The 115,343-nt window shown below is 68.0% G+C and carries 96 protein-coding genes and 4 pseudogenes (2 of these 100 only partly in view); 50 read left to right on the plus strand and 50 right to left on the minus strand.

Annotated elements, in window-relative coordinates; translation table 11 throughout:
* A protein-coding gene (locus tag KF745_09340; GenBank protein MBX3358622.1) for a hypothetical protein crosses the window boundary here: on the minus strand, window positions 1–201 show its 5' portion. The gene continues 273 nt to the left of window position 1, outside the view; only the first 201 of its 474 coding nucleotides appear in the window; its start codon is at window positions 199–201; its stop codon lies off the left edge, out of view.
* 13 nt (window positions 202–214) lie between these two features.
* Entirely contained in the window at window positions 215–715 is a 501-nt protein-coding gene (locus tag KF745_09345; GenBank protein MBX3358623.1) for a hypothetical protein, read from the minus strand.
* A gap of 62 nt (window positions 716–777) precedes the next feature.
* On the opposite strand from KF745_09345, the gene KF745_09350 reads away from it, so the two are divergent.
* Window positions 778–1,116 (plus strand): helix-turn-helix domain-containing protein, encoded by a 339-nt coding sequence (locus KF745_09350; protein MBX3358624.1) that lies wholly within the window; start codon window positions 778–780, stop codon window positions 1,114–1,116.
* A 29-nt stretch (window positions 1,117–1,145) separates the two neighbouring features.
* Here the strand turns inward: KF745_09350 and KF745_09355 are convergent, their stop codons facing one another.
* Complete coding sequence (locus KF745_09355) at window positions 1,146–1,487, minus strand: DUF721 domain-containing protein (protein ID MBX3358625.1); 342 nt, start codon at window positions 1,485–1,487, stop codon at window positions 1,146–1,148.
* An 83-nt stretch (window positions 1,488–1,570) separates the two neighbouring features.
* Between KF745_09355 and KF745_09360 the strand changes: the two genes are divergently transcribed.
* Window positions 1,571–2,665, plus strand: a complete 1,095-nt coding sequence (locus tag KF745_09360) for an ABC transporter ATP-binding protein (protein ID MBX3358626.1) — start codon at window positions 1,571–1,573, stop codon at window positions 2,663–2,665.
* Window positions 2,666–2,674: 9 nt separating this feature from the next.
* Here KF745_09360 and KF745_09365 read toward each other — a convergent pair whose 3' ends face one another.
* Window positions 2,675–3,511, minus strand: coding sequence for a HAMP domain-containing histidine kinase (locus tag KF745_09365; GenBank protein ID MBX3358627.1), 837 nt, complete (start codon window positions 3,509–3,511; stop codon window positions 2,675–2,677).
* A 54-nt stretch (window positions 3,512–3,565) separates the two neighbouring features.
* Window positions 3,566–4,042 carry an NUDIX domain-containing protein gene (locus KF745_09370; GenBank protein MBX3358628.1) on the minus strand — a complete coding sequence of 159 codons (477 nt, stop codon included), beginning with the start codon at window positions 4,040–4,042 and terminating at the stop codon, window positions 3,566–3,568.
* 271 nt (window positions 4,043–4,313) lie between these two features.
* Here KF745_09370 and KF745_09375 point away from each other — a divergent pair, with 271 nt between their 5' ends.
* Window positions 4,314–5,105, plus strand: coding sequence for a ParB/RepB/Spo0J family partition protein (locus KF745_09375; GenBank protein ID MBX3358629.1), 792 nt, complete (start codon window positions 4,314–4,316; stop codon window positions 5,103–5,105).
* 241 nt (window positions 5,106–5,346) lie between these two features.
* Window positions 5,347–5,754 (plus strand): hypothetical protein, encoded by a 408-nt coding sequence (locus KF745_09380; GenBank protein ID MBX3358630.1) that lies wholly within the window; start codon window positions 5,347–5,349, stop codon window positions 5,752–5,754.
* A gap of 86 nt (window positions 5,755–5,840) precedes the next feature.
* On the opposite strand, the gene KF745_09385 is transcribed toward KF745_09380, so the two are convergent.
* Window positions 5,841–6,137 (minus strand): hypothetical protein, encoded by a 297-nt coding sequence (locus tag KF745_09385; protein ID MBX3358631.1) that lies wholly within the window; start codon window positions 6,135–6,137, stop codon window positions 5,841–5,843.
* A gap of 207 nt (window positions 6,138–6,344) precedes the next feature.
* Here KF745_09385 and KF745_09390 point away from each other — a divergent pair, with 207 nt between their 5' ends.
* From KF745_09390 to KF745_09435, 10 genes and pseudogenes are all read left to right on the plus strand, one after another.
* Entirely contained in the window at window positions 6,345–6,536 is a 192-nt protein-coding gene (locus tag KF745_09390; protein ID MBX3358632.1) for a YjfB family protein, read from the plus strand.
* Window positions 6,537–6,563: 27 nt separating this feature from the next.
* A complete protein-coding gene (locus KF745_09395) occupies window positions 6,564–7,556 on the plus strand; it encodes a hypothetical protein (protein MBX3358633.1) in 993 nt (330 codons plus the stop codon).
* Between the two features lie 131 nt (window positions 7,557–7,687).
* Window positions 7,688–7,882: pseudogene (locus KF745_09400) on the plus strand (hypothetical protein).
* Between the two features lie 60 nt (window positions 7,883–7,942).
* Window positions 7,943–8,032, plus strand: a pseudogene (locus KF745_09405) (hypothetical protein).
* 237 nt (window positions 8,033–8,269) lie between these two features.
* Window positions 8,270–8,908 (plus strand): annotated as a pseudogene (locus KF745_09410) (AAA family ATPase).
* A pseudogene (locus KF745_09415) lies at window positions 8,906–9,904 on the plus strand (AAA family ATPase). The pseudogenes KF745_09410 and KF745_09415 overlap by 3 nt, the downstream one beginning before the upstream one ends.
* Window positions 9,905–10,027: 123 nt before the next feature.
* The gene (locus KF745_09420) at window positions 10,028–10,441 is read left to right on the plus strand and encodes a hypothetical protein (GenBank protein MBX3358634.1); all 414 of its coding nucleotides are present in this window, start codon (window positions 10,028–10,030) and stop codon (window positions 10,439–10,441) included.
* 114 nt (window positions 10,442–10,555) lie between these two features.
* A complete protein-coding gene (locus KF745_09425) occupies window positions 10,556–12,481 on the plus strand; it encodes a hypothetical protein (protein MBX3358635.1) in 1,926 nt (641 codons plus the stop codon).
* Window positions 12,482–12,545: 64 nt separating this feature from the next.
* Complete coding sequence (locus KF745_09430; GenBank protein MBX3358636.1) at window positions 12,546–13,619, plus strand: endonuclease/exonuclease/phosphatase family protein; 1,074 nt, start codon at window positions 12,546–12,548, stop codon at window positions 13,617–13,619.
* A 50-nt stretch (window positions 13,620–13,669) separates the two neighbouring features.
* On the plus strand, window positions 13,670–14,656 hold the full coding sequence (locus KF745_09435; protein ID MBX3358637.1) for an aminotransferase class IV: 987 nt from the start codon (window positions 13,670–13,672) through the stop codon (window positions 14,654–14,656).
* 13 nt (window positions 14,657–14,669) lie between these two features.
* On the opposite strand, the gene KF745_09440 is transcribed toward KF745_09435, so the two are convergent.
* The 3 genes from KF745_09440 to KF745_09450 form a co-directional block, all read right to left on the minus strand.
* Window positions 14,670–15,083, minus strand: a complete 414-nt coding sequence (locus KF745_09440; protein MBX3358638.1) for a hypothetical protein — start codon at window positions 15,081–15,083, stop codon at window positions 14,670–14,672.
* Between the two features lie 67 nt (window positions 15,084–15,150).
* Window positions 15,151–15,858, minus strand: coding sequence for a hypothetical protein (locus KF745_09445; protein ID MBX3358639.1), 708 nt, complete (start codon window positions 15,856–15,858; stop codon window positions 15,151–15,153).
* Window positions 15,859–16,120: 262 nt separating this feature from the next.
* On the minus strand, window positions 16,121–16,417 hold the full coding sequence (locus KF745_09450) for a hypothetical protein (protein MBX3358640.1): 297 nt from the start codon (window positions 16,415–16,417) through the stop codon (window positions 16,121–16,123).
* Between the two features lie 143 nt (window positions 16,418–16,560).
* On the opposite strand from KF745_09450, the gene dnaE reads away from it, so the two are divergent.
* Window positions 16,561–20,565 (plus strand): DNA polymerase III subunit alpha, encoded by a 4,005-nt coding sequence (gene dnaE, locus KF745_09455; protein ID MBX3358641.1) that lies wholly within the window; start codon window positions 16,561–16,563, stop codon window positions 20,563–20,565.
* A 37-nt stretch (window positions 20,566–20,602) separates the two neighbouring features.
* On the opposite strand, the gene KF745_09460 is transcribed toward dnaE, so the two are convergent.
* Window positions 20,603–21,106, minus strand: a complete 504-nt coding sequence (locus KF745_09460) for a hypothetical protein (protein ID MBX3358642.1) — start codon at window positions 21,104–21,106, stop codon at window positions 20,603–20,605.
* Window positions 21,096–21,833 (minus strand): UbiX family flavin prenyltransferase, encoded by a 738-nt coding sequence (locus KF745_09465; GenBank protein ID MBX3358643.1) that lies wholly within the window; start codon window positions 21,831–21,833, stop codon window positions 21,096–21,098. The genes KF745_09460 and KF745_09465 overlap by 11 nt, the downstream gene beginning before the upstream one ends.
* Before the next feature lie 134 nt (window positions 21,834–21,967).
* Here KF745_09465 and KF745_09470 point away from each other — a divergent pair, with 134 nt between their 5' ends.
* The 7 genes from KF745_09470 to KF745_09500 all read left to right on the plus strand — a co-directional run bounded on the left by KF745_09470 (window position 21,968) and on the right by KF745_09500 (window position 28,053).
* Window positions 21,968–22,726 (plus strand): hypothetical protein, encoded by a 759-nt coding sequence (locus KF745_09470; GenBank protein ID MBX3358644.1) that lies wholly within the window; start codon window positions 21,968–21,970, stop codon window positions 22,724–22,726.
* Between the two features lie 8 nt (window positions 22,727–22,734).
* On the plus strand, window positions 22,735–23,256 hold the full coding sequence (locus tag KF745_09475) for a hypothetical protein (protein ID MBX3358645.1): 522 nt from the start codon (window positions 22,735–22,737) through the stop codon (window positions 23,254–23,256).
* 21 nt (window positions 23,257–23,277) lie between these two features.
* Window positions 23,278–24,321, plus strand: a complete 1,044-nt coding sequence (locus tag KF745_09480) for an aspartate carbamoyltransferase catalytic subunit (GenBank protein ID MBX3358646.1) — start codon at window positions 23,278–23,280, stop codon at window positions 24,319–24,321.
* A 73-nt stretch (window positions 24,322–24,394) separates the two neighbouring features.
* A complete protein-coding gene (gene gmk / locus KF745_09485; protein MBX3358647.1) occupies window positions 24,395–25,036 on the plus strand; it encodes a guanylate kinase in 642 nt (213 codons plus the stop codon).
* 20 nt (window positions 25,037–25,056) lie between these two features.
* Window positions 25,057–26,550: an Asp-tRNA(Asn)/Glu-tRNA(Gln) amidotransferase subunit GatA gene (gene gatA, locus KF745_09490; protein MBX3358648.1), complete on the plus strand. Its 1,494-nt coding sequence runs from the start codon at window positions 25,057–25,059 to the stop codon at window positions 26,548–26,550.
* 25 nt (window positions 26,551–26,575) lie between these two features.
* A complete protein-coding gene (locus tag KF745_09495) occupies window positions 26,576–27,466 on the plus strand; it encodes a hypothetical protein (protein ID MBX3358649.1) in 891 nt (296 codons plus the stop codon).
* Between the two features lie 86 nt (window positions 27,467–27,552).
* Entirely contained in the window at window positions 27,553–28,053 is a 501-nt protein-coding gene (locus KF745_09500) for a nuclear transport factor 2 family protein (protein ID MBX3358650.1), read from the plus strand.
* 124 nt (window positions 28,054–28,177) lie between these two features.
* Here KF745_09500 and KF745_09505 read toward each other — a convergent pair whose 3' ends face one another.
* Complete coding sequence (locus KF745_09505; GenBank protein MBX3358651.1) at window positions 28,178–29,005, minus strand: hypothetical protein; 828 nt, start codon at window positions 29,003–29,005, stop codon at window positions 28,178–28,180.
* Between the two features lie 56 nt (window positions 29,006–29,061).
* Here KF745_09505 and gatC point away from each other — a divergent pair, with 56 nt between their 5' ends.
* A complete protein-coding gene (gene gatC, locus KF745_09510) occupies window positions 29,062–29,400 on the plus strand; it encodes an Asp-tRNA(Asn)/Glu-tRNA(Gln) amidotransferase subunit GatC (protein ID MBX3358652.1) in 339 nt (112 codons plus the stop codon).
* A 119-nt stretch (window positions 29,401–29,519) separates the two neighbouring features.
* Window positions 29,520–31,325 (plus strand): hypothetical protein, encoded by a 1,806-nt coding sequence (locus tag KF745_09515; protein MBX3358653.1) that lies wholly within the window; start codon window positions 29,520–29,522, stop codon window positions 31,323–31,325.
* Between the two features lie 96 nt (window positions 31,326–31,421).
* Here KF745_09515 and KF745_09520 read toward each other — a convergent pair whose 3' ends face one another.
* Window positions 31,422–32,120, minus strand: a complete 699-nt coding sequence (locus tag KF745_09520) for a hypothetical protein (protein MBX3358654.1) — start codon at window positions 32,118–32,120, stop codon at window positions 31,422–31,424.
* Between the two features lie 26 nt (window positions 32,121–32,146).
* Window positions 32,147–32,947 (minus strand): TVP38/TMEM64 family protein, encoded by an 801-nt coding sequence (locus tag KF745_09525; protein MBX3358655.1) that lies wholly within the window; start codon window positions 32,945–32,947, stop codon window positions 32,147–32,149.
* Between the two features lie 185 nt (window positions 32,948–33,132).
* Here KF745_09525 and KF745_09530 point away from each other — a divergent pair, with 185 nt between their 5' ends.
* On the plus strand, window positions 33,133–34,134 hold the full coding sequence (locus tag KF745_09530; protein MBX3358656.1) for an MBL fold metallo-hydrolase: 1,002 nt from the start codon (window positions 33,133–33,135) through the stop codon (window positions 34,132–34,134).
* A 92-nt stretch (window positions 34,135–34,226) separates the two neighbouring features.
* Window positions 34,227–35,717 (plus strand): chromosomal replication initiator protein DnaA, encoded by a 1,491-nt coding sequence (gene dnaA / locus KF745_09535; GenBank protein MBX3358657.1) that lies wholly within the window; start codon window positions 34,227–34,229, stop codon window positions 35,715–35,717.
* Between the two features lie 413 nt (window positions 35,718–36,130).
* Here dnaA and mutM read toward each other — a convergent pair whose 3' ends face one another.
* Genes mutM through KF745_09550 form a run of 3 tightly spaced genes read right to left on the minus strand, consistent with a single transcriptional unit; the run spans window position 36,131 to window position 38,640 of the window.
* Window positions 36,131–37,021, minus strand: coding sequence for a bifunctional DNA-formamidopyrimidine glycosylase/DNA-(apurinic or apyrimidinic site) lyase (gene mutM / locus KF745_09540; GenBank protein MBX3358658.1), 891 nt, complete (start codon window positions 37,019–37,021; stop codon window positions 36,131–36,133).
* A 42-nt stretch (window positions 37,022–37,063) separates the two neighbouring features.
* Window positions 37,064–37,582 (minus strand): nucleoside deaminase, encoded by a 519-nt coding sequence (locus tag KF745_09545; GenBank protein ID MBX3358659.1) that lies wholly within the window; start codon window positions 37,580–37,582, stop codon window positions 37,064–37,066.
* Window positions 37,579–38,640, minus strand: coding sequence for a preprotein translocase subunit TatC (locus KF745_09550; protein MBX3358660.1), 1,062 nt, complete (start codon window positions 38,638–38,640; stop codon window positions 37,579–37,581). Before KF745_09550 ends, KF745_09545 begins: the two co-directional genes overlap by 4 nt.
* A gap of 207 nt (window positions 38,641–38,847) precedes the next feature.
* On the opposite strand from KF745_09550, the gene KF745_09555 reads away from it, so the two are divergent.
* The 7 genes from KF745_09555 (at window position 38,848) to lysS (ending at window position 47,146) form a co-directional block, all read left to right on the plus strand.
* Complete coding sequence (locus tag KF745_09555; GenBank protein ID MBX3358661.1) at window positions 38,848–39,480, plus strand: sigma-70 family RNA polymerase sigma factor; 633 nt, start codon at window positions 38,848–38,850, stop codon at window positions 39,478–39,480.
* 4 nt (window positions 39,481–39,484) lie between these two features.
* Window positions 39,485–40,213: a hypothetical protein gene (locus KF745_09560; GenBank protein MBX3358662.1), complete on the plus strand. Its 729-nt coding sequence runs from the start codon at window positions 39,485–39,487 to the stop codon at window positions 40,211–40,213.
* A gap of 109 nt (window positions 40,214–40,322) precedes the next feature.
* A complete protein-coding gene (locus tag KF745_09565; GenBank protein ID MBX3358663.1) occupies window positions 40,323–41,495 on the plus strand; it encodes a PDZ domain-containing protein in 1,173 nt (390 codons plus the stop codon).
* 173 nt (window positions 41,496–41,668) lie between these two features.
* Window positions 41,669–42,781, plus strand: coding sequence for a MoxR family ATPase (locus KF745_09570; GenBank protein ID MBX3358664.1), 1,113 nt, complete (start codon window positions 41,669–41,671; stop codon window positions 42,779–42,781).
* Between the two features lie 95 nt (window positions 42,782–42,876).
* Complete coding sequence (locus KF745_09575) at window positions 42,877–44,985, plus strand: cation-translocating P-type ATPase (GenBank protein ID MBX3358665.1); 2,109 nt, start codon at window positions 42,877–42,879, stop codon at window positions 44,983–44,985.
* A gap of 40 nt (window positions 44,986–45,025) precedes the next feature.
* Window positions 45,026–45,490: an Rrf2 family transcriptional regulator gene (locus KF745_09580; protein MBX3358666.1), complete on the plus strand. Its 465-nt coding sequence runs from the start codon at window positions 45,026–45,028 to the stop codon at window positions 45,488–45,490.
* A gap of 30 nt (window positions 45,491–45,520) precedes the next feature.
* Window positions 45,521–47,146 (plus strand): lysine--tRNA ligase, encoded by a 1,626-nt coding sequence (gene lysS / locus KF745_09585; protein MBX3358667.1) that lies wholly within the window; start codon window positions 45,521–45,523, stop codon window positions 47,144–47,146.
* 16 nt (window positions 47,147–47,162) lie between these two features.
* Here lysS and KF745_09590 read toward each other — a convergent pair whose 3' ends face one another.
* Window positions 47,163–48,071: a hypothetical protein gene (locus KF745_09590; GenBank protein ID MBX3358668.1), complete on the minus strand. Its 909-nt coding sequence runs from the start codon at window positions 48,069–48,071 to the stop codon at window positions 47,163–47,165.
* Window positions 48,072–48,664: 593 nt separating this feature from the next.
* Window positions 48,665–49,591 carry a hypothetical protein gene (locus KF745_09595; GenBank protein ID MBX3358669.1) on the minus strand — a complete coding sequence of 309 codons (927 nt, stop codon included), beginning with the start codon at window positions 49,589–49,591 and terminating at the stop codon, window positions 48,665–48,667.
* Window positions 49,592–49,852: 261 nt separating this feature from the next.
* Between KF745_09595 and pyrE the strand changes: the two genes are divergently transcribed.
* Window positions 49,853–50,398 (plus strand): orotate phosphoribosyltransferase, encoded by a 546-nt coding sequence (pyrE, locus tag KF745_09600; GenBank protein MBX3358670.1) that lies wholly within the window; start codon window positions 49,853–49,855, stop codon window positions 50,396–50,398.
* Window positions 50,399–50,401: 3 nt separating this feature from the next.
* Here the strand turns inward: pyrE and KF745_09605 are convergent, their stop codons facing one another.
* The 5 genes from KF745_09605 to KF745_09625 all read right to left on the minus strand — a co-directional run bounded on the left by KF745_09605 (window position 50,402) and on the right by KF745_09625 (window position 58,142).
* The gene (locus KF745_09605) at window positions 50,402–51,208 is read right to left on the minus strand and encodes a hypothetical protein (protein MBX3358671.1); all 807 of its coding nucleotides are present in this window, start codon (window positions 51,206–51,208) and stop codon (window positions 50,402–50,404) included.
* Window positions 51,209–51,236: 28 nt separating this feature from the next.
* Window positions 51,237–51,611 (minus strand): hypothetical protein, encoded by a 375-nt coding sequence (locus KF745_09610; GenBank protein ID MBX3358672.1) that lies wholly within the window; start codon window positions 51,609–51,611, stop codon window positions 51,237–51,239.
* A gap of 80 nt (window positions 51,612–51,691) precedes the next feature.
* On the minus strand, window positions 51,692–54,262 hold the full coding sequence (locus KF745_09615) for a hypothetical protein (GenBank protein ID MBX3358673.1): 2,571 nt from the start codon (window positions 54,260–54,262) through the stop codon (window positions 51,692–51,694).
* A 63-nt stretch (window positions 54,263–54,325) separates the two neighbouring features.
* Window positions 54,326–56,965 carry a hypothetical protein gene (locus KF745_09620; protein ID MBX3358674.1) on the minus strand — a complete coding sequence of 880 codons (2,640 nt, stop codon included), beginning with the start codon at window positions 56,963–56,965 and terminating at the stop codon, window positions 54,326–54,328.
* Between the two features lie 268 nt (window positions 56,966–57,233).
* On the minus strand, window positions 57,234–58,142 hold the full coding sequence (locus KF745_09625; protein MBX3358675.1) for an SPOR domain-containing protein: 909 nt from the start codon (window positions 58,140–58,142) through the stop codon (window positions 57,234–57,236).
* A gap of 360 nt (window positions 58,143–58,502) precedes the next feature.
* Here KF745_09625 and KF745_09630 point away from each other — a divergent pair, with 360 nt between their 5' ends.
* Window positions 58,503–58,802 (plus strand): flagellar biosynthesis anti-sigma factor FlgM, encoded by a 300-nt coding sequence (locus KF745_09630; GenBank protein MBX3358676.1) that lies wholly within the window; start codon window positions 58,503–58,505, stop codon window positions 58,800–58,802.
* Between the two features lie 39 nt (window positions 58,803–58,841).
* On the opposite strand, the gene KF745_09635 is transcribed toward KF745_09630, so the two are convergent.
* Together KF745_09635 and KF745_09640 are read right to left on the minus strand one after the other, a co-directional pair.
* Window positions 58,842–59,945 (minus strand): M28 family peptidase, encoded by a 1,104-nt coding sequence (locus KF745_09635; GenBank protein ID MBX3358677.1) that lies wholly within the window; start codon window positions 59,943–59,945, stop codon window positions 58,842–58,844.
* Window positions 59,946–59,989: 44 nt separating this feature from the next.
* Window positions 59,990–60,928, minus strand: coding sequence for a hypothetical protein (locus KF745_09640; GenBank protein ID MBX3358678.1), 939 nt, complete (start codon window positions 60,926–60,928; stop codon window positions 59,990–59,992).
* 189 nt (window positions 60,929–61,117) lie between these two features.
* Between KF745_09640 and KF745_09645 the strand changes: the two genes are divergently transcribed.
* Entirely contained in the window at window positions 61,118–61,798 is a 681-nt protein-coding gene (locus KF745_09645) for a hypothetical protein (GenBank protein ID MBX3358679.1), read from the plus strand.
* 152 nt (window positions 61,799–61,950) lie between these two features.
* Here the strand turns inward: KF745_09645 and KF745_09650 are convergent, their stop codons facing one another.
* The 4 genes from KF745_09650 to bamA form a co-directional block, all read right to left on the minus strand.
* Window positions 61,951–62,385, minus strand: a complete 435-nt coding sequence (locus tag KF745_09650) for a nuclear transport factor 2 family protein (GenBank protein ID MBX3358680.1) — start codon at window positions 62,383–62,385, stop codon at window positions 61,951–61,953.
* A 143-nt stretch (window positions 62,386–62,528) separates the two neighbouring features.
* The gene (gene lpxD / locus KF745_09655; GenBank protein ID MBX3358681.1) at window positions 62,529–63,593 is read right to left on the minus strand and encodes a UDP-3-O-(3-hydroxymyristoyl)glucosamine N-acyltransferase; all 1,065 of its coding nucleotides are present in this window, start codon (window positions 63,591–63,593) and stop codon (window positions 62,529–62,531) included.
* A gap of 25 nt (window positions 63,594–63,618) precedes the next feature.
* A complete protein-coding gene (locus KF745_09660; GenBank protein MBX3358682.1) occupies window positions 63,619–64,260 on the minus strand; it encodes an OmpH family outer membrane protein in 642 nt (213 codons plus the stop codon).
* An 80-nt stretch (window positions 64,261–64,340) separates the two neighbouring features.
* On the minus strand, window positions 64,341–66,857 hold the full coding sequence (gene bamA / locus KF745_09665) for an outer membrane protein assembly factor BamA (GenBank protein ID MBX3358683.1): 2,517 nt from the start codon (window positions 66,855–66,857) through the stop codon (window positions 64,341–64,343).
* A gap of 262 nt (window positions 66,858–67,119) precedes the next feature.
* Between bamA and KF745_09670 the strand changes: the two genes are divergently transcribed.
* Window positions 67,120–67,500 (plus strand): hypothetical protein, encoded by a 381-nt coding sequence (locus KF745_09670; GenBank protein MBX3358684.1) that lies wholly within the window; start codon window positions 67,120–67,122, stop codon window positions 67,498–67,500.
* Window positions 67,501–67,509: 9 nt separating this feature from the next.
* Here the strand turns inward: KF745_09670 and dnaN are convergent, their stop codons facing one another.
* On the minus strand, window positions 67,510–68,724 hold the full coding sequence (gene dnaN, locus KF745_09675) for a DNA polymerase III subunit beta (GenBank protein ID MBX3358685.1): 1,215 nt from the start codon (window positions 68,722–68,724) through the stop codon (window positions 67,510–67,512).
* A gap of 261 nt (window positions 68,725–68,985) precedes the next feature.
* Between dnaN and KF745_09680 the strand changes: the two genes are divergently transcribed.
* The 3 genes from KF745_09680 (at window position 68,986) to KF745_09690 (ending at window position 73,475) form a co-directional block, all read left to right on the plus strand.
* Window positions 68,986–70,950 carry a transketolase gene (locus tag KF745_09680; GenBank protein ID MBX3358686.1) on the plus strand — a complete coding sequence of 655 codons (1,965 nt, stop codon included), beginning with the start codon at window positions 68,986–68,988 and terminating at the stop codon, window positions 70,948–70,950.
* Window positions 70,951–71,121: 171 nt separating this feature from the next.
* A complete protein-coding gene (locus KF745_09685; GenBank protein ID MBX3358687.1) occupies window positions 71,122–71,847 on the plus strand; it encodes a glycosyltransferase family 2 protein in 726 nt (241 codons plus the stop codon).
* 14 nt (window positions 71,848–71,861) lie between these two features.
* Window positions 71,862–73,475: a hypothetical protein gene (locus KF745_09690; protein ID MBX3358688.1), complete on the plus strand. Its 1,614-nt coding sequence runs from the start codon at window positions 71,862–71,864 to the stop codon at window positions 73,473–73,475.
* Between the two features lie 57 nt (window positions 73,476–73,532).
* Here the strand turns inward: KF745_09690 and KF745_09695 are convergent, their stop codons facing one another.
* The 6 genes from KF745_09695 to KF745_09720 form a co-directional block, all read right to left on the minus strand.
* Window positions 73,533–75,104, minus strand: coding sequence for a hypothetical protein (locus KF745_09695; GenBank protein ID MBX3358689.1), 1,572 nt, complete (start codon window positions 75,102–75,104; stop codon window positions 73,533–73,535).
* 127 nt (window positions 75,105–75,231) lie between these two features.
* Entirely contained in the window at window positions 75,232–75,834 is a 603-nt protein-coding gene (locus tag KF745_09700; protein MBX3358690.1) for a molybdenum cofactor guanylyltransferase, read from the minus strand.
* 5 nt (window positions 75,835–75,839) lie between these two features.
* On the minus strand, window positions 75,840–76,394 hold the full coding sequence (locus tag KF745_09705; protein ID MBX3358691.1) for a MogA/MoaB family molybdenum cofactor biosynthesis protein: 555 nt from the start codon (window positions 76,392–76,394) through the stop codon (window positions 75,840–75,842).
* Complete coding sequence (moaC, locus tag KF745_09710) at window positions 76,391–76,903, minus strand: cyclic pyranopterin monophosphate synthase MoaC (protein ID MBX3358692.1); 513 nt, start codon at window positions 76,901–76,903, stop codon at window positions 76,391–76,393. The genes KF745_09705 and moaC overlap by 4 nt, the downstream gene beginning before the upstream one ends.
* A gap of 34 nt (window positions 76,904–76,937) precedes the next feature.
* Entirely contained in the window at window positions 76,938–78,197 is a 1,260-nt protein-coding gene (locus KF745_09715; protein MBX3358693.1) for a molybdopterin molybdotransferase MoeA, read from the minus strand.
* 94 nt (window positions 78,198–78,291) lie between these two features.
* Window positions 78,292–79,905 (minus strand): hypothetical protein, encoded by a 1,614-nt coding sequence (locus KF745_09720; protein MBX3358694.1) that lies wholly within the window; start codon window positions 79,903–79,905, stop codon window positions 78,292–78,294.
* A gap of 97 nt (window positions 79,906–80,002) precedes the next feature.
* On the opposite strand from KF745_09720, the gene KF745_09725 reads away from it, so the two are divergent.
* Both KF745_09725 and KF745_09730 read left to right on the plus strand, forming a co-directional pair.
* Entirely contained in the window at window positions 80,003–80,248 is a 246-nt protein-coding gene (locus tag KF745_09725) for a MoaD/ThiS family protein (protein ID MBX3358695.1), read from the plus strand.
* Window positions 80,245–80,649, plus strand: a complete 405-nt coding sequence (locus KF745_09730; protein MBX3358696.1) for a molybdenum cofactor biosynthesis protein MoaE — start codon at window positions 80,245–80,247, stop codon at window positions 80,647–80,649. Before KF745_09725 ends, KF745_09730 begins: the two co-directional genes overlap by 4 nt.
* Before the next feature lie 13 nt (window positions 80,650–80,662).
* Here KF745_09730 and KF745_09735 read toward each other — a convergent pair whose 3' ends face one another.
* Genes KF745_09735 through moaA form a run of 4 tightly spaced genes read right to left on the minus strand, consistent with a single transcriptional unit; the run spans window position 80,663 to window position 84,303 of the window.
* Entirely contained in the window at window positions 80,663–81,766 is a 1,104-nt protein-coding gene (locus KF745_09735; GenBank protein ID MBX3358697.1) for an ABC transporter ATP-binding protein, read from the minus strand.
* Window positions 81,739–82,419 carry a molybdate ABC transporter permease subunit gene (modB, locus tag KF745_09740; GenBank protein ID MBX3358698.1) on the minus strand — a complete coding sequence of 227 codons (681 nt, stop codon included), beginning with the start codon at window positions 82,417–82,419 and terminating at the stop codon, window positions 81,739–81,741. Before modB ends, KF745_09735 begins: the two co-directional genes overlap by 28 nt.
* A gap of 9 nt (window positions 82,420–82,428) precedes the next feature.
* The gene (gene modA, locus KF745_09745; GenBank protein ID MBX3358699.1) at window positions 82,429–83,223 is read right to left on the minus strand and encodes a molybdate ABC transporter substrate-binding protein; all 795 of its coding nucleotides are present in this window, start codon (window positions 83,221–83,223) and stop codon (window positions 82,429–82,431) included.
* Window positions 83,224–83,226: 3 nt separating this feature from the next.
* Window positions 83,227–84,303, minus strand: a complete 1,077-nt coding sequence (moaA, locus tag KF745_09750; protein ID MBX3358700.1) for a GTP 3',8-cyclase MoaA — start codon at window positions 84,301–84,303, stop codon at window positions 83,227–83,229.
* Window positions 84,304–84,393: 90 nt separating this feature from the next.
* On the opposite strand from moaA, the gene KF745_09755 reads away from it, so the two are divergent.
* A complete protein-coding gene (locus KF745_09755; GenBank protein MBX3358701.1) occupies window positions 84,394–86,616 on the plus strand; it encodes an FdhF/YdeP family oxidoreductase in 2,223 nt (740 codons plus the stop codon).
* A 71-nt stretch (window positions 86,617–86,687) separates the two neighbouring features.
* Here KF745_09755 and KF745_09760 read toward each other — a convergent pair whose 3' ends face one another.
* From KF745_09760 to KF745_09785, 6 genes are all read right to left on the minus strand, one after another.
* Window positions 86,688–89,075, minus strand: a complete 2,388-nt coding sequence (locus KF745_09760) for a pre-peptidase C-terminal domain-containing protein (GenBank protein ID MBX3358702.1) — start codon at window positions 89,073–89,075, stop codon at window positions 86,688–86,690.
* 105 nt (window positions 89,076–89,180) lie between these two features.
* Complete coding sequence (locus KF745_09765; GenBank protein MBX3358703.1) at window positions 89,181–91,661, minus strand: matrixin family metalloprotease; 2,481 nt, start codon at window positions 91,659–91,661, stop codon at window positions 89,181–89,183.
* A gap of 356 nt (window positions 91,662–92,017) precedes the next feature.
* Window positions 92,018–93,625 (minus strand): PQQ-dependent sugar dehydrogenase, encoded by a 1,608-nt coding sequence (locus tag KF745_09770; GenBank protein MBX3358704.1) that lies wholly within the window; start codon window positions 93,623–93,625, stop codon window positions 92,018–92,020.
* Between the two features lie 209 nt (window positions 93,626–93,834).
* Window positions 93,835–96,876: a S8 family serine peptidase gene (locus KF745_09775; GenBank protein MBX3358705.1), complete on the minus strand. Its 3,042-nt coding sequence runs from the start codon at window positions 96,874–96,876 to the stop codon at window positions 93,835–93,837.
* 66 nt (window positions 96,877–96,942) lie between these two features.
* Window positions 96,943–98,625, minus strand: a complete 1,683-nt coding sequence (locus tag KF745_09780) for a peptidoglycan DD-metalloendopeptidase family protein (GenBank protein MBX3358706.1) — start codon at window positions 98,623–98,625, stop codon at window positions 96,943–96,945.
* 104 nt (window positions 98,626–98,729) lie between these two features.
* Window positions 98,730–100,175: a PQQ-dependent sugar dehydrogenase gene (locus KF745_09785; protein ID MBX3358707.1), complete on the minus strand. Its 1,446-nt coding sequence runs from the start codon at window positions 100,173–100,175 to the stop codon at window positions 98,730–98,732.
* A gap of 204 nt (window positions 100,176–100,379) precedes the next feature.
* Here KF745_09785 and lpdA point away from each other — a divergent pair, with 204 nt between their 5' ends.
* Together lpdA and KF745_09795 are read left to right on the plus strand one after the other, a co-directional pair.
* Window positions 100,380–101,915 carry a dihydrolipoyl dehydrogenase gene (lpdA, locus tag KF745_09790; protein MBX3358708.1) on the plus strand — a complete coding sequence of 512 codons (1,536 nt, stop codon included), beginning with the start codon at window positions 100,380–100,382 and terminating at the stop codon, window positions 101,913–101,915.
* A gap of 36 nt (window positions 101,916–101,951) precedes the next feature.
* Window positions 101,952–103,730, plus strand: coding sequence for a tetratricopeptide repeat protein (locus tag KF745_09795; GenBank protein ID MBX3358709.1), 1,779 nt, complete (start codon window positions 101,952–101,954; stop codon window positions 103,728–103,730).
* A 73-nt stretch (window positions 103,731–103,803) separates the two neighbouring features.
* Here the strand turns inward: KF745_09795 and KF745_09800 are convergent, their stop codons facing one another.
* Together KF745_09800 and KF745_09805 are read right to left on the minus strand one after the other, a co-directional pair.
* Window positions 103,804–104,457 (minus strand): proprotein convertase P-domain-containing protein, encoded by a 654-nt coding sequence (locus KF745_09800; GenBank protein ID MBX3358710.1) that lies wholly within the window; start codon window positions 104,455–104,457, stop codon window positions 103,804–103,806.
* A 634-nt stretch (window positions 104,458–105,091) separates the two neighbouring features.
* Complete coding sequence (locus KF745_09805; protein ID MBX3358711.1) at window positions 105,092–106,843, minus strand: agmatine deiminase family protein; 1,752 nt, start codon at window positions 106,841–106,843, stop codon at window positions 105,092–105,094.
* A gap of 341 nt (window positions 106,844–107,184) precedes the next feature.
* Between KF745_09805 and KF745_09810 the strand changes: the two genes are divergently transcribed.
* The gene (locus KF745_09810; GenBank protein MBX3358712.1) at window positions 107,185–108,258 is read left to right on the plus strand and encodes a hypothetical protein; all 1,074 of its coding nucleotides are present in this window, start codon (window positions 107,185–107,187) and stop codon (window positions 108,256–108,258) included.
* A gap of 10 nt (window positions 108,259–108,268) precedes the next feature.
* Here the strand turns inward: KF745_09810 and KF745_09815 are convergent, their stop codons facing one another.
* Window positions 108,269–109,375, minus strand: a complete 1,107-nt coding sequence (locus tag KF745_09815; GenBank protein ID MBX3358713.1) for a class I fructose-bisphosphate aldolase — start codon at window positions 109,373–109,375, stop codon at window positions 108,269–108,271.
* 155 nt (window positions 109,376–109,530) lie between these two features.
* On the opposite strand from KF745_09815, the gene KF745_09820 reads away from it, so the two are divergent.
* The 4 genes from KF745_09820 to KF745_09835 form a co-directional block, all read left to right on the plus strand.
* Window positions 109,531–112,716, plus strand: coding sequence for a PAS domain S-box protein (locus tag KF745_09820; GenBank protein MBX3358714.1), 3,186 nt, complete (start codon window positions 109,531–109,533; stop codon window positions 112,714–112,716).
* A 27-nt stretch (window positions 112,717–112,743) separates the two neighbouring features.
* Window positions 112,744–113,139, plus strand: a complete 396-nt coding sequence (locus tag KF745_09825) for a hypothetical protein (protein ID MBX3358715.1) — start codon at window positions 112,744–112,746, stop codon at window positions 113,137–113,139.
* Window positions 113,140–113,542: 403 nt separating this feature from the next.
* Entirely contained in the window at window positions 113,543–114,427 is an 885-nt protein-coding gene (locus KF745_09830) for a hypothetical protein (GenBank protein MBX3358716.1), read from the plus strand.
* A gap of 230 nt (window positions 114,428–114,657) precedes the next feature.
* Window positions 114,658–115,343, plus strand: partial view of a DUF4230 domain-containing protein gene (locus tag KF745_09835; GenBank protein ID MBX3358717.1) — the 5' portion only. The gene runs 46 nt beyond the window's last position; the window shows 686 of its 732 coding nt (coding positions 1–686); its start codon is at window positions 114,658–114,660; its stop codon lies off the right edge, out of view.

Raw genomic sequence — 115,343 nt, forward strand, 5'->3', positions numbered from 1 at the left:
GCCGGGCGTGACGCGGGTGCGCATCGTGCCCGCGATGATCTTGCGGAGATCCAGTTCCACGCCGCACTCCGGGCACCGCACGCCGTCGAGAGAGGTTGCCTCGTAGCCGCAGCCCGGGCAGCGGATCCCGCCGCGGGCCATGGCGGCGCGGAGCACGTCGGCGTCGGCGTTTTCCTTGGTCGTCGTCTCTGGGCGGGTCATGCTGCGGCGCTCGCTATCCCCATGGTGTGAACGGCAGTATCACCGCCTGACCCAGGAGCCAGAACGCGTGGATCGCCAGGATCACGCCCAGCACCACGAAGACGCGCCGACGCGTGGCCGGCGGCCACACCCGCCGGCGCGTCCGCACAAGGAACACCAGCATTGTGCCGCACACCGCGAGCATCAGGAAGGAGATCGCCACGGCGATCATCTTGTCCCGCTGCACGGTCCCGCCCAACACGAGCGCGAGCAGCCACCCCACCACCACCATGCCATCGAATAGCAGCGGCCACACCACGCCCCATAGCACCGCATACCACACAACATTATGTGACACCGCCTCGACCAGCCCCAGGTGCAGCCCCAGGCCGCACTCCGGGCAGCGGCCGCCCTCCAGCCCGCGGAGGCTGTAGCCGCACGCGGGGCAGTCGGCGTTGTGAGCGGCGAGGTATTCGTGCAGGAGGCGCTCGTCCTCCGCCCGCCGCGCCTGATCCTTCGGCCGCTTCACTTTCATGCCTTAGACTACACCCTTGCGGAGAGGTGCCGCGAATCACACGGGCGGCTACCCTCCTGCCGATGGCAACCACCCGTCGCAGCCCAGCCCGCCGAACCGTCCCCGCCAATCGCAACGAGCCCGATTTCGTCGCCATGACAAGCCGGCTCATGAGCGCGATCGACGGGATCTCGCCGTACGAACTCGCGGATCGGATTGGCGTCAGTTACGAAACGGTCCGCCGCTACGCGAGGGGTGATCGTCCGTCGGTTGAGTTCCTCGCTCGGGCCGCGCTCATGCTCGACCTGTCGCTCGACTGGATCGTGCTCGGCCGCCGGCGGCCGGTCGCCCGAGCCGCGGGTGTAACGAAGTCGCCGAAAAAGCCTACCCGCACGCCGCACCGGGGCCGCTCACGCCGGTAGGCCCCCGCTTCTCGTTCGGCGCCGCTCGCCTACAGCACGACGCGAACTCGCCGCACAACGGCCGAGGCTGCTCGGATGATTGCCGTCTCACCTCCGGCCCGCAGGAAGCGGTCGAGCCCGAACCTCGCCGCGGCGTCGGGTGCCCGGACCGTAAGCACGCCCTTGGTAAACGAAACAAGTTCGGCGCCCTCCGCCAGGTCCCCGGGTACGGCGGCGAGCCACGCCGCGCTCACCGCGCTCAGCCCCCTGGCCCGTTTCCGAACATCCGTCGCGATCGCGTCCATGGCGGCGCCCAGCCCCAGGTCGTGAGTCGCCCGCGTCCGGTACCGCCGCGCGGCTTCGAGTTCGTGCTGGTGCTTCGCGGTGAGCATTGGCCGGGAGGATACCACGCACGGCCGGGGCGGGGCGCCCCCTCCCCCACTTCGGTCGCCGCGGCGGATACCGTGTGGGTCCCATGGCGATCCCAATCTCTATCCGCTCGCTGACCAAGCAGTTCCCCGGCGGCGCCACCGCCGTTGATGAGGTGTCGCTCGATATCAAGGCCGGGGAACTGTTCTTCCTGCTTGGCCCATCGGGGTGCGGCAAGACGACGCTGCTGCGCATGATCGCCGGGTTCACCGAGCCCACCTCGGGTCGGCTGTCGTTTGCCGATCGCGATGTGACGTTTCTTCCGCCCAACAAGCGGAACACCGGGATGGTGTTCCAGTCCTACGCCCTGTGGCCGCACATGACCGTCGAGGCGAACGTCGCTTTCGGGCTCGACGTCCGCGGCGTGGATTCCGCCGAGAAGCGGAAGAGAGTGATGCAGGCGCTCGCGAGCGTGCGGATGGAGGAATACGCCTCACGCAAGCCCACGCAACTCTCGGGTGGCCAACAGCAACGCGTGGCCCTCGCGCGGGCGCTGGTCATCAGGCCGGATGTGCTGCTCCTCGACGAGCCGCTGTCGAACCTCGACGCGAAACTCCGCACCGACCTGCGGGGCGAGATACGCCAAGCGTGCAAGGCGTCGGGGATCACCGCGATCTATGTGACCCATGATCAGAAGGAAGCGCTGAGCATGGCGGACCGGGTGGCGATCATGTCCCGTGGCAGTGTGGTGCAGCTGGGCACGCCTTCGGACCTGTACCGCCGGCCACGGACGAGGTTTGTGGCGGAGTTCCTCGGCGAGACCAACTTCCTTGCGGGGGTTGTGGCGGAGCACCACAATGGGAGCACCCCCCCCACTGGCACCGTGGCGGTTGATACGGATGCTGGTCGACTGCTCGCCACGACGAATGAGCAGATCGGTGTCGGCTCAAAGGTAACGTGCTCGGTGCGCCCCGAGGCGTGGCGGATCGCTGGGACGGCGGAGCAGGCCCCCAACCGCCTTGTCGGGCGGCTTGGTGAGACGACGTATCTTGGTGAAGTTGCCCAACACCTTGTCGAACTCACGCCTTCTACCCACATCAAGGTGGTCGAGCTCAACCCCGCACTTGATGGGCTGGCCAGCCGCGGTTCCCTAGTCGCGGTGGCCACGAGTCCGCAGGACGTCATTGTTCTTGTTGAGTAATTGTTTGGGTTACGCTGCTTGGCGCGCTGCTTCTGGTGCGGATGTTGGCAGCAGGACGGTAACTCGAGTGCCGGCTCCGTGCTTCGATTGCATGTAGATCAGCCCCCCACTATCGCGCACGAGCCAGGTACAAAACGTCAGACCAAGGCCGGTTCCCCGTCGGCTACTAGTGACAAGCGGGTGAAACACCCGTTCTACCTGGTGCCTAGTCAGGCCAGGACCATCGTCTGTCACGACTAGTGATGTCCAGGCTGGCGCTGCTGATGGGTTCCACGTGGAACACTCTGCCGGCACGATCGCGTCTTTTGGAACGCCGTAGCCGGTCGCCACCTCCTCACAGACAATACCTACCGATCCCTTCTTGCTACCACGAACAGCCTCAACCGCGTTGCGCACGAGGTTCAGCACCAGATGCTGCAGACCAGCGGCTGATGTGTCAACTTGCAGCCCGGGGAGCACTCGGACATGGATGTCTGTCGAACCCAGCTCTCCGTCGACTCGCAGTTCCCTCACGACTTCGGTGACGATTTGGGCCGGATCAACGCCTCGAGCTTGAGCGTCGTCCGCTCCTCTACTGAACTCATTCCCAGCAAAGCCAAGAATCAGCCGTGTGATGGCGATCGAGCGGATCGCGGCCACCTCCGACCGCTCAAGCGCTCGCCGCGAGGCCGCACCGTCGCCGCTCGCCAGCGCCGCCTGGATGCTTGGCAGGACCGGAGTGAGGATCCCTGCAAGTTCGTGTGCAACAAGGCCCGTGATGGTGCCGAGGCGAGCAAGCCGCTCCTGAACCTCCAATTCACTGCGGAGGTCATCCAGCCCGCGCGCAGCGGCATCGAGGTGATCCATCGGCGAAGTTGGATCGAGTCCCGGTTTCACGTGGCACGGTCACTCCGACGTGACTCATCGGCGCTTTCTCCGCGTCGCTTGGGTGATAGACGAAAGGTGGATCACGCCACGAGAACGCCGGAATCCGTGCTGCAGCCAATCAGCGATCGCATGGGGACGCATGTCGTGGTTCGCGAGGTCGTGAAGTCGCACCCACTCAAACGCGATCTTCGGCTCGGCGCTGCAGATCGGTGGGGGGGTAGCCGAGCGCTTCGCCCGACGCTGTTCCACGTGGAACACCAGGTTCAACTCATGGTGCCGCCGCTTCTTGGCCTCAAATGCGCATTCGACAATCGCTGCCAAGGCTCCAACCCGGAGATCTGCAGAGCCAGTCTCCTCCAGCCACTCCCTGCTCAGAGCATCGGCCGCCGCCTCACCCGACTCAATGTGGCCCCCGGGCAAGTAGTAGTACCCCCTCTTCTCCGATCGACAAAGTAGGAGCCACTGTCCATGCGTCAGGAGTGCCCTTGCAACGAACTCAATCTGCGCCATATCACTGTTCCCTTGCAGGCTGTCCGGAAGTTGCTAGTATAGCCAAAACGCACGCCTATGGCACGGAGGCTGTATGGATAATGTTAGTATTTCGGGTGCTTCTGGGAAGAAGTCACGCCTTGGTCGTGGGCTCAGCAGCCTGCTCAGCGAGCCCGTTGCTATCAACCTTGCTCCGCCGGACAGTGGGGGGGCCGAGCCCAACGACGGTGTGATTAACTCGCCCGCCAGCGGCCTAGCACCCGAGCCGCCGGCAGATGAGTCAAGCACTCGCGTGCTCCTGGTTCGCACGGACGAGATCGTTCCGAGCCCATTCCAGCCGCGGCGGGCGTTCGACCAGTCGGCACTTGATCGGTTGGCGGCCTCAATCCGGTCCGCCGGCGTCATGCAGCCTGTGCTGGTTCGGCGTTCCCAGTCCGGCGAGGCCCCGTTCGAACTGGTCGCGGGCGAGCGTCGCTGGCGCGCGGCGAAACTCGTTCAACTCGAGCGGATCCCCGCAATCGTCAGCGTCCTCACAAACGAGCAAGCCGCGGAGTGGGCGCTGATTGAGAACCTGCAGCGCGAGGAACTGGGCCCGATGGAGCGCGCCGACGGGCTCAAGTCGCTGATGGTTCGCTTCGGACTTTCTCACGCACAGATCGCGGAGCGCGTGGGCCTGGACCGGTCGAGCGTGACCAACCTCGTGCGACTGACCGAGCTTGAGGAGCCGATCCGCTCATTGCTCGAAGACCGCCGCCTCAGCGCCGGACACGGCAAGGCGCTTCTTGCGGCGCCGGCCGGAACCGGACGAGTTGATCTGGCAAATCGAGCCGCCGCGCACTCGTGGTCTGTGCGACAGACCGAGCGGGCTTCGTCTCGCGCCGCGGCAGATCTGAACCCGACGTCGCCAGCCTCGGTGCGGACTGTGGCCCACAGCGATCTCGAACGACAACTTGGGGAGTACCTAGGTACAAAGGTGGTTGTCCGGGCGAACAAGAAGGGAACACGAGGTCGAATTGGAATCAACTTTTATTCACTCGATCACTTTGATGGATTGATGAGCAAGATCGGCTTCGAACTCAGATAACGTCGCGACGAGTATTGGCGCCGCCTCCGGCGCTGCGCGGCCGCAGGCAGCGCGGCTTGCGTTCGCCGCCGAGTCCCCATAGCATCTATAGGTCTGTCGCTACTCGATTGAGTTTGAGAATCGCGATGGGCTGTTCACGGCGTGTGATCCACGTCTCGGCGAGTTCGGTCCAGAACTCACTTGGGCGTGGCAGTTGGAGATCGTAGTAGGAAGTCCGTTGTACATTTTTGAAAGGACTGGTATGGCCAGGAAATCCGCTGCGGCGCGTCGTCGCGGACTCACGGGGCTCTCCTTGACGGCGTTGCAGACCGAGCTTCGCCGGCGCGAACGCCGAGTCGGCGCGCTGATGCGTCGGCGCGAGCGCGTCGCCGCGAAGCTGCAGCGCCTCGACAGCGAGATCGAGTCGATGGGGGGCCGGGCCGGCCGGATCGCGGGCGTCCGCACCAGGCCGAAGAATGACATGAATCTCGTTGAATCGCTGCAGAAGCTCCTCACCGGCAAGACCATGTCCGTCACTGACGCGACCCAGGCCGTTCAGGATGCCGGATATAAGACGTCCGCGGAGAACTTCCGGACGATCGTCAACCAAACGCTGATCAACAGCGGCAAGTTCAAGCGCGTCTCTCGCGGCCAGTACACAACCAAGTAGGCCGCGCCGAAGTCAGCTCCGACCAGAAGAAAGCAGCACCGGCCCGGCCGGTGCTGCTTTGCATTTGTGAAACTCGGTTGGCCGCCTTACCGGGGATACAGACCCGGCTCGGGCTTGAGGGAGCTCGGCCGGTCGAGAAGGAACACCCGGCCAAGGTCCTCGGCGCACATGCGCATGTTCTCGTTGCCGACGATCGTCAGGCGGTTCTCGACGTCGACGGGCCGCTGGTACAGCGTCGCGAGTTCCGGCGTGAGGTTCTCGCGGATCAGTTTGGCCTGCTTGTTCGCCTCGCTCTCACAAGCGCCAAGGACCATGGCAAAGCCGACCAGGCCAAGAGTGCCTGCGGCGAACCGGGCGTGAGCGATAGCAGGGCGTCGAGACATTCGGAACTCCTTGTGGAACGGCACGTTGTACCGATCCTTCCGCCCCCCGTCAAGCCCCGGACCGCCTCTGGGAGGCCCGTTCCAGAGCCTATCCCCAAAGATTCCACAGGGCCTGCGAACCCTATACCTCGCCCACACCCCCCAGGTTCCACGGCGGCCTCCCGAAGATTGCTGGCTCGGCTGTCCCGGCTGTCCGATGAGGGTTGTATGGCTCCAACGAGCATCCCTCCCGCCGCGACCCGTGTCGATCTGAAAAGCCAGATCAGCGTGGCCGTCGCCCGGAAGGGCCTCGACGCCCAGAAACAGGCTGGAGCCGCGGCGATCGAGCTGCTGCAGGCCGCCGTGGCGACCGCGTCGGCCAACCCGCTTCCGGGTGGGACGATTGACGTCCGGGCGTGACCTGATCTCTCCTACAATGATCGCAAGATGTTCGTAGCCCATCGCCATCGCGATCGGCCGGCTCCTATGCCACGCGTCGAGATCACCCTCCGCGGGCTCCGCGTCACACTCCACCGCAAGAACCCGACCGGTCTGGCCGGAACGGTCGTGCCGTGGCACCGCGTGCGCCTCCGCGAATCCGCGATCTTCTATGACGATCGGGGTCGCCTGATGAGGCGCAGGTGGCTCCCGATCGCGATTCCACTGACGCGGCGTGAGCGGGCCGCCGCGTACCGAGCGAGATTTCGAGCCGTGCAGCGCGGCCTTGATGCGCGGAGCCTGGAACTAGTAGATGTGTTCATGCCACGGATGAGTCGGTGGATCGCCGCGTTCGTTCTCGCGGCGATCGTGGGCGAAGTGGTGTACCTCGCGGGCTGGAAGGCCCCGGCCCTCTTCGGCGCGGATGCCGTCCAGCTCGCGGTCGCCGGTCTGGGGGTAGCGGCGGCCGCGCTTCCGATCGCCATCGTCCTGGAAATGCTTGTTCGAGAGACGGCGAGCAGGGTGACCTGCATCCGAACCGACGGCCAAGGCATCGAAGTCGAGTCGACAACCGGAGCGCCCGTCTTCCAGCAGTGGTCCGATCTCGTCCGTGTCCGGCACCGTCCTTCGGTGTATCTGCTGGATTTCGCAGACGGCTCTCGGCTGTGTGTCCCAAACACCGGCATTCGTACACGCGCTGCGATTCTCCACGAATGGCGTCGAGTTGAACCGCTGCGTTTCGCCCCGAAGCGGCGCTGGCACGGAACCAATCTGAGTTGGGCCGACCTCTTGTGGTTGCAGGCTGTTGGAGTGGCGGCGGCCGCGGCGTGGTGGGGCGTCGGAGATCCGGCAAGCATCGGCAAGGGCCTCGCCACCTACGCCCTGGTCGCGATCGGGCTTCCTTTCCTTCTTCCCCGGCTGATGGCCGTGCTCCTGGCACCGGAGCATCTCAGTCGGCGCCGCAGTTGCCGCCGGGACCGACATTGCGACGCCTGCGCGTGAACCCACGCTGCCACTTCGGCAGCCCGCGCCGCGTGTGGCACTGACATCTTGCTGACAAGCTCGCCACCTTGGCCGGCCGTGACGGCCCCGCATGACGGACGGCTGGCGCGCCCGTTGCACTACTGCGAGTCATGCGAACCGACCGCCTGACAACCCTCGCCCAGCAGGCCCTCGCCGACGCCCAGTCGGACGCCCTCGGCCGTTCCAACCCCGAGATCAACGGGCTGCACGTTCTGGGCGCACTGCTCAAGGACCGCGGCAGCAACACATGGTCCATCCTCGAGAAGGCCGGCGCCTCGCCGGAGCGCGTCGCCGCGATCGCGGCGACCGAACTCGGCCGCCTGCCCACCGTCTCCTCCGGAGCCGGCGGCGCGGGGCGGGCCATCATGGAGGTGGTCGCCAAGGCGGAGCAGGAGGCCAAGAAACTTGGCGACGCCTACGTCTCGACCGAGCACCTCCTGCTCGCGATCGCCGACGGCGCGGGCGGGCAGCAGGGCAAGGACGTGCTCACGCTGGTGGGGGGGACGGACCGCAAGCGGATCGAGAGCGCTGTGCGGGAGATCCGCGCCGCATCAGGCGTCAAGAACGTGAACGATCCGGATGCCGAGAGCACCTTCGAGGCGCTCAAGAAGTACGGCATCGACCTCACCGAGAAGGCCCAGCAGGGCAAGCTCGACCCCGTCATCGGGCGCGACGAGGAGATCCGCCGCTGCATGCAGGTCCTCTCGCGCCGGACCAAGAACAACCCCGTGCTCATCGGCGAGCCCGGCGTCGGCAAGACGGCCATCGCCGAGGGGCTCGCCCTGCGCATCGTCAACGGCGACTGCCCGGAGGGGATGCGCGGCAAGCGGGTCATCGGGCTCGACGTCGGGCAACTGCTCGCCGGCGCCAAGTACCGCGGCGAGTTCGAGGAGCGGCTCAAGGCCGTGCTCCGTGAGGCCCAGTCCTCCAACGGCGACATCATCCTGTTCATCGACGAGCTGCACACCATCGTCGGCGCCGGAGCCGCGGAGGGCGCCGTCTCCGCCGGCAACCTGCTCAAGCCGGCCCTGGCCCGCGGCGAGTTGCGGTGCATCGGCGCGACCACCCTCGACGAGTACCGCAAGCACATCGAGAAGGACCCCGCCTTCGAGCGCCGCTTCCAGCCGGTGTACGTCGACCAGCCCGGCGTCGAGGAGACAGTCGCGATCCTGCGCGGGCTCAAGGAGCGGTACGAGGCGCACCACGGCGTGCGGATCCTCGACAGCGCCATCCTCGCCGCGGCGAACCTGTCGCACCGGTACATCACCGAGCGGTTCCTCCCGGACAAGGCGATCGACCTGATCGACGAGGCCGCGAGCCGGCTGCGCATGGAGAACGACTCCATGCCGACCGAACTCGACGAGCTGCGCCGCCGCATCATGCAGCTGGAGATCGAGCGGGAGGCCGTCCGGCTGGAAGTGGGGGGGAAGGAAGGGCAGGGCCCCGACGCACGCACCGCCAAGGGGCAACTGGAGAAGATCGAGCGCGAACTCTCGGAACTCCAGGAGCGGAACCGCGCGCTCACCGCGCGTTGGGAGGCCGAGAAGAAGGAGCTGGACGCCGTCAAGGCAATCAAGGCGGGGATCGACTCCAAGCGAACCGAACTGGAGCAGGCCCAGCGCCGCGGCGACCTCGAGACCGCCGCGAGGATCCAGTACGGCGAGATCCGGGACCTCGAGGCCAAGCTCTCGCAGGCGGAGAAGGCGATGGACGCCCGCGTCGCGAAGGGCGACACGATGGTCAAGGAGGAGGTCGACGCCGAACTGATCGCCGAGATCGTCGGCTCGTGGACCGGGATCCCGGTGTCGCGCCTCATCGAGTCCGAGCGCGACAAGCTCGTGCGGATGGAGGACGGCCTGCGGAAGCGCGTGGTGGGCCAGGACGAGGCGCTCAGGGCCGTGGCGGACGCAGTCCGGCGCGCCCGGGCCGGGCTGGGGGATCCGAACCGGCCGATCGGCTCGTTCCTCTTCCTGGGCCCGACCGGCGTGGGTAAGACCGAGACCTGCAAGGCACTCGCGGAGTTCCTCTTCGACACCGAGGAGGCGATGATCCGCATCGACATGTCGGAGTACATGGAGAAGCACGCGGTGTCGCGCCTGATCGGCGCGCCGCCGGGGTACGTGGGCTACGAGGAGGGCGGGGCGCTCACCGAGGCGGTGCGGCGCCGGCCCTACGCCGTCATCCTGATGGACGAGATCGAGAAGGCGCACCCGGACGTGTTCAACGTGCTGCTGCAGCTCCTCGACGACGGGAGGCTGACCGACGGTCAGGGCCGCACGGTTGACTTCAAGAACACGATCGTGGTGATGACCAGCAACTTCGGCTCGCAGATGATCCAGGAGCTCGCCGCGAGCGGCGCGGAGGACTGGGAGATCGACGCGGCCGTACGCGACCTGGTCCGGCGCGGCCCCGCCGGCGCGGCGATGCAGGAACTCGGCAAGGCGACGGGCATGAGCCCCAGGGTCGTCGAGGCGATCATCAAGGCGCAGCAGGCGATGGGGGCCACGACCGGCGGCCAGTTCATGCGCCCCGAACTGCTCAACCGGATCGACGAGACGGTCGTCTTCCACCAGTTGCAGCGCGAGGACCTGGCGCGGATCGTCGAGATCCAGCTCGGCCGCCTGCGCCGGCGACTGGCCGACCGGCAGATGTCGATCGCCCTCACCAAGGAGGCCGAGCAGCACCTCGCCGAGGAGGGGTGGGACCCGGCGTTCGGCGCCCGGCCTCTCAAGCGGACCATCCAGCAGCGCCTCGAGAATCCGCTCGCCAGCCGGATCCTCGCCGGGGAGTTCGGCGAGGGGGACTCGATCACGGTGGACTACCGGGGCAAGAGTTTCATATTCGAGAAGTCTGCCGCGTCTTAGCGCCGCTGTCCGGGTAAAGAGTGTTGACGCGTCGCCGCCGGCGTGTAGGGTAGATTCTGTCCCCCGCGTTCTGCTGGGGGCTCATGACTGCCATCGCGCCCAAGTGGAGTCGCCATGAGGAATGTCAACAACCGGCTGCTGTTGGTGCGGACCGGGGCCCGCGTGCTGACCGCGACCGCCGGGGTTGCGGGCGCCGCCGCCGCCCTGGCGCAACCGATTACCCAGGATGTGTTCTGCTACAGCGGGGGTCCCGCGCCGGGAACGCCGGAGGGGACAACGTTTCTCAGCCTGACGACGCCGGTGATCGACAACAGCGGTCGGGTCTGCGTGGCGGGTTCCCTCACCGGCGACGGGGTCGATGCGACCAACAGCCGCGGCGTGTGGGCCGGGAGGCCGGGGTCGCTGTCTCTTTTCGTTCGTGCAGGGGAAGCGGCGCCCGGCGCCGATCCGGCGATGTTCATCGATCCCTCCACCGCGACCCGGGATGCCTGCTGGAGCAACGGCCGCGTCGCGGTGTACGGGGTGCTCGCCGGCGATGGCGTCGCATCGTCCAATGACACGGGATTCTGGACGGGCGACGGCACGCTGGGCCTGCTCGCCCGAGAGGGCACGACGGCGCCGGGGATGGCGGTGGGCACCAACTTTGGAACACTCGGCTACATGGCGATCAGCCGCGCGAGCGCCGAGGTCGCCGTCTGGTCGAACATGACCGGCTCGGGCGTGAGCGGCGGGAACGACACCGCGATCTGGCTGGGACGGGGCTTTTCCCCAGTCCCGATGTTGCCGGTTGTGCGGGAAGGAGACCCGGCGCCGGTGGCCGGAGAGTCCCTGGATATGGGCACGCTGCCGAGTTCATTCGCGGTCGGCCCGCTGGGACATGTTGTGTTTGGTGCGTACGCGAACCAGCGCGTCTCCCCGTTCAACTCGTCCTTCGTTGTGTGGCGCGGGCGTCCGGGCGACCTGCGGCCCGTCCTGCGGCAAGGGGATGTGATGCCCGACGGTGACGGCGAGACGCTCCTGTTCATGGAGGCGATCCCCGCCACCGATGCGGCGGGCCGCATCGCGGTCGGATTGAGGCTCTCCGGCGCGACCGCGCGCCGGGGTGTGTGGCGGGGCCCGCCGGGCTCGCTGAGCGCCGCGCTGCCGCCGGGCGCCGCCCTGCCCGGAGTCGGCGAGAACGAGGTTGTCGCGAGAGTCCGCGCCGTGCAGTCCACCGCGGCAGGATGGTTGCTGGTGAACCTGGAGTTGAGCGACGACGGGTCGCAGACCGTCACCGGGCACGGGCTGTGGGCGCTGGATCCGCTCGGCACACCGCACCTGGTCGCTCGCGAGGGGCAGTCGATGCCGGGGGGATCGCCGCTCATCTCGCTCGGCCCTGACCTGAGCGCCTCGATCAACAACGCGGGCCAGGTCGCGCTTCGCGGCGACCTGCTCAACTCGAACCAGTTCATCGCCACAACCGGGATCTGGGTCTGGGATGCGCAGGGCGGGCTGCGCCTGGTGGTGCGCACCAACACGAACATGACGGTCGCGCCGGGGCAGGTGCGGGCGATTGGCAGCGTGATCGCGGCGACCGGGTCCGCTGAGAGTGGGGCGCGGTCCTGCCTCAACGATTCGGGCCAGTTGACGTACCGGGTGAACTTCTCGATCGGCGGAGCCGCCGCGGTGGTCGCCGAGACGCGCGACACGACCGCCGACTGCGACGGGAACGGCCTGCCGGATGTTCAGGAAATGCGGGACGATGCATCGAAGGACGCCTTCTCTCGCGTCGCCGCGGACGTCCTGGGACGCCACGTTGCCGGTGGGGCCAACGGGATCCTGGATCAGTGCGAATGCGTCGGCGACTGGGATCGCAACGGGGCGGCCGAGCCCGCGGACGTCGCGGGGTTCATCGCAACATGGCTCGCCTCCGTCCAGGGCATGGCCGACCTCAATGCGGACGTGGATGCGGACGGCGCGGTGCAGCCGGCGGATGTGGCCAGGTTTATCCAGTGGTGGTTCGGCGCGGTCACCAACCCCAGCGGACACGGATGCGGGTGACGGCTGCCGCATTCTTTTTGTCGGGCGGCGAACCCGGGAAACGGATGGCGAGTAGGTGTGGGCGATGGCCACCGCACCGGATGAGTCGCCCGCTCCGCCGCCGCGCCTTGCCCGTCACACGAGGGTGCTCGCGGTCTTGGCGTGGGCGGGCGTTGCCATGGCGTGCCTGGCCATGTCGCTGGCCCTCCTGTGGCGGACGGACCTCGAGAACACGCAGCCGCTGCACGTCATGATCTCCTGGGCGGCCTTCCTGGCGCTGACGTTTCATTTCCACCTGGCGCTCGTGGCGGGCGCCGCGCTGCTGCTGGCGCTCGCGACGAAACGGCGGCGGCTGGCCCTCGCGTCGGCTGCGGTCGTCGCGGCGGGGCTGGTCCCGGCGGCGTGGTCCTGTCGACCCAAGCCCGCCCCGGTCCTGGATGGCGGCGACCACCTGACGATCATGAGCGCCAACCTGCTCTTCAGCCGCGCGGAGCCCTCGCGGCTCAAGGCGCTCGTCGACGCCGAGAGGCCCGATGTCATCGTGCTACAGGAGTACACCCTCGACGGCGCCGACGCGATCCGGCGAGTCCTTTCCGGCGACTACCCGCACATGATCGAGCAGCCGCAGGAGAACGCCTACGGCCAGGCGGTCTTCTCCAAGCGATCGTTCACGCAGCCGCCGCGGCTGTACCCGGAGGGTGCAGTGTGGGATTGCCCGCAGATCCTGAGCGTGGTCGAAGTGGGGGGGCGGCGAGTCGGGATCATGGATATCCACCTCTACCCGCCGGGCTCGTACAACAACGTCGTTGGGCACCGCCTGCAGGCCGCGACACTCGCGAGGCACATCCGGGCCGTGCTGGCCTCGGGAACGCTCGACGGGCTCGTGCTCGCCGGTGATTTCAATGCGACGCCGGAGAGCCCGCACCTGGGCGCCATCCGCGGGGCGGGCCTCGCGGCCGCGCACGACCAGGCCGGCATTGGACGCGGGGCGACGTGGCCGAACGTCACCATGGCGCGGTTTGCTCCGGGGATCCGGATCGACCAGATCCTGCTGAGCGATTCGCTGGCCTGCACCGATTCGAGGGTGCTGGACCGGATCGGATCGGACCACCGGCCGATCGTGGCCAGGGTGGGGTGGAGGAGGGCGGGTGGCAAGTAGTGGTGGCTCAAATTGCATCACGTCAGCGCTGCTCGGACTACCCTCGCCCAATGAGATCGGTCTTCCTCAACGGCGCGTTCGTCTATCAGGATGCCGCGATGATGTCGGCGTTCGACGCCGGCACGCAGCATGGCGTCGGCGTCTTCGAGACCTTGACCGGCGGGCTCGCCGGGGATCGCCCCTGGGCGCTGCACCTGAACGAGCACATGGAGCGGCTCTCGTTCTCGGCGCGAGAACTTGGCCTGAGCGACTCGGTGCACGGCGATGGGCTCGGCGAGGCGGTCCTGGAGACCATCCGGCGCAGCGCGCACCCGCTCTCACGCATCCGCATCACGGTCACGGGGGGCGACCTTAACCTGCTCTCCCGCCCCGCCGTCGCCGCGGGTCCGGCCGGCGCGGTGCGGCCCACGGTGCTGATCCAGTCGCAGCCCGCGACGATCTACCCGCCCGCGATGTTCGAGCGGGGCATCGGCGTCACCATCGCCGATACCAAGGCCAACCCGCTCAACCGCTTCGAGGGCCACAAGACGCTCAATTACTGGTGGCGACTGCAGGAGTTGTCTCGCGCCGCCCGCCAAGGCGCCGGCGAGGCGCTGGTGCTGCAGGTGACGAACCACATCGCCGGCGGCTGCGTGAGCAACCTGCTGATCGTCAAGGGCAGCGAGTTGCTCACGCCGATCGCCCGCGGCGAGGAGGACGGGGCTCGCGCGGATGCGGGCCCGGGCGAGGCGTCCGTCGCGGAGGGGGGAACGCCTCGCGTCGGCGGAGCGCACCTCCCTAGCCCGGTGCTGCCGGGGGTCGTGAGGGCCTGGGCGATCGAGCAGGCGCCGCGGCTGGGCCTGCGCGTCGTACGGCGGATGCTCTCCATCTCCGACCTGCTCGACGCCGACGAGGCGATGCTGACCAACTCCTCGTGGGGGGTGTTGCCGGTGGTCAAGGTCGAGCGCGAGGCGCTGGCCGACGCCGTCGTCGGGCCCAAGTCGCTGCGGCTGATCGAGTTCTGGCGCGGGCTGATCGATGCCACGGCCGGCGCGTGATGGGCCAGCTCGGCTACCGGAGCACGCGGCGGCGCAGCAGGATTACGCCGACAAGGCCGATCCCCGTGAGCGCGGCCGGGGCGGGCAGCGGCACCACGACGAGTTGATCTCGCGGCGTTGGGGGCACGGCCTCGATATGGACCGGCTGGGGCGAACCCGCGTCCCTCCACATCGATTCAGCAAGGAGCCCGAGCCGGGGCTGATCCATGGCCGGGGCGACAGTCTCGGGGCTGAGCGGACTCTTCTCGGCGCCGCCGCCGCGCGGTTCAGGATTGGCTTGGGCGGGATTATTGAGGAGCGCGGGCGCGTGCAGCGGCGAGAGAGGCGACGACATGTCCAACTCGGACATGGCCCGTCGCACGTCGACGGAGTCGGCCATCGCCGCCGATGCGGTGATGAGCAGGGCTATGCACGCTTTCGCACTCATGAACCAACGTCCTGTCTGTGCGAGCGTTCGGCGTCATGCCGCACGCGGGGGGCGGGGGGGAGCGAGTCTAGCGCCGTGGGCTGCGCCGCCTCACCGCGGCGAGCCCCAGGGCCGCGCCGACGAGAGCCAGTGAGCCAGGAGAAGGAACGACCACGAGCTGGTCCTGGAAGTTCGGGTTCGAGGCGCCGCGGAGGCCGCCGATGGGCGCTGCCGTGCCGAGGAAACCCCGGAGTTCGTTGTACTTGTCCATGACGCCCGCGAAGTAGTTCGCGGATGAGGAGAAGTTGACGGTGCCGGTATTCACGTCGACGCTCGCCTCGGTGCCGTCATAGTCGTAGATGATCTTCCAGACCATCATCTGGAACGCCGCGGCGTAGTCGGGGGTCGCGTGCTGCTGGCCGTTGGCGCCGGCGAAGATGTTGGCGATCGCCTGGGCGCGGGAGGCGCCCATCGCGGGGCCCGGGTCCGGCGCGTCCTCAAGGGGGACGATGTTGTACTGCTCCCACTCGAACGACGAGTCCTGCGCCAGGTCGGCGCAGAACGTCTGGATCACGCCGTTGAGGACCGAGGCCTCGCCGGTGCCGTTGCGGAACTCGTAGGTGAGTTCGCCGATCGAAAACGTGTAGAAGTTCCCGCCCACCGCCGAGCCCGAAAGGGTCAGGACCCGCCCCTTCCCCTCCCCGATCCGAACCATCTCGACCGTATCCGCGAACGCCGCGCCCGAGGCCGCGACAGTGAGAGCGACGCCGGCAACGACACAGCGAGTGCTGTACATATCTCTTCCCTTCTTTTTTCTGGCGAGCCGGGGCAGCCGGAACGCCGTCGGTGAACAGTGGTCGGCGACAAGGGTCCATCGGACCGTTGGGCCTTCCAATCTGGTGAGAGGTCACTCCATGGTCGCCCGCTCGGCCAGCGGTCGACATCACTAGCCTACCCCATCCACCCGAATAGGCCAATTCCAGACACAGATTCGGCCTATTCAAGGGCCGACACGCCCGATATCGCGCGGCGATGCCGGACAAATTGCGATTTTGGTGTTAGGCCGACGGGGGCACCGGCGGCTGGTTATCGGGCGTAATGACCCGAACGCCGCGCCTTCCATCGAGGGCGCCGTTTGGCGCCTTGGCCCGCGCCAGGACCCCGCGGACCCCCAAGCCGATCAGGGCCACCCCGAAAACCAGGGCCCCGATAAGTATGAGCGGCACCAGCAGGGCGAGTCCGATCGCTAGAACGAGGACCGAGATCGCGACCGCGCTCACCTTGGCGGCGGCGGCCTCTAGCCCGGAGCGGGGCGGCTGGTCGGTGGTCCCGATCTGGTAGATCCGGACGGTCATACCTCATGGTACGGGCCGGGGCGGTGCTGGTGCGTGGGGAACCTGGCGGAAGGGATGGACCGGCGTGCAAGGCCGGTATCATGGTGAGCGTGCGGGCCGACTCGGGTTTGGCCTCTCCATCGACACCATATTCCTTGGCCCCGATGCCCACCGATCCCCAATCCATTGTGGAAGCCAAGCCCCTCGGAGGCTCCGTGCCGCCCGAGAAGCAGTTCGTGCACCTGCACCTGCACACCGAGTACTCGCTGCTGGACGGCGGCAACCGGATCGACAAACTTGTCGCCCGGGTGAAGCACCTGGGGATGACCTCGGTCGGGATCACGGACCACGGGAACATGCACGGGGCGGTGGCATTCGCCGCGGCGTGCAAGGAGGCGGGGATCAAGCCGATTCTGGGGGTGGAGGCGTATGTGGCGCCGGGGGATCGGACGGACCGGACGTACACGGGCGTCTCCGACGGCGGGTACCACCTGGTGCTGCTGGCGGAGAACATGGCGGGGTGGCGGAACCTGCTGTACCTGTGCTCCGAGGCGTACCTGACGGGGTTCTACTTCAAGCCGCGGATCGACCGGGCACTGCTCGCGGCGCACGCCGAGGGGCTGATCGCGATCAACGGGCACCTGGGCTCGGAGATCGGCGAGCACCTGCTGGCGTTTGAGCAGAGCAAGGACCCGTCGCACTGGTCGAAGGCGGTTGAGAGCGCCACTTGGCACGCGGCGGCGTTCGGGGCTGGGCGGTTCTACGTCGAGCTGCAGCACCACATCCTCGAGCAGAACTCGATCAACCCGCACCTGATCCGGCTCGCGAAGGAGCTGGACCTGCCGCTGGTGTGCGACAACGACTCGCACTTTCTCCGCGCCGAGGACCATGATGCGCACGACACGCTCATCTGCATCTCGATGGGCAAGTCGAAGAACGACGCGAACCGGCTGAAGTACCCCGAGGAGTTGTACGTCAAGAGCCCGGGGGAGATGCGCGACCTGTTCGAGCGCGAGTACGGGGAGATCGGGCGGGAGGCGTGCGATAACACGGTGCGGATCGCGGAGCGCTGCCGCGTCGACCTGCCGCTGGGCGCGAACCACGCGCCGATGGTGCGGGTGAGGATCCCTGCGGCGAAGAGCCTCCCCAAGCACGACGAGCCCCGTTTCGGCGGCGATCTCTCGGCGTGGCACGCCGCGTACTGCTCGGCGTTCGAGGTCAGCCCGTTCCAGGGGGACGAGGAGGACCGCAAGGCGGCAAAGGCCGAGTGCGACAAGGCGCTGCGGCTGCTGGCCGAAGCGGGGATGATCTGGCGCTACGGGCCGACGGCGGGGGCGGAGCAGGCGGACATCCGGGCGAGGCTGGAGCGCGAACTCAAGATCCTCTCCGACAAGAACATCGCCGCGTACTTCCTGATCGTGTGGGACTTCGTGAACTGGGGGCGGCTCAACGCGGTGCCGGCGCTGGCCCGCGGCTCGGGCGTGGGCACGATGGTGGGGTACGTCCTGGGGCTCTCGAACGCGTGCCCGGTGCGCTACGGCCTGCTCTTCGAGCGGTTCACGGACCCGGACCGGTCGGAATACCCGGATATCGATATCGACCTGTGCCAGGACGGCCGGCAGCGGGTGATCGACCACGTGCGCCGCAAGTACGGGCACGTGGCGCAGATCATCACGTTCGGAACGCTCAAGGCCCGCGCGGCGATCCGCGACGTGGCCCGCGTGCTGGAGGTGCCGCTGTCCGAGGCCGACCGCCTCGCGAAACTCATCCCCGAGCAGCTGGGGATGACGCTCGACGAGGCGCTGGAGCAGGAGCCGGAACTCAAGAAGCTCTACGGCTCCGACGGCGTGGTGCGGCGTGTGATCGACACGGCGCGCACGCTCGAGGGGCAGGCGCGGCACGCCAGCGTGCACGCCGCGGGCGTCATCGTCGCGACTCGCCCGCTGCACGAGGTCGTGCCGCTGTACAAGCAATCGGGCGCGGGCGAGCACGAGATCGTCACGCAGTGGGACGGACCCACGTGCGAGAAGATGGGCCTGCTGAAGATGGACTTCCTGGGCCTGCGGACGATCTCCGTCGTCGAGCGGTGCAAGGCGCTGATCCGCGAGGGGCTGAGCGACGCGGCGGTCTGGCGCGCGGTGGGCCGGGATGCCGGCGACGGCGGGCCGCACCCGCTGGACCTGGAGCGGCTCACCTTCGACGACCAGCGCGTCTTCGAGACCTTCCGGCGGGGCGACACGACGGGCGTGTTCCAGTTCGAGTCCGGCGGCATGCGACGGCTGCTGGTCGAGATGAAGCCCGACCGGCTCGAGGACCTCATCGCTGCGAACGCGCTGTTCCGCCCGGGTCCAATGGACCTGATCCCGGACTACAACCGCCGCAAGCACGGGCAGGACGTCGTGCCGCGGGTGCACCCGATCGTCGACAAGTTCACGGCCGAGACGTACGGCGTGATGGTGTACCAGGAGCAGGTGATGCAGATCGTCCACGAGCTGGGCGGCATCGACCTGCGCGCGGCGTACTCGCTGATCAAGGCGATCAGCAAGAAGAAAGAGAAGATCATCGAGGGGGAGCGGGTGCGCTTCCTCGCCGGCGCGGTGAAGAACGGGCTCGCCAAGCAGCAGGCGGACGAACTGTTCGAGATGATCTTGAAGTTCGCGGGCTACGGCTTCAACAAGAGCCACTCGACGGGGTACGCGATCGTGGCGTACCAGACGGCGTACCTGAAGACCTACTTCCCCAACCAGTACATGGCCGCGTTCCTGACCTACGAGAGCCAGGCGAGCAAGGTCAGCGAGTGGACGCCGTACCTGGAGGACTGCAAGCGGGCGAGGTTTGTGTCGTTCGACGAGGGGGTCCGCGCCAAAGTGGGCGTCGAGGTCCGCGCGCCGGACATCAACCTCTCGCAGGCGGATTTCACGGTGGTCTTCGAAGATGATGAGGAGCACGCGGCGGCGGGCGGGCACGTGCGCTTCGGGCTCAAGGGGATCAAGGGCGTCGGTGACAAGGCGATCGAGACGATCGTGCGCGACCGCGAGGGGACGGGATCGGGCGCGGGCGAGGCCTCTGGCATTCGCCGCAAGCCGTTCGTTTCGCTCTTTGATTTCTGCGAGCGCGTGCTGGCGCAGTCCCCGACGGGCTCGGGCGGCGCGGTGGTGAACAAGGCGACGCTCGAGGCGCTGATCCGCAGCGGGGCGTTCGATTCGGTGCACGGGCGCGACGCCCGCGCGGCGATGTGCGCCTCCATCGAGGCGGCGATGTCGGCCGGGCAGAAGGCCGCGGCGGACAAGGCGGCGGGGCAGGGGGCACTGTTTGGCGGCGGGCTCGCCGCGGCGGTGCAGTCGGCGGATGTCGCGGCGCTGGCCAAGACGCCAGCGTGGTCCGAGTCCGAGACGCTGGCGAAGGAAAAGGAGTCGCTGGGGTTCTACGTCTCGTCCCACCCGCTGCAGAAGTGGTCGGCCTGGTCCGGGGTCTTCGCGACCGGGACAACCGAGACGCTCCACTCGCTGCGGCAGGATGCCCGGGTGGTGCTCGCGTGTCTGGTGCAGTCGGTGCGGACGATCATCGTGCGCAACGGCCGCTCGGCGGGGCAGAAGATGGGGATTTTGGCGGTAGAGGACCTGCACGGCACGGCGGAGGCGGTGCTGTTCGCGGACTGCTTCTCGCAGTTCGAGCACCTGCTGACGGCGGACAACCCGGTGTACGTCCTCGGGCGGGTGGACTTCTCACGCTCCGGGGCGCAGCAGGGGGAGGGCAAACCGCAACTGGTGGTGGAGCGCGTGGTGCCGATCGACGGCGTGCCGCTCTCCCCGGGGAAACTCCGGCTGATGCTCGACGGCGTGCGGCTGAATGGAAGCGGCGAGCAGGCGCTGGTGCGGGTGGCGGAACTGGTCCGACCCGGCCCCGACGCGGCCCAGCCCGCTGAACGGGCCCCGCGCGGGGACGATGATTCGCCGCTGTTCCCCGTGGAACTGTTGATAGGCACCGAGAGCGAGTACGTGTTCATGCAGCTCGACCGCGCTGCGCGGACGCGGCTGACCCCGGTCCTGGCGCAGGAACTCACAGCGCTGCTGGGGGAGAACTGCGTGAGGGTGGTGGGGGGTGTCGCGGTGGAGGTGCCGGGCGCATCGCGCGAGAAGCGGCCGTGGGTGAAGCAGCGGGCGGGGTGAGCGGCGTCGCTTCGCCGTACCTCCTGTTGGCGGGCCGCTATGACCTTGTCGCCGTCACGACCGCGAGGATCATGAGGCCGTACACGATGGCGATTCGGATGATGTGTGTCCGCCATTCCCGCACCGGACCGGCCGATGCGCGGAACCAGCGGAGCGAGAGGACGCACGCGGCCAGCGCCTCGCCGAATGCCAGGCTCACAAAGAACCCATCCAGGAGTGTCGGCCGCTTCGCCACGAACGTGAGCACAAGGCCGATGAGCATGGACCACGTGAGCAAACTGGCGGGCACGATCGTGGGCCAGCGGATCCACGATGGGAGTCGCTTGATCCCGAGCGTTTCGGCCTGGCGGGCCAGGGCGCCGGAATCAAAGACCCAGCCGCATTCAGGGCACTGCACCCCTTGCAGCCCGCGGAGCAGGTAGCCGCACCCTTCGCATTGAACGTCGTGGTCTCGCAGCAGTTCGAGCAGCCGGGTTCGGCGGGCGAGCCGCTCATCGACGCCGTCGGAACCCCGGGCCGGGGCGGGAGCATCACCTGACATGCCGCGGCTCACCGCTTGGCCTGGTGGCCTCGCTCCAGCGAGTGCTCAGCGAGTGCTCCACCTTGAGCAGGTCGAGAACCTTGCCGACCATGAAGTCCACTATCTCGTTGATCGACGTGGGGTTGAGGTATAGCCCGGGGTTGGTGGGGCAGACGATCCCGCCCGCGAGGGTGACCTGCCGCATGCTGTCGATGTCGATCAGGCTCAGCGGCGTCTCGCGGTGGCAGAGGATCAGGGGCCGGCGTTCCTTGAGCGTTACCATCGCCGCGCGGCAGAGGAGGTTGTTCCCCGAGCCGGTGGCGATCGCCCCAAGGCTCGACGAACTGCACGGCATGACCACCATCCCGTCGTGCAGGAACGAGCCGGAAGCGATGACCGCGCCGACGTCCTTGTTGGGGTGGATGACCAGCCGCTGGGCGGCGTGGGCGTCGGTGATGCCGGGGCAGAGCGTGGCGAAATCGACGTGGGTGACCTGGGCCTCATCGAAGAGCAGCCTCCGGCCGTAGTCGGTCACGACCAGGTGCACCTCGGCCCCACCCAGCAGCATCTGCTCCAGCAGCCGCAGGGCGTAGGCGGCGCCGGAGGCCCCGGAAACCCCCAGCACGAACCGGCGGCCGTGCGCCCGCGGCGGGGAGGCGGCGCCAGGCCCGGGCGCGCCGTTGGGCGATGGATGGCCCGGACGGACCGGGTGGGGCGGGCGGGGAGGGGGGGTCGAGGGTGGAGTCATCGGCGTGACGGCCTTCCCGAGTTCGGCCCAGAAACTGCCGAAATGGGGGGGGTTGGGCCGATGGACTATTCTAGTCGCCGCGGCCGAGCATGCATGCCGGGCGCTGGTTGAATGGTCTTTGAAGGAACCGCCTCATGACCGCACGGAAGTCCATCCCGCTGATCGCCCTGCCGGTTCTCGCCCTTGCCGCGCTGCTCTCGGGCTGCGTGGGGTACACCTCCGCGCCGGCGACGCGGGAGGAATCGGTGTTCGCCGATCCCAACGCGCCGGCCACTCGCGATGTGGCGACTAAGGCGCTGCGTTGGACGGCGTACCGCTACCCGCCGGAGGGCGGGGACGGGCGCACGCAGGGGTGGGACCAGAAGCAGAGCGATCTCAAGGCCAGCGGCGAGAAGCTCCCGCCGCGGTTCGCGATCAACCTGCCGCCGACGACCCGCCCGGAGACGTACCGGCGCGTGGTGGAGGATGTGGGGCTGGGTGCGGTGATGCTGACGCCCGAGACGCAGGGCCTGCCGACCTACTACCTCGGCCGGGTGTACATCCTGGGCGACCAGGCCTCGGTGGACGTGATCCGGCCGGTGGCGGAGTTCTCAAACCCGGAGAAGGTGACGTACCAGGCGATCACGGTTCGTCTCCGCGGCGGGCTCAAGCCGTGGACGGTGATCTCGAACACGCCGTGGACGCTCGGCTCGGTGACGCCGCCGGCGCCGAACTTCTATGTGCCCGAGCCCGAGCCGACGCTGCAGTACGCGTCGCCAGCGAGCACCGAGGAACCGCCCGCGCCCGAGGCGGTGCCGGAGGAGATGGGCGAGCCGGCGCCGACGCCGGTCGCGGACCCGACCCCGACGTGGGAACCCAGCGACGAGGCCCTGCACGACGCCTCGAACGGATAAACTTCGTCATGAAGGTCATTGCCGATGAAGCCGAGGTTGCTCGACTGATCGATGCCCTGGCGCGCCAGATCGCCGGGTCCGTGCGCGATCAGAAGTCGCTCGGGCTCATCGGCATCCGGCGGCGGGGCGATGTGCTGGCGGTGCGAGTGGGGGAGCGGTTGGGGCTGATGCCGGGGCAGGTCGGCTCGATCGACATCACGCTGTACCGCGACGACCTGTCCGAGACCGGGCCGATGGCGCGGGTCGGCAAGACGCACATCCCCTTCTCGATCCAGGGGCGGGAGATCGTGCTGCTGGACGACGTGATCATGACCGGGCGGTCGGTGCTCGCCGCAATCCGTGAGATCCTCGACTTCGGACGCCCGAGCCGGATCTGGCTGGCGGTGCTCGCAGAGCGGCCGGAGCGGGAGATCCCGCTGCAGCCGGAGTTCGCGGCGCTGCGTCTGGCGCCGGGGCCCGGGGAGAAGATCGACGTTCGGCTGGCGCCGCAGGACGAGATGGACCGGGTGTCCATCAACCCGCGGGTATAAGCCGGCTCGTACACTGGGGCCATGTCCGACACCGACGCGTCGATCCGCTCCGAAGCGCCCGCGTGGCCGCACCGGCACCTGCTGGGGCTGCAGTCGCTCTCGCCCCAGGACATCCGGACCATCCTGCAGACGGCCCGCTCGTTCTCCGAGGTCTCCACTCGCTCGGTGAAGAAGGTTCCCGCGCTCCGCGGCAAGGTGGTCGCCAACCTCTTCTTCGAGGACTCCACCCGCACCCGCATCTCGTTCACGCTCGCGGCCCAGCGGCTCTCGGCGGACGTGGTCGACCTCACCGGCTCGGGATCCTCGGTGAGCAAGGGGGAGACAATCGACGACACGGCGGCGAACATCGAGGCGATGGGCGTGGACGCCGTGGTCGTGCGGCACAAGGCCTCCGGGGCCGCGGCGACGGTGGCGCAGGCCGTGTCGTGCGCCGTGATCAACGCGGGCGATGGGCGGCATGAGCACCCGACGCAGGGCCTGCTGGATATCTACACGATCGCGGAGTCGCTCGGGCGGTTCGACTCGTTCGACCTGACGGGGCTGAAGATCGCGATCATCGGCGATCTGGTGTCGTCGCGGGTGGCCCGGTCGGACATCGCGGGGATGACGGCGCTCGGAGCGGAGGTGATCTGCGTCGGTCCGCCGACGCTGGCGCCCAAGTCGCTCGAGACGCTGGGGCGGGCGCTGAGCGGCCCGGGCGCCTGCCGCGTGGAGCACGACATCGAGGCGATCCTTGGCGAGGGCGGGGTGGACGTGGTCAACATGCTGCGGATCCAGTTCGAGAGGCACGGAGGCGGGGGGGGCGATGAGAAGGCGGCGGGGGCTCGGAGTTCGCCCGCCTTCCCGAGCCTGCGCGAGTACACGCGCCTGTTCTCGCTGACCGAGGAGCGCGCCGGGCGGCTCAAGCCCGGCGCGATCGTGATGCACCCCGGGCCGATCAACCGCGGCGTGGAGCTCGCCGCGGCGGTGGCGGACGGGCCGCGGAGCGTCATCCTGAAGCAGGTGACCAACGGGCTCGCGGTGCGGATGGCGGTGCTCTACCTGTGCGTCGGGGCGGCCTCGTGACGGGGCGGGGGACGGTGACCATCGGGGTGGGTACGCTGTCCCCCACCCATCCACCCTCGGGGCCCGCTGCACCATGCCGACCGATCCCTCGACATCCCCCGCCGGACCATCGTCCGGCCTGCTGCTGATCATCTCCGGCCCGTCGGGGGTGGGGAAGACGACGATCACGCACGCGATCGAGCAGGAGTTCGCGGGCCGGCCCAGGGACGGCGGGGCGGGGGCGGTCTTCTCGGTATCGGCGACGACCCGCCCCCGGACCGCCGCGGACCGCGAGGGGCTCGACTACCACTTCGTCGACGACGCCGAGTTTGACCGGCTGGTAGCGCAGGACGCCTTTTTGGAATGGGCCAACGTCTTCGGCAAGCGGTACGGGACGCTGCGGAGTTGGGTCCAGGAGCGGCTGGCCGAGGGGCGGCTGGTGATCCTGGAGATCGACGTGCAGGGCGCGATCAGCGTGAAGCAGCAGATGCCGGACGCGTTTGGGCTGTTCGTGCTGCCGCCGAGCGAGAACGTGCTGCTCGACCGCCTGCGGGCGCGCAAGCGCGAGGAGGAGAGCGCCATCCAGCGGCGCTTCGCCGAGGCCAAGCGCGAGATGGCGACGGCGCGGACCTGCGGGGCCTACGACGTGTTCATCGTCAACGACGATCTCAAGCGGGCGATCGGTGAAGCTGTAACCGCCGTGCGGTCTCGGTTGCAGAGCCGCGCCGGCGCCTGAATCGGCCCCGGGCGGCGGGTATGCTCCCCTCGTTGGACGTGTTTCCATACACGGTGGTGCAGACCCGCGACGCGGTGCGGTCGCGCCGGCTTCTCGCCGCGGACGCCGTCCGCGCCGCGCTGGAGCGTGCCGAGTCGCTCAACCCGCGGCTCAACGCCTTCCTCGAGTTGTTCCCCGGGCGGGCGATGGACCAGGCCCGCGCGATCGACGCGGCGATCGCGCGAGGGGAGGATCCCGGACCGCTCGCGGGGGTGCCCGTCGCGATCAAGGACAACCTCTGCCTTGCCTGGGGAAAGACGACCTGCGGCTCCCGGCTTCTTGAGCGCTACGAGTCGCCGTACACCGCGACGTGTGTGCAGCGGCTTATCGATGCCGGCGCGGTGGTCATCGGCAAGACCAACCTGGACGAGTTCGCGATGGGCTCCTCCGGCGAGCACTCGGCGTTCGGGCCGACCCGCCTCCCGTGGGACCTGGATCGAGTGCCCGGCGGATCGTCGTCCGGGTCCGCCGCGGCGGTCGCCGCGGGAGTGGTGCCGGCGGCGCTGGGGTCGGACACCGGCGGGTCCATCCGGCAGCCCGCGGGGATGTGCGGTGTGGTCGGCCTCAAGCCGACGTACGGCCGGGTCTCCCGCTACGGGCTCGTCGCGTTCGCTTCGTCGCTCGACCAGGTGGGCCCGTTCGCGAGGACGGTCGAGGACGCGGCGGTCCTGGCGGGTGTGCTCTGCGGGCACGACCCGCGCGACGGCACCTCGCTGGACGTGCCCGGCGAGGATCTCGCCGCGACGGTTGAGTCGCCCGTGGACTCGCTGTGCATCGGGATCCCCTCGCATGCGCGCGGGAGCGCGGGCAACCATCCGGGCGTGAACGCATCACTGGAGTCAGCCGCGGCGGCGCTCGGATCAGCGGGGGCGCGGATCGTCGATGTCGATCTCCCGCACGCCGACCACGGGATCGCGGCGTACTACATCATCGCGTCGGCGGAGGCGTCGTCGAACCTGGCGCGGTTTGATGGCGTGCGGTACGGCCGGCGCGCCGCGGTATCCGACGACGAGCCGCTCGAGGCGCTGTACAGCCGGTCCCGCGCGGAGGGATTCGGCGCGGAGGTGCAGCGACGGATCATGCTCGGAACGCACGTCCTGTCGTCGGGGTACCACGATCAGTACTACACCACCGCGCTGCGGGTGCGACGCCTGATCAAACGGGACTTCGATGCGGCCTTCGCCCGCGGCTGCCACGCCCTGCTGATGCCCGCCTCACCGACGCCGGCGTGCCGGCTCGGCGAGAAGACGGGCGATCCTTTGGCCCTGTACCTGGAGGACGTGTACACCGTCGGGGCCAACCTCGCGGGCCTGCCGGGGATCACGGTGCCCGCCGGGTTCGCGACCGAGGGAGGGAGCGAGTTGCCCGTGGGCGTCCAGCTCATCGCGCCGGCGCTGGGCGAAGCGACGCTTCTCCGTGCCGCGAGGATGCTGGAGCGGACAATCGCCCTGAGGCTCCGCCTACCCTCGCTGTAACGCCGAAGCGAGGACCTCGGGAGGCATGAGCCAGACGACCGACAGCACGCCGATCAATGCGGAGGCGCCGGTCGTGTCCGGAGCAGCCCCCACGATCGCCCCGCGCCGTGTCGCGGCGGCGTGGCGCGCCGTCCGGACCCACCTTCCGCGCCTCCGGCGCGGCCGGCTGCGGCTGTACGTGGCGACGGCGGGGGTCGGGCTTGTCGCGTTCCTCTGCGCCGCGCTGCTGGTGAGCCTCGCGCTCGCACAGGAGGCGCCGCGCTGGTGGCGGGCGATCGATTCGGGGAGCGCCGACGTCAAGCGCCTCGGGGTCGGCCTTGAGAACAGCATCGCCAACACGCTGCACGAGCCCCGGCCGACCCGGCAGGGTGGGCCCTACGGCGAGTCCAAGCCGTGGGAACTCGTCATCACCGCCGACGCCGCGAACGCGTGGCTCAACACACGGCTCCGCCCGTGGCTGAAGAACCAGTCCGACCGGATCGAGTGGCCCGAGGAGGTAGTCGGCGTGCAGGTGGCCTTCCGGCCCGGCGAGATCGCGGTCGGCGCGATGATGCGCAGCGGCGAATCGGTGCAGGTCTTCTCCGCCGCGCTCAAGCCGGAGATCGACGAGCGGGGCTCGCTCTGGGCCCCGGCGCAGTCGGTCGCGCTCGGGCGGCTGCCGCTGTCGACCCGCTGGGTGCTCTCGACCTCCGGCCCATCGGTGGCGACGCGCCGCGTCCCCGACGAACTCCGCGAACTCCCGGAGACGTCGTCGCTGCTGCGGGCCTTCGCGGGGTCGCAGCCGATGATCGAGTCGCCGGCGTTCCCGATTCAGGGTGGGCGGCGGGTCCGGATCCTCGCGGTGCGGGTCGATCAGGACCGGCTCGTCCTCACATGCCAGACCGAGACCAGGGCCCGGGCCTCGAGCGGTCCCTGATGAGATTTTTGTGAGCGCCTCGCGGCGGGCGTGGTATACCACGTCTCAGCAAGCCGCGTTGTCACCACACCGGGAGGACCAGCACCATGGCGAAGAAGAAGGGCAAGAAGAAGAAGGCCGCGCCGCGAACGTCCGCCAAGAAGTCGGCGCCGAAGAAGAAGCGGGGCGCCAAACGGTCGGCCGCACGGGCCTCGTCGCTGGCCCCCAAGCCCGTGAAGACCGGACGCGGCGCGACGCCGATGCAGATCGGTCGCGAGCTGGTCGACTCCTTCAACCGCGGCCAGATCGCCATCAACGACAAGTTGTGGTCGCCGAAGATCGTGTCGGTCGAGGGCCTGGGCGTCGAGTCGGCCTGGCACGGCCGCAAAGCGGTCGATGCGAAGAACGCGTGGTGGAACGAGGGCCATGTCATCCACGGCGCTTCGGCCGAGGGCCCCTACGTCGGCGCCTCGGGGTTCGCGGTGAAGTTCCGCATGGACGTCGAGGAACGGGCGACCGGGACTCGACAGTTGATCGAGGAGATCGGGACCTACTCGGTCAAGGACGGGAAGATCGTTCGCGAGGAGTTCATGTACTTCCTCGCATAAACGTCCTGAAACCGCTCGCATCCCCGAACATCCGCCGCGTGCCCGTCCTTTCCGCGGCGGAAAAGCTCGCCCCGATTCGCCAGCCAAGACGAACAAAGGGTCCACGAACCCCGTAGTAGGGGTATCACATGGACTTCCTACTCCTCCTGCGACGCGGCCCTGAAACCAGGGCCGCGTTGGTTTTTGCCACGATCGTCGAGCCACATTCCGGGCAGATCGCCTCTTCGACGCCGGTAAGGTCGTAGCCGCACGTCGGGCACCGTCCCTGGCTCTCGCGCCGGCGGCCCCGGACGCTGAGGAGCCGGGCCCATGCCTGCGGCACCCAGCCGAGTGAATAGACAAGCAGTCCAAGCGCGACGATGGTCGCCGCGTTGAACAGCCAGCCGCTCCACACGATCCGCCGCTCGTCGATGTCGTGCGCGGCGGCCCGCTCCGCGAGACGCCGCCACTGCGACTTGTCCAGCCACACCCGCGCCAGTTCGGGCAGCCTCGCCGCTCCCTGGCGACGGGCGCTCTGCAGCTCCGATTCGGTCGTCGCCTCCGGTACAAAAGGCAGAACATCTACCACCACCCGCCGCTGCTCGCTGGTGAGACCCCAGAAGCCGGTGCGCCCGACGCCGACCTCGATGCTGACGGTCATCACCCGCTCCGGTTCGCGCTCCCAGATCGTCGAGACCTCCCCCATACTCTCGCTCTCGGGGTCGATTAGCCGCACCGTGCCGTTGCCATCGCGGAGCGCGTACATGTCCGGGTACCGCAGCGGGCCGGGGATCTCCGGCATCTGCCGCAGCACGGTGCCGATCACGCCGGGGCCGGCGGCGCCACGGTCGTCGATGCGTCCCAGCGCCCGCCACGACAAGCCGGCGAGCGCGGCGAGCAGCAGCAGCGTCACCAATGGACGCTGGATCGAGGCGCCGATCCGTGGTGTTCTCGAAGTGGCTGGTCGGTCCACGCTCACGACTGTACCGGCCAGCCCCTTGGGCGATGCCGCGGACTAGGCTTTCGGTGATGTCCGCAGAACCACGACCAGCGACTGGCCCCGCCGAACCGCTCTCGATCGAACAGGTCCGCAAGATCGCTTCGCTCGCGCGTCTGGCCCTGAGCCCGGCACAGGCCGAGGAGTTCCGCTCGACGCTCTCCGCGGTGCTGGCCTATGCGGAGAGGCTGGGCGCCCTGGACCTCTCTGGCGTCGAGCCCATGGCCAGCCCGCTGGATGCAACCAGCCGCCCGCAGGCGGACGATCCCGAGCCACCGCTTTCGGGCGAGTTGGCCATGCGGCTGTCGCCGGAGTCCTTTGGCGGCTTCATCAAGGTGCCCAAGGTGCTCGGCGAAGGCGGCGGGGCGTAAAGGGGCGTGAAACCCGGGCCGGAAGGGACCTATATACTCGGTGTCGTTTGATCGGAAGCACCCGAACGGATGCCCCGGCAGTGGGCCGGACGTGGCGTCCCTAGGACGAAAGGGATCACATGAAGACTCGCTGTGGATTGGTGCGGGGCCTGCTGTGCGGCGTGGGCCTTTGCACGGGGCTGTCGTTCGCGGTGCAGGCCGCGCCGCCGGTGTTCGACCGCGTGCCGACCGATGCCTTGATCGTCGTTGCGGCGCCGAGCCTGGACCGTGTCAACAAATCGATGGAGTTCCTGAAGGCCTCGATCGAAGCGGCCGCCGCGATGCCCAGCCCCGCGGACGCCCTCAAGATGGGCGGCATCGAGAAGGGGTTGGACACCACGAAGCCCTTCGCGATCATCGGCATGGCCGATCCCGCGGACGCCGCCAAGAAGGACGCGGCCGACGACATGGACTTCGATGACGACGAGCCGAAGAACTTTGTCATCCTGGTTCCGACCTCGGACTACAAGGCCCTGCTCTCCAACTTCGGCGCCGAACCCGGGGCCGCGGGCTCGATCGACACCGTCCGCGTCCCCGATCAGGACCAGGATGTGTACCTCAAGTCCATCGGCGACGGCTACGCCGCCATGAGCCCGACCAGGGACATCCTCGAGAAGTTCTCGGGCAAGGCCGGCAACCTCAAGGCCTTCGAGGCCGCGATGGGCAAGACCTGCAACGCGATCTCCGACGCGGCGGACATGGTGTTCTACGCCAACATCCCCGCCATCAAGGCCCAGCCGGGGCCGACCGTGTCGGAGCGGCTGCAGTCGGCGATGGAGATGTCGCCCCTGGGCATGATGGGGGGTGGCGGAGATATGGATGGAATGGGCCAGTCGGTCGACGCCTTCATGGACCAGGCCCAGGCCGCGGTCATCGGCATGAAGATCGACGCCCTTGGCGTGTCGATCGACAGCGCAGCCCAGTTCAAGGAGGGGAGTGACTACGCCAAGACCTTCAGCAAGCCCGGCGATGCCGGCACGCTGATCAAGAAGCTGCCCAAGCAGGACTACCTGTTCGCCTTCGCGGCGGACCTCTCCGACCCGCAGATCAAGTCCACCCTGCGGAAGTGGGGCGAGATGAACGACGCCGACAAGGGCATGCCCAACATGGCCGGCATTCAGGTCGACGACGTGGACGGCGCGGCGTTCGAGATGGGCTTCTCCCCCGCGATGCTCGCCCCCGGCGCGTTCTTCTCCGGCGCCGTGGCGTACCTGAAGGCGAACCCGGATGCGTACCTCGAGAAGTTCCAGACCGCCATCACGGAACTCAACGGCAAGACGATCAACGGCTTCCAGATGGCCACCACCTTCGGACCGCCCAAGAGCAACCCCGTGGTGAACGGCGCGGCGGTCAACGCCTGGGCGGTCAAGATGACCCCGGACGAGGATGCGGACGACGGCGGCGAATCCGCGATGATGATGCAGGTGCTGTTCGGCCCCGCAGGCGGCCCCTCGGGCTTGATCGCCAAGGCCGACGGCGGCGTGATCCAGACCATGTCGAAGAACTCGACCCTGCTCTCCGCAGCGCTCGACGCGGCGAAGGGTCAGAACTCGCTGGCCGCCGACACCCTCATGGGTCAGGTGGCCGAGAAACTGCCGACGGGCCGGTTCATCGAGGGGTACCTCGGCGCCAAGACGATTCTTGAGATGGCCAAGATCCCCCTGGCCCAGTTCGTGGGCGAGATCGACGTTGAGATCCCCGACACCCTGCCCCCGGTCGGCCTTGCGGCCGCCGGAAACGGGGGGGCGGCGCGGGCGACTGTGTATGTTCCGATGATCGTGATCAAGACCGCCGGTGAGATGGTCAAGGCCATGAACCGGGCCGGCGGGGATGGCGACATGGATATGGACGAGGGTGACCACGGCGGCATGCACGACGCCGGCTGACCCCGGACTGGACAACGAGCCGTCAGGAGGTATACTGATGGCATAACCAAGCCCCCCCCCCCCGAGGGCCTGCCGGCGTTGTGCCGCGGGCCCTCTTTATTTTTGCCCAGTGTTCGCTGGGTTTGGTTCGGGCGTCCCAAACCGGGCTTCCCACGAGTCGCCGCACTCCGGGCACTGTGGCTGCAGCAGCCCGTGGATGGCGTATCCGCATGTCGGACACCGGCCACACGCCAGGGCCCGGGCGCGCCGACGGGCGGGGCTCCCGCGGAGAGTGGCGATAACCACCAGGACCCAGAGCGCCGGCAACGCCATGACCGCGCCGTTGCTCACGTATCCATCCCAAAGGAGGACGACGGCTGTCCCCCCGCCCTGGGCCACGAGCGCCGGGTGCTTCACCCGGCCGAAGCGGGCCAGCAAGTCCGAAGCCTCGTGGAGCAGGCGTAACCGCTCCTCATCGGTGAGCGTTCCGCCCCCGTAGAGCACGATGTTGACCATGCACCGCTCGTGCCGGCTCGTTGGCGCCCAGCGGCCACGCAGCGCCTCGCCTTGGAAGATGCTGATCTCGCCGATGCGCTCCTTGGCGGAGCGGGGGAGCGGCGGATCGGGGACCGCCGGGCCGGTCGGCGTGCTGATGATCTGCGTCGACGCCGTCAGGGTGACCGGGATGACCCGCAGCCGATCGCGGAACAGGCCCGAGTTGGAAACCACAATCCACGCGGCGATCGGCAGGGCCACCAGGAGCCAGGGCCGCCGGAGTTGATCGAACAGGTCTCGCCTCGGTGATGGGGTGGTCACGGGTCGGTCCGCGACGACGGGTGGAATCAGGCGGCCTGGCCCGGCCGCTCGATCGGAGGAGCGGCCGCGGCGTGCGCCTGCGGCCTCGTGATGGTGACGTGTTCGATCGCCTTGTTGGCAATCCGGGCGATCACCGCGAGGACGATGACAAACGTGGCGATCCCCGCGATGGTGAGCCACCACGGGGTTTCCTCGATCAGTTGGGCTATATCGCGGGCCCCGCCGGACCGGGCAATAGCCGCGAAATACACGGCGATCGCCGTGCGGGGCGCCATGCCGATGGCCGTTCCGAGGATGTAGGGCACCATCCCCACCCCGGTCGAGGCCAGCACGAGGTTCGTCAGGGCGAAGGGGGAGTTGGGGGGGACGCGGATGAGGGTGACGATCCCGAGGGTCTTCCAGAACCCCCGGCCGATGAGGGCGTCACGGACGGCCTTGGCCTTGGGGTTGGACTCGAGCAGGTCCAGCACCTTGTGGCGAGAGACGGTCTTGGCGATGAGGTGGCCGATCACGGATCCCCCGACAAACCCGACCATCGCCCCGGGGAACCCGGTCGCGAACCCGAAGGTCCACCCGCCGAGGAACGACTGGCCGTACGTCGGGAGGAACCCGACCCCCGCGGACACGACAAAGACCGCGGCGTACACCGCCAGGCCCCACTCGCCCAGGTCCCGGAGCCATTCGGAGATGGGCCCCAGGTAGACCAGCAGCATGGTGCCGAGGATTGCGGGGGAGGCTGTCCAGAGCGCACCGAGAATGGCTGTCGGGCCCAGGGCCTTGAGCCAGTTGCGGGTGGGGGGACCGGACGACGGATCGGGTGGAGGCATGTGAATGCACGTTAGGCGGGCCGGAAAGGTTCGGAAGTCGGTGGGGAACCGAGTTGACGGGTTCGGAGGATGGTGTAGCATCGTCGCACTCGCCGGCTTGGTGCTGGAGGAGTGAGACGACTCGAGTCGAACGAGTCGGGGTTGTGAGACGCGACCGGGGAAAGCCCGGCGCGGAGGGTTGACGCATGATTCCGAAGCCGCCGCCCCGCGAGGGGACTCTGGGCTTTTTGTACCTGCCCCCGTACCGCGTGCAGGGCACGAGCGTCGCCGGCGAGGCGACCTGTGTGGCGATTCCCGAGTTGGATATCTGCTTCGATATGGGCTGCTGCCCGCGCGCGATGCTGCCGAGCAAGTACGTCGCCGTGACGCACGGCCACATGGACCACATCGGCGGCCTTGCCTACTGGTGCTCGCAGCGGCACTTCCAGGGGATGGGGGCGGGCAACATCATCTGCGACAAGCGGATCGCGCCGGCGATCGAGCGGATGATGCAGGGCTACGTGGAGCTCGAGCGGCAGGAGACGCCGTACGCCCTGATCCCGGTCGAGCCCGGGCAGGAGATCGAGATCAAGAACAACATCCGCCTGCGGCCCTTCACCGTGGAGCACACTGTGCCCGCGATGGGGTACTCGATCATCGAGCGTCGCAGCAAGCTGAAGGAGGAGTACCTCGGCCTTCCGCAGGAAAAACTGCGTGAACTCAAGGACCGCGGCGAGGAGATCACCCGCGTCCTGGAGATCCCGCTGCTGTCGTACCTCGGCGATACGGCGCCGGGTCCGCACCTGGTACGCGAGGACGTGCGCAAGTCGCAGATCGTGATCTGTGAGTGCACGTTCACCGAGCGGGATCACAAGGAACGGGCCAAGGTCGGGATGCACATGCACGCCGACGACATCGCCGAGTGGCTGCGCGTCCTCGAGGCGCAGTACCTGGTGCTGATCCACCTGTCGCGGCGCACGAACTTGGCCGAGGCCCGCAAGCAGCTCGGGCAGATCGTGGGGATGGAGAAGACCAAGAAGGTCCACCTGCTGATGGACTACCGCGCCAACCTGGAGCGGTACGCGCAGCAGGAGATCGACGCGGGCGTTCCGCCGGAGCAGCGGGTCGGGGCTCCGGGCGCCAAGAAGGGACCGCCGCGGCGTCCGCCTGCGGGGCAGGGCGCGGGCCGGCCGGCTCCGCGCCGGTAGACGGTTGACAGCACAGGCGGGTAGACCGTACGTTTGGCCTCGTCCGTACGCTGGCGTGGGAGGCCGGAGATCGGACCGGTTCGGTCGGAGCGGTGGCCATCAAGGGAACGGAGGATCGGCGCCACGACGGCGCGTGCGGGTGCGCGCGTCATCGCGGCGGCGTCGAACGGATGATCGAGCAGGACCGACAAACCTGGCGCACGATGCTCCAGCACCTGCGCGCCACCCACCCCGGGCTGTGCAGGCAGTGGTTCGAGGACCTCGAGCCCATGGGTATCGAGCGGGGGATGCTCCGCCTGCGAGCCCACAGTGGTGTGCACCGCGACTACCTCCAGCGCCAGTGCGTTGAGCAGTTCAAGGAGGCCGCGCAGGCGGTGTCGGGCCGCCTCCTGTCGGTGACCTTCCTCGGCCCCGACGAGGAGCCCGAGCCCACCCGGGCCGGCGCGGAGAGCGCCGCCGCCGCGGCCGCCTCGACGGGAACGGTCTCGACGGCGCCCTCGCCCGCAGCGGTCATCGAGTTCGCCGAGGTGGATGACGAGGACCTGTACGCGGACGGGCTGGTCTTCAACCCCGACTACACGTTCGAGAACTTCGTCGTCGGGCCGGGCAACCGCTTGGCGCACGCCGCGGCACAGGCCGTCGCCGCGAACCCGGGCCGGACGTACAACCCGTTCTTCGTCCACGGCGACGTCGGGCTGGGCAAGACGCACCTGTTGCAGGCCGTGTGCCTGCGGATCAAGGAGCAGCGCCCGCAGACCAAGATCTACTACACCTCCTGCGAGGCGTTCATGACCCAGTTCGTGGACGCGGTGCAGCGCGGCGCCCTGGCCCGCTTCCACCACAAGTTCCGCGATGTCGATGTGCTCGTGGTGGACGACATCCACTTCCTGGCCAAGCGCGACCGCACGCAGGAGGAGTTCTTCCACACCTTCAACAGCCTGTACCAGGCGCACCGGCAGATCGTGCTCTCGTCCGATGCGCCGCCGGAAGAGATCCCCGACCTCGAGGACCGGCTCGTCAGCCGCTTCAAGTGGGGCCTGGTGACCAACGTGGACTCGCCGGGGTACGAGACCCGCGTTGAGATCCTCAAGAACAAGGCCCGCCTCCGCGGGTTCGAGCTGCCCGAGGAGGTCGCCTCCTACGTCGCGGCGAAGATCGACACCAACATCCGCGAACTCGAGGGTGCGGTCGTGCAGATCCAGATGCGGGCGACGATCGACAAGCAGGAGATCGACCTGGACCTCGCCAAGCAGGCCCTGGGCGAGGAGCCCGAGCGATCGCCCGAGCGCCAGGTGCAGATCCAGATGATCATCAACGTCGTCACCGAGTACTACGGCGTGAAGACGACCGATCTGCAGAGCAAGCGCCGCCACCGGAGCGTGGCCCAGCCCCGACAGGTGTGCATGTACCTCGCCCGGCGGCTCACGCGGTACTCGCTCGAGGAGATCGGCGGCTACTTCGGCGGCCGCGACCACACCACGGTCATGCACGCGATCAAGACCGTGGACGAGCGCGGCGTCGAGGACCCCGAGTTCGCCACCACCTTGACCATGCTGGAAGATCGCGCCCGCACCCGACACTGATCCCGACCGGTCGATACAGACTCATCCCCAAACAACCGACGCGGGGGCCACCGACAGGCGCTGGTGGAGACTCCGTGGATATCCGGTATGTGGATGTCGCCGAGACTCGGTACACAAACGCGGGACGACCGTTGGCGGGGTCTCCAAGCGCCAGCGCAGCCTCCGGGCCACCCGGGGCCGACACGCAACCGACAGATGGCCCACATCCCCGACCTGTCCATACTCCCTTTGCTCTCCATGGGTTATGGCGATCTCAACCGATTCATCCCGGTCGCGCCAGGCCCTAATTCGACGAAGACGGTTGAATTGCTCTGTAGTGAGTAAGAACACCCATCCGGGTCCCGTCCGCCGGACTGGTGAGACCCCTCGGAACCCACGAAGTTGTGGCATCTGGAAAACTCCCGCCGGACGCTTCACCGGACTTGGCAGGTTGGGCAGAAGGTCGTGGTTCGTTGGGCCACCGTCATGGACCGCAGGGCGCGGCGGCACCGGGTGCACGGCTGGCCCGATCGGGAATACACCTCCAGGGCCGTCTGGGCCGTTCCGGGGCTCATCGAGCCATCCCGGTAGTCCCGCAACGTGGAACCTCCCAGGGCGACCGCCTGGGCCAGCACGGCGCGGATCGCCTCGGCCAAGGCGTCGATGCGCGGGGCTCTCAGGCGGCTGGCCCGCGCGAGCGGGTGGATGCCGGACCGGAACAGGGCTTCGTCCGCGTAGATGTTCCCGACGCCGGCGATGAGCCCCTGGTCCAGCAGCGCGGCCTTCGTGGGGCGACTCGCTCGCGACAGCGCCCCGGCAAGGTCGGAGGCGCTGATCGAGAGCGCATCGGGACCCAGCGACTCCCAATGAGCGTCCAGTGCCGCCGTCGTTGGAAAGAACCGCAGACCTCCGAACCGGCGAGGATCGCGGAAGACCAGGATGCGGTGTGGCGCCGGATTGCGGGAGCGGCCGGCGATTGCCCACCGCGCGTGGATGTGGGTTGCCGTCGGAGCCTCCCCGCGCGGCAGCACGAAGAACTGGCCCGACATCCCCAGTTGCACCACCAGCACCCGCCCGTCCGCCGCCACGATCGCGAGCTGCTTGCCGCGGCGCCGCATCTGGGAGATCGTCGCCGACTCGAGCAGGTGCTCCGGAGCCGCGCGGGCCGCGCGACCGGTCCTTCGGTGGCGGGCATTTCCGCCGGCGGGATCGTTGGGGAGGATGAGCATGTCCCGGCGCAGAAGTTCCGCTGCGGCGATGGTGCGGCCGAGCAGGTGGGGCTCAAGGGACCGTCGCGTCTGCTCAACCTCCGGCAGTTCGGGCATTCCCGGAGTGTACGAGGCGCCGGCGAGATCCTGGCATGGCGGCTATCTGGACCGCAGCGATTTGAAGAACGTCTTGAGCAGGTCCGAGGCCTCGGCGGCCAGCACACCGGTGATCGGCGCGACGCGGTGGTTCAGCCGCGGGTCCGCCGTGAGGCGGTAGAGGGATTCGACGCCGCCGGCCTTGGGGTCGGCGCAGCCGTAGAGGAGCCGGCCGACGCGGGCGTTGACGATCAGCCCGGCGCACATGCAGCAGGGTTCGAGCGTCACGGCAAGCGAGCAGTCATTGAGCCGCCAGTCGCCCAGCGCGGCGCAGGCCTCGCGGATGGCAAGGAACTCGGCGTGCGCGGCGGGGTCATGGAGGGACTCGCGCTGGTTGAATCCCTCGCCGAGCACGCGCCCGTCGCTGGTGTAGACGACCGCGCCGACCGGCACCTCGCCAAGGCCCGCGGCACGGGCGGCCAGGAGCAGTGAGCGGCGCATCATCTCGAGATCCAGCGCCGAGGGGACCTCGCGGGGCGCATCCGGCCGATCGTCCGACGGGTTGGCAGGGGGCGGGGTCACGGTTCGTCGTCGGGTTCACGGGCCTGCGTGGGAACACGGGGACGGCCGGCGCCGGGCGCGGATGGCGGCGGGGATTGCTCCTCTGTTCCGCGGGGGGGAGCGCCGAGGTGGCCGACGCGCGAAGCCGGGAGCACGCGGAGGAGCAGGACCCCCAGCTCGTAGAGCCCATAGAGCGGCACGGTCAGGAGCATCATCGAGAGCGGGTCGCCCGTTGGCGTTACCACAGCGCCGACGACGGCGCAGATGAAGATCGCGTGCCGTCGATACTTGGAGAGCCATTTGGGCGTGAGGACGCCGATCCATCCAAGCAGCAGCACGACCACCGGCATCTGGAACGCGATGGCAAACGCCAGCGCCATGCCAAGCAGCAGCGCGACATATTCGGCCACGCGGAAGTTGAGTTCGATCGTCGTGTTCTGCGCCAGGGGGAGTTCGTAGATGAGGGGCTTGCCCTGCGCGTCGATCGAGAGCGTGATCCGCAAGCACTTGAGGCTGGAGTTGATCCACATCTGCCCCACCGCGGGCGCGGGAGGATCGGCGGCGAGCACCGGGATCTGCGCCAGCACCACGCCCTGGGGCGGCGGGGCGGTGTCGTAGTGGCGCGGCGCGATGTCCATGCCGAACGTCACGAAGAACGCGAGCATGATCGGCAGCATCGCGAGGAACAGAAAGACCACCCCCGCGACGCTCATCACCAGGCTGAACGGGGCCAGGATGTACACGAACCGCCGTTCGTTGAGGTACAGCCCCGGCGAGATGAACCTCCACGCCTGGTACAGGATCCATGGCCCGCCGACGACCAGCGTGGCCACAAACGAGATCTTCAGGTAGGTGTTGAAGTTCTCGAGCGCCCCGGTCGTGATCAGCTTCGGAGGCAGGCCCGCCGCGGCCTGGGCGGCGAGCAGGGGCTGGATCATCCAGGTCAGGACCTGCTCGCCGAAGAACAGCGAGATGCAGAAAATCGGCAGCAGCCCGACCAGACCGAAGATGAGCCGACGGCGCAGCTCGTCGAGGTGCTCGGTGAACGGCATGAGGGCTTCGGTCAGCGATTCGCGCATGAATTGGGGCCCGATTGGAGCCGTGCGGCCGGGTCCGCGGAGGGTAGGTGCGTGGAAGCGGCAGGTTCGGAACAAGGCCGGGATCGAGCGGAGATGCGGAGGTTATCGGTACGGGAGGACCGGGCGAACTCGGCACCGCCACGAATCGTGGAATCCTGACGGGAGCCGCCGGGTGGAGCGTCCAAGTTTCCTGGGAGTAGACACGGCTTGAGCGACGGCCAGCAGGTGGCAGCAGCCCCGGACCGGACCGGGCTTGGGGGGTGGGGCTCCGGGTGGGCCGCGATCGACGGCGAGGACGCCATCTGCGCGGTCTGGGAGCAGCATCGGCGGTGGGTCGCGGCGGTGCTGCTGGCCCACAAGCCGCGGGAGGCGGACCTCGAGGATCTGTTGCAGGAAGTCGCCCGGCTGGTGGTGGCCAAGGTGGGGGAGGTTCGAGACCCGGGGGCCCTGAAGGCGTGGCTGCGTGTGGTGGCGATCAGCGTGGCCAAGACCGCCGCGCGTCGCAAGAGACCGGAGCAGTGGTGGCGCCGGGCGGCGGCGCACAGCGCCGGGGGCACGATGGACGAGGCGCCCGCCCCGGACCGCGTGGCGGCGGCCGAGGAGGGGCGGAGGCTGATGGTTCTGGCCCGCGAACTGCCCGAGGGGTACCGCGAGCCGTTGCTGATGAAGTGCATCCGTGGGATGAGTTACCGGCAGATCGGCGAGTTGATGGGCCTGCCCGAGACGACCATCGAGACGAGGATCGCCCGCGGGCGGCGGATGCTGAGGGAGTTGGCTGATGGAAGGGGAGTGGACCAGGTCGAACGGCCCCTGGCGGGCGTGCCGGCGAAGGCGAGGTGACGCGATGAGCACGGACTTTGGGCGGGAACAGATCGGCGTCGACGGCGGGACGAGCGACGGCGTCGGCGTCCACCGGCGCGAGGTGCTGATGTCGCGTCTGGTGGACGGCGAGGCCAGCGAACAGGAGTGGGGGGAGTTCTGCGCGCTCGCCGACACGGAGGCGAAGGCGGGCTCGACCGGCGCGTGGCGCGAACTCGCGCGGGCGCAGCGCGACCACGCGGCGCTGACCGCGGCGGTCGAAGCGGAACTGGCGCGGGCCGATGGGGTCCGGCTGCCGCATGCAGGGGTGATCCACGCCGGGCACGCGGCCGAGCCGCCGCGCCGGGTAGTGACCCGCGTCTCGGCGCTGGCCGGCTGGGCGGCGCTCGCGGCGGTGCTGTCGCTTGGGTGGTTCAACGGCTGGCTCTCGCCGCGCGCGGGAAGCCCGGATCCGAGGCCCGGCGTTCAGGCCGCGGGCGCGTTCGCGACGCCCGAGGCCGGCCTGCAGCACTACCTGACCAAGGGCATGGAGAGCGGGCAGGTCATGGGCGAGGAGCCGAACCCGGAACTGGTGCTCACGCGCCGCAAGGTCGGCGAGCCGGGCGTCATCGAGGTCTTCTACTTCCGCAAGATCCTGGAGCGGACCGAGGTCAAGAACCTGTACCGGATCGAGGAGGACGAGGCGGGCGGGCAGGTGCTCGTCCCCGCGGGGCTCCCGGCGGTGCAGCAGGTCAAGGGACGATTGGGAGTGTGACGGAGCGCCATGCCTGGCGCATCAGGGTTGAACAGCGGCGAACACCGCAGACCGTGTCGTACGGGGAGTTGGCGGGCCGCTGGGCCCACGATCGAAGGGAGCGATGAACATGGACCAGGGCGCGTGGAAGATGGGGGTGATCGGCACGGCGGCGGCGGCGCTCGTCGGGTGGGCGGGGGTGGATCGCGCGGCGGCGCAGCCGAGCGCGGCCCCGCCGACCGGCCGGGCGGTCGTCGATGTCCGGATCGCGGAAGTCGAGAGCGGGCCCGACAACGGCGTGTGGGTCTTCAAGAGCAACGGCGAGGACATCCGCATCGAATCCCGCGACGGCACGATCACCAAGGCCGAACGCAACGGGAAGGAGATCCCGGTGGACCGCGTCAGCCGGGCTGGCGGCGGCATCACGATCGTTGACGAGAACGGCAAGGTCATCTTCGAGATGAGCGCGCCGCCGGCGCCGCCCACCCCTCCCTCGGCGCCCGCCGCGATCCGTGTCCGCCCGCAGGTGCAGGCGTGGCGGCTTGGTCCCGGCGGGGCGAACAGCCTTCCGGGCGGGGCGGATGTGTGGCTGGGCTCGGCGCCCGCGCCGGCCGAGCCGCCGGCGGTCATGCTCGGCATCACCATGGCCGACCCGGAGTACGGGCTCCAGCGGCATTGCGGCGTGGACGCCAAGTCCGGCGGCACGATGGTGAACGAGGTCTACAAGGATCTCCCCGCCGCGAAGGCGGGCATCCACGCGTACGACGTGATCGTGGAAGTCGACGGCAAGTCGCCGGCGACGCAGGACGTGGTGCGGGAGATGCTCCGGTCCAAGAAGCCCGGGGACGAGATCGCGGTCACGGTGCTTCACAAGTGCGAGCCCAAGGCGGTCACCATCACGCTCGAGGCGTACGACCCCAAGCGGCTTGAGGCCGCGCGGCAGGAGCAGATGCGGGCCGCCGGCGTGCCCCTGCCGTCGGCGCTCGGCATCGGCGAGGACGAGACCGTCGCGCGGAGCCCGCTCTTTGCCCTCAAGGGCCTCAGTGGCGACCGGCTGATGCAGTTTGATCCCGCCGGGAACGAAGAGATGGTGCGGCGAATCCAGGAGCAGGTGCTCCAGGCGCTGCAGCGGAGCGGGCTGAACCAGGAGACGATGAAGCAACTGACGGAGCGGATTCAGACGACGGCGCCGGCGACCCGGCTCGCCGAGGTGGAACTCAAACAGGTGCAGGAGCGGCTGGCCCGTCTCGAGGCCCTGCTCGAACGAATGGCCGACCAGCAGGACAAGGCCGGGCAGGATTGACGCCGCACCCGCCGCCTCCGACAAACGGACACACCTCACCAGGCCGCGCCAGCGGGAAACCGCCGGCCGCGGCCGTTTTCTTTGATGCGGACCCCCAGCCGAGCCGGCCGGTATGATCCGGTGCGTTCATGGACGTGGCAGGGGCGCACAGGGGAGGCGAAGGAGCGCGCGGTATGGGCGACGCGATCAGCGAAGGGGTCGGTTCCGGCGGGGGCTCGAACGGGTCCGGCGCGGTCGCGCAGGTCCGCGGCGTGCACGACCGGCTCAAGGAGCAGATCCACAAGGTCATCGTCGGTCAGGACGAGGTCGTCGACCAGATCCTGCTGGCGATGTTCTGCCGCGGCCACACGCTGGTCGAAGGCGTGCCGGGGCTCGCCAAGACGCTGCTGATCTCGACGATCGCCCGGACGCTGAGCCTGGGCTTCAGCCGCATCCAGTTCACGCCGGACCTGATGCCCAGCGACATCACGGGCACCGAGGTGATCGAAGAGGACAAGAGCACGGGCACGCGCGAACTTCGGTTCGTGAAGGGCCCTATCTTCGCGAACGTCATCCTCGCCGACGAGATCAACCGCACGCCCCCCAAGACGCAGGCGGCGCTGCTGGAGGCGATGCAGGAGCGGCAGGTGACGGTGGGCGGGACCCAGCACAAGCTCCCGGAGCCGTTCTTCGTGCTCGCGACGCAGAACCCCATCGAGCAGGAGGGGACCTACCCGCTGCCCGAGGCCCAGTTGGACCGGTTCATGTTCCAGGTCCGCATCGGCTACCCCAACGCCGTCGAGGAGGCGGAGATCGTGCGGCGCTCGACCAGCGGCGCCCGCGGCACGCCGGAGGCGGTCCTCAACGCCCAGGACATCGCTCGGACGCAGGAACTGGTCCGCGCGACGCCCGTGCCGGACTACGTGATCCGTTACGCCCTCCGGCTGGTCCGCGCCACCAGGGTGGGCGAGCCGATGGAGGGCGGGGTCGCCCGTCCCAAGCTGGTCAAGGACTACGTGGGCTGGGGCGCCGGGCCGCGCGCCAGCGAGTACCTCGTGCTCGCGGCGAAGGCCAGGGCCCTGCTGGAATCCAGCCGCAACGGACAATCCGGTCCGGGTGTTGTGGTGACCCCGGAGCACGTGCAGTCGATCGCGAAGCCCGTGCTGAGGCACCGCGTCCTGACCAACTTCAATGCCGAGGCGGACCAGGTGACGACCGACATGATCATCGATGCGATGATCAAGGAAGTGCCGATCGAGGGCGCCACTGCGGAGGAGAAGCGGCAGATGGGGGCGGTGATGCGGTGAGTGCGCCGTCCGGGGGGCGGGAAACTCTGCAACAGGCCATAGATGAGACATTGTCTCATTCGATCAAGCATTCTGTAGGGGTGTAGCGTTCGATCATGACCGACACCGCCCTGGCGACGGCGGACGACGAACCGGCGGGCCTCGCCGGCCGGCTCTTCTCACCCCGGGGAGAGTTGGTGTCGTCCCTCGCCGCCGGGGCATTGCTCCTGACCTCGTGGCTGCTCAAGGCGGTCGGCGCGGGCGAGATCGCGGCCGTGCTGGTCTGGGCGAGCCTCGCGATCGGCATGGTCCACGGGGTCCGGGCGGCGTGGGATTCCCTCCGCGGCGGGGCGTTCGACATCGACTGCCTGATGGTCATCGGCGCCGCGCTGGCCGCGTACATCGGTGCTCCCGCCGAGGGGGCGCTGCTGCTGTTCCTGTTCGTGCTCGCGGGCGCCCTTGAGGGGCTCGCGATGGCCCGCACCAAGCGGGCGGTCGAGGCCCTTCACAAGCTCATGCCGACCGAGGCGGTGCGTTGGAGCGATTCCACGAACCAGTGGGAGAGCGCTCCCCCCGAGGCCCTTGCCGCGGGCGACCGGATCAAGATCATGCCGGGCGAACTGGTGCCCGCCGACGCCTCGGTGCTCGCCGGTGATTCCGCGATGGACCAGGCGAGCCTTACGGGGGAGAGCATGCCGCGGAACGTCGGTGTGGGCGACGACCTGTACGCCGGCACCGTCAACGTGGGGAACTCGCTCGAAGCGCGGGTGACTCGCCCGGCGAGCGAGTCGAGCCTCCAGCGCGTGCTCAACCTCGTGCTCCAGGCCCAGCAGCAGCGGGAGCCCGTGCAGCGGCTGATCGACCGCGTGAGCCAGCCGTACGCCATCGGCGTGATGGTCGCGAGCGCGGCGGTGCTGCTGGTGTGGTGGCAGGTGTTCAAGGTGCCGCTGGTCGTCCAGGAATCAGGAGGGGTCGGTGGCTCGCTGTACACCGCGATTACGCTGCTGGTGGTGATGTCGCCGTGCGCGGTGATCATCGCAACACCGACGGCGACCCTCGCGGCGATCGCGCGGGCCGCCCGGGGCGGCGTGCTGTTCAAGGGCGGACAGGCGATCGAGCGGCTGGCGCGGATGCGGGCGCTGGCGATGGACAAGACCGGTACGCTGACCGTCGGGCACGCCGAGGTGCACGAAATGAAGGGCATCGGGTGGTCCGACACCGAGCGACTGCTGGCCGTCGCGGCGGGGCTGGAGCAGGACTCGACGCACCCGATCGCCGCGGCGATCCGGGCGGCCGCTGCCGCGCGCGGAATCAAGCCGATGCGAGCGACGCGGACGACCTTCGAGCCGGGGCGCGGCGTCAGCGGGGTCTTCGACGGTCACCCGGCGCGATTGGGGACGATCGAGCACACGCAGAAACTCGTGCCCGTCTGCCTCCGGGCGAAGCTGAAGGAGTTCAGCGAGGCCGCGAGGGGCCGCGGCCACATCGCGACGATCATCGCCTGGAACGGCCAGGCCGGGGTCGTGGTCATCCACGATGAGCTCAGGCCGGGGGCGGACCAGGTCGTGGGTCGGCTGCACGCAATGGGGATCGGGCCGGTGGTCATGCTCACCGGCGACAACGCACGGACCGCGGAGAACCTGGCGAAGGCGGTCGGTATCGATCGCTGGCGGGCCGAACTGATGCCCGACGGAAAGGTCGAGCAGATCAGGGCCCTCAAGGCCGAGGTACGCTCGGTCGGATCGGGCCGCGGCGGGGTTGGGCTCGTCGGCGACGGGGTCAACGACGCTCCCGCCCTCGCGGCCGCGGATGTGTCGCTGGCGGTGGGGTCGATCGGGTCCGATGCGGCGCTCGAGTCCGCGGACGTCGTGCTGATGGGGGACGACCTGGCAGCCCTGCCGTGGGCAGTCGACATCGCCCGCCGGGCCCGCCGGACCATTGCCGCAAACCTGACGTTCGCCCTCGTCGCGATCTGCGCGATGGCGGTTGCTACTCTGGTTGGGTCCAGACTAGGGTTTGCCCTACCCCTGTGGATGGGTGTAATCGGGCACGAGGGCGGGACGCTGCTGGTGGTGGCGAACTCGCTCCTGCTCCTTACGGTTCCGAAGATGATCCCGTCAGAAAAGCGACCAGTCAGCCTCAATTCTCATGCCGTCGATCCGGCCCATGGGGGCGAAGCCACGCCGGCCGGAGGGGCGCTGCAACCGGTTACGTCGCTAAAGTAGTCCGCCGTCCTTGCCGGCCACCTGTTTAGGGAGTCCATGAATGTTCTCTCAGACGACCGAGTACGCCCTTCGGGCGATGGCGTGGCTGGCCCTGAGTCCCGGGCAGTTGGTCTCCACCACGGCCCTTGCCCAGGCGACCAAGGTTCCCGAGCACTACCTCGCCAAGGTGCTCCAGCAGTTGGCCGCGGCGGGGCTGGTGCGGGGGCGCCGGGGCGTCGGGGGTGGGTATCAACTGTCGCGCCCGGCGTCGCAGATCACGATGACCGAGGTCGTGCGCTCCACCGGCCGCATCGAGCGGATCACGGTGTGCCCGCTCGGGCTCTCCTCGCACGGGACGAACCTGTGCCCGCTGCACCGCATGCTCGACTCGGTCGCGAAGGACGCCCTCGCGATGCTCGACGGCAAGACTCTCGCCGACCTGATCGACCAGCCGGGGATGAGCACGCCGCTCTGCGATGAGAGAGTGCGACCGGTGACCCTCAGCCTCTCCGCGAACGGGGCCTGAGAAGGCTCCGTGCGGGCTAGCATCGTCGCGATGTCATCCACACCGGAATCAGGGCCCGCCGCCGCGGGGATCCACGAGCTCGAGCAGCAGCGCCGGAAGAACCGGGACGAAGCCGCTCGCCTTGGGTTCCCGCCCTACGGGAAGCGCACCGACGGTCTCGACACCCTTGCGGCGGCCAAGGGCAAGTACGACGAAGCAGCGGACAAGGCGTTCGCCGCCGCGGGCAAGGAACCCCCGGCCGGATTCACGGATCCGCGTCCGGCCGCGGCGATCGCCGGGCGGATCGTGCTCCGGCGCGACGGCGGCAAGCTGCTCTGGCTGACCCTGCGGGACGAGACCGGCGACATGCAGGCGGCGGTGAGCGAGCGGGACTGCGACACGCGATCCTTCGCCCTGGCCAAGTCGCTGGACCTGGGGGACGTGATCGTGGTGCGGGGTCGGATGATGAAGACGCGGACCGGCGAGATCACCTGCTGGGCCGGGCTGGGCGCGGCGGGGCAGGAGCCGGCGGTCGAACTCGCGAGCAAGTGCCTCACGCCCCCGCCGGAGAAGCACGCCGGGCTCGCGGATGTGGAGCTGCGGTACCGGCGACGGTACGTGGACATGTGGGCGACGCCCGAGACCGTGCGGGTGTTCCAGATGCGGTCACGCATCGTCTCGCGGATCCGGAGGCACCTGGACGAGCGGGGGTACCTCGAGGTCGAGACGCCGATGCTCCAGCAACTGGCCGGCGGCGCCGCGGCGCGGCCGTTCAAGACGCACATGAACGCGCTGGACATCGAGCTGTTCCTGCGGATCGCGCCGGAGCTGTACCTCAAGCGGCTGCTCGTGGGCGGCATGCCCAGGGTGTACGAGATCAACCGGAACTTCCGCAACGAGGGGGTGGACAAGAGCCACAACCCCGAGTTCACGATGCTCGAGGTGTACCACGCGTTCGGCGATGTCGAGACGATGATGGAGCTGATCGAGGGCACCATCCGCTCCTGCGCGATGATGGTGAAGATGGCGAGCGAGGACGCGTCGGGCGCCGTCGGCGACGAGGACGCGGTCCCCAGCGACCTTGTGCTCCCCTTCGGCGACGTGATGATTGACTACGGCAAGCCGTTTCTTCGGGTCGCCTACTCGGATCTGTTCCAACGGGCACTTGGATTCCCGATCTCCGATGGCGCCCGGGCTCGCGAAGAGGCCAGGAAGCGGGGGCTCAAGGTCACCGGCGAAAAGGGCGAGCCGCTCGCGGATGTCCTGGTCGTCAACGAGTTGTTCGAGGAAGTCGCCGAGCCGACCCTCGACATCACCCGCCCGACGTTCATCACGCGGTACCCGTCCGCGATCAGCCCGCTCACCCGGCCCAACCCGGAGCACCCGGAGCTCGCGGACCGGTCGGACCTGTTCATCGGCCACATGGAGGTGGCCCCCCTCTACACCGAGTTGAACGACCCCGACGTGCAAGCGGCGAAGTTCCGCGAGCAGCTGGCCGGGTTGGACGACGAGGAGAGCACCTTCCGCACGTTCGATCAGGACTTCATCGATGCGCTGAAGGTGGGGATGCCGCCGGCGGGCGGGCTTGGGCTGGGCATCGACCGGCTGGTGATGCTGCTGACCAACCAGCGGACGATCCGCGATGTCGTGCTCTTCCCGATGATGCGGCCGGAATAGCCGGCGCCGCGCGGGTTTACGGCTTCGCCGCACCCTCGGGCGCCATGGCGCCAAGCACCGCACCGAGCTGTTCGGGAGTCAGGTCGGTCAGGCAGATGTCGATCGCCAGTCGCGAAGCGGCCGGGGCATCCCCCGCCGCGTTGGCCTTGGCCAGGGCCTGGAGCTTGGGCTTGATCGCGGCGCGCTGGTCGGCCGACAGGCCGGCGCTGTCCAGCAGGGGCGCGAGCTGCGCGGCCGCCGCGGCGGCCTGGCGCACCAGCGAGCGGTCCGCATCGCCGCTGAGGTCCACAAAGGCCCTCCGCAGCGAGAGAGAGATCGTCTTCTGCACATCGTTCCCGGACTGCTTGGTGAGGTTCTCGGTGGACGCGGTCGAATACTCGCGCAGCACCAGTTCGGCCTGCTGCCGCTGGCGGGCCGTGATGGTGTTGGTGGTCATGAGGCGATCAAGCAGGACGCCCGGCCGCAGGGGCTTAAGGCTCTTGGCGAGTTCCTGCAGCTGGGCCAGGTCGGCGCTCGGGCTGTCGCCGCTCAGCGCCTCGCGGGCCCGGTGGATCTCCAGGGCCAAGGCGAGGTTGTCGCGCACGCGCTGGTCCATCTCCGCGTCGTGGATCGAGACCTGCTTCCGGATGTTGGCCCTGGTCTGGTCGTCGAGGTCCAGGGCGAGCACCGCGGCGAGTTCAACGCTGCCCTCGATGGGGATCAGGTTGCCGCCGGCATCGCGCTTCACGAGCGAGGGAAGCGGCGCATCGGGCGCCGGATCCGGGCGAGGCGGCGGCTGGACGACCGGGTGCGACGCGGGCTCGGGGGCCTGATACGGAGGCGTCTTCTCCGCCGCGGGCGGCGCGGGCGGCACGATCTGGGCCGCGGCGACTGAACCGAGCAGGAGGGAAAGGCACGCGGCGGGGGCCAGTGGGTTACGCAGCATCGTGGGCTCCGGGCGGGTGAACGGCGATCGTAGGGTGGGGAGCCACGTGGGTGGAGTCAGCCAGGTGTGAGGCCGCACTCGGGGCAATTGGAACCGGTAGTCAGGCTGTATCGGGGGTACCCGCAGGCGAGGCACAGGTTCAGCTGGATCCGGTGGAGCCGACGCCGGTCCCGCACGTATCGCCACCAGACCCAGGTTGTCCTGGCCATGATGAGAGCGATGATGGCCCACAACTGAACGGCTACGACAAACGCACCAGGCGATTCGAACACGCCAAAATGCCACCATCGCTGGGGCCAGTCACCCTTTGTTGAATAGAACCCCCAGTGGGGCGACGGATGCTCCTGTGCAACCCACGATTGATATCGCAAGGAGATGGTGCCAGCGCAAGTGGTAAGAACCCCTTGGTGGTCCCCGATCACGATCCACCCCATCTCGCATCTCGACAGGCTGTCGACCCAGACCGCCACCAGGATGGCGGATAGGGCTAACCCTCCCCAGCGGGTGAAGACTCGACGTGGCAACGGCTGCTGCGCGGACACATCTCGCCCCAGGACTGATGATCAACGTCCGCGGATGCGTACCGCCAGTGCCTACTTGGATCCGCCGTGCGCGTGCGGCCCGCCGATCCGCTCGAGAATCTGCTTCTTCTGCGTCTCGTCGAGCTCGGCGTAAACCTTCCAGAAGACCTGGGCCCGCTCGTTGGGGGTGGCCTTGCCGAAGGACTTGTTGAACGAGTCCCCGACAATCTTGCGGACCTTGGACTCCTGGGCGGGAGTCAGCGAGAGCTGGGCGATCAGGGCGTCGAAGTCGCGGGACTGCTGGCCAATGGTCCGCTCGTAGGCGCTCTTGATCTCCTGCCCGGCGATCCGGGCGAACTCGGTGCGGGCCGAATCGCGGACGCCGGCCATGCGAGTCGCTCCCGGAGACTTGTCCTCGCGTTCGGAGGCGGGCTTGGCGAGGTCCTCGTCGACGACGGCCTTCCAGTACTCCTGCACCATCCGCTTGAGTTCCTTCCCCTCGTCGGGCGGGAGCGCGGCGATGAGTTCCTGGGCCAGCACACCGCGGTCGCGGAGCGGCTTGGCCTTCGCGGCGAGTTCTTGCACGAGGCGGGTCGCCTCGGCCTTGTCGCCAGCCTCACGAGCGTTGTGCAGCAGCGAGATGGTCTGCAGGTTCTCGGTGACGAGCTGGTCGAGCAGACGGGAGCGTTCCAGGAGGATGCGGTCCACGGCGGCGCGGCTGGCCGCGTCGAGCGGCATCACGCGGACGGCGGCCTCGGCGGGGTTCGTCTCCAGACGCACGACCTTGCCGGAGAAGTCCCGCTGCACCAGCGTCGGCGCGACCGCGGCCGCGGTGACGGCGGGGCCCTTGAGCGCGGAGCCGTCGGATGTCGGATCGGCCGGGGTCGAGGCGGGCTTGGCCGGCGCGGTCTTGCCCGTGGCCTTGCCGGGCTGGGCCAGCGCGGACGCGGCGGTGAGCGAGAGGCCGAGAACCGAGGCAGCGAGCAGACAGCGAATCATGTGGGTCCTCCGCGAGCGATCGGGACAACGAGCCGGGAACAGCGGACTCGGGGTCAACGAGGGTGGTCTATCGTCGGTGCACTATCGGCAGAACGCCAGCCCCCCGAGGCGGATTGCCCTCAACGGGACTGAGGGGCTATACGGGTTGCGCCGGGATCGGTTTCTGCACAACCCGCCCGCGGGCCTATAGGGTGGGCGACGGGCGGCGGGCTCGGGGCTCAGTTATCGGGCTTGGTTGGGGACTGGTTTGGGAGGCCGCGGATGAACTCGAAGGAACTCGCTGGGCGGATCGCCGAACTGGCCCTGTTGCGCGGGCAGTTCACCCTTCGGTCGGGAAAGACCAGCACGTATTACCTGGACAAGTACCTGTTCAGCACCCGCCCGGAGGTGCTCAAGGAACTCGGGCGGCTGTTCGCCGAGCGGATCCGCGAGATCGAGCGGTCGTCGGGGCAGCGGGTCGACCGCCTGGCCGGGGCGGAACTCGGGGGCATCCCCCTGGTGACCGCGGCGAGCCTGGAGACGGGGCTGCCGTGCATCTTCGTCCGCAACGCGAAGAAGGAGTACGGCACCGCGAAGCAGATGGAGGGGAAACTCGAGAAGGGCGAGACGGTGGTGTTCGTGGAGGATGTCGCGACCACCGGCGGGCAGGCGCTCGAGGCGGTCGGCGTGCTCAAGGATGCCGGCGCCCGGGTGCTGGCGGTGATCGCGACGATCGACCGTCTGGAGGGCGCGCGGGAGAACATCGAGAAGAGCGGGGCCCGGTTCGAGGCGCTCTTCACCACGCGAGATCTTGGCGTCGTCCAGTAGCGGTCACCCGAGCGACTTGAGCGTGCGGATCAACTGGATCCGCTGCGTCCGGTCCAGTTCCGCGGCGACCTGCAGGAAGAGCCAGCCGTAGAGCTTCTTGTCGGCGTTCTCGCCGTGCTCATCGACAAACTCTCCTACCAGGGTGCGGATCTTCGCCGCCTGGGATTCGGTGAGGTTCAGGTCCTTGGTCACGATCGTGTAGACGAGGTCCCCGGACTTGAGCATCCGCTCGAACGCGCGCCCGATCTCCTGCCCGAACGATTCGAGCTTCGCCGCGGCGACGGCCTCGAAGCGCGACTTCACCTTGCCATCGGGACCCGGCCGAGCCACGGCACTGGCGGCGACCGCGGCCCAGTAGTCGCGGAGGATGCCGTCGTACTCGGCCCGCTGATCGGGCGGGAGCGCCGCCCGGATCGCGGCTTGGAGCGAGCGTCCGCCGGTCGCCTCGCGGACGGGCCGCAGGCGGGCGTACGCCTCGGAGGCGAGATCGAGCTGGTCCAGTTTGTCGCCCGCGGCGCCGGCCGAGTTCAGGCGTGTGAGCAGGTCGATGTTGTCGGCGACGAACTCGTCAATCGCGGCCGCGCGCCGGTCGATGATGGCGCGGATGCTGGCGGCGGCTTCCTCATCGAGCGGCAGCAGCCTCGCCGCGGCGATCTCGGCGGGCATCTCCGGCGGCACGATGCGCCCGGCAAAGTCGTGGACGACGATGGTGGGGCGGGGAGCCGGGTCCTCGCTCGGCGTGGTCGACGGCCCGGCCAGCGGTGGAGGTGGGGCAACGACCAGTGCGAGTGTCAGGACGAACTGGAGCATGCAAGCGCTCCTTCAACGACGCGGCGTGCTACCGGAGCATGGTGAACGCGAACGCGGCGATCGCCACGACCGCGGCGACGATCACCCACACGGGCATCCGGGCGGCCGCGGGCGACATCGATTCGCCGCAGTGGTAGCAGATCTCCGCGTCGTCGTAGACCTCTTTCCTGCAGTGCGGGCAGGTGCGGGTGACGTCGGAGAACCTCGCGACATCATCCTCGGACGGGGCCTCGAGGTCGACATCGAGCGGCCCAAGGTCCTTGCCGCAGCACCCGCCGACAGGCCGCGCGGAGGCGCCGGCGCGAGCGGGCCCGCAGCAGCCCTTGCCGACGACGTCTCCGGTAGCGGGGGCGCGCCGCAGGGCGCGGGGGTCGTGTGAACGGGACTCGGGTGACGGGGCCATGGCCAAAGAGTACCCGGCCGTCGCCCGAGAGCGACCACTAACCTGATTTCGGCGTATCGGCACGCTGGCTGTGACGGACCTCAACACCCTCCGTTGACAGCCCCGAGCCAAACCTTGACGAACGCGGCGACATCGACTGGGGTCACGACGTGGTCGGCGTCGAAGTCTCCGCCGAGCGTGCCGGAGGCGACGGAAGCGGCCCACACCTGGATGAAGCGGGCGATGTCAGAAGCGTTCACCTCGCCGCTGTCGTCGAAGTCCGCCGGGCAGCGCGGGCAGCCGGTAAGCAGGGCGACATTCGACGAGGCAACGCCGCCGACCGTGGCGAAATAGCCGGCGACGTACAGGCGCGCCGGGCCATGCATCGACGCGGGCACGGAGACCGCCGAGCGGACCACGGGCCGACCGCTGGCGGCGGCGGTCATCGGCAGTTGCGTCCAGCCCGCGCCGTCGAACGCGGCGAGGCCCAAGAACGCGGACCCTGCTAGGAAGTCGCCTCCGACGATCAGGACCGGATGCGTCGGCCCGCCCGGCCCGTCCACATCGTGGACGGTCAACGAATACACCGACAACGGCGGTGAAACCGCGGCGGGCGCCTCCCACCGCGTGCCATTCCATCGGGCAAATGCCTGTGCCTCGGGCGAACCATCAATGCCGAACGTTCCGCCCGCGTAGAGCCGCGCCGGGTTCGGTCCTTCGCCATCGTCGTCATAGACCGCCAGGGCGCTGACGTTGCTGCCGGTCAGGCCGTCCATCGGTGACCACGCAACGCCGTCCCACGACGCAACGAGATTCGCCACGGTCCCGCCCGCCAGTTTGAAGCTTCCCCCGGCGATAAGCCGTGGGCCGCCGCCGGAGCCGTCGTCAAACACGACGACGGCTTCCACCGCCGTGGGACCGGGCGTACCGGATACGCCCGTCCCCAGCGGCCGCCACACCGCGCCGTCGTACGCCCCGATGCCGTTCAGGAGCGTCCCGCCGATGGTCGTGAACTGCCCCCCGACGACCAACTCGGGCCCCGGCCGCCCAGGCAGTGTGAGCGAAGCAATCGTGGCGACCGCACCGTTGGGAGCACCGCCGACCGCCGACCAGGATGTCCCATCAAGCCTTGAGAGCAGGTTTGAGCCCAGAAGACCTCCGCCGACGATGAGGCTGGCGCGCGGCTCGCCGGGGAAGGTGTGCGAGTGCAGGACCCTGGCATCAATCGGGCTTCCGGCTCCGGCAACGTACTCCCAGCGGTCCTCGTCGAGCCTGCTTACGGATCGCCGAGAAGTCGATGAGCCCACCGGGCATGTCAAATACACCGATCCACCGGGGTTCATCCCGTCGTCATGAAGTTCGATCCCGTACGCTTCTCGCAGCAGACCGGCGCCGAGAGCGACCAGTCTGGTTCCTCGGCGCAGGGCCACGTCGCCCGACATCACATTGCCGAAGATCCCAAATTTCCCGCCGATGACCAGTGCGGGCCCCTCGTCGTCCTCGATGGGCGCCATCACCCAGACCGCCACTTGGGAGTCTCCTCCCAATTCACCCGCGTACAGCGGGGCTCCGATCGCCGAATCCGCCCATTGCGTTCCGGTCCATTTGACCAGCCCCGGCCGAATCGCACCGCCCGCGACCAGGAAGTTCCCGCCAACGTACAACTGCGGCCCCGCGCCATCATCAACGACCGCGAGGGCGGTCACACTATGGTTCAAAGACACCCCGGCGCCAACGCCGACGCCGGTCCAGTTCGAACCGTCCCACCGCGCGACGCCCCGCGCCTCGACGCCGCCGACTTCGGTGAACTGACCGCCGACAAAGAGCCGCGGCGGATTGGGCCCCGCGCCATCTTCGTCAAACACCTCAACCGCGGTAATGGCGCTGTTGAAACCGCCTGGCGCCAGCGGGGTCCACACCCCGCCATCAAAACGGAACAGGCCGTCACCCACAGCCACGAGAGTCGGTCCTTCCGGGCCAGGGCCGTCGAGATCCAGCACCTTGAGAACACTCACCCAGCCGAAGGGGAACCCGGCGCTGGTCCAAACCTGGCCATCAAACTGGGCGACGCCGCCCAGCGAGGCACCGCCTTCCCCGGTATTCGACGAGGCACCGACATAGAGCCGCGGTCCATCGCCCGCATCAAACACGGCGGCGGAGTTGAATCCGGCATCGGTGCTAAGCCCCGCTCCCGGGATCTCCCACGAGTTGGAGATCGGATCGTGGCGCCGAACCCGGGATGTCGGGAACATGCCGACCGCGTACAGCCGCGGGAACCCCGTCGAGCCGTCGTCAAACGTGATCAGTTGAAAGATCTGCGTAACACCCGATCCGATCCGCGCCCATGACGAGCCCGTCCACTTCGCAGCGCTCTCGACCGGAACCCCACCCGCCTCGCGAAAGGCGCCGGCAACGACAACCGAGCGTCCGGCAGGCCCCTGCGGCCCATCCTCGTCGTACGCCACCGCCGTCTGCACTCCAATATACTGCGAGCCCGCAGTCCCCGGCCGCTGGAAGCCGTCGCTCCACCCCGGCGCACACGGCTGGGCTCCGGCTGCCGCCGCGGCCATCACAACAACCCCGGCGCCGAGGAGCGCCACCCGGCTCTGGAGCAAGACACAAGACTTTGCCGCGTCGAAGACCGACGCAAGTTCATTTCGTTGGAACAACATACGAATTCTCCTGCGGCTCGTGCCGCGATTGATTGGTTTATCTGCGGATCTGGCCGTCTCGGCTTAGCACCCACCCTGCACAGCCCCGAGCCAGACCTTGACGAACGCGGCGACATCGACTGGGGTCACGACTTGGTCGGCGTCGAAGTCTCCGCCGAGCGTGCCGGAGGCGACGGAAGCGGCCCACACCTGGATGAAGCGGGCGATGTCGGAGGTGTTCACCTCGCCGCTGTCATCAAAGTCCGCCGGGCACCGCGGGCAGCCGGTAAGCAAGGCCACATTCGACGAGGGGACGTTGTTGAGTGTTTCAAAGTGGCCCCCGACGAACAGTCGCGCCGGACCGTGCATCGAGGCGGGAATAGAGATCGACGCGTTGACCTTGGAGGAGGAGGTTGGGCCTGGAATGCCCGTGACCTGCGACCACTCCGACCCGTCGAACGCAGCGAGACCAAAGTAAGTCACCGAGCCAACACGAGAGAACCCGCCTCCCACGATCAGCAGCGGCCGTGCCGGGCCACCGGGGCCGTCGGGGTCATGAACAGTCATGGACGCCACGGTGTAATCCGGCAGCGCCGAGGCCGGGGGCTCCCACTGCACGCCGTTCCAGCGAGCGAAGTTGCGAGCCGAGGAACCCGGGATGTCGAACCGCCCCCCTGCGTACAGGCGCGGCGGGTTCGGGCCCTCGGCGTCGTCGTCAAAGACGATGAGATGAACCTCATCGGAAGTGAGAGTGGGGGAGAGCCCATCTCCCATGGCCGACCAGGAGGCGCCATCCCAGGCCGCAACCCGGCTCGCCGGCACGCCGCCGGCGCTGTCGAAGGTTCCCCCCACGATCAGCCGCGGCCCGGCGCCCGTCCCATCGTCAAACATGACCGCTGAAGTGACCTTCGAGAAGCCCGCCGTGTGGCCCACTCCCATCCCCAATGGCCGCCACACGGCTCCATCGAAGTAGGCGATTCGATTGAGAACCGTTTCGCCGATGTTCTGAAAGGCGCCGCCGGCGACAAGCACCGGGTGCGTCTGGCCCGGCAGCGTCAGCGATGACACCGTGCTGATGAGCCCGTCCGGATCCCCCCCGCCGAGCGAGGACCACGCCTGACCATTGTACTTCGCGATTCCCTTGATTGACTGATTACCGATTACCGTGAACTGTCCGCCCGCGACCAGGCTCGGCCGCGAATCACCGGGAAAAGTGTGAGAGGTCAATGCATTGACGGAGCCGGATTCCCTGGCGGAAACGTACTCCCATCCATCAGGCCGGTATCGGCAAACGGACATTGAAGTAATTGTGCCGTTCCTGGCGGAGACAGGTATGAGGCCGTAGATCGCGCCCCCCGGGGTCTGGCCATCATCGTGGAGCAACAGTCTCCACACATCACCGAGCGACCCGGCGCCAAGCGATCGCCATGTGGTGCCGCGTCGAAGCGCCACATCGCCCGACATGACGTTGCCGAAGAGGTTGAACTTGCCGCCGACAAGCAGGGCCGGGCCGTCCTCATCCTCGAGTGTCCTAAGAATAAAGACCGTTCCGCCGGTTGTTGCTGGGTTGATTGGGGGTAATACAAGGCCAGATCCGATCGCCGAATCCGCCCACGCCGAGCCGGTCCACTTGGCGAAGCAACTGCGGAAGAAACTACCGCCCGCGGTCCAAAAATCTCCGCCGACATAGAGCTGCGGACCGGCTCCGTCGTCGATCACAGACAAGGCGTACACACTGCCACCGGTCACCCCGGTGTCAAGCCCTGTCCAGTTCGTGCCGTCCCAGCGAGCGACACCGCGGATATCAACGCCCGACACGGTTGAGAAACTGCCCCCGACGAAGAGTCGTGGCGGATTGGGGCCATCTCCGTCCTCGTCAAAGACCGCAACACTCAAGATGCTCGAGTTGAATCCTCCTGTCGTCACCCTCACCCAAGCCCCATCGATGAGCCTGAAAACGCCGTCGTAACCGCAGGCTACAAGGTCAGGCGCCCCCGGCCCCGGGCCATCCAAGTCGATCACACTGAGGAGGGTGACCGGTCCAAACGGGAAGTCTGCACTCGTCCACGTCACGCCGTCGAACACGGCAATGGTCCCCAGCGACACTCCGCCCGAAATCTGATTGAAGCCGCTTGATAGGTACAGACGTGGGCCGGCGCCGTTGTCAGCGTCAAAGACCGCCGCGCAGTTCCAGTACCCGTGGTTCGTGATGTCAGCCCCGGCGGGGACCTCCCACGAGTTGGTGGCGGGCTCGAAACGACGGAAACGAGACGTGCTATTCCAGAAGTCTCCAATCATGTACAGCCGCGGGAATGGCGCCGAGCCATCGTTAAAGGTCAGCAGTTGCCAAGCGTGCTGTGGGCGGACGGCCGTGAAGTCAAGGGGCCCCAACGGGGCCCACGAGGAACCAGTCCATCTTGCTACATTCTGGACACGCTCACCACCCGCACTCTCAAACACACCCCCAATAACCAGCGCCGGTCTCGCGGGCCCCTGCGGTCCATCCTCGTCGTACATCACCGCCGTCTGCACTCCGGCATACGGATATCCAGATGTCCCCGGCTGCCGGAAACCGTCGCTCCACCCCGGCGCACACGGCTGGGCTCCGGCCACCGCCGCGGCGACCGCAACAACCCCGGCGCCGATGAGCGCCATCCGGCCTCGGCGCACACCGGAACTCACCACCTCAAGAACACGCCTCAGACCGACGCGATGGATTGGCACAGCCATATCTCCTGCGGCTCCAGCCGCGGTGGTGACGCGCAACTCGATGAGCCCCCGCGCTCGTGGCCACAGGCCACGCAAGGAACAGGACGATGTACACCCCTCGCGTGTGAGCGGGATTCGCCAATATCCGCGGCAATAGGGGCTTGCGCCCAAGCGGGGGCACCGCCCACCCACAACCCCAGCCCCCCCACCCCTACCCAAGCAACTATCAAAATCCTATCGACCAACCAATCACATTCTGTGCAATGGCTTGGTGCGCCACCTCTTACCTCCCATCCTCCGGGATCTTCACCAGCGGGCAGGGGATGTACCCCGACTTCCCATCGACCTTGCTCTTCTGCTTGTACGCCGCGCCGTTGAACAGGTGGTACGGGTGCAGTTTTCGAGCCTGGTGCAGCCGCGGGCTGCGCACGAGCGGCTCCTGCGGGTCAAAGTCGGTGTCGTCGAAGACACCGACCGTCACGCTCGACCGGTTGGGACCGTGGAAGTAAAACGCCATCTCGCCCTCCGACCGCAACTGCACGGCCGCCTGCTCCGCCGCCTTGCGGAAGTCGGCGAGGTCGTCGGCGCTGGGCCGCTGGGTGTCCGGTCTCCCGTAGTAGCCGATCTCCAGCGTGTACATCGCGGCGGCGCCGAGGCGCGCGCGCACCTTGCGGAGGTCCAGCTCGGGGATGCTCCCCGCCACCCCGCCCGCGGCGGGCGGCGCCAGGAACGCCCCCGCGTACGGCCGGCTGCCGTTCACCATGATCGCCTGCACCCGCTTCAACTCCGCCTGGGCCTCGTCCTTCCCGGGATCGTCGTACGACCCCAGAACCACCCAGGTCATCGCCCCGCGATCCTGTGTGTACGCCCCCTGCAACTGGCCCACTGTCCGGATCTGGCTCAGTGCCACGCGCGCCTGCTCCGCGCCGGTCAGCACCTTCTCGCCCGGCACGAGCGACGCGGCTTCGGGATCGTGGAACGAGGCGATGAAGATCACCCATCCCCCGGAGGCCGCCTGCGCCCCATCCTTCTTCACACCACCCCCGGGCGCCTCCGGCGAGCCGAACAGGCGCTTCCCTTCCTCTCGCAGGCGGCGGGGCGGTTCCGTTGCGGGCTGGTTCTGCGCCGGAGCGCTGGTCGACCACATCCCAGCCACCACCGCGAATGCCGTAACCACGTGCCGCATGCGCATATCCAATCTCCTGCATCCTCCCCATCTCGCCGCGCTCAACACCAGCACTGAGAACCAAGCGTATGAGCCCCGTCAACCGGGGAGTCGTGGTGCCACAAGTTAGTGTTCATAACACATTGCGATCACTGGACTTGGGGATATGGATCCGGGGCCGCAATCTGTAGAGTGTTTCCGCGACCGAGGTCGATACTTGGGGTGGCTCGTTCAGGCGTCGAGGGAAACGCCGCGGGCCCATGAACGGGGGTAGGCGATCTCGGGCCGCTGGCCTGGGCTCGCACCGGCCGAGGGAGTCTCGGCCGGCCAAACCGGCTCACGCCTGTCCACGGATGGACGGGCCAGGGCGAGGAGTACGGTGCGAGCATGAACGAGATCAGCAACCTCATCGGGCCCGGCAGCGGCTTTTCCACCAGCGATCGCCGCATCGTCGAGCGGGCCGGCGACGACCGCCCCGCCGCGCCACTGTCGCGCGCCCCGGACAGGGTCGAGATCTCCGAACAGGCAAGGGAGTCGGGCACCGTGATCATCAACTCCGACCGGCCGATCCGGCACGAACTGGTTGATCGCCTCCGCGGCGAAATCCGCGCGGGCACCTACGCCACCGAGGACAAGATCGACGCCGTCGTTGATCGGCTCACGCGCGCCGTCGACCTGCAGGCCTGACCCCTCCACAGGGGGCACCCCCCCTCTCCCCCCCAAGCACTACCGCGGTCGCTCCGGCACCTGGCCGGGCGGCTTGCCCATCGGCCCAGGCGCCGCCGCCTCGGGTTCGCCCGAGCGTGGCCGCGGGTCGATCTGGTCCGGCGCGGAATCTGCCGGCGCGCGCACAGGGCGCGCCACTGCGATCACCCCCGCCGCGAGCCCCTTGACCACCTCGGTGAACCGTTTGGCGTCGATCGTCTCGATGGTGTCCGTCGGCCCGTGGTAGTGCTTGGACCGGAAGTTCGCCGTGTCCGAGACGATCACCGCGGGGATCCCCATGGCCAGGAAACTCGCGTGGTCGGACCGCATGAAGTCCGGCACGGCCAGCGGCAGGATGTCGCCGGCGAACACCTTGACCCCCGGCCCCCCGCGTCGCATGGCCTTGATCAGCGGCTGGCTGAACCCCCGGTGCTGGATGATGCCGCCGACGGCGATGAAGTCCGCGGTCGTCGGCAGGTCCACGCTCACGGGGAGGGCCGGCCACTTCTGGCTGTTGGGCTCGTCGTTGAAGTACCCCAGCATGTCCAGGGAGAGCATGCCGACGACCTTGATCGTGCCGGCCTTGATCTCCGGCGCCAGGTCCGCCGCGTACCGGCCCGACCCGACCAGGCCGATGCCCAGCGGCTGGACCTCCTCAAGGTTGAAGAGACACAGGCGGACGGTCCGCTGCATGGGGACGTCCTTGAGCACGCGGGCCAGTTCCAGCACCGCGGCGACGCCGGTTCCGTTGTCGTCCGCCCCCGGCGCGATCGGCACGGCATCGAAGTGCGCGCCGACGATGATGATCTCCTTCGGCTTGGTCTGGCCGGGGATGTCGACGACGATGTTGTGCCAGACGGGCGAGGAGCCCGGTTCGCCGCGGCCCTCGAAGGCGCCGATCTCGTGCAGGGTCGGCTCGTAGCCGAGGGCCTTGAGCCGGTCCTGGAGCAGGGCCTCGGTCTTGACGAGGCCCTCGCGGTTCTCGTCGTCCCGCCATCCGGCGCGTTTGACGGGCAGGGCCTTGATGGTTTCGAGGAGCCGCTCCTGGCTGACCATCGCGGGGACCGCCGCGGGATCGGGGCCGGCGAGGAGGGTCAGGCACGCGGCGAGGTGGCAGGCGATCATGCCCGGAGCATACCGATGAACCGGGGCGGTGGTTGTCGGCGCGGCTAGCCGAGCACGATCTGGGTGCCGACGCCGGCGTCCGTGTAGATCTCCAGCAGCAGCGAGTGGGGGATGCGGCCGTCGATGATGTGGGCCTTGGGGACGCCCGCGGCGAGGGCGGTGAGGCAGGCATCGACCTTGGGGAGCATTCCCTCGCCGATGATCTTCCGGTCCACCAGCGAGTCGATCTCGGCCCGGGTGAGGGAGGAGACGTAGGAGTCCTGCGAGCCGGCGGGGTCGACGCGGATGCCGTGGGTGTCGGACATCATCACGAGCTTCTCGGCCTTGAGCGCGGCGGCGACGGTGCCCGCGGCGGTGTCGGCGTTGACATTGAGTTTCCAGACGCCGCCGCCGTCGCCCTCGCGCGGCGTGGCGCCGCCGGCCTCGGACATCGGTGTGTGGGAGATGGCGACCGGGGCGATGACGGGGATGTAGCCGTCCTCGCAGAGCGCCTCGAGCAGAACGGTGTTGACCTGCGTCACCTCGCCGACAAAGCCGATGTCGATCCCGGCCTTGTCGTGCGCATCGGGGAGGGTGAGGCGCTTGCCGAACATGACGCACGAGCCCATGGAGTGAAGGCCCATGGCGAAGGCGCCCGCGTCGGTGAGGTGGCGGACCAGGTCGGCGTTGATCTCCTGGCAGAGGACGCGCTCGGCGATCTCGAGGGTGCGGCGGTCGGTGTAGCGGCGGCCCTGGACGAAGCGGGCCTGGAGGCCGGCGGACTCCATCGCGGCGGTGATGGCCTTGCCGCCGCCGTGGACCAGCACGGGCCGCATGCCCACGGCGGACATGAAGGCGACGTCGCCGAGGAGGGAGCGGAGTTTGTCCTGGTCCTCCTGGACCGACCCGCCGACCTTGACGACGACGACGCGGTCCTTGAACCGCTGGATGTAGCGGTGGGCCTCGACGAGGGCGTTGGCTTTTTCGATGGCGACCGATTGCATGGGCGGAGTGTAGGGAGATAGGTAGGGTGATTGGCTGTGGGATAGCGGGGTGGCGGGTGCGGGTCTATGGGGCAAGCACAGACGGGAATGTCGCCGCAAAACGGCCTCGTTCAGGATGCCGGGCAAACAGGGCTCCAAAGACAGAGCCACCGGGGTCAGGCTAGAGCTAGGCGAGTAGAATGAAAACTAATGGAACACAACAGCAGCACTTTTGCGCAGATTGCGGCGCTAATCGGCCTCATTGGAGGCGTCATCGGGATAATCGGAGGTATCGCTGGGCCGTGGCTAGCCAATAGTGCCAATGCGCAAGCAAAGCGATCGGCCGATGCTGCAGAGCAAGCGAACAAAGACACCCAAAAAGGCCTCGCCGCGGCCGAAGTCGCAAACCGCCTCTTGCGGGAGCAGTTGCGGCTATCAATATCGGTGGACAATCCAAGCATCAGAATCACGGCAGAGGGAGGCTATGCAGATAGGCAAACAGCACTTCTCCACATCAACATCGTGAATACATGCGAGAAGTGCCTATACGTCGATAGAGTTGAGATTGTCAATAAAGACAGGACGGTGGCGTATGCTGCGCGGCCAGTGGGACCCGATGACTACCGATATCTTCCGACGCACGAGGACGTGCCAGTATCGACTCCGGTATATCCGGACCCCGACAAGCCTGTGCGGTACCTTGTGCGAGTCGACAAGAACAAGCTCCCGCAGGATGCCCCTGGGAGTCTCATAGCCTGCAACAGGATACGAGTGCAGCTGCTATCGGGAGAGGTGTTCTATGAGCCGCTCTTGGCCAACAGTTGGTTTAGGGACGTGTACTTCATGTACTTCCTAGACGAAGCAGGCAATCCGACCAATCGGGCTCCGTGACAAGCGGGGTGAATGGGTCGTCGTTGTTGGGGCAAGAGTTTGGGGCAGAAAAAAAGGTCGCGGCGGGATGGTGAATCCCGTCGGACCTCTTCCAGTGACTCATCGGGCGAGGGTGTCGACTTGCGTGGGGCAGCCAGTGAGGCGGGCCGGGGCTACTTCGCGTCGCAGCCGTAGAAGAAGCGAGCCTCGGAGATCTTGCCGTTCTTGACGCTGTAGAGGCACGTCTCGCTCATCGCCATGCGCTGCCCGGCCATGGGGCCGTCGCCGCAGGTGACGTCCATCTTCATCTCGACGGTGAACTGGTCGCCGTTGAAGAGGGGCTTGCCGCAGGAGGCGCTGTGGACGGTGTTGGTCTTGCCCCAGTGCTCGCTCATCTTGAGGAGCGCGGGCTTGCCCTCGGTGATGCGCTTGTAGGGGCTGCCGGGCATCTCCATCGCCTCGATGTGCTTCGCATCGTCGGCGTAGAGCTCCTGCATCGCCTCGTGGTACTTGCCGGAGTTGCAGAGTTCGTGGAGGCGATTCGCGACCTGCTGGGTGGCGGGGGAGGTGGGGAACGTTGGCGCGGATTGTGTGGATGTATTGCTCATGGCCCGAGTGTACGGGTCTGCTCCGAGGGGTCAACCATTAAGACTGGAGAAGAGAAAGAGCGGCAAAAACCGGCCCAAATGTGGGGAATTCCGGGGAGGCATGAAGATTGCTCTAATAAGCGAGGGGAGGACGGGCCACCGTGTCAGGGGGTCGGCGCATCGGCCCCTTTGAGCCCGGGCATCAGGCCGGCCTTCTTCATGGCCCGGAAGACGTCCGAGAGGCGGGTGAACGCCGCGAGGTTGCGCATCTGTTCGCCGTGGGGCCGGGCCGGGTAGCCGAACCAGGTTTCACCCGGGCCGATGTCGTTCATCACGCCGGAACCGGCGGCGACGGTGGCACGGGGTCCGATGGTGAGGTTGTCCGCGATGCCGACGCGTCCGGCGATGACGGCCCCGTCGCCGATAGTGACCGATCCGGCAATCCCCGAGTGGCCGCAGATGATGCAGGCCCGTCCGACGCGGCAGTTGTGGCCGATCTGGACGAGGTTGTCGATCTTGGTGCCGTCGCCGATGAGGGTGCTGCCGAACTTGCCGCGGTCGATGCTCGTGTTGGCCCCGATCTCGACGCCGTTGCCGACCTCGACCGAGCCGATGTGCGGGATCTTCACGAGGCCCTTGCCGTCGGGGGCGGGGAGGTAGCCGAAGCCGTCGGCTCCGATGGTCGTGCCCGGCCAGAGGATGCACATGGCTCCGACCGCGCAGCGGTCGAGCACGCGGACATGCGGGTGCAGGACGGTCCCGGGCCCGATCTTGACCGAAGCGCCGATGTAGACGCCGGCGTGGAGCACGGCGCCGTCGCCGATGACGCTCCCGGCGCCGATCACGCAGTTGGGCCCGATTGCGACGCCGGCGCCGAGTTTGGCCGTCGCGTCAACCAGGGCGGCCGGGTGCACCCCGGGCTCTGGGCGGGACTGGGGGGGCGCGAAGAGCTGCAGAACCCGGGTCATGGCCAGGTCGGCGTTGTCAACGACCAGCAGGGCGCGGGTGGAAGGATCGTGCTCGGGGACCTTGAGCGTGGAGGTGATCAACGCGGCGGCAGCCTTGGAGCCCCGCCAGCCCGCGGCGAAGGAGGCGCTGCGGATGAACGTCAGCGACTGCGGACCAGCACGGTCCATGGTCTCGAGGGAGGTAATTGGAAGATCATCGCGCCCGATCAATCGAGCGGAGAGCAAGGAAGCAATAGACCCGGTGGTGTTGGTCGGTGGCATGGAGGACGGGGAGAGGGCCTGGCGTTCAGGGCTTGGGCGCGGCGTTCGCACCGGCCTTACCGCCGGCGGCCTTCGCAGCAGCGTACTGGTTGTTCATCAGGACGAGCAGTTCGTCGGTGATGTCGTGGGCTGGGTCGATGTAGAGCATGCGCTTGAGCGAGATGATCCGGTTGATGTCGTCCGGCGGGATGTTCTCGGGGATGGTGACCTGCTCGTCGGAGGCCAGGACGATGGAGTAGCCGTTTTTCTTGGCGAGATCTTCGGCGCCTTTGTCGATGGAGGCGTACACCCCGCGGAGCATCTCGCCGGCCATCCGGGCGAGGTCGGTCCTCTGGTATTCCGTCTCGAACTTGAGCTCGACGCCCAGGCGGAGCATGCGCTCAAGGGCTGCGTAATACTGCGGTCCTCGCGGGAGTAGCCGTACGGCTTCTTCCTCGGCCTTGAGCTTCTTCTGGAGTTCGGTGACCTTCTTGCTCGCCGCGTCGCCCTTGGCCTGGATGTCGGCCTTGAGATCCTTCCACTCATCGAGAGAAACGAGGATCTTCTGAAGGTCGACGATGGCGATGACGGCTTGGGGGGGCGACAGGCGACCGGCGGTGAAGGCGAGTGATCCAGCCACGAGAACGACGGCGGCGAGGATCATGTGCATCGGTCGTGGGCTCTTCATCGTGATTCCTTTTTGATGACGGCTTCGGGGCAGAATAGTAGGGCCGCTGCGGAGGCTCCTGGCAGCCTTCGGGGGCGATGCTACCAGGGGATATCCATGGAGAACTGGAAGATCTGCTCCTGGTCACCCGGACCTGTGAGGATGGGGAAACCGAAGTCGAAGGCGAGGGGCGTGGGGCCGAGTTGGGCGACGGCGATACGGAGGCCAAAGCCGACGCTGACGCGGTAATCGTCAAAGCCCGGGGAATCGGTCACGGTGCCGGTATCGATGAAGACAACACCGGAGAGGAGGTCCTCGTACAGCGGCTGCTCGATCTCGGCGTTGAAGAAGAAGGACCAGGTGCCGCCGACCGGGTCGGTCGTCGGCTCTCCGGTGATGTTGCCGATGCCCTTTGGGGAGATCGTCCGGTACTGGAAGCCGCGGAACTGCTGGCCACCCATGTAGTACCGCTCGTAGACGGGCGAATCTTCGACGTTCTGCGGGATGTACCCGATGGCGCTGTGGAAGCTGAGCACGGTGGTGCGGCCAAGAAAGTTCTCGTAGATGGGCAGGTAGAGCGTGTAGTCGGCGGCGAGTTTGGTGAAGTTGAAGTCGCCGCCCAGGGCCCCGATCTGCTCGACGCTGAAGTTCATCTTGGTGCCGCGGGTGGTGCGGACGGCGCGGTCGTAGGTGGAGCGCGAGATGCGGAACCCAAGGCCCGTTACGACGTGGTCGTCGGCGACGGCGTAGACGTCGGTCGGGGCGTTGGGTTCGATGTCGACCAGGTGGGCGTCGTACCCGCGGGCGATGATCGAGGCAACCCACCGGTCGCCGAATCGCTGGCCAAGGCTGGCGGCGCCGCCGAATCGAAGTTCGGTGTAGTCGGTGTAGTTGCGGGTCCGGTAGTAGGCCTCGACCGAGCCGGTGTAGTCCGAGCCGAAGAGGGCGGGGTCAGCGATCGATGCCGAGTAGTTCTGGGTCTCGGTGCCGGGTGCGATGGTGAGGTTGAAAACCTGCCCGCCGCCGCGGAACGCTCGACCGAGGATGAGCTCCTCGAAGGACTCGGGCGTGTCCGTGATATCGAAGTTGCGCTGGGTGATGGAGATCGAGCCGATCAGCCCGGCGTCGGAGGTGATGCCGACTCCGAAGTTGATGTTGCCGGTGTTGGTCTCCTTGACCTCGACGAGCACGTCGCGGTGGAAGTCGTCGGGCGCGCCCGGAGGCTGCACGGTGGTCTTGACCGACGTCGGCTGCCCCGGGCCCGGGGCGCCCTCGAAGAGGCGGGAGGCGTCCAGTTTCTGTTTCGCTTCGCGGAGAGCGACCGTATCGAGCGGACGCTCGGGACGCAGCGGGTCGATGTACCGGCGGGGCACTTTCTGCTGGGTGATCTCGTTGCCCGCGATGGTGATCAGGCCGGTGATGTAGCGATTCCCCTCGGTAATGATGATGAGCAGGTCGACTTCAGGCTTGGTGGGGTCGCGCAGTTCGGCGCGGTTGATCCTGGCGTCGTAGTAGCCCATTTTGCCGTAGGCGTCGCTGATGATCTTCATCGACTTGTTGAGGTCGGTTACGGAGTAGGCGTCGCCGGTCTTGATGAGCATCAGCCCGGCGATCTGTTCGACGCTCAGGACTGTCGGCGGGCTGCCGGACCCGGCGCCCGTGCCGCGAGCGTCGCTGAGTTCGGCCTTGACGGATCGGAGCGTGAACTGGGGCCCCTCATCGATGACGAAGGTCACGATGGCTTCTTTGCCATCGGGCGAGGGCTGCACCTCTCGGTCGGCACGGACGTCGAGGTAGCCGCGGTCCTTGTAGAAGTTGACAAGCGAGGCGACGTCCTGGTCGAGGACATCGTCGTCGAGCGGACCGGTTTCGAACAGGCCGGCGACCTTCGTGTGGATCACCGGGCGGAGTTGGTCGGCTTCGAAGTGCTCGTTGCCGCGGAACCGGATGTCCGTGACCTTGATGCGGTCGCGCTCCCGGATCTGGAAGATCACGTTGCCGGTCTGCTCCAGTTCGCTCTGGTCCACAGTGACCTCGGCGAGGTAGTACCCCTTCTTGCGGTACAGGTCCTTGATGCGGTTGGCGGCGCGGGAGAGCTCGAACTCATCGACCGGGGTGCCGGCGAGCGGAGGGAGGACCGCGGCGATCTCCTGGTCGGAGATCTGGCGGTTGCCGACGGACAGGACGTCGGTGATGACCGGGGCTTCCTTGAACGAATAGATGAGGGCGACCGACTGGTCGTCAAAGGCCTGGACCCTTGCGTTGATCTCCTTGAAGCGGCCAAGGCGGTTGAGTCGCTTGATGTCCTCGCGGACGACGTCCGCGGAAAATGGCTGGCCGGACTTGGCCCGGATCTGGTTCTCAACGAGGCGCGGCTGGACCTTCTCAAGGCCGATAATCTGGACATCCCGGATGAGGCGGCCGTCATAGTCCGCAAGGGTCTCGATGGCGGGGACCAGCGGTGGCGGCGGCAGGTTCGCGGGCTGTGTGGGTGGAGGGGCGGGGGGGCGAGTGGGTTGCGCGTCGGAGGGCGGGCACAGCGCAAGCAGAACCACCGCGCAGAGGATGGCGCGGAGCGGCAACAGCCGGACGGCGTGCTGTCCGGAGCAGGGGCTCACAACGGGGAGACGATACTTTGGCGAGGGCTCGATCACAAACGGCTTGGTGTTCCCTGTGCGAGGGCATCGGGCCGACGCAGGTTCAGGTTATCCGGGATCGGCCCGGGGGGCTTGCGGCGGGGGCTTGAGGTCCGTAGGGTTGTCGCTTCACCCCGAGCCGCGGGTGGTCACGATGACCGTACCGGGGCCGGGCACATGGAAGGCCGAGTTGTTCGAGCGTCCGCGTGATTGAGCACGTGGGGCGCCGCGGGGTCCTGTCGTCATGCGTGACCTGGGGAGAAGACTGAGGCGGACGGGGATTGTGCTCGCCACGGCGGCGTCCGTGGCCCTGGGGCTGGCGCTGGTGTGGTGGTTCGTCACGCCCCAGAGTCTCTCGCGGATGGCTACAGGGGAGCTGGTCGCGGTGCTGGGGCTGTTTGTGCTGCCGGTGATCACGGTGGTGACATGGCTGCTGGAGCGGAGGGTGCCGAGGCGGAACGAGGTGGCCGAAGTGCCTCCACTGGCGCTCCCCAACGCGGTCATTACCGAGCGGGAGCAGACGCTGGCCGCGGGGCGCGAGGCAGGCGAGGCAGCGCGACGCGGGCGCGACGATGCCGATGTCCGGCCGAAGGCCGCGCCCACGCGGGTCGCCGGACGGGCGTAGGGCCGCGGCTTACTGCGGCAGGTTCACGGGCATCACGACATACTTGAAGGTCTCGTCCGCCGAGCGGATGAGCCCGGGCTTGTTGGAAGCCTTCAGTTCAACAATCACCTCTGCATCGGTGACAACACGGAGGGCGTCGGTGATGAACTGCGGGTTGAACGAGATATCGATGTCGTCGCCGTCGAAGGAGTTGAGGTCGACGCCGATCTCCGCTTCGCCCATCTCCGGGGCGCGGCTGGAAAGCGTGAGTTTCCTGCCGGACTTGGAGAACGACATCCGTACGCCGCGGGACTCCTCGTTGGTGAGCACGGCGGCCTTGCGCACGGCAAGGGAGAGATGCTCGCGATCGGCGGTGATCTTGCGGTCCTGGTCCTTGGGGATGACATCCTCGTAGGGGGGAAAGGTGCCCTCGACCAGGGTGGAGGAGAGGACGGCCCGCGGCGCGGTGGGCGCGGCGCCCTTCTTGCCCTCGCCCGCGCCCGCGTGCTCGAAGGCAAAGAAGATGCGGGAGTCGGTGATCGCGACGCGGACGATGTCCTCGTCGTTGTGCACGAGCTTGGGGACCATGGCCAGCGCCTTGGTGGGGATGATGCACGAGACCGGGGCGGCCTCCTTCCCCGCGCCGGAGCCGGAAACCACGGTGCGGCTGAGCGCCAGCCTGCGACCGTCGGTCGCGACCATCTCGAGCTTCTTCCCTTCGCGCCGGAGCAGGACGCCGTTGATGGCGTACCGGGAGGTCTCGCGGGCGGTCGCGAAGACGGAGCGCTGCACCAGCTGCATGAGTTGGCCAGCCGGGCAGGCGAAGACCGTCTTGGGTGCTTCCGCGCCGGTCGCGGCGACAACCGAAGCAAAGTCGGGGATCGGTGGGTACTCGCCCGCGGGGCCGAAGACCCTGAAGTGGGCGTTGGCGCCGCGGATGTCGCAGCGGTCGCCCTGGGACTCAAGGGTGAGTGTGGGCTCCCCCTCTTCCGCGGAGACAATCTGGCGGAGCTTGTCCGCGGGGACGAGGGCGGTGCCGGGCTCGGCGATGTCGACCTGCGAGAGCGACAGGATCAGCGACGATTCCGCATCGGAGCCGGCGATGGTCAGTTCGCTCCCGCCGGGACCCTTGGTCGCCACAAGGCGGATGGACGAGAGTTGGGGGGTTGGGGTGCGGGTCGGGACGACGCCGGCAACGAGGTTGACCGCCTCGAGCAGGGCGCCGCGATCACAGATGACCTTCATGCAGGGGCTCCAGGGCAGAATCGGATAGTGGCGGGGGCAGTGTACCCGGTCGCGCGGCCGCGGAGAGGGCGTATCGGGGCCCGTCGAAGTTGCGGGCGGCGCCGGGATTGGGGATATTCCCCGCACAGTACGGTGAAGCACAACCCCCTTCCCGCCTATGGTCTATCTCGGCAGGGGGGCGGTGTTGTGTTTGGTTTGTGTTTGAACCTACAAAGTACCACGCGCCGGCCTTGTGGTCGCCGTGGAGAAAGGGATTCCGGCATGTCATTCGAAGCGGTGGTGCACGCGCAGGCGATCGAGCTCGACAAGTTGGCGCTGGAGATGACCGCCGCGGCGGGCAGCGGGCACCCGACGACGGCGATGAGCCTCGGGCACATCGTCACGGTGCTGATGTTCAGCTCCATGCGGTGGTCGCCGGATTACCCCGATTACCCGACCTCGGACCGGCTCGTTCTCTCGGAGGGGCACGCGGTGCCGATCGTCTACGCGGCGTGCGCGAAGCTTGGGGTGATGATCGGCAAGGGCGAGACTCGGAGGCGGATGACGGTCGAGGACGCCATGAAGCTGCGGGCGATGGACTCGGAGATCGACGGGCACCCGAACCCGATCGAGGGGTTCCCGTTCTTTGACGCCGCGACGGGCTCGCTGGGACAGGGGTTGTCGGTCGCGGCGGGGCTCGCGGAGGCGGCCCGTCTCGACGGGCTGGATCGGCGGATCTACTGCATCATCGGGGACGGGGAGAGCCGGGAAGGCCAGGTCAGCGAGGCGCTGGACTTCATCGCCGAGCGGAAGCTCACGGCGGTGCTGCCGATCTTCAACTGCAACGAGTACGGCCAGTCCGACCGGGTCTCGGGCCAGCAGAGCTGGGAGAAGATCAAGGCCAAGCTCGAGGCGTTCGGGTACGACGCGAAGGTGATCGACGGGCACAACCCGAGCCAGATCAAGGGGGCCTTCGACGAGTTCGCCCAGCGGGCCGGAACGGACGGCAAGCCGATGGCGGTGGTGGCCAGGACGGTCAAGGGCTGGGGCGTGTCGTCGATGCACGGCAACGGCTGGCACGGCAAGCCGGCCTCGGGTGACACGCTCAAGAAGGCCCTCGCGGAGCTGGCGGAGAAGCGGCAGGAGGTCACGAGTTCGCTGGTGTCCTCCGACCAGTTCACGATCCAGCCGCCCAAGGAAATGGCTCCCAAGGAGGTCGCCTTCGGCGAGGCGCCCAGCTTCAACGCGATGATGAAGAAGCTCGACATGGAGAGTGCCGTGCACTCCGGCAAGATGGCGACGCGCCGGGCCTACGGCGCGGCGCTTCGCGCCATGGGCCAGGCCAACGACCGGATCGTCGTGCTGGACGCGGACGTTTCGAACTCGACCTACGCCGACATGTTCCGCAAGGACGCGGCGCTGGCCGACCGCTTCATCGAGTGCAAGATCGCGGAGCAGAACATGTTCTCCGCCGCGGCGGGGCTGTCGGCGGGCGGGAAGATCCCGTTCTGCTCGACCTTCGCGAAATTCGTCACGCGCGGTTACGACCAGATCGAGATGGCAATCAACTCCGGGGCCAACCTGAAGATCGTCGGCAGCCACGCGGGCATCACGCTCGCGGCGGACGGCCCGAGCCAGATGTCGCTCCCGGATGTCTCCTGGTTCCGCTCGTGGACCACCATGCGTGACCACCGCGGCAACCCGGGCTGCTACCTGCTCCAGCCGTGCGACGCCTACTCGGCCTACGGCCTCGCCCAGGCGATGGCGGAGTACGAGGGCGCCTGCTACATGCGGACGCTTCGGGCCGATACCGAGTTCATCTACGGCGACGACCAGGTCTTCAACCTCGGCGGGATGGAGGTTCTGAGTCAGGGCCGCGATGTGCTGCTGTGCGCCGCCGGCTACATGGTGCACGAGGCCAACCGGGCCATCGACCTGCTCGACAAGGCGGGCATCTCGGCCACGCTGGTCGATATGTACTCGATCCCGTTCGACGCCGACGCGCTGCTCGACCTGGCGGGCGCCAACGGCGGCTACGTCATTACGCTCGAGGACAACTACGGTGGCGGCCTCGGCTCGGCCGTGGCGGACGCGATCACCAACTCCGGCGACGCGTTCACACTCGAGCAGATGCACGTCCGCCGCATCCCCAAGAGCGCCAGGACCGAGGCCGAGATGCTCCAGATGTGCGGCCTGACGGCCAAGGACATCGTGCAGACGGCGATGAAGCTGCTGCAGGTCGTGTAACCCCGGGCGGACTAATCCCGTTGGCGGTTGGATGGCGGCCCGCCGCGCGGTCGATGCACGCCCGCGGGTGGTTGGGTATTCTCTCGCCACCGGCGACGCCGATGACAGGACGGAGCCCGGCGCCCATGATTCGGCGCCGGGTTGGGCCGGTCGCACCCCGAGAGCCCGTTCATGAAGCTGTCCATTGTCATCCCGGTGTACAACGAGCAGGCGACGATCAAGGCCATCGTCGAGCACGTGCGGGCGGTTGATCTCGGCGATGTCGAGAAGGAGATCGTCTGCGTCGACGATTGCTCGACCGACGCGACGCGGGAGCGGCTCCGCGAGATGGCGGCCCAGGGGACGATCAGGGCGTACTACCACGAGGTGAACCAGGGGAAGGGTGCTGCGCTGCGGACCGGCTTCGCCTCCGCGACCGGCGACATGGTGATCATCCAGGATGCCGATCTCGAGTACGACCCGAAGGAGTACCCGCGCCTGATCCGGCCGATCCTCGACGGCAAGGCGGATGTTGTGTTCGGGTCCAGGTTCGTCGGCGGGGAGTCGCACCGCGTGCTCTACTTCTGGCACTCGCTGGGCAACCGCGTGCTGACGCTGCTCTCCAACGCCCTGACCAACCTCAACCTTACCGACATGGAGGTCTGCTACAAGGTCTTCAGGCGGGAGGTGATCCAGAGGATCCGGGTGGAGGAGAACCGGTTCGGGTTTGAGCCCGAGATCACCGCCAAGGTGGCGCGGCTCGGCTGCCGGATCTACGAGGTAGGCGTGTCGTACTCGGGCCGCACGTACGCGGAGGGGAAGAAGATCGGTTGGAAGGACGGGGTGCGGGCGATCTGGTGCATCCTCAAGTACAACCTCTTCAGGACCGACGACCCGGGGAGCGGCCCGGCGCGGTAGGGCGGAGCACCGACATGCCGGAGGCGAACGCACAGGTGCCTGCATTCCGCAACCGGCCGGGCGCCCTGTACTGGCTGCTCGCGGCGGCCCTCGTGGCCTATGTGGCCCTGTGCACCGGCAACCGCGACAACAAGATCGGTGCGGACGCGTGGGAGCACCACCGCGTGCTCGTGGCGCTCACGAACAACATCTGGAACCCGGGCAACCCCACACAGGCGTCGGACGAGCCGTCGATCCGGTACTCGCCCTCGAACGTCGCGCTCGCCGCGGTGTGCCGCCTCACAGGGGCGGATCCGTACCGGGCGCTGAGCGCGATGGCCGTGGTGAACACGGTGCTGCTGGTCGCGGGTGTGGCGCTGCTGCTTGCGGGGTTCGGCCGGGCGGGCGCCGCCGGGTCGGCCCTGCTGATCATGGTGAGTCTCTACGGGGGGGCGCCGGCGTACGCCAACTCGTACGCGCTGAGCGACCTTCCATGGCACCAGGTCAACCCATCGGCGCTCAGCTTCGCGCTGGCCCTGATCATGATGGCCGCGCTTCGGCGGGTACTGCTGGGCGGCTCGGCGTGGGTGTGGGGCGCGGTGGTCTCGCTGCTTCTCCCGGTGGCCGTGCTCGACCACGCCATGACCGGGATCTTCGCGGCGGTGGGCCTCGGGGTGATCGCCGTGCTCGGCGAGCCGCGGCGGCGCTGGCCGGCGATCGCGGTTGTCGGTATCGCCGGGTGTGTCGCGGCGGGCGCGTGCCTCGCGTGGCCGTGGTTCGATTTCCTCCGCGCCGTGAGGTCCAAGCCGGACCTGGCGTACTGGTTCACCCCGGGCATCCTCATGCAGATGCTCTTCGTCTGGTGCATGCCCGCGGCGGTGCTGAGCCTGTTCAGCCTGCTCAGCGCCGATCGGCGGACGGTGCAGACGCTCCTCGCCGGGGCGGGGGCGTGCTTCGGGCTCGGAGTTGGCGCGATGATCGTGAAGTCGCCGACCCTGGCGCGTCTGCCGTTGCCGGGGCTCGTGTTCCTACACATGGCGGTGGCGCTGTACGCCGATGAGGCGCGCCTGTTTGATGTTCGGTCGTGGCCGGCCCGCCTGCGCAGCCTGCTGGCCGTTCCCCCGGGCGCCGCGCTCCAGGCGATCACGCAGACCGCGGTCGCCGCGACCATCGTCTACTTCCTGGTGCCGCAGGCGATCGATGTCATCAAAGAGCCGCATCTGGCTCGCCCGCTGCTCGCGCCGCTGATGGGTGCAAGGAACCTGCAGATCACCCTCCGCGCCGACCTTGGCCGCCTGCTGGAAGGCATAGGGGAGCGGGACGTCGTGCTGTCGGATCTCACGACGTCGTGGGCGATCCCCTCGGCCCGGGGCAGGATCGTCGGCGCGTTGCACTACGAGTTCTTTGCGCCCGACCAGGCAGGCAAGGAATCCGACACGGTCCGATTCTTCCAGGAGGGCGTCCCGGGATCGCTCCGTGCCGAGATCATCCGGCGTCAAGGCGTGCGGTGGATTGTGCTCGATTCCACGCAGATCCCGTCGGGCGTCTACGCATCGCTGATCGAACCTTCTGCTGTAGTGCGCCAGGAAGGATCGCTGGTGCTGATGGACGCGACGAAGTGGCTCGAAGCCGCCGGGGCTCCGAGGTAAGGCGGGCCGCGGGCGTCTGCCCCCGGCCTGCCGCACGGACTCATGGATGCCGGAGGCTCAGGGGCAGCCGAATGACAACGCGGCATTCCACGTGGATACGAACACGGCAATGTCCGACGGGGTGACAAACCCGTCGCAATCGAAGTCTCCGCCGTACGTGCCCGCCATCAGGCTGGCGTTCCACAGCGTGACGAACTGCGCGATATCGGCCGGGGTCACGACGCCGTCGCCGTCGAAATCCGCCGGGCAGCCGCGGGAGCAGTAGACGATCTCGCCCACTGGCAGCGGGCTGAACTGCGGCATGAACTCGAACCCTTGAAGGAAGGTCGCCGCGAGTTGCCGGGTGGATGTGGTGATCGCCAGTTGGGTCTCCTGGGGTCCGGGTCCCTCGAGGCAGGTCGTTACGCCGAGCAGGTTCGGCACGACCAGGTACACATCGTTCCCGCCGTTGGTCGGGGTGATGGTCGTTGTCCCCGCGATCGCGTAGGCCAGGCGCCGCTGGGGCCGGTTGATCGCGTGGCCCTCCGTGCTCAGGGCGCCGCCGTACTGCCGCGCGAGGCCCAGAGCGCCCGCGCCCGAGAAGCGGAGCATCGCGGCCGACGTGATGCCGCCCGCCGCGGGCACCGTGGTGCCGGCGATGACGATCGACGGATCGCGCGTCCAGCGAACCGCGGCGAATCCGACAACAAACCGGGGGATCTCAACCGTCCATGCCGGAACGAAGACCGGGTCGGTGCGCAACAGGAATGAAGCGCTCACGACCGGCGGCGGCGTGAGCGAGCGGCCGATCAGGGCGATGTCGCCGGTGGTGTTGACGTCCAAGCCATCCCCGAAGAGGCGCTTGTTGGGCTGGATGAACTCGCGGTACCCCAGTGGATTCCCGCCCGGGTCGGTCCTCAGGAGGAACGCCCGCTCGAGTCCGATCGCGGCGTCCAGCAGCGTGCCGGAGACGATGAACCCCGCCGCGTCCTCGCGCACGTCGGAGAAGCTCATGGATCCCTGGATCCCCGGCGCGATGTAGATGCGCTGGAACAGCGGGTTGCCCGCGCCATCGACCTTCAGGAGCGTGCCGGATGTGGGGCCGCCCGCCGCGGGCTGAATCCGCCCGACGCACACGAACCCGCCGTCGAAGGTCTGCCGAACGGCTACGCCCGCGGGGAAGTCGAGGAACGGCGTTCCCTGGTAGCAGCGAGCCCAGACATGATTGCCGAGCGCATCGACCCGGAGCAGCACGATGCCGAATCCGGGGAACAAGGTGGTCTCGCCCCCGACGATGTACCCACCGGTTCGCACACCGTGAACGGAGTAACCGGCAGTCCGGGCGTTGGGTCCGGTGTCGAGCACGCCGCTCCACTCCACGGGCCCTTCGTACTTAAACTTCACGACATGGATCCCGTTGGTCGGGGGCCCGCCGGGGAGGATCGCTCCGCGGATCTCGCCCGCGGTGATGTAGCCGCAGTCAAAGGTCTCTTCGATCGCGTAGGCGGTCTCGTTCGCCAGTGTTCCCACTGCCCGTTGGTAGATCTGGGCTATCGCGCCGGGGGCCAGCACGACGAGCGCAGCTGCGCCCGCCGCTGCTCGCAGCGCCGGTACGACAAGGGACACCACGCAACGGATGACGTTGATCATGGCCAGCTCCTTTCCCTGTTGGTACGGAGGCGCGGCCGGATGATGAACGCTCGCGCCACGGCCACCTTACCGCCTGGTGCCATGCAGCCAAGCGAACAGACTGCGAGCCTGCAGAAAACAAGGGTGTTCACGGGATCGGCCGCGCCGAGCGCCGCCACGACAGGAAGTCGTCGCTGGTGTTGATGTTGGCCGCGATCCGCTCGGGCACGAGGACGTGCACAACACGGTCGGGAGGCAGCGCGGCGTGCAGCGATCGATCCCCACCTGTTGTGAGACGAGATCTGAGTGCGGCGCGGGAGGCCTGTCGGTACACACCAAAGCACGGTTCCGGTCGGTGGCCGTCGGTCGAAGCAAGCACGGCCCACATCGTGGGGGAGCGCCCGGCTTTGTTGAGGATGGCGCGGACGACGTCCGGAGTGACCGCCGGCATGTCTCCGGCGAGGACAAAGACATCCAGGTCCGTGGCCTCGAGCGCGGAGACAACGCCGCCGATGGGTCCGGTGCCCGGGTAGCAATCCGCGATCACGCGGTCGCTCCTCGCGGCGACCTCCGGGTCGCAGTCCCCGACAAGCACAACACCCCCGCCAAACACGTCGCGGAGCGCCTTGATCGGAACATCAATGAGCCAACGGCCGCCCTCGTCGGGACCGATCGGCTCGCGGAGTTTGTCGCGTCCAAAGCGGGAACTTCTCCCACCTGCAAGGACCACGGGCTGGATTGCCGGGGCCACCGCTCTTAGTCCTCGTGGGCGATCACCCTGCCGGTGACGGGGCTTGCGTCGGGGCGGCCGTCGTCCTGCACGTCGCCGCGGAGGGTCTCGATCGCGTGCGGCAGGATGTCGAGCAGGGCTTCGAGGTTCTCGCGCGAGCCGCGGGGCGATCCGGGGAGGGTGAGAAGAAGCGTCCGGTTGATCACCCCGGCAACCCCCCGCGAGAGGAACGCGCGCGGGGTCTTGGCAAGGCATCGATGGCGCGCGAGTTCCATCAGCCCCGGGTGCGGGCGCTGGATGACGCGCATCGCCGCCTCTGGCGTGACATCGCGCGGGGCCAGGCCGGTGCCGCCGGTCGAGAGAATGAGATCGAGCCCGAGCGATGGCGCTGCCCACTCGAGGAACACGGCCGAAAGACGGTCCACTTCGTCGGGAACGGTCCCCGTCACGGCGATCACGGCGCCGAGGCGCTCGCGTGCGATCTCGGCGAGCCCGGGGCCGGAAGTGTCCGCCGCCTCGCCGCGGGAGCAGCGGTCCGAGACGGTGAGCACGCCGACCTTGATGGGCGGCGACAGGGTCATGCGCCGGGACCTCCCGATGGCTCCTTGGCGACGTAGTGACCGCTGCGGCCGCCGGACTTCTCGATGATTCGCAGCCCGTCGATACGGATCGCCTTGTCGATGGCCTTCCCCATATCGATGACGGTCAGGGCCGCGACCGCCGCGGCGGTGAGCGCCTCCATCTCGACGCCCGTTCGGGCGTGGCACCGGGCCTCGGCGCGGATCACGACGCGAGTGCCATCGAGGGTGATGCGGACGTCGGCGTGGTCCAGCGGCAGCGTGTGGCACAGCGGGATGATTTCGTCGGTCCGCTTCGCGGCCTGGATTCCGGCGAGCCGGGCGACCTCGATCAGGTTGCCCTTGGCCAGCGCGTTGGCGTGGATCGCGCGGGCCAGTTCGGGTGAGACCGTGACGAGCGCCTCGGCTATCGCGGCCCGTTCCGTCACCGGCTTCTCGCCTACCGGCACCATGCGGGCGTTTCCGTCGGTGCTTAGGTGCGACAACCCGGATGGTGGCGTCGGAGCCGGCATGATGAGACTCTAGCCGGACGCCCCGCGGCCCCGCTCAACCGGTCCATGAGTAGAACGGCCACGGCCCCTCGCCGGAGGCTCCGGGCGGGACCTCGACGAATCCATCCGACGCGGCGGCGCCCGCCACATCGCCGCTGCTGGCCGGGGCGACCAGTTCGCCAACGCCCGGCTCAAGGAGCCGCACCGGGCGGTGCCACCACAAGGCGATCGTCCCTGAGTCCGGCTTGCGAAGCCGGATGAACCCTGTTGGCCCCAGCGGTGCGGAGAGGCCGGCCTGCACGGCAAGGGCCGGGAGCACGATGCGCCGCGCCGTCACCATGACCGAGAGCGGATTGCCCGGCAGGCCGAAGACCGGCCGGCCCGGCGCGAGCACGGCCCCGAGGATCGGCTTGCCCGGCCGCTGGGGGAGCCTGTGGAAGATTACGTGCGCGGCCAGCGACTGCACCGCCGCGGGAACATAGTCCCTCGCTCCCATCGAGACGCCGCCGGTCAGGATGATCGCATCGCAGTGCACGGCCAGTTCGGCGGTGGCCCGGGCGATGCCGTCCCGGTCGTCGCGGGCCCGGGGTCCGACCAGGGGATCGATCCATCCGTGGGCGAAGAGCATCGCCTCCAGCGCCGGGCCGTTGGAATCACGGATCTGCCACGGGGTGATCTGGTCGCGCAGGTCGCTGATCTCGTCGCCGGTGGTGAGAATGCCAACCTTCACCTGCCGGTACACCAGCGGACGGGCGCACCCGAAGGCCGCCAGCGCCGCGGCGACCGGGGCCGTGACCTCCCGCCCAGCGGGGATGATCATCTCGCCGGCCCGGACGTTCTCGCCGCGGCGGCGGATCGACTCCCACATGCGGATGGAGGAGGCCGCGACGGGAGTGAGTGAGATCGAACGCTCCCGCTCCGTCACCAGTTCGCGCTTGATGACCGCGTCGGCGCCCATCGGGATCGCCGCGCCAGTCACGATCCGGAGCGCGGCGCCGGCGGGCAGCGCCTGCGGCTCAAGCCCGATGTGGACCTCACCCACGACGGGCATGGGGGCCGGGGGCGCGCCGGTGACGAACGGAGCCAGATCGGCCAGTCGCACGGCGTACCCATCCATTGCAGAGACATCGAGCGCTGGGCTGTCGCGGTCGGCAACCACGGCCTCGCCGAGCACCCGGCCGGGGGCTTCGGCGAGCGGGATCCGCTCCATCTGCAGGCGCCTGATGCGAGGAAGCAGCGCATCAAGCGCCTGCTGCGGCGACTGGTACGCAAACTCGGCGGCGGGCGTGGCTGAACCGGGGGTGACGCTGGTCATGGCCTTGGCTCGGCGAGTGAAGGGACCGGCGGGCCTGCGGGGGTGGACATCTGAGCGTAGGCCCGGGGTGAGGGCGGGCTCCGCAAGACGGGTACTACGGTTCCGCGGTGTCGGGCGTTTCGGGGGTCTCGTGGGTAGCCGGCGGCTGCCCCGTCGTGGTGGTCGTTGTCGTCGACCCAGCGGACCATGCGTTGGGAATACCCATGCCCATGAACTGGCTTTCCAGCTTGACCCCGCTGATGACGAGCTCGCCGTTGTAGATGCGGGTCAGGTCGATGGTGCTCCTGGCGCCGGCGATATCCGGTCGGAAGACCAGTTCGATCGTCGTCGCGTTGAGACCGGTGATCGGGGCGCTCAGGTATCGAACACCACCTGATTCAACGGACCCGGGCTCCGCGGAGGATTCCACGCTGGTGTTGAGCACGCCAAGCTCAAACTCGGCCGAGCCCTCCGATTCACGAGCAAAGACGCGAAACGAGAAGTCCAGCGAGGGCTTTGCGAGCTCGAACTGCAGCGCAATCGTGCGCCGGTTGCGATTGTCATCCGGACCCGGGAACATGGCATTCTCATAGAACGTTGCTTGGCTCGGCCTCAATCGGTCCAGCAACTCTCGCCGGGATTGGTCCGTCGGTTCCACCAGTTCGATCGCGGCCACCTCCTCGGGCAGAATCTGTACGGTTGTTGAGAGTCGAGCCACGCGTCGCGCGGAGGGATCAACGGCGCCAGGGTCCTTCCAGGACTGAGCGCGGCTGATTAAGGGCTCAGCGGTTGACCAGAGTTCGACATCAACCGTGTGCATCCCTGGAGAGAGCTCCCGTGGGAGTCGGTACGACCACGCGGAACTAAAGCTGGACGATCCGCCGCTCTTGGAGCCGAGAAGGTACACGTAGGCGGCTCGTTTGTCGCCACGCGGCTCGTCGGCAGACGAGGCCTGGGCGAGGGAAGTCTGTCGTCGCATTCGCCAGCCCGCGGGATCTCCAAGCTCGGCATCGCCGACCCGGACCATGGCTAGGGCCACGCCGCACATCAACTTCGATGTCGCCGCCGTCCGCGATTCCTTGATGTCGACCATGAGCGAGAGGGGATCTCCGAGCCGGATGCGTGGCCTCGCCTTGAGATTGAACACACCCGCACCGTTCCAGTAGCGAGAGCGCTGTTCGCTGCTCAAGGAACCGCCCGACTCGGCGAACTCGATCACATTCCCCCAGACTTCGGTCCAGGGCATGGTGGCGTCGGACTGGATATCCAGGGCGGTCTCGACGATCGCCCGAATCTGATCGCTGCTGAGCGAGCCGGTGAGGACGCGACTCTCCACTTCGTCCGCGATGGCCTGGTGAACCGGTCCGCGCGAGTGCCTTGCCTGCCACAGGAGCAGCCCGGTGGGGAGGTACTTGTTAATATCTGTTCCGGTCGTCGATGCATAGACCAGCATCGACAGCGGGGCCAACGGCACGAGCACAAGGACCCCGCCGATGACGAGCAAGGGGACCAGCCGCTTGCGAGCCCCGATTCGAATAAAGCCCTCTCGTTTGAGGCCGGCCCCGCATTCGGGGCAGGTGATGGCTGGCGGGTAAATGCCCTGGAGATCAAACGCGCACTGGCGGCAGATCGGGTGATCGTTGATCCGATAGCCCCGGCGCCCGAAGACAATGCACAGGATGCCAACGAAGAACGATCCCAGGAGTGCAAAGAACAGGTTGGGGGTCATCAAAGGCTCCGTGGGTATAGCACCCAGTGTACTTGCGACCAATGTTCACGGAGTGTTCCGTAGACCCGGAGTCCAATGAAACGCGTACCCTTGCTTCATGATGCGAATCAGGGTCCTGCTCTTTGGTCCCGAGGCTGCCGCGGCGGGGTGCGATGGGGTTGATGTTGAAGTGGAGGATGCGACGTGCGCCGGAGTGCTCATCGCGCTCGCCGAGCAGCACCCGGCCCTTCGAAGCGCCGCCGCGAGCGCCCGGCTCGCGGTCAACCGGGAGCTCTCGCCGGCTCAGCGGGAAATCCGGGCTGGGGATGAACTCGCCCTGATCGGCCTGGTGTCCGGCGGATGAGCGTGCACGTGGACATCCTGACCGGTCCTCTGCCCGAGGCGCCGCCGCGGCGGGACCTGGGCTTGGGCGAAGGCTTCGAGGTGGGGGCCGTCGTTGTCTTTGAAGGGGTCGTGAGAGAGACGGAGGATCGAAGGCCCCTCGTCGCGCTGGAGTACCAGGCGTACGAACCCATGGCACAGGAGTCGATCCGGAAGATTGCCGGCGACCTGATCGCCCGGTTCGGGTTGATCGCCGTGCGGGTCGAGCACAGCCGCGGAGCCGTGCCGGTCGGGGCCATCTCGTTCCGGCTGACGGTCGTTGCCGTCCACCGCAAGGAGGCGCTGGCCGCCGCGGATGAGTTCATCGACGTTCTGAAGCGGGATGTCCCGATCTGGAAGAAGGCGGTGTATCGGGACCCATGAGCGGTGCGGCCCGTTATCGCGGGATGACATGAACGCTCGGGGCCTTGACCAGCACAGCCGCGCGCGAGCCAGGCGCCAGCCCGAGATCGGCCACCGAAGCGAGAGTGATGATGGCGGCGAGGGCAAACCCGCAGTCCACGCGGACGATGGCGAGCGGCCCTGCCGGCTCGATGGACCGAACGGTCGCGGGGAGTCGATTGCGCGCGCTGTCGTGGCCAAGTTCGGATGAGTCGGTCAGGATGACATCCGCCGCGCGGATCCGGACTAACGCCGCGCCCGAGTACAGCGTCGGGGCCAGCGCCGAGAGCGTGGTTCGGCCGACGGCGACGTCCGCGAGGCCGTCTCGCACCCGCTCGACGCGTGCCTCGAGGACGGTCTCGAGCCCCAGCGGCTCGGGGAAGGCCGCGTCCTGAAGCCGGGAGAAGGCCTCGGCAATCGGGCCGGAATCCACGACGCCGGCGCCGTCCGGGGCGAGCGCCACGGCGTAGTCGGCGAGGGCGAGGGCCTCGAGACGATCGTGGGTTACGACCAGCGCCGGGGTACGGGAGAGCAGGATAATGCCTCGGAGGTCGCGCCGGAGTTGGTCTCGCGCTGCCGCATCGAGCGATGACAGCGGTTCATCGAGCAGCAGCAGCCGCGGCTTCGCGGCGAGAGCGCGGGCGAGGGCCACCCGTTGTCGCTGCCCCCCGGAGAGTTCACTTGGCCGCCGCCGCTCCAGGCCGGAGAGCGTGAGGGCATCGAGCAGCAGATCCGTCCGCTTCCGCCGCTCCGGGCGGGGGAGATCGCGGATCGGATACTGGATGTTGCGCCGCACACTCAGGTGGGGGAAGAGCGATGGCTCCTGCGGCACGTACCCCAGGTCGCGCTGCTGCGGCGGCAGCGAAAGCCCCGCGCGGGAATCGAACCATGTCTGTGCGCCGCAGCGGATCGTTCCGTCGGCCGCCGTGTCCAGGCCGGCCAGACATCGGAGGATGGTGGTCTTGCCCGAGCCCGACGGTCCGAGCAGCGCCGTGATGGGCGACTGCCGAAGGGGGATGGCCACCGCGGCGCGCACGGTGGGCCCGGCGGGGTACGCCCGATGAATGTCGATCAGCAGCCCATGGCCGTCATCGACCATGTCCGCCTCCGCATGAGCGAGTAGGTCAGCACGAGCGCCGCGAACGCGAGGGCGAGCAGAACGATTGATGTACGCGCCGCGGCGCCGTAGTGCATGGCCTGCACATCGTCGTAGATCGATATGGAGGCCACACGCGTCCGACCGGGAATGTTCCCGCCGATCATCAGGACCACGCCGAACTCGCCCACCGTATGGGCAAACGACAGGATCGACCCCGCCAGGAGCCCCGGAGCGGACAACGGCAGCACCAGGCGGAAGAACGTCGCGCGGCGAGAGACCCCGAGGGACCATGACGTCTCGATCAGCCGCCGGTCAACGCCTGCGAACGCCGCGGCCACGGGCTGCACCATGAACGGGAGGCTGTACAGGACCGACGCGATCACCAATCCGGGGAACGTGAAGACCAGCCGAAACCCCGCCAGGGACTCGACGGCGCGGCCCGCGGGGTTCGACGGACCGAGCGCCACCAGCAGGTAGAAGCCAAGGACGGTCGGAGGAAGTACGATCGGCAGCGCCACGACGGCCTCGACAAGCACCTTCCATTTCCGCGGCGAGAACGCGAGCCACGCGGCGATCGGCACACCGATCAGCAGCAGCAGCGCGGTTGTCGCGGCGGCGAGTCGCAGGCTCAACAGGATGGCGTCCCAATCCATCGCCGCAGTTTACGGGGTTGCGGAGACAGGGGTGAGGCCGTGGCGAGCGAGCGTCTCGCCGCCGCGGGGCGACAAGATCAGGCCTGCGAACTCGCGAGCGGCAGGGCCCTGCGGCGACGACTTCAGCACGACCACGCCGTGTTCGATTGGCTCGTACGCGGTCGCCGGGATCGCAATCCATCGGCCCGAACCGGACAGCGGGGGCATGGATACGAGGCTCCGTGGCAGGATGGCGGCCTCCGCCGCGCCGGCGTGTGCAAACTGGGCCGCCTGCTCGACGTTCTCTCCATAGGCAAGTTTCGTCGCGACCAACTCGTAGAGGCCAAGCGACCGGAGTGCCGAGGTTGCGGCCTGCCCGTAGGGCGCGTGGTCCGGGTTGGCGATGGCGATCTGCCTCACCGCGCCGGAGCGAAGCACATCCAGGGCGAGCCCGTCCGCGCTCGCGGCAGCGGTGGCCGGCAGCCAGAGTACGAGCTCCCCGCGGGCGTAGGGTCGGGGAGGATCGAGCGTGAGCCCGGCGGCCGCGAGCGCTGCCGGGTAGTTCATATCCGCGGAGAGGAAGACATCAAACGGAGCGCCGTTGCGCATCTGTGCCACGAGCGTGCCAGAGGCCCCGGGAGTGACCGTGACCCTTACCCCCGGGTGATCGGACTCGAACTCGCGGGCGAGAGCCTCGGCCACCGCCCGGACCGATGACGCCGCGGCGACCCGCAGAACGCGGTCGTCTTCGTGGCTTGGTGCCTTCGAACAGCCGGCGGCCAGCAGGGCCAGCACAATGAGAACAAGCGCGCCAAAGCGGGACATGAATCAACCCCCGATCGCCGACATCGGCCGGTCGGGCTGGGTGAAGGCCGGCGTGTTGATGCCGTGCCCGGCCTGCTTGGTCCATATCGCATCGACCAGGAACCCGGCGATGGCTTCGTCATCGCGTCCCCCCCTTAGGAGCGGCCGCACGTCGAACTCATCCAGGCTGAACAGGCACGGGCGAACCTTGCCATCGGCGGTGATGCGGAGCCGGCTGCACGCCCCGCAGAACGGCCGCGAGACCGGCGCAATCACCCCGATGCGTGATCCCTCGCCCGGAGGCAGGTCGGCGAACTGGTAGGAGAGCGAGGTGCTGTCCGCCGCGTCCCGGCCGGCCGGGACAATCGGGTACACGGCGCCGATCCGGTCGACGATCTCGCTCGCGGGCACCAACAGCGATGGGTTCCAGTGCCGGCCGGAATCCAGCGGCATGTACTCGATGTACCGCATCTCTACGCCCAGATCCCGTGCCAGCGACGCGAGCGGAACAACCTCGTCCTCGTTGAAACCGCGGACAATGACCGCGTTGAGCTTGAGACGGGCAAACCCGGCACGCTGGGCGGCCCGAATCCCGTCGACCACCGCCGCGGGCGATGATCGGGAACGGGTGATCGCCGCGAACCGGCCGGGCTGGATCGAATCGATCGACACGGTCAGGCGGGTAAGCCCGGCGTCGCGCCAGGCCCGGAGGCGGTCCAGCTCGAGGCGCGATCCGTTGGTGGTCATGGCGAGATCGTGAACGCCGGTCGAGGCGATCCCCGCGATGATCCCGTCGAGGCCCGGGTGGATCGTGGGCTCGCCCCCGGTCAGGCGGATCTTCCGGATGCCAAGCCCCACCGCGATTCCGGCGAGACGGACCATTTCCTGGTCACTCAGCAGGTCCTCCCGCGGCAGGAAGGCGACGTCCGGGTCCATGCAGTAGGTGCAGCGGAAGTTGCACCGGTCTGTGATGGACAGCCGCAGATCGCGGATCTCGCGGCCGTGGGAGTCGATGAGCCGGCGCTGCCCGTGGGGGGCCGGTGGCAGGTCCGCCCCGCCCGAAGCGGACGAAGGCCGCAGTATGGTTAGCCGCAGTGTCATCGCTCGTGCGTAGGGTAGGTGGGGCCCGGGTGCTGCCCCGCGGCGTGGACATACCGAGGGGCAGCCGAAACCGCGGGTACGCTTGGTTGGATGCGGAGCCGGATGATGAAGCAGATGACGGCTGGAGGGGGTTGGCCGGCGATCTGGTACACGCTGAAGAAGGCACGCGCAGCCGGCGGAGTCGTTCGCATGGTTCGTGCGCTGTCGTCGCGCAACGCATGCAAGACGTGCGCGCTCGGGATGGGCGGGCAGCAGGGGGGGATGCGGAACGAGGCCGGACGGTTCCCCGAGGTCTGCAAGAAGTCGGTGCAGGCGATGGCCGCGGACATGCAGGGGCGGATCCGGGCCGGATTCTTCGACGAGTTCTCGTTCGACAAGCTGGAGCGGATGTCGCCGCGGGAGCTCGAGGCCGCGGGCCGGCTGACCGAGCCGCTGGTGGCCGGCCCGGGGGATGAGTCGTACCGGCCGGTCTCGTGGGACGAAGCCTTGCGGCTGGTCACGCAACGCATGGGCGCCGCCCCACGGGATGAGACCTTCTTCTACTTCAGCGGTCGGTCGTCGAACGAGGCCGGCTTCCTGCTCCAGGTCGTCGCTCGTGTCTACGGCACGAATAACGTCAACAACTGCTCCTACTTCTGCCACCAGGCATCAGGGGTCGGGCTCTCGAGCGTTACGGGGTCGGGAACGGCCACGATTACCCTCGAGGATCTCGATGCGTGCGACCTCGTCTTCGTCATCGGGGGCAACCCCGCGTCCAACCACCCACGTCTGATGCGCACGCTGGTCGATCTTAAGCGTCGCGGCGGGAAGGTTGTTGTCGCTAATCCGCTGCGAGAAATCGGCCTCGTGAACTTCCGCGTGCCTTCGGATGTGCGGAGCATGCTCTTTGGATCGAAGATCGCGGACGAGTACATCCAGCCCCACATCGGTGGCGACATCGCGCTGCTCACAGGCATGGCCCGCGCGCTGCTGGACCGGGGCGCCACGGACGAACAGTACATCGCCGACCACACCGACGGATGGGAGGCGTTCCGCGCCGCCGTGATGGAGACCGATTGGGGCGTGATCGAGTCGTCCTCGGGCGTGCCGCGGCACCAGATCGAGCGAGCCGCCGGGATGTACGCCGCGGCACGCAGAGCCGTGTTCTGCTGGACTATGGGCATCACCCACCACGAGCACGGAGTGGCCAACGTCCAGATGATCGCGAACCTGGCCCTGATGCGGGGCATGGTTGGCCGCGCGGGCGCCGGGCTGCTGCCGCTCCGGGGCCACTCGAACGTCCAGGGGATCGGATCCATGGGCGCCGTGCCCGAACTCAAGGGGTCGGTGCTCGGCCGTCTCGAGGAGGTGCTCGGTGTATCGCTACCGCGGACACCCGGCATGGACACGCTCTCGTGCGTATCGAAGGCCGGATCGGGCGGGGTCCGGTTCGCGCTGCACCTGGGCGGAAACCTCTTTGGTTCGTGCCCGGATGCAGCCGCCGCGGAGCGGTCGCTGCGGCAGATCGACACGACGGTGTTCATGAGCACGACGCTTAATACCGGGCACGCACGGGGCCGGGGCCGGACCTCGATCATCCTCCCGGTCCGGGCCCGCGACGAGGAGACGCAGGCGACAACCCAGGAATCGATGTTCAACTTCGTCCGCCTCAGTGACGGCGGGAGAGCGAGGCACGAGGGACCGCGGAGCGAGGTCGAGGTGATCGCGCAGATCGCCGAGGGCGTGATGGGGCACCGGGGGCCGCTCGACTTCACGGCACTGCGGCGGCACGACGAAATCAGGAGCCTCATCGCCCGGGTTGTTCCCGGATACGGCGGCGCAGCGGACATCGGGAGAACTCGCAAGGAGTTCGCGGTTGCCGGTCGCACGTTCCACCAGCCGCGGTTCACCACCGAAACCGGTCGCGCGAGGTTCCACGCTGTGCGAGTGCCGGCGCTCAAGGAAATGGGATCGGGCGAGTTCCGGCTGATGACGATCCGGTCCGAGGGGCAGTTCAACACGGTGGTTTACGAGGAAGGGGACGTCTACCGCGCCCAGGAGCGACGGGACGTGGTCCTGATGGTGGCGGCCGACATGCTCCGGCTCGGGCTCAGGCGAGACGACCGGGTCACCGTTCGGAGCGCCGCGGGCGAGATGGCCGACCTCCTCGCCCGGGAGGCGCCCATCCGCGAGGGCAACGCCGCGATGTACTACCCGGAGGCAAATGTGCTGGTTCCCGCGGCGGTCGACTCGGCGTCCAGGACCCCGGCGTTCAAGAACGTCATCGTGCGCATCGAGAAGTGCCGCCGGTTGGCGGTGGCACCCCGCGGGTGAGCACTCCGCGCAAGAGAAAGGCCGCCCAGCCGATTTGGCGGGGCGGCCTTGGACTTGTGCCGGGGTCTTGGTTAGCAGCCGGTCGAGAGGGAGTTGAACCACCGGGCGATGAACACGGCAATGTCGCTCGGTGTGATGACGCCGTCGTGGTCGACGTCGGTGCTGAGCGTGCTCTGGCTGATGTCCATGGTCCAGTTGTTGATGAACGTCGCGATATCGGAGGGCGTGACCACCGAGTTGCCGTCCCAATCAGTGAGGCAGCGGACGCGGAAGCCCATGGTCATGGCGCCGGAGCCGTCGGCGGTGGTGACGGTCACGGAGCGGAACTGGGTGCCCGACGGCGCATCATCCGCGATGTCGAACGACAACCCGGAGATCGAGGTGTTGCCGGCCCCAACGAGCGGCGTGCCGGAAACGGTGACGCCCGTGCCTGACACGACGACGTTCGAGGCCGAGGTGACTCCGCCGAAGTTGGCGCCGGAGATAGACACCGGTACGGAGAAGCCCTGCCGACCGAACGCCGGCGAGACACTCGTAACGGCCGGGACCAGATTCACGTTGACGGTAAACGAGTTGTTGACGGTGGCGGTCCCGTCCTCGGTGGTGACTGTCACGTTCCGCGGCCCGGTCGGCGCGGCGGGGTCAACCAGGAACGACAGACCAGTGACCACGGTGCCCCCCGGATTGACCGATGGGGAACCGACGACGGTGACGCCCGTTCCCGATACCACGACGTCGTCGGGAGCATCAACATTGTGCAGCGCCGTTCCGGTGATGGTGACCGGCACCGAGGTGCCCTGCAGGCCGGAGACGGGCGAGATGTCGGACACCGAGAGGCCCGCTGTTCCGCCATAGACCGTCACCATGATGGTGTCGGTCGCCGACATCCCGTTGGAGTCCGTGACCCGCAGCGTCACGGGGTACACCCCGTTCACGTTGTACACGCGGGTGGGCTGCGAGCTATTGGCGATCTCGAATGTCCCGTTGCCGTCAAGGTCCCACGCATAGGTCGTCAGCGAAGTCCCAGACTCGGTGGCGCGGGAGTTGAGGGCGCCGTAGAAGAAGCAGGTCGTTCCGGCCTGGACTCGCTTGTCGAGCCCGGCGATCACCGCCGGTGGCGCCTTGCTGGTGCCGACGCGGATGATCAGGTCGTACAACTGCACCGTCTGGTCCGCGGTCGGGTTGGGGCCCACATCCACGACGCGGACGGTGTAGGTGCCCGCCGCCAGCGGCGTCTGCGAGATGGTCTCGGTGACGCCCGGTCCGCCCGCCGCGGCAGATGCGATGATAGTCGTGCCCGAGGAGTTGCGTAGTTCCAGGGTCAGGTTGCCCGCCTGGTCCGCGTTGACGGTCCCGAGCGAGTCAGTATTGCAGTCGGTTGATTGCTGGCCGTTGCTGTACGAGCCGCCCGTCGGGTCGACGGTGATGGTCACGTTCTGGGCTGAGGAGAGCGTGAACGAGAACCAGTCCTCGTCCGTGTTATTGAAGCCCGACGTCCCGTTGGTCGACAGATCGCGCTGGATGACCGAACGGACCGAAGGGCTTGTCAGGTTGCCGAACGCCGTCGCGTTCGCCGCCGAGTTGTTGCCGGAGAACCGATCCCCGTGGTTGCGCTGCACGCCCCGGATGTCATCGATCTGCGCCCCGTCGAAGTTGGTGTTGATGAAGGGCTCCATCAACTTGGTGTGGTCGCAGGGGACGGGGTGCGGGTGGCCCAGCCCGTGCCCGTGCTCGTGAGAGATCACGTTGCGCAGGTAGCGGTACGTGTTGGAGGTCGATCCCAGGTTGCCGGGCCCGAAGTAGTCCGTGTTGATCAGCATGTCGGCGCCGCCGTTGGGGTAGTAGTCGTACGCCAAAAAGTTGGGCGTGCCGCGTCCGTTCCCGCCGATCCGGATATCACCCCGTGTGGTGGTGTGCGTGGTGCTCCCGCTTCGCGAGGAGTTGTTGTCGGGCGACTCTGAGTAGGTCAGGCCGGCAAGGCGGCGCCACGTGGCCAGGCCCTGTCTGATCAGCTCTCGACCCTTGTCGAGGTTTGCGGCCCCGAAGACCGACGAGCTGGTCATGACCGCGTTGAGCGTGTTTGGCATGCCGTCCCAGTCCACGCCGTCATCGGGGAACGAGTAGGTCAGGGCGGCCCGCTGGGCTCGGCCAGCAGGGCCCTGCTGCCCCGTCCCCGTCCACACCGTGCCGGTTGTGAAGTACCGCAGCCCACCGGGCTGGACGTCGCCCGCGGGAGGCAATAGCGAGGTGCGGGCCAGGAGGTCCGCAAGTTCCTTTTCCGTCAGGTTCGCCGGGTAGCACGCCTCGGGCGCCGTCATCCTCATCAGCAAGGGCAGCGGGCGATCCTCTGCCGGCTTATCGGCGGTGGGACCGTTGTCCGCAAGGCACGCCGCGGTTCCCGCGGCGAGCACCAGTGTCGCCGGGATCGAGCGCCGGATGTTCGCGAAACGCGTGGGCATGATCAGGTCCTTTCTCTTCGGGTCGACCGGCGCCGGTGCCGGCGTTGGCAATGAAAAGGGGGGCCGGTTGGCCCCCCTCGTTCGCAACAGGGGTCGGGATAGTACTTACGAACAGCCGTTGGAAACGCTGTTGAACCACGACGCGATGAACACCGCGATATCGCTCGGCGTGATCACGTTGTCGTGATCGACGTCTGTGTTGAGCGTGAGCTGGCTGATATCCATCGTCCAGTTGTTGATGAACGTCGCGATATCCGCCGGCGTGACGACCGAGTTGCCGTCCCAGTCCGCCAGGCATCGGACGCGGAAGCCCATGGTGAGCGAACCGACCCCGTCGATCGTGGAGACGGTTACGGACCGGAACTGCGTGCCCGACGGAGCGTCGTCCGCGATATCGAACGACAGGCCGGTGATGGTGGTGTTGCCGTTGGTGACGATCGGGGTGCCGGAAACGGCCACACCGGTGCCGGAGACAACCACATCAGATGCAGAGTTGACGTTGCCGAAGTTCGTGCCGGTGATCGTCACGGGCACCGAGAAGCCCTGGCGCCCGAACGTCGGGGACACGCTGTCGACCGTCGGGAGGACGTTGGCGATCACAGTGAACGAGTTGTTAGCCGTATCGGCGCCATCCTCGGTGGTGACGGTCACGTTGCGAGATCCCAGCGTCGCCCCGCCCGACACGTTGAACGAGAGGCCCGTCACGACCGTCCCGCCCGGGTTGACCGATGGGGAGCCCGTGACGGTCACGCCCGTTCCCGAGACCACGACGTCCGTCGCAGAGTCGACATTGTGGAGGCCCGTGCCCGTGATGGTCACCGGGACCACAGTTCCCTGGGCGCCCGTGTTGGGCGAGATGTTGCTGACCACCACGCCCGAGGCGCCGCCGAACACGGTCACCAGGATCGTGTCCGTCGCGGACATTCCATTGGAGTCGGTGACCCGCAGTGTCACGGGGTACACGCCGTTGACCGAGTAGGTGCGGTTGGGGGTCGCGTTGTTGGCGATCTCGAACGTTCCATTGCCGTCAAGATCCCACGCATAGGTCGTGATGGCGACGCCCGACTCGAGCGGCCGGCTGTTGATGTTCCCCATGAAGAAGCAGGTCTGGCCGGCCTGGATGCGCTTGTTGACGCCGGCGATCGCCTGCGGCGGGGCCTTGGCGATGCCCACACGGATCGTGAGCGTGTACAACTGCACAGTCTGGTTCGCGTTGGGCCCGACGTCGACGACTCGCACCGTGTACGTGCCGGCGGGGAGCAGCGGTTGAGTGATGACCTCGTTGGATCCGGCCGGGGCGCTCGAAGATGAGGCGATCACCGACGTGCCGTCCGCGCTCCGGAGCTCGAGGTTGAGATTGCCGGCCTGGTCGGCGTTGACGGTCGTGGTCGATCCGTTGCAGCTGCTCGATTGCTGCCCGTTCGTGTAGCTTCCGCCCGTTGGGTCAACGGTGATCGTGACATTCTGGGCGGCGAAGAGCGTGAAGCGGAACCAGTCCTCGTCGCTGTTGTTCGCGCCCGAGGTGCCGTTGGTGGACAACTCCGGCTGGATGATCGACATCGCGGTGATGTCCCCGAAATCCTTGGCATTAGCCGCGGAGTTGTTGCCGGAGAACCGGTCGCCGAAGTTGCGCTGACCGCCCCGGATGTCGTCGATCTGCAGCGAGTCGAAGTTGACGTTGATGAACGGCTCCATCAGCTTCGTGTTGTTGCACGGCACGGTGTGGATCATGCCCAGGCCGTGTCCGTGCTCGTGCCCGAGCACGTTGCGGAAGAAGCGGTAGTTGTTGGTCGAACTCAGGAAGTTGCCGCCGGTGAAGTCGCCCGAGTCGAGGACCATGTCGCCGCCCGAGCTGGGGAAGTAGTTGTACGCGAGCACGCCGTTGGCGCCGTCGAGCAGGGTGGAACCGACGCGGATATTGCCGCGGGTCGGGACATTGGCCGTGCTGGTGGTGTAGCCGGCGTTGTCATCGGACACTTCGTTGTAGGTCAGCCCGCAGTACCGCCGCCACGAGCCGTAGAACTGCCGGACATACTCGCGCCCGCGGTCGTTGTTCCCGGCGCCGAAGGCCGAGTCAAAGCGGGCATTGAGCACGTTCGGACCGGCCGGGAAGCCGGAACCGGGGTCGCCCCAGGAGACGCCGTCGATCGGGAACGAGTAGGTCAGGCTTGTCGCGGTTGCGGTCCCGGCGCCGCCGACCACGCCCGCGCCGACCCACGTCGTGCCGGCGACAAAGAACCGCAGGTCGCCCTCGGCCAGCAGGCCCGGCGGGAGCGAGTCGTACATGCGGATGATGTTCTCCATCTGCTTCGGCGAGGACTTGGGTGAGAAGCACAGCGGGCTGCGGGCGATCCTTTCCAGCAGCTCCTCTTTGCGGCACGCGGGGTCCTCGGCCGAGGCGCAGTACGCGTCCAGCGCCGCATCGAGCACCCTCATGGTGTCGGCGGAGCAGCACGACGAATCGCAGTCCGCATGCGGCGTCTCGTCGGCCGCGGCCGCGAGACCCGAGATCGAGAGAAGGGCGGCGGCGCTCAGCGCAGCCCCAACAAGTGTGCCGTTCGTGGAGCGGAAGAGGTCGCGTCTCATATCGTCATTCTCCGGGAGTGGGGGACTGGGATCAGTGCCGGCGACGCCCGGTGCGCGGAGCGCAGGACGCCGACCAGGTCGGCGAAGAAAAATGTCACGAACCACTGGGCCTGTTGCATCCGGCGTTCCAGGCCTCGGTAGACCGGGGATCGGCGACGAGCCTTCCCGGGCTCGCCGCGCGCACCGGCGCCACCGTGCCGTATCGCTATCAGGTGTTCGCGGCGAAGCGTCATTCAGCGAGTGCCTCACACAACCACGTTCCCGGGAGGGACCGATTGGTCCATCCGGGGTCGTGGGTACAACTGGATCGAATCGGACCCGCACGGGCTGCCGCCCGCGTGGTCCGTGAGATGCTCCTAGCAGCCCCCGCTGAGGCCGCTGAACCAACTGTTGATGAACTGTCCGATGTCCGCGGGTTCCACGGTTCCGTTGCCGTCATAGTCCCCGTTGAGGTTCCCGAGCTGGAGCGAGACCAGCCACGTGCTGACAAACTGGGCGATATCGGCCGGCTCGAACTGGCCGTTCCCATCCCAGTCGGCCGGGCAGTGGCACTCGTCGGGAACGTTGTCGCGGTTGACGTCCCGGCTCGAGCCCGCGGCGATGTCGCAGCGATCGGCGCGGCCGTTGCTGTTGCAATCGGTGATCGCCGCCGTCGGGACGATCTTGTAGACCTCGCCGGTGAGTTCGCAGATGTACACCTCGCCGAAGGCATCCTCGCCGAAGGAGACGATCTGCGTGATCGCCTGCGTCCCCGGCGGGTCAAGCTCCGTGGTCCGATCGACGAAGTTCGTATACCCGCCGGATCCGTTCGGGACCAGCGAGAAGATCTTGTTGCTGCACACATCCGCGAAGAAGTAGGTGCCGTTCAGCGACGGGATCGCGCACCCGCGGTACACGACGCCGCCGGTGATGGAGCACCCGGTCGCGTTTGTCGGAGGAACCATCGAGGTGTGGCCGTAGGTCAGGAACGGCGCGGTCAGGGTCCCTGCGCCCGGGCAGTTGGACGTGTTGTACGTCGCGGTGCCCTCGTAGCACCGCCACCCGTAGTTCCTGCCGCCGAAATAGGTCCCCTGGCCGGGCATGGAGTTGGGCGTGGTCGCCCGCTCGTAGTTGATCTCCTCCCACAGATCCTGACCGACGTCGGCGATGTAGAGATCCCCGGTGGCGCGATCGAACGAGTTCCGCCACGGATTCCGCAGGCCGTACGACCAGATCTCCGGCGTCACACCGGCAGTGGCCGGGAACGGGTTGTTCGCCGGAATCGCGTAGTTGCGGTTCGGATCCGCGGGGAACGCATCGGGACCGTCGACATCGATGCGGATCATCTTGCCGAGCAGCTTCGACATGTCCTGGGCGTTGCCGATGCCGGTCGTGTGCCCGGTGCCGGTGTCGCCGCCGTTCCCGCCATCGCCCAGCGCGATGTACAGGTACCCATCGGGGCCGAAGCTCATCCAGCCGCCGTTGTGGTTCGTTTGCGGCTGGTCCACCACCAGGAGGATCTGCTCCGAAGCAGGGTCGGCAAGGTTCGCATCCGCAACCGAGCGGGTGAACCGCGACACCACCGTCTGGCCCTGGCCGAACGATCCGCCCGGCCTCGTGTAGTTCACGTACAGAAAACCATTGCTCGCGTAGTTCGGGTGGAAGGCCAGGCCGAGCAGCCCCTGCTCGCTGTCCGTGGCGACCCCGGGAATCGAGAGAAACGGCGTCGCAAGCACAGCGTTATTCGGAAGTTGGAGGATGCGGACGCGCCCGGTCGTTCCGTTGCGCCCCTCAACGATGAACGCCCGGGTGAAATCCCCGGGCGCGTGGGTGACATACAGCGGCCGCGAGAGACCAAAGGCGACGCGGGTGGTCGTCAGTGACTGGGCCAGGGCACCCGGTGCCGCGACCACACCCACGGCAAGGGCCGCGGCGATCGAGTTCAGCGGGGTACAAACGCCCCGGACGACTGAGGCCAGTCGCATGCACCTACTCCTTTGAGCCGTAGTCTGGCTTGAACACGCGCACCCAGCGGATCGCCGGGGACTTCTAATCTAATCGACCGATACGGCGAGGCCACAGATGCAGTTCCCCACCCGCCCAAATCCCGGGAGGGTGGCGGCAGAATCGGACCGAATCGGCCCTTCCGAAACGAATCAGGACAGGTCGATGCCAATCAAAACACGAGCATGATTCACGATGGACACGGCCCCGACAGGGCGGCAAACCAGAGGTTGACGAACAGTCCGATATCTGCGGGTTCGCATGCGCCGTTGCGGTCAGCGTCAGCCTCCAAGGTTCCCTGGTTTACTCCATTGCTCCAGGCCAGCACGAACGCTGCGATATCTCCCGGCGTGACCGAGCCGTCACGATCAAAGTCCGCGAGGCAGCGAGCCTGGCACACGCTCGTGGTCGCGGACACGGCGACCGTGTCCACCTGCCAGCCGCGGAACCCGTTGGCGACACTGTCGATGGTGTCGAACTCCCATCGCACCCCGACCTGCTGCCCCGCGAAGGCGGTCAGGTCGACGGTGCGGGTCGACCACGTGCCCTGGGGCGGCGTGTCGACAACGGTCCCGTTCACGAACACGCGGTGCAGGTCGTAGCTCGTCGAACTCTCGGTCTGCACGCTCGAGCAATAGGTGAGCGAGATCGAGCCTCCGCCGGGGACCGCTGGCAGCGCCAGTGTCGGCATCGTGAGCGAGCCGACGTTGGCGGCTCCCGTGGCGTACGTGCAGGTGGAGTCCAGGTTGTACGCCATCCAGGGCGCGGATTCGCACGCCGGCGTCACCGCGCACGCCGAGGCGGCATGCCACAACCCCGTCGCCGTCCAGCCCGCCGGTAGCCCGCCGGCAAACCCTTCCTCTGTGATCGATGCGGTCTGCAGCGTTCCGACCACGAACGAATACGCTCCGGCACCCGGCGCTGAGCGAACACCCGTCGACACCCCCTCGGCGGTCGCGAAGTACTGGGGGGACTCCCCGCACCTCGCGCCCGGCATGGTCGCGCGGTACCGCGTTCCCGCCACCGTCACCAGCGGCACCGTCGTGTACGGACCCGGACCATACCGGAAGTGCAGCTGCGCCGAGCCCGGCACCAGTTCATCCGCGTTGGGGCTCACATTGAACTCGATGGTCACCGGGACTTCCGCGGCGACCCGCGCCACCGGAGCGGCCGCGATCGACACGACGAGCCCCGCCGCGGCGGCCTGCACGTCGCCCGTCGCCACCAGCGAGTAGCCCTGGAGACCGACGTTGACCGCGGCGCCCGTGACCTGCACCGACCACACCCCCGGCGCCGGCGCATCGATGTGCACCTGCTCGACGTTGTTCTTCGAATCACGCGTCCCGCCGGTCGCCGAGATCCCACCGGCGAACACGTTGCCGAGGTACGTCTGCCCGGTGGGGGAGGTCACGATCAGATCGAGGTCGTTGACCGGCGCGTTGGCCGCGCCCGCCGCCGCCGGGGGCTCGGTCCACACCAGGGTGATCTTGAGCCGCTCCGATGACGACAGCACGTTGACGGGAATCGAAACCGACGTCCCTGTTGAGATGCCGTCGGTGTTCCGCACGTCCGCCACGATCGTCTTGCGGGAATCCCCGGCGAAGTACAGGGCGTCGTCCGCGAGCACCCGCCCCCACCCTTCCTGGTTGCCCGGGTACCCGGTGATGCCCGTCATGTCGACGCTGGAGTTGACAAGCACAGCCTTGACGAGCGCCCCGGTCGACGCCATCGCCGGCCCGCTGTCCGCCACGCCGCCGGGATAGAACCCCTCGGCAAAGTACTGCCGCACCAGCATCGCGGTTCCCGCCACGGCCGGCGTCGCCATCGAGGTGCCCGTCAGCGCGACGACGCCGCACGATGAGCCCGACTGCGCCGACATGGTGCTGCACCCCGGCGCGTACACCTCCGGCTTGCGCCGGCCATCCGAGGTCGGCCCCGTCCCGCCCGAGCAGTGCGACCCCTGGTTCGGCGTGTCCTGTGAGGCGCCGACCGCCAGCAGGTTCTTCGCGTTCTCGGGGTTCCTCAGCGTGCTGGTGTTTGTCACCGCGAGGCACACCATGCTGTCCTCGTTCGAGTACAGGAACGAGTCGAACCCGCGGCAGAGCCCGTTGTAGGCGGTGGTCCCGTCATCCCCCCACGAGTTCGTGTGAACACGCGCCCCCTGGTCGTGGTGCAACTGGAGCCTCGTGATCGCCGCGGACTCGGTGAACGAAGGGATCCCGTTGTAGACGAGCCTGCCAAGGTACGCTACCCCCCTCGTGTCGTCGTTGACCCCGTTGTCCCCGACCGCGGTCCCCGAGACGTGCGTGCCGTGGCTCACCGCGCCCGGCGTGGCGTTGTACGCCTGGATCTTGCGATGGGCCGGCCCGATCGGGTTCACTGTGTCGCGGAACGAGCAGTGGTTGGCGTCCAGCGCGCTGTCCAGAACGCCGACGATCTGCCCCTCCCCGTGCAGGCCCCGGTCGTACAGCGGCGTCGACCCCGGAACATTGCTCTGGACAATCCAGCGGTCGGTGCTGTTGCGCTCCGAGATGTCCGAGGCCTCCTCGATGAACTGCACCGCCGGGAGGTCGGCGATGGCCCCGATGTCCGCCGCCCGCACGGTCGCCGAGATCTCCTGGTTGCCAGCGACGTTTACCGTGTAATGCACCGACGCCTGCTCGAGCTTGGTGATGGCGGCGAGCGTTGGTCCGGCGGCCTCGCCGTCAAAAAGCACGATCGTCACGCCGATGAGCCCCTGCTCCGCGAGTGCGCGATTCGCCGCCGAGGTCACAAGGCGCTTCCCCAACTCAGGATCGAGCTTCCATCCCCGCTCGTACACGCCCCACCACCGCACGAACTCCAGCGCCTCGACTCGGCCCGCATCCGCCTGGTCGAGCGTGACGATGTACGCGTGCTCGGGCAGGTAGTCGCCGAGCCCGATCTTCGCCTCGCGCAGCCGCGTTTGTCGCTGTGGGGTCATCGGTCCATCAAGCTGGATGACAAAGTGGCGGTCGCCCGCCGCGCCGCCGCACACCAGCGAGAGGCCACCGCGCGGAACCGATGTGTCGATCTCGCCGATTCGGAGTGAGAGTGGGGGGGCTGGGAGGGACGACGGCTTCGGCGCGGGCGTTGCAACTCCCGCCGCCTTCCTCGCCCCGTCGCCGACACCGCTTGCGGCCGCCGTCGTCGCGCCCGCGGCAAGCAGGACCAGCACAAGGGCCCCGCCACGAATCGCGCCGATTGGCTTCATCTCCATCCTCCTGTCGACCACCCATCCCGCCGCATGCAACCCAATATACACCACCTCGCGTGTCGATCAGCATCCGCCGGAGAGGGCAGAGAACCACCGGTTGACAAACGCCGCAATGTCCGACGGCTCCACCGCTCCGTTCCGGTCAAGGTCGCCCGCGACGGTTCCCGAGGTCAGCGAGCCCAGCCACGCGTTGATGAACCCCGCGATGTCCGAGGGCTCGATCTCGCCGTTGCCGTTCCAATCCACCGGGCACGCGTTGGTGACCAGGATCTGAGCCGAGACGGTCGCCCCGTCGACAAACCCGTCGTTGGGAGTCACCGTACACCTCACGACGGAGTTCGCCCCGGCCGTGCCCCGGGCGATTGCGTCGGACCTCGCCGCGGAGGTGATGCGCCGAACCTCCGTGCCGTTCACCGTCCACACGTAGGTGTACCGCACGATGTCGTAGTCCAGGTCGTCCACGATGTGGTCGCCGATCACGCGGCAGAAGACCGGGTCTGCCACGCTCGGCTGGTAGGGCGCCCCCACCGGGCCGGACTGCGGCGGCGGGGCCTCGAGCGCTACGCCGATCGGCTGCGGCGGCCGGTTGTACCCCGGCGTCCGCGCCGCCCGCACCTCAAACGGGAGCGACGTTACCTGTTGCCCGTTGATCTCCAGGATGTAGTGCCACGTTCCCAGGTGGTTCGTGTCGAACCCGTCCAGCGCCGCCGTGGCCCAGTAGAAAAAGTACCACACGTGCCGGCTGTACCCGATGTTGTTGAAGTCGTACGGCCCCGCGTCGAGCACCATGACATTGTCCGGCCGGACGATCTTCTCCTTGAACGTGCTCGCGGGCGGCAGCGTCGACAGGCTGATCCAGAGCGTCACGAACTCATCGTCCACCGCGATCTGCCCGCTGAGCGGCGGCGCGTTGGGCTTTGGCGGCGCGGCCCACAGATCCGCGTAGGTGGTCCCGGCGTCGAGCGCCGCCGGCGGATCGCCGATCGGCGGCTGCACGATCCACCCGCTCGGCCCCGCGCGGCACGCCCCCGCCCACGGTTCGTACACCGTCGTGTTGTTCGCGTCCATCGTCTGGAAGTGCAGGTGCGGGCCGTACGAGCGGCCGCTCGATCCCGCCTTGCCGATCTGCTGCCCCACCTTCACCATCTGCCCCGGCGACACGGCCACGCTGCCCTGCTTGAGATGGAAGTACCAGCCAAACCGTCCGCCGCCGTGATCGATGATCACGTAGTTTCCATCATCCTGGCCCCCGGTCGTGTTCATGTCCGTGAAGCCGTCGATGGCGACGACCACCGTCCCATCCTCCGGGGCGAACACCGGCACACCGATCGCCTGCTCCGTCCACGTCCTGATCCCGCAGTCGGTCCCCTGGTGCCCGTCGTACGAGAAGAACAGACAGTGGAAGTCGCGGTAGTCCACCGGCGCCGGATTCACATCCACAAACCCGCCGGTGAATACATCCTCGTTCAGCGTGCCCGCAATCGGAAAAAACCGCCACCGCGGCGGGGTCGCCCGCAACGAACCCCCGCCGTGTTTGGCCTGGTACGCCCTGACCTGCTCCTGCACCTTCGCCTGCAGCGCCGGCGGCACGCACCCGTCGTCCGCATGATGCCCAGGTGAGTGCTCGGCCTCGATCACCCCAAACAAGGGGTTTGGCTGCCAGCCCGCAAGTGTCGCCTTCTGCTCCTCGCTTCCGCCGCCCGCCGCCGCCGCGACCACCACCGCGGCCATCATCACAACAAACATCGCATACCTCCCTGAAGATCGATTGCGCAGGAGACCACGTTCAGCCTATCACAGGCCGAACCAAACACAAGGGATAGGCAGCCCTGTTTCCCGCCCTTTCGTGCTCAGCATCCGCCCGACACGGCCGCCAGCCACGCCTGTACGAACGCGGCCAGATCAACCGGGTCCGTCGAGCCGGAGTTGTCAAAGTCTCCCTGCCGCGACGACTGACGCAGGCCGACCAGCCACGAGGCCACGAACGCGCCGACATCCGCAGGCGCCACCACCCCATCCCCGTCCCAGTCCGCCGGGCAGTGGCACTCGTCCGGGATCCCATCCTGGTTCACATCGAGGCTTGTCCCGGCGGCGATGTCGCACCGGTTGCTCACCCCGTTGCCGTTGCAGTCCGCGGGGTTGGGCTCGAGACGGTTTAGCCGCCCGCTCCGGCTGATGTACAACTCGCCCCGCCCGTCCTCGCCGAACGAGTGCACCACGCCGATCGAACTCGCCGCCGGTCCCGCGGCGTCGCACGTGTGATTCCGCACGGCCTCGGCCCCCGCGGGAGACATGACCGCCGAGACAAGCCACCCCGCCGTGTAGTCGGCAAAGACATAACGCCCCGACAGTGACGGGATCGCCGCGCCGCGGTACACAAACCCGCCGATGATCGCGTTGCCCGTCACGTTGAACGGCGGCAGGACCATGCTGTGCCGGTACGCCGCGGCGGGCGGCACTTGGTTGGTCGGAGGGTTGGTGCACGTCCGCGCCTGCGTGTTCTCGAAGCACGGCCAGCCAAGGTTGGCGCCGCCGAGCGAAGGCGGCACGACGTTGACTTCCTCCCACAGCCCGGCGCCGACGTCGGCGACGATCAGGTCCCCGGTGGCCCAGTTGAAGCAGCAACGGAACGGATTCCGCAAGCCGACAAGCCAGATCTCCGGCGCCGCGCCCGCCACCCCGACAAACGGATTCCCCGCCGGTATCGCGTAGTTCCTCAGCGGGTCCTCAGGGAAGTCGTCGCCGCGCACGTCCACGCGGAGGATCTTCCCCGACACCGAGGCCATGTCCTGCGCGTTCGAGGCTCCCTCGCCCGAAGCAATGTACAGGTACCCGTCCGGCCCGAACCCGATCCACCCCCCGATGTGAATTGAGGCCGTGTTCGCCACCTGCAGGACACGGATCTCCGCCGCCGGATCCGCGACATCCGGGGTTGCGAGCGACCGCGTCCCCCGCTGAACGACCCGGGCGCCCGAAACCGTGTAGTACACGTAGTAATGCCCGTTGACCGCGTAGTTCGGGTCGAACGCCAGCCCCAGCAGCCCGCCCTCGGCGCCGATCGCAACGGTGTGCGTCGCGAACGGAGTCGGCAGGTACGTGTCCGTTGCCAAGTCGAGCACGCGGATCACCCCGCCGCGGAACGCCACGTACGCCCGGCCCGTCTCGCCGACCGGCGCGGCGACCGTCATCGCGTCCGTCGCGCCGGGAATCTCCCGGAGCACCACGGCCTGCCCGCGCGCCACTGCGCACGCCAGCAGCCCCGAGTACACAGCACCAACAAACAGCCACGGGCGCATAGGCATCTCCTTGGGGCCTGGTTCCGAGGCGCCGGCCCCGGTACAGCGTACCGGTGCGCCGACAGGCCACAACGCTCCCCTTGCGCATCGCCGCCGGTCCGGCCCCGCCCGCTATAGTCGCCTCCCGCTTGGGAACTTGTGATCCTGACCACTGATTCGCTGAGGAGGCACGGCGTGGCTGAGCAGACCCCTACCCACTTTGACATGATCGTGATCGGCGGCGGCCCCGCGGGCTATGTCGGCGCGATCCGTGCCGCTCAACTTGGGTTCAAGGTCGCCTGCATCGAGCGGGCCAAGCTCGGCGGCGTCTGCCTGAACTGGGGCTGCATCCCCAGCAAGGCCCTGCTCTCCAACGCCGAGCTCGTCGAGAAGATGCGGTCGGCAGAGGACCAGAAGTTCTGGGGCCTCAAGATCAGCGGCGAGGTCGGCCTGGACTGGGACCGCATCATCGGCCGCAGCCGCGAGGTCGCCAACAAGCTGAACAATGGCATCGGCTTCCTCTTCAAGAAGAACAAGATCACCCACCTCGTCGGCAACGGCAAGATCGTCAAGGCCGCGACACCCGCCAACGGCAACAAGGTCACCGTCGAGGTCCAGGAGTGCGCCGTCAAGGAAGAACTGACCAGCGCCCCCGCCACACCCGGCAAGACCACGCAGACAATCACCGCCGACCACGTCATCGTCGCGACCGGCTCGGTCGCCCGCGACCTCCCCTTCGCCAAGTTCGACGGCGACCGCATCTGGGGCGCTCGCGAGGCGATGTACAACAAGGAGCAGCCCAAGAAGCTCGTCGTCGTGGGCGCCGGCGCCATCGGCATGGAGTTCGCCTACTTCTACCACTCCATGGGCACGCAGGTCACCGTCGTCGAGATGATGCCCGCCGTGCTCCCGGTCGAGGACAAGGACATCTCCGCCGCCCTCGAGAAGCTCTACACCAAGCACGGCATGCGGATCCTAACCTCCCACACCACCACCGCCGTCGAGAAGACCAAGGACAGCGTGAAGGTCACCGTGGCGCCCTGGGCCAACGGCAAGGCCGACGAGAGCAAGAAGGAAGTCCTCGAAGCCGACCGCGTGCTCCTGGCGGTCGGCGTCGTCGGCCGCACCGACGGGCTCTGCGACGCTTCCCTCGGCCTCAAGATCGAGAAGGGCCACATCGTCACCGACTTCGTCCCCGGCAAGACCAAGGACGAGGCGATCGACTACAAGACCAGCCTCCCCGGCATCTACGCTGTCGGCGATGTCATCGGCCCCCCCTGGCTCGCCCACGTCGCCATGGAAGAAGCCGTCCTCTGCGTCGAGCGCATCGCCTGGCGCAAGGACCCCAAGGCTCACCACGAGCCGATCCCCATGGACTACACCGTCATCCCGGGCTGCACCTACTGCATCCCTCAGGTCGCCAGCGTCGGCTTCACCGAGCAGAAACTCATCGCCGACGGCCTCACCAAGGGCAAGGACTACGACACCGGGACCTACCGCTTCCAGTCCCACGGCAAGGCCATCGCCGCCGCACACACCGACGGATTGGTCAAGATCATCCGCGGCCTGCCCCGCGGCGAGATCCTCGGCGCCCACATCCTCGGCGACCAGGCCACCGAACTCATCGCCGAACTCACCCTCGCCCGCCGCCTCGAGGCGACCACCGAGGAACTCATCGTCACCGTCCACGCCCACCCCACCATGCACGAAGCCCTGCACGAGGCCGCCCTTGCCGCCGAGGACCGCATGATCCACGCGTAGACGATCTCACAGAGGCGATCGAGGTACCATCGCCCGATGAACTCCGCCATCCAAGCCGGTCAAGCCGCGATGGCGCTCCACGCCGCGGGTGACGCCGCAAAGGCCGAGGCCAAACTCCGCGACGCAATCCGCCGGCACCCCGCCGACCCCACGCTCTGCCGACTTCTCGCGGCGATCCTCACCGAGTCCGGGCGCACCGACCAGGCCCTGTTCTTCGCCGAGAGAGCCGCCTCGCTCGATCCGGACCAGCCTGTCGTGCTCCACACCCTCGGCGTCCTCCAGGCGATCACCGGCAAGGCCGACCCGGCGATCGCCACCCTTCGGCGGGCCCTCGACCTCAAACCCAGCCTCGAAGTGGCTCGCATCGAACTGGCGAAGATCCTCTTCGCGCGCCACCGGATCCCCGAAGCGGAGGTGGTCTACCGGGCGGGCATGGCGCTCAACCCGGGCGGCATCGAGTGCAGGCTGGGGCACGCCAGGTGCTTGGTTGCCCTCGGCCGGAACGCCGAAGCACAGGCGGAAATCCAGGCGACCATCGCCGAGGCTCCGGCTAGCCCCACGCTCCGGAGCGAGCTCGCATCCAGCATGAACTACGCGGACAACGTCTCGCCGCCTGAGATTGCCGCGGCCCACTTCGCGGTTGGAGAGTTGCTGGAAAAGGGCGGTCCGGCACCCGTGACCCCCGCCGACCCGGATCCCGACCGCCCGCTCCGCATCGCCTTTTTGAGCGGCGACCTGCGCGCCCACTCCGTGGCCTTCTTCCTTGAGCCGATCCTGGAACGGCTGGACCGGAATGCCTTCCACGTCGCCTGCTACTCCAACACGCCGGATCCCGATGCGGTAACCGCCCGCCTCCGTACCCGCGCGGACCTGTGGCGCGAGGTCGTCCGGCTCCCGGGGTCGGAGGTGGCTGCCCTGCTGCGGGCCGACGCCTGCGACATCGCCATCGATCTCAGCGGCCTGACACCCTGGCACTGCCTCGAAGCGCTCCTTAGCAGGCCCGCTCCCGTTCAGGCGACCTACCTCGGGTACCCCAACACCACCGGCCTGCGCTGCATCGACTACCGGATCGTCGACGCCCTGACCGATCCGCCCGTGACCAATGGTGCTCCGCCGTACACCACCGAGTCGTTCGTTCGGCTGCCCGGGTGCTTCCTCTGCTACCGGCCCCCGGCCGACGCTCCCGCCCCCGTGCCGGCACCTGACCCGCGAGGCCCAGTGACCTTCGGGTCGTTCAACGCCCTGGCAAAGATCAACCCTACCACGGTGCAGATGTGGTGCCGTGTACTCAAGGCGGTCCCGGGCTCGCGACTGATCATCAAGACCTATCACCTCGGCGATACCGGCGTGCGTGCCGAAGTCGCCGGCCGGTTCGCCGCGGCGGGGATCGAGCCATCCCGCGTCGATGTGCTGCCCCCCAGCCGCTCCACCGCGGAGCACCTTGCGACGTACCAGCGCCTTGATATCGCCCTTGATACCTTCCCATACGCCGGCACCACCACCACCTGCGAGGCCCTCTGGATGGGCGTTCCCGTTGTGTCGCGGGTCGGCGCCACCCACGCGTCGAGAGTCGGCCTCTCGCTTCTCACCGCCGTCGGCCTTGCAGACCTGGCGGCCCCCGACGAACAGGCACTCGTCGATACCGCGGCGGCCCTCGCCGCCGACCGAACCCGCCTTGCCGGTCTCCGTGCTTCGCTGCGGTCTCGCGTGGCCGCCTCGCCGCTCTGCGATGAGCCGGGCTTTGCGGCCCGGTTCGGGGAAGCGATACGGTCGATGTGGCGCGAGGCGTGCGGGAAGCATGCCCAAGGGGGATAAAAAAGCCGCCCGGCGCGGGGCGCCGGACGGCTTGGATCAAAGGTGCCCTCGTTCGAGGGCGAGTGATACGCGATCAGGCCCGACGACGACGCGCCGCAACCAGACCGCCGAGGCCGACGAGGGCCAGGGCGCCAGGAGCCGGAACCGTCGTAACGTTGAGGACGACCTGGTTGACATTGGCGAAGTCGCCATTGCCGCCGTCGTAAACCTCGAGGCTCCAGTTGCCGACGGCATTCTCGCCGTTGAATCCGGCGAAGTTGGCGAGCGTGCCCAGGGGCAGCAGGACACCGGTGCCCGTCGGGGTCTGGAACGCGTTACCGGTGCCGCCAAAGGCCAGCCAGCTGCCAACCGGATTGGCGATGTTCGTCACACCCGCGGTCGCCGGCAGGGCGTACGTGCGCGCCGAGCCATCTGCGAACGTCATCAGCGTCTGGTTGGACGGGTTGCCGTAGTTGTCCACCGACCAGCCGAAGTTGCCGTTGCCGGTGGAGCCGGGACGGTTGAGCAGGTTCAAGACCGTGCCGGACGGGCTGCGCAGGTTCGCGACGATGTCGCCCTGCCATGTGGTGGAGATGATCAGGCTGAGGGAAACACCGGAGACGGTGTCGCCGTTCACGCCGTCGCTCGGAACTGCAAGGCTGGTGAACAGGCCGGTGGCGCTGTTATCGGGGACCGCGTTGCCCGCGGAGGAAGCCGCAAAGCCCGTGTTAACCGTCACCGTCGCCATGGCCGAGCTGGCCGCAGCCAGACCAGCGATCGCACAAAGACCCATTACACTCTTCTTCATCTCTAAGTCCTCCCAAGCTCCACCGCGCTGATCGGTCAACCCTGTTGGAACCGGCACACGCCGATCCCTCCACGAGCCGTGGCAACCGCAGTGGAGCGCAGTCAACCGCCACAGCCTCTCAAACGGATGAGGATGAGCCCACTAGGACGCCTTGGGGGGTCTCAACTCTCTCCTCTCTCGATTTCCAATCTACCTCCCCCCCTCCGGTGATGCAACTGCTTTTTGGCCGATTTCTGGCCAATCGACGCTTGACTGGGAACCACGAGCGGGGCTACGCGCCAAGCCCCACGGCCCCGCGGCGATTTCGTCTCATAAAATCAATCTTAGACGGCATTTACGGCGATTCTGTCAGCCAGTCCGGTCTTGGTATGGGGCCCCGCAGTCTCCCCCGGAACACGGCTGATAACGGATCGACGAGGTGTTGGCCACCCTTCGCCAATCTGCCCGCACCCACCGTTCAGCAGCCGACAACCACGCGCGGGCTGAGTTGCTGCGACAGACCGCGTCCATCGTCGCGAACGCCAGAAGGCGTCGCGCGAGAGCGGTTCGATGAGTCAGGGCGCCGAGTCCCCAGCTAGCACCCATTCGTCAGTGCCGTAAGCCACGCATTGACGAATGCCGCGATGTCGGACGGACCTGCCGTGCTGTCGCCGTCCATGTCCGTCTCGTGTGTAGAGCCGGCGAGGTCGGCGAGCCAGTCATGGATGAACGCCGCAATGTCCGCGGGCTCAGCAACGCCGTTGCCGTCCCAGTCACCGCGGCAGGAACCATTGAGACGGAAGTCGCCGGGACTGGAATCGGTGCCGGTGTTGCCCTGGGCATCGCGGACGACGACACGGAGGCGGGCGTGGCGGATAAAGCGGTCCGGCACGGTCCAGTTGAACGTGGAGCCTCCGGCGCCGACCGTGGCGGGCAGGTTCTGGGCGATGATAATTGGGAACGTCGCGCCGCCGTCGAACGAGAGTTGAATGTCCGCGGAGGTGACGAGCACGTCGTCATCGCTGACCCATCGGATAGGGACGCTCTGCCCCGGTGTAAGCGTGTCCCCGCCGCGCATGGTGCGGAGGTACGCCGTCGGGGCCAGCCCGCCGCCGGGCCCGGCCGGGCCCAGGTGTGGCGGGATGTGCATGACGATGCAGTGCATGACGCCGGCGGAAGGGACGATGGCGTCGCAGTTGAGTTGGATGATCTGCTTGCCGGGGAGGGCCGCCTGGAACGCCGCGAGCGCCGCCGCGTTGGCCCCCGCAGGAACGGCGCTGTACAGCGGCAGGAGCACGATGGAGTTGCACATCACCACGTTGGTGTACGTGTAGTGCACGCCGCCGATGGAGTAGGCCGGCACGCGGGTGACGGTGTAGCCCAGCCCCGCGAGCTGGACCGCCGCGTTGTCGCAGATGACATCCTGCGTCGAGCCGGGGTTGTTCGGCCAGTCTGAAATGACCACCGCGTTGTCGCCGATGATCTGCATCCACATGTCAATGTGCTGCGTGGAATCGATCGACGTGGGGAACGGCGTCATCAGAGCGGTGTTCAGGTTCTGGAACGATTGCCAGTAGCCCACGATCTGCGAATCGCTGAGCGACGGGTTCTCGTTGTTGATCAGCCGCGTCGCATACCCGCGGCCGAGGCCGTCGAGGTGGAAGTTCCCCCCGCCGTGGACCAGCGGGATGGCGTACGTGGCGTGGCCCTTGTACGAGGGGCCGAAGTACGACGGGAAGGCGTTGTCGTTGGGCCGGGGACGGTTGTACGTGTGGTCGATGATCGCGCGGCACTGGTGGCCGGGCGTGCCCTGGTAGATGTAGCGGGGCCCGTAGTCGCGGAGCCAGACCGTGTCCGTGGTGCGCACCACGTAGCGGACCTTGGACAGGTTGACGCTGGGGTTCGTGGCGGAGGCAAGGGTGTTGGCAACCGCAGTCTGCTCCGACGCGGTGTCGCACGCGATGTAGACGACGCTGTTGCCCACCGCCGTGATCTGCTGAACCATCTGCGTCTGCAGCGTGGTGAAGGCCTCCCACGCGATGATGATCCCCTCCTGCGGGGCATACTCCGGCACGCAAAACACGGGACCGTCGGGCGCCCCCGCGCCGGGGCCGCGGAGGCCGCCGGGAGCAGGAACCGTGATCGGGTAATCGATCAGGAACGCGCGCTCCACCTCAGTGAGAGACCGGGGGATCCGGGCGCCCTCCGGGAAGATGAGGCGGTCGCCGTCGCGGATCGGCTGGGTTACGGGTCCTTGGCGTGCCGAAGTGGGTGGAGCCGCGGCCCACGCGTGTTGGGCGAGAAGGGCGGCGAAGAGGGTTGCGAGCGGGGCGGTGGCTGGGCGCACATCAGGGCTCCGGCGGCGAGTACCGAGTCTACCTCACGGATCAGGGAGGAACCATCGAGCTGTTCGCCGGTTGCATGGGTATGGCGCCATCGTGGGGCATCGGTTGGGCGTGGTGGGCGGCGGGGTGGCTGCTGGTGGCGGCCGGCATCGCTCTGCTTGCGTGGGCAATGTGGTGGGATCGATCCCGCGGACGCCCGCGATGTCCCAACTGCTGGTACGACCTTGCCGGAGCGCCGCAGACCGGGACTGTGGCATGCCCGGAGTGTGGGAAGCAATGGCCGCACGGGCGGCGCCTCCTGAAGACCCGCCGGCGATGGGGCTGGGCAAGCGCAGCGTGCGTAATGCTGGTCCTCGGGTACGGCACGATGGTGGCGCCCGCGGTGCAGTCCCGCGGCTGGTGGGCCGCAGCGCCGCGGCCCGTCCTTGCCGTCATGCTGCCGTGGATCCCGTCCCCCGTGGCCGGCGCCGCGCCATCCCGTGGCTCCCAGGAACTGGAAACGCGGCGGGCCTTCTTATCCGGCCCGTGGGAACTGCGCGGCCTGTGGCCGGGTGAGGCATGGTTGACGCGGTGGTGCGCCCGGAGAGCGCTCTCCGGCCAGGCTTCGGAACCGGCGCAGATGCTCGCGTCCGAGTTGCTGGTGCTGCTCAGCGAGGACGCCGTGGCCGCCGCGCCCCAGGCGGGCCGCGCGCGGGTGGTGCTGGCCAGATCGTCGCTTGGATACGCACGGTGCAACGCGTACCGCGACATCGGGCTGGTGAAGGGAACGATCGGGGTACGGGACGAGAAGCCGTTCATCACGGCGTTCCGCCGTCCGGCGGAGTTCCGCTTCGAGGCCCTCTTGGGGCATCCGCACGAGAGGATGCTCTCGATGCGATACGTCGTGTGGGCGGCCCAAGGAGCAGTCCGTTCGTGGTGGACTCTGGGGCCGACGATCAACGAGCACATGGACATCTATTCCGCGCTCGCGGGACCGACGGGCGTGTCCGGAGGGGCGGCAAGCAACGTTCCATCCCAGTTGCTGCGGGGGCGGAGCTGGATCAGTGTGCTCCGCGCGCCGGGTATCACCGCCGTTGAGTCGTTCGATGGGCGCCAGTGTTACGTGATCCGCGGCCAGGATTCTCTTGACCTGCCGTGCGATGTCTGGATTGATGCCGAGACGTTCCTGATCCGGAAGATCCACCAGCACTGGGAACGCCCATCGATCACGGTCTACAGGCCCGAGTTCGCGGCCCCGGACGACGCATCGATGTTCGAGTTCGATCCCGCGTCGAAGGACCAGACACCGCTCGGCAACGGCGGGGCCGTCAGCAGCGAACTGCGGCAACTCGCCGGAGATCCATTGGACGGGGCGGTCCCGGTGCCCGAGAACAAAAGGATGCCGCTGCGGTTCCCCAAGCCGAAGAGCCGGAACTAACGCCGCTCGCTTACGCCACCGTCACCGATTTATCCAGATACACATCCTGGATCGCGTTAAGCAGCGCTACACCGTCCTTCATAGGACGCTGGAACGCCTTGCGGCCGGAGATCAGGCCCATGCCCCCCGCCCGCTTGTTGATCACGGCGGTTTTCACCGCGTCCGCGAGGTCGCTCGCCCCTTTGCTCTCGCCGCCGGAGTTGATCAGCGGGATGCGCCCGGCGTACCCGTTCATCAACTGGTAGCGGCAGAGGTCGATCGGGTGGCCCCCCTTCCCGGCCTCGTCGGACCCGCAGAGTTCGGTGTACACCCGCTTGTCCCACTTGCCGTACGACGAGCCGCCCGTGTTGAGCGCCGCGTACCCGCCGTTGTTGGTCGGCAGTTTCTGCTTGATGATGTCCGCCTGGATCGTGGCGCCCAGGTGGTCGGCCTGGCCCGAGAGATCGGCCGACGCGTGGTAATCGGTGGACTTCCCGTCCGCCCCCTTCACCTTGAAGTGCTCGTTGCGGGTGTAGCACCACAGCACCGTGACCATCCCCAGCGTGTGAGCCTCTTCGAACATCTCGGAGACATAGCGGATCTCCTCCCGGCTGTCCTCGGAGCCGAAGTAGATCGTTGCGCCCACCGCCACCGCCCCCATCTCGAAGCACTGCCGCACCGAGCCGAAGTACGACTGCCTGAAGATGTTGGGGTACGTCAGCATCTCGTTGTGGTTGAACTTCACGAGGAAGGGGATCTTGTGGGCGTACTTCCGCGCGACCGCACCCAACACGCCGACAGTCGAGGCCACGGCGTTGCAGCCACCCTCGATAGCGAGCTTGACGATGTTCTCCGGGTCGAAGTACGCCGCGTTGGGGGCAAACGAAGCCCCCGCCGAGTGCTCGACGCCCTGGTCGACCGGAAGGATCGAGACATACCCGGTCCCGGCAAGGCGGCCGTGGTTCATCAGCGTCTGGAAGTTCCTGAGGACGGGGACCGTTCGGTCGCTCTGCGCAAAGACGCGATCGATGAAGTCCGGGCCCGGCAGGTGCAGGGCGGACTTGGAGATGGTCTTGGGCTCGTGCCGCAGCAGGGTGTCGGCGTCGGCTCCGAGGGCTGAACGGATGTCGGTGGGCATAGGGTGTTCCCCGGTTTTCGTGCGATGAGTGCGACCAAGAGCGCGCATAATACGCTCGCAGGGGATCGGGCGGGCCGGAAGGGACTCGCGTGGCCAACCCATCGGCAACTCGCGCCGGCGACAGGGCCGGGGTGTCCTCTTGGGTGGCCTGGCGCGTGGCGGCCATCTACCTGGCCGCGAGCGTTGCATGGATCCTGCTCAGCGACCTGACGGTCATGTGGCTCCACCTGACCCGCGAGCAGTCGCTGAAGGTGGAGGCGATCAAGGGCGTGGGGTTCGTCGCCCTCTCGGCGATCCTGTTGTTCGCGCTGCTGCGGCTGATGCTCCGCCGTGTTGATGCGTCGCAGGCGGCCCTGGCCGACAGCGAGCAGAAGTTCCGGCAGGTGGCCGAGGCCGCAACGGGCGTCTTCTGGGTCTTGGACCTTGAGCCCGGTCGCAGGGTGGTGTATGTCAACCCGGCCTTCGAGCGGATCTGGGGGATCAAGGTCGAGGAGCTGTACCGGAATCCCTCCCTCTGGCACGGGTGCGTGCACCCCGAGGACCGTGATCGCGTCACCGGGTTGATCGAGCGGTCGGCCGGCGGCAAGACCGGGACCGAGTTCAACGTGGAGTACCGGATCATCCGCCCCGACGGCGCCGTGCGGTGGATCAGCGACCGGGGCGTGCGTGTGGCTCGACTCAACGGCATGGCGATGCGGGTGGTGGGTGTCGCCGAGGATGTGACCGAGCGACGGGAGAGCGAGCGAGCCCTGCACCGGAGCGAGGAACGCCTGCGCGACGCGATGGCCGCTGCGAAAATGATCTCCTGGGATTGGAACTTCGTCGAGAACCGCGGCGAGTTCTCCGATGACCCCGGCGCCTTCCACGGGTTGCCGCCGGGCGGAGATTACTCCGCTCGGGACCGCGCCCTGGAACTGGTTCACCCCGACGACCGCCAGCGCGTGCTCGACACGATGCTCGAGGCGGTCGCGGCCGGATCGGACTACAGCGCGGAGTTCCGCGGGCCCGACGGCCGGTGGTTCGCCTCCCGCGGCCGGGCGGTACGAGACGATTCCGGGCGCGTGGTGCGGATGATGGGCGTCACGCTCGACATCACCGCCCGCAAGCGCAGCGACATGGCCATGCGCCAACTGGTCCAGGGCACCACGGCCACCGGCCAGAGGTTCTTCAACGAGGCCGTGCGGGCCCTCGCGCAGGCCCTCGGCGTGCGGTGGGCGTACGCGGGAGAGGTCTCCAGCGACTGCACCCGTGTGCACCTGCTCGCGGCGTGGGAAGACGGGAAACTGCAGCGGCCGTTCTCCTACGACATCGAGGGCACGCCGTGTCAGCAGTTGCTCAGCGGCTCCCTGAAGTTCTACCGGCGCGGGGTGACCCGGGAGTTTCCGCAGGACCAGGTGCTCGTCAAGATGGGGGCCGAAGCCTATCTCGGCATCCCGCTGGTCTCGGCGGAGGGTGTCACGCTTGGCGTGCTCTCGGCGATGAACGACCGCCCCCTCGACGAGTCGACCCAGCCCGAGGCGGTGCTTCAGATCATGGCGAGCCGGGCCGCATCGGAGCTCGACCGCCTGCGCGCCGAGCGGGCCGTGACCCGGAGCGAGGAGCGATACCGCCTGGTCACCAAGGCGACCTCCGACGCCGTATGGGACTGGGACCCGGTCCGCGACACGCTCCTGTGGGGCGAGGGCGTGGAGACGCTCTTCGGCTTCAGCCGAGAACAACTCGGCACGCGCCTGGAGGGGTGGACCCAGCGGGTGCACGAGAGCGACCGGGCCCGGGTGGAAGCGTCGCTGCGGTCCGCGCTAGAGCGAGGCGAGAGCCGGTGGGTTGAGCAGTACCGCTTCCTGCGGGCCAGCGGGGCCTACGCGGTGGTGCTCGACCGCGGGCACATCATCCGCGATGCCGACGGCAAAGCCATCCGCATCATCGGCGCGATGGCCGACATCACCGAGCAGCACGAGGCCGAGCAGAAACTCAAGCGCAGCGAGGCGACGACGCGGGCGCTCCTCGAGGCTGTCCCGGACCTCATGTTCCGGATGGACCGGGATGGGCGATATCTTGATTGCCACGCGCCCGATCCGACCGACCTGGCCCTGCCGCGGGAGCGCTTCGTCGGCAAGCTGTGCACCGAGGTGCTCCCCAAGAAACGGGCCGAAGAGTGCATGGGCGCCATCCGCCGACTGCTGGAGACGGGCCGGCCGCAGACGTACGAGTACGAGGGGGAGCGCAAGAACGGCCGGTCGCGGTGGTGGGAAGTACGGGCCGTCGCCTGCGGCGCCGACGAGGTGATGCTGCTGGTCCGCGACATCTCTCCAGAAAAACACGCGGTGAAGGCCCTGAGCGAGTCCCAGCAGCGCCTCTCCGGGCTGGTGCGGTCGGCGCCGCTCGGCGTGATCGCCTGGGCCCCGGACTTCACGATCGCGGAATGGAACCCCGCGGCGGAGGCGATCTTCGGGTGGACCGCCGAGGAGGCGATCGGCAAGCACGCCAGTATGCTGATCCCCCAGCCCATCAAGCCGCAGATCGATCAGTTGTGGCGGCACCTGATGGCCGGCACCGGCGGCGAGCGCAGCCGCAACGAGAACCTGACCAAGAGCGGGGCACGGATCATGTGCGAGTGGTACAACTCGCGGATCGTCGATGCCGACGGGCACAGCACCGGCGTCGCATCGCTGGTGCAGGACGTCACCGCGCAGGAGGCCCATGAGCGGCAGCGATCGCTGATGATGGCCGAACTCGACCACCGCGTGAAGAACAACCTCGCCGCGGTCCTGGCATTGGCCGAGCAGAGCGTCCGTGGCAGCCAGACCATCGGCGAGTTCTCCGAGACGTTCCTCGGCCGCCTCCGCGCGATGGCGCGGATGCACACCGTGCTCGCGATGGGCAAGTGGGAGATCGCCCCGCTGACGCAACTGGTCCGGCAGTCGCTTGAAGCGTTCCTGATCACCGGGGCCCACGCCGGATCGAACCCGCAACGGATCTTCTTCGACGGCCCCGAGGTCGAGCTGCAGTCACGCGCCGCATCCCCGGTGGCGATGGCGCTGCACGAACTGGCGACCAACGCGGTCAAGTACGGTGCCCTGAGCGTCCCGGAGGGGCGCGTCGAGGTCACGTGGACGGTCGAGCCCCAGCCCGACGGCGTGAACCTGCTGATCCTGCGTTGGCAGGAGCGGGGTGGTCCGGCGGTGACCCCGCCCGCCCGCCGCGGGTTCGGCACCGAGCTTATTCAGGGGGGTATCGCGTACGAACTGCACGGGACGGTAACGCTTGACTTTCCGCCCGAGGGAGTATGCTGCATCATGAAACTCCCGCTCGAACGGAAGGCCCCATCACCAGAGCCGTAGCGTCCGCTCTCTTGACGGAGTCCACGCATGTGCTTCAGCGAAGCGCGAGAAGGCGGGCTCAAGGCGATTGCAGGCCTGCGGGTGTTGCTCGTCGAGGATTCCTACCTCGCCGCACGATCGCTCCTCGACATGGCCGCGCAGGCAGGGGTGGAGGTTATCGGCCCGGCCCCGACGATCGAGTCCGCCCTCAAGGCCGTGGAAGAGCAGAAGCCCGAAGCCGCGATCCTGGACATTAACCTGGCCGGCCGCAGCGTGGAGCCGGTGGCCCGCCGGCTCGACGAACTCGGCGTCCCGTTCTTCTTCGTCTCCGGCTACAACAGCCCGCGCTTCCTCGACCCCCACTACCAGAATCACCGGCGGCTCAACAAGCCCGTTGAGTTCCGGGCCCTCGCCAGGGCCATGCGGGAGGAGTTCGCCCAATAAGGGTGGGTCCGAGTAGGGCCGCGATCGCCGGATCCGGGCATGATTTTGCCACTGCAGGCTTGAAAACGTCCCGCCCCGTGGTCTAATCATGGGTGGAGAGGGCCCGCGCTGTCCGGCGCGGAAGAGGGGAACCAGAGAGATAAGTCAGACCGCCGACCCGGCTCAATCGCCGCGTCAGGTTGTTTGGTGCTTTCCGTTCCGGTGTTTTCCCGGAATGCGAAGAGCGGCTGTCGAGCCCCGCGGAAACCGCGGGCCCTCGGTGTTCTCTCTCTGCGGTTGAGGCAACCGCGACATCCAGTGTCTCGTGACGCGGCGGTGCAGCGAGCACCGCGCGGCGAGCGGAAATGGGCGGTCGAGTCCATCGCGCGATCAGTCTGCGCGATGGTCAGATTGGAGTTGTGCCATGCGTTCAGACACGTCGAACACCCGGACCAGTCGCAGTTCTCATCGGCTGTTGGTGGCCGCGGCCTTGGCGATTGCCGGGCACGCCCTCTCCGCCTCCACGGCCAACGCCCAGTTCTCCTACCCGAACTTCAGCAACCTCTCGGGGCTGAACATGCTCGGGTCCTCGCTCCGCAGCGGCAACTCGCTGATCGTGGCCCCGGCGCAGACGCGCGTCGCCGGCGCCGCGTGGTACACCGGCGCCAAGCAGAACGTCGCGGGCGGCTTCGACATGACCGTGTCGTTCCGCATCAACGACGTGCTGGGCACCGGCGCTGACGGCTTTGCCTTCGTCATCCAGAACTCGGGCGAGAACGTGCTCGGCGGCACGGGCGGCGCCATGGGCTACGGCAGCAACATCTACTTCGACGGGCCTACGCCCCGCGGGATTCAGAACTCACTGGCGGTCGAGTTCGACATGTGGAACAACCAGAACCCGGCGGGAGACTGGGCCGACCTCGACTCCAACCACGTGAGCATCCAATCCCGCGGGCTCCTGGCCAATAACCCGTCCCAGGACTACTCCCTCGGCGCCGCCCCGGTCCTGACCTCGATGTCCGACGGCGCCGTCCACACCGCGCGAGTCCTCTACGTGCCCGGCACCATGCGGGTCTACGTCGATAACCTCACCACCCCGCTGGTGACCTCCAACATCGACCTCGGCAGCCTGCTCTCGCTCGACGCCGGCACCGCGTGGGTCGGCCTCACCGCCGCCACCGGCGGTGCGACCGACGTGCAGTCGCACGAGATCCTCTCCTGGAACATGGCGGTCTCCGTCCCCGCACCAGGCATGGCGGGCGCCCTCGCGGGCGTCGGCCTCTTCGCCATGCGGCGACGCCGCCGGTAACGCTGGACCCCGCTGGGGGCAGTGTCCGGGCTTCGCAGCCGCGAGTCCGGATGATGTGATGCACCACTCGGCCGGGTTGCTCAGGAGCTGGGCCATCCGGTCGGCGGTGCGCGCGGCCGGCCTATCCTGTTTCGGCCGGAGGGGAGGAGCCCACAGTTCTGGATTCGCCCACCCGGCTTGGCCGATGCATCTCCAGGCGGCGATGCGCGCGGCCCGACCAGGAGGGCGGTGTGGCGCTGCACGAACGTGATCAAAGGGAACCCGTGTCGTGGCGATTCCTCGGCGCGCTCGGCCTGGCCGCCGCGGCCCTCTTCGCCGCCCTCGCCGTCTACATCCGCGGCGTCGAACGCTCCGTTGTCGAGTCCGAGACGCTCGATCGCGAGGTGCGCGCCGCCCCGCCCGGACGCGACCCCGCCCAACTCGCCGGGCTCGTCCGGACCATGCGCCTGGTCACCGTCGAGATCGATACCACCGTCACCTCCACCGCCGGCGACGAGTCCTGGCGCGGCGATGTCTCCGCCAAACTCTCCGCCCCCGTCCGCCTCTACTACGGCACCGACCTCGCCGGCCTCGGCCCCTCGGACGTCTCCGCAGGGCCCCTCGGCGGCGTAATCGTCCGCGTCCCCCGCCCACGCCGCCTCGCCACCGAGATCTACCCCGAGCGGGAGGACCCGGAGGTCCTGGTCGGTTGGCTCCGCTTCCGCAGCCGCGCCGGCGAGTACTACCTCTCCCAGGCCCGACGAGACCTCGCCGAACACGCCCGCCAGATGCCCCTGTCCCGCGACGACCTCGCCAAGGTCGAGCAGGCGACGCGCGACCAGATCACCGCCCTCCTCCGGGCCATGCTCGGCGACGACAAGCCCATCTCCGTCATCTTCACCGATGACCGCGGCGGCGTCGCCCGCTCCCGCGTCCA

The sequence above is a fragment of the Phycisphaeraceae bacterium genome, assembly GCA_019636655.1.
Taxonomy (GTDB): Bacteria; Planctomycetota; Phycisphaerae; order Phycisphaerales; family UBA1924; genus JAHBXB01.

Bases quoted from the DNA above. Each gene is read 5' to 3' on its own strand.
- KF745_09395 (MBX3358633.1), top strand. From the start codon at position 6,564: ATGTTCGTAGCCCATCGCCATCGCGATCGGCCGGCTCCTATGCCACGC.
- KF745_09640 (MBX3358678.1), bottom strand. From the start codon at position 60,928: ATGCAATCGGTCGCCATCGAAAAAGCCAACGCCCTCGTCGAGGCCCAC.
- modB (MBX3358698.1), bottom strand. From the start codon at position 82,419: ATGGATTGGGACGCCATCCTGTTGAGCCTGCGACTCGCCGCCGCGACA.
- KF745_09630 (MBX3358676.1), top strand. From the start codon at position 58,503: ATGAACGAGATCAGCAACCTCATCGGGCCCGGCAGCGGCTTTTCCACC.
- KF745_09635 (MBX3358677.1), bottom strand. From the start codon at position 59,945: ATGATCGCCTGCCACCTCGCCGCGTGCCTGACCCTCCTCGCCGGCCCC.
- KF745_09725 (MBX3358695.1), top strand. From the start codon at position 80,003: ATGATGCGAATCAGGGTCCTGCTCTTTGGTCCCGAGGCTGCCGCGGCG.
- KF745_09580 (MBX3358666.1), top strand. From the start codon at position 45,026: ATGTTCTCTCAGACGACCGAGTACGCCCTTCGGGCGATGGCGTGGCTG.
- KF745_09615 (MBX3358673.1), bottom strand. From the start codon at position 54,262: ATGTTGTTCCAACGAAATGAACTTGCGTCGGTCTTCGACGCGGCAAAG.
- KF745_09670 (MBX3358684.1), top strand. From the start codon at position 67,120: ATGCGTGACCTGGGGAGAAGACTGAGGCGGACGGGGATTGTGCTCGCC.
- modA (MBX3358699.1), bottom strand. From the start codon at position 83,223: ATGTCCCGCTTTGGCGCGCTTGTTCTCATTGTGCTGGCCCTGCTGGCC.
- lpdA (MBX3358708.1), top strand. From the start codon at position 100,380: ATGATCGTGATCGGCGGCGGCCCCGCGGGCTATGTCGGCGCGATCCGT.
- pyrE (MBX3358670.1), top strand. From the start codon at position 49,853: ATGAACTCGAAGGAACTCGCTGGGCGGATCGCCGAACTGGCCCTGTTG.
- KF745_09445 (MBX3358639.1), bottom strand. From the start codon at position 15,858: ATGTACAGCACTCGCTGTGTCGTTGCCGGCGTCGCTCTCACTGTCGCG.
- mutM (MBX3358658.1), bottom strand. From the start codon at position 37,021: ATGCCCGAACTGCCGGAGGTTGAGCAGACGCGACGGTCCCTTGAGCCC.
- dnaN (MBX3358685.1), bottom strand. From the start codon at position 68,724: ATGAAGGTCATCTGTGATCGCGGCGCCCTGCTCGAGGCGGTCAACCTC.
- KF745_09450 (MBX3358640.1), bottom strand. From the start codon at position 16,417: ATGACCGTCCGGATCTACCAGATCGGGACCACCGACCAGCCGCCCCGC.
- KF745_09780 (MBX3358706.1), bottom strand. From the start codon at position 98,625: ATGTTTGTTGTGATGATGGCCGCGGTGGTGGTCGCGGCGGCGGCGGGC.
- gatC (MBX3358652.1), top strand. From the start codon at position 29,062: ATGTCCGCAGAACCACGACCAGCGACTGGCCCCGCCGAACCGCTCTCG.
- KF745_09470 (MBX3358644.1), top strand. From the start codon at position 21,968: ATGACCGCACGGAAGTCCATCCCGCTGATCGCCCTGCCGGTTCTCGCC.
- KF745_09690 (MBX3358688.1), top strand. From the start codon at position 71,862: ATGCCGGAGGCGAACGCACAGGTGCCTGCATTCCGCAACCGGCCGGGC.
- KF745_09830 (MBX3358716.1), top strand. From the start codon at position 113,543: ATGCGTTCAGACACGTCGAACACCCGGACCAGTCGCAGTTCTCATCGG.
- KF745_09650 (MBX3358680.1), bottom strand. From the start codon at position 62,385: ATGAGCAATACATCCACACAATCCGCGCCAACGTTCCCCACCTCCCCC.
- KF745_09440 (MBX3358638.1), bottom strand. From the start codon at position 15,083: ATGAGTGCGAAAGCGTGCATAGCCCTGCTCATCACCGCATCGGCGGCG.
- KF745_09825 (MBX3358715.1), top strand. From the start codon at position 112,744: ATGTGCTTCAGCGAAGCGCGAGAAGGCGGGCTCAAGGCGATTGCAGGC.
- KF745_09480 (MBX3358646.1), top strand. From the start codon at position 23,278: ATGTCCGACACCGACGCGTCGATCCGCTCCGAAGCGCCCGCGTGGCCG.
- KF745_09560 (MBX3358662.1), top strand. From the start codon at position 39,485: ATGAGCACGGACTTTGGGCGGGAACAGATCGGCGTCGACGGCGGGACG.
- KF745_09350 (MBX3358624.1), top strand. From the start codon at position 778: ATGGCAACCACCCGTCGCAGCCCAGCCCGCCGAACCGTCCCCGCCAAT.
- KF745_09625 (MBX3358675.1), bottom strand. From the start codon at position 58,142: ATGCGCATGCGGCACGTGGTTACGGCATTCGCGGTGGTGGCTGGGATG.
- KF745_09645 (MBX3358679.1), top strand. From the start codon at position 61,118: ATGGAACACAACAGCAGCACTTTTGCGCAGATTGCGGCGCTAATCGGC.
- lysS (MBX3358667.1), top strand. From the start codon at position 45,521: ATGTCATCCACACCGGAATCAGGGCCCGCCGCCGCGGGGATCCACGAG.
- KF745_09775 (MBX3358705.1), bottom strand. From the start codon at position 96,876: ATGAAGCCAATCGGCGCGATTCGTGGCGGGGCCCTTGTGCTGGTCCTG.
- KF745_09720 (MBX3358694.1), bottom strand. From the start codon at position 79,905: ATGACCCCCAACCTGTTCTTTGCACTCCTGGGATCGTTCTTCGTTGGC.
- KF745_09435 (MBX3358637.1), top strand. From the start codon at position 13,670: ATGAGATCGGTCTTCCTCAACGGCGCGTTCGTCTATCAGGATGCCGCG.
- KF745_09680 (MBX3358686.1), top strand. From the start codon at position 68,986: ATGTCATTCGAAGCGGTGGTGCACGCGCAGGCGATCGAGCTCGACAAG.
- KF745_09755 (MBX3358701.1), top strand. From the start codon at position 84,394: ATGCGGAGCCGGATGATGAAGCAGATGACGGCTGGAGGGGGTTGGCCG.
- KF745_09660 (MBX3358682.1), bottom strand. From the start codon at position 64,260: ATGAAGAGCCCACGACCGATGCACATGATCCTCGCCGCCGTCGTTCTC.
- KF745_09365 (MBX3358627.1), bottom strand. From the start codon at position 3,511: ATGGATCACCTCGATGCCGCTGCGCGCGGGCTGGATGACCTCCGCAGT.
- lpxD (MBX3358681.1), bottom strand. From the start codon at position 63,593: ATGCCACCGACCAACACCACCGGGTCTATTGCTTCCTTGCTCTCCGCT.
- moaC (MBX3358692.1), bottom strand. From the start codon at position 76,903: ATGCCGGCTCCGACGCCACCATCCGGGTTGTCGCACCTAAGCACCGAC.
- KF745_09760 (MBX3358702.1), bottom strand. From the start codon at position 89,075: ATGCCCACGCGTTTCGCGAACATCCGGCGCTCGATCCCGGCGACACTG.
- KF745_09430 (MBX3358636.1), top strand. From the start codon at position 12,546: ATGGCCACCGCACCGGATGAGTCGCCCGCTCCGCCGCCGCGCCTTGCC.
- KF745_09795 (MBX3358709.1), top strand. From the start codon at position 101,952: ATGAACTCCGCCATCCAAGCCGGTCAAGCCGCGATGGCGCTCCACGCC.
- gmk (MBX3358647.1), top strand. From the start codon at position 24,395: ATGCCGACCGATCCCTCGACATCCCCCGCCGGACCATCGTCCGGCCTG.
- KF745_09590 (MBX3358668.1), bottom strand. From the start codon at position 48,071: ATGCTGCGTAACCCACTGGCCCCCGCCGCGTGCCTTTCCCTCCTGCTC.
- KF745_09715 (MBX3358693.1), bottom strand. From the start codon at position 78,197: ATGACCAGCGTCACCCCCGGTTCAGCCACGCCCGCCGCCGAGTTTGCG.
- KF745_09525 (MBX3358655.1), bottom strand. From the start codon at position 32,947: ATGCCTCCACCCGATCCGTCGTCCGGTCCCCCCACCCGCAACTGGCTC.
- KF745_09605 (MBX3358671.1), bottom strand. From the start codon at position 51,208: ATGCTCCAGTTCGTCCTGACACTCGCACTGGTCGTTGCCCCACCTCCA.
- KF745_09360 (MBX3358626.1), top strand. From the start codon at position 1,571: ATGGCGATCCCAATCTCTATCCGCTCGCTGACCAAGCAGTTCCCCGGC.
- KF745_09380 (MBX3358630.1), top strand. From the start codon at position 5,347: ATGGCCAGGAAATCCGCTGCGGCGCGTCGTCGCGGACTCACGGGGCTC.
- KF745_09815 (MBX3358713.1), bottom strand. From the start codon at position 109,375: ATGCCCACCGACATCCGTTCAGCCCTCGGAGCCGACGCCGACACCCTG.
- KF745_09800 (MBX3358710.1), bottom strand. From the start codon at position 104,457: ATGGCGACGGTGACGGTTAACACGGGCTTTGCGGCTTCCTCCGCGGGC.
- KF745_09685 (MBX3358687.1), top strand. From the start codon at position 71,122: ATGAAGCTGTCCATTGTCATCCCGGTGTACAACGAGCAGGCGACGATC.
- KF745_09565 (MBX3358663.1), top strand. From the start codon at position 40,323: ATGGACCAGGGCGCGTGGAAGATGGGGGTGATCGGCACGGCGGCGGCG.
- KF745_09610 (MBX3358672.1), bottom strand. From the start codon at position 51,611: ATGGCCCCGTCACCCGAGTCCCGTTCACACGACCCCCGCGCCCTGCGG.
- KF745_09705 (MBX3358691.1), bottom strand. From the start codon at position 76,394: ATGACCCTGTCGCCGCCCATCAAGGTCGGCGTGCTCACCGTCTCGGAC.
- KF745_09530 (MBX3358656.1), top strand. From the start codon at position 33,133: ATGATTCCGAAGCCGCCGCCCCGCGAGGGGACTCTGGGCTTTTTGTAC.
- KF745_09500 (MBX3358650.1), top strand. From the start codon at position 27,553: ATGGCGAAGAAGAAGGGCAAGAAGAAGAAGGCCGCGCCGCGAACGTCC.
- KF745_09810 (MBX3358712.1), top strand. From the start codon at position 107,185: ATGCTGGTCCTCGGGTACGGCACGATGGTGGCGCCCGCGGTGCAGTCC.
- KF745_09475 (MBX3358645.1), top strand. From the start codon at position 22,735: ATGAAGGTCATTGCCGATGAAGCCGAGGTTGCTCGACTGATCGATGCC.
- KF745_09465 (MBX3358643.1), bottom strand. From the start codon at position 21,833: ATGACTCCACCCTCGACCCCCCCTCCCCGCCCGCCCCACCCGGTCCGT.
- KF745_09460 (MBX3358642.1), bottom strand. From the start codon at position 21,106: ATGTCAGGTGATGCTCCCGCCCCGGCCCGGGGTTCCGACGGCGTCGAT.
- KF745_09595 (MBX3358669.1), bottom strand. From the start codon at position 49,591: ATGATTCGCTGTCTGCTCGCTGCCTCGGTTCTCGGCCTCTCGCTCACC.
- KF745_09735 (MBX3358697.1), bottom strand. From the start codon at position 81,766: ATGGTCGATGACGGCCATGGGCTGCTGATCGACATTCATCGGGCGTAC.
- KF745_09355 (MBX3358625.1), bottom strand. From the start codon at position 1,487: ATGCTCACCGCGAAGCACCAGCACGAACTCGAAGCCGCGCGGCGGTAC.
- KF745_09385 (MBX3358631.1), bottom strand. From the start codon at position 6,137: ATGTCTCGACGCCCTGCTATCGCTCACGCCCGGTTCGCCGCAGGCACT.
- KF745_09550 (MBX3358660.1), bottom strand. From the start codon at position 38,640: ATGCGCGAATCGCTGACCGAAGCCCTCATGCCGTTCACCGAGCACCTC.
- KF745_09570 (MBX3358664.1), top strand. From the start codon at position 41,669: ATGGGCGACGCGATCAGCGAAGGGGTCGGTTCCGGCGGGGGCTCGAAC.
- moaA (MBX3358700.1), bottom strand. From the start codon at position 84,303: ATGACACTGCGGCTAACCATACTGCGGCCTTCGTCCGCTTCGGGCGGG.
- KF745_09425 (MBX3358635.1), top strand. From the start codon at position 10,556: ATGAGGAATGTCAACAACCGGCTGCTGTTGGTGCGGACCGGGGCCCGC.
- KF745_09770 (MBX3358704.1), bottom strand. From the start codon at position 93,625: ATGCGACTGGCCTCAGTCGTCCGGGGCGTTTGTACCCCGCTGAACTCG.
- KF745_09390 (MBX3358632.1), top strand. From the start codon at position 6,345: ATGGCTCCAACGAGCATCCCTCCCGCCGCGACCCGTGTCGATCTGAAA.
- KF745_09575 (MBX3358665.1), top strand. From the start codon at position 42,877: ATGACCGACACCGCCCTGGCGACGGCGGACGACGAACCGGCGGGCCTC.
- KF745_09695 (MBX3358689.1), bottom strand. From the start codon at position 75,104: ATGATCAACGTCATCCGTTGCGTGGTGTCCCTTGTCGTACCGGCGCTG.
- KF745_09495 (MBX3358649.1), top strand. From the start codon at position 26,576: ATGAGCCAGACGACCGACAGCACGCCGATCAATGCGGAGGCGCCGGTC.
- KF745_09345 (MBX3358623.1), bottom strand. From the start codon at position 715: ATGAAAGTGAAGCGGCCGAAGGATCAGGCGCGGCGGGCGGAGGACGAG.
- KF745_09785 (MBX3358707.1), bottom strand. From the start codon at position 100,175: ATGCGCCCGTGGCTGTTTGTTGGTGCTGTGTACTCGGGGCTGCTGGCG.
- KF745_09420 (MBX3358634.1), top strand. From the start codon at position 10,028: ATGAGCCCCAGGGTCGTCGAGGCGATCATCAAGGCGCAGCAGGCGATG.
- KF745_09370 (MBX3358628.1), bottom strand. From the start codon at position 4,042: ATGGCGCAGATTGAGTTCGTTGCAAGGGCACTCCTGACGCATGGACAG.
- dnaE (MBX3358641.1), top strand. From the start codon at position 16,561: ATGCCCACCGATCCCCAATCCATTGTGGAAGCCAAGCCCCTCGGAGGC.
- KF745_09730 (MBX3358696.1), top strand. From the start codon at position 80,245: ATGAGCGTGCACGTGGACATCCTGACCGGTCCTCTGCCCGAGGCGCCG.
- gatA (MBX3358648.1), top strand. From the start codon at position 25,057: ATGCTCCCCTCGTTGGACGTGTTTCCATACACGGTGGTGCAGACCCGC.
- KF745_09765 (MBX3358703.1), bottom strand. From the start codon at position 91,661: ATGAGACGCGACCTCTTCCGCTCCACGAACGGCACACTTGTTGGGGCT.
- KF745_09515 (MBX3358653.1), top strand. From the start codon at position 29,520: ATGAAGACTCGCTGTGGATTGGTGCGGGGCCTGCTGTGCGGCGTGGGC.